Below are 112,854 nucleotides of genomic sequence, written 5' to 3'. Positions count from 1 at the left end.
AAAAAACAACTCCAATTCCTATTTTCCTGTGGATGTCATAAGTGGAAAAGTTGATGATCAGTCACACATCTATCAATACGCTGTACTTTGCGTCTTAGGACGGAGGTAAGGGTGGGGAAGATAGCGCTCAGTATTTAAGAGATAGCTGAAAGGAAGAGTTAACTTATCCGTGAATAAAAGGGGGTTTGTGGCTTAGCGACGTATAAATTACCCACGGGTTTATTTTTGCGGTTTTTTATCGAAAAAAAGTTGAGAAACGGGGTTTTTGGCGCTAATAAATAATTATATTTAGCTTTATTACCCCGTTTATCCGTTAACTTATGAGCTTTCTATTTTATTGCTTTTGCCACTATTTGTTGTGCTTCTTGCTGTAAGGTGGCAAGGTGTTCGTTGCTGATAAAGCTTTCGGCATAGATTTTATATGCGTCTTCCGTTCCCGATGGGCGAGCTGCAAACCAGCCGTTTTGGGTGATCACTTTTAATCCACCGATTGGCGCATTATTTGCTGGCGCGGTAGTGAGGCATTGGGTTATTTCTTCACCGGCTAGCTTGTCTGTGGTTAATTGGCTTGCATCAAGTTTTGCCAGTTTTTGTTTTTCAGCAAATGTAGCCGAAGCTTGAATGCGTCCATAGTATGAGATACCAAATTTATCTTCAAGCTCTTGGTATTGTTCTTGTGGGTTTTTGCCAATTTTGGCCGTCATTTCTGCAGCAAGTAGACATAAGATGATGCCGTCTTTATCAGTTGTCCAGACTTTGCCGTTGGTTCTTAGGAATGATCCGCCTGCGCTTTCTTCACCAGCAAATCCGAGTTTGCCGTGATAGAGTCCATCAGCATACCATTTGAAACCAACCGGATATTCAAGGTATTTTTTGTTTAAGCTGTTAGCTACGCGGTCGATCATTGAGCTAGTTACAAGTGTTTTACCGATTGCGATATCTTTGTGCCATTGTGGGCGATTTTGGAATAGGTAGTTTACACAGGTTGATAAGTAGGCATTTGGGTTCATTAGTCCTTTTGGGGTGACGATACCGTGGCGGTCAGCATCGGTGTCGTTGCCAAAGGCTAGATCGAATTTATCTTTTAGATTTAGTAATCCTGCCATTGCCCAACGGCTTGAGCAATCCATGCGGATAATTTCATCATGGTCAAGATGCATAAAGCTAAATGTTGGGTCGATTTTGTTGTTAACGATTTCTAGGTTTAGGCCATATTTTTCAGCAATGCGTGGCCAATAGGTAATACAGGCGCCACCAAGCGGGTCAACCCCAATTTTGAGTGATGATGATTTGATAAGCGATAGATCGACGATGTTTTGCAGGTCGTTAACATAATCGGTTTCATATTCTTTAGTATGTAGGTAGTCAGATTTTATCGCTTTTTCGATCGTGACGCGTTTGACACCATTTAGGTTGGCTTTGAGTAGTTCGTTAGCGCGATTTTCGATCTGTTTGGTGATGTCAGTATCAGCAGGCCCGCCGTTAGTTGGGTTGTATTTGATTCCTCCATCTTCAGGTGGGTTGTGTGATGGCGTGATAACGATGCCGTCAGCTAATTGTGATTGTTTATTGTAAGTTAAGATAGCGTGCGATATTACTGGCGTTGGTGTGTAACCCCAGTTTTGAGCGATGACTACGGTTTGTTCGTTAGCAATAAAGACTTCTAATACGGATTTTAGTGCAAGTTCGGATAAGGCGTGGGAATCTTGACCAATAAAGCAAGGACCAGTGATGTTGTTAGCTTTGCGGTATTCCGCCACCGCTTGTGCAATGGCTAGAATATGAGCTTCGTTAAAGGTGCCTTTGTTTGAGCTACCACGGTGACCCGATGTACCAAAGATGACCAGTTGGCTGATATTGTCTGTATCTGGTTTGATTTGGTAGTAATTGTTTTTTAATGTTTCGACATTTATTAGGTCTGTCGGTTGCGCTAACAATCCCGCACGACTTGGCTTATCCATTTTTTACTCCTCTTTCACAATTCGTTTTATTCACTTTTGTGTTCATTGCGTGAATTTTTATTTATTTGATGGTGAGAATGCATGAGTCACTTGGTTTATCATGCTTTCTGATATTCCCATGTCGCTCATAATCGATTCTATAATGAGTATTTTACGAGCAGTATTGGTGTTGCTAATGACCCAGTATGGGGTGCCAATGATTTCTCGTGGTTTGGTGTTTTTACCTGAGGTTTCAAGTGCTTTTTTGTCTTTAGCTAGGTATTGACGCTTTCTACCATGGAGTGAGGTCGCTGCAATGGAGAATAGTGCTGAGTTGTAGTTGTATAGCGCGTTTAATACCGTTAAAAATCGACTGATGGTGGATCTTTCTTTTGTAAATCTTTCACTTTTAATAAGGTTTTCAATAACTGAATAATTGTTTTCAGTGAGTTCTGATGGGGCAATTTCGATTGCTGACAATTGGTTGAACTTTAATAATCGTCTTAAAATACTTGAAGCATCTTCACCTATATGTTGAGTTTGGCCTGCAATAAATTGATAAAGTTCTTCGTCGATTTCGATAGTTTTCATGCTGTTATTTTGCCTATAAAATTATTTTACTGGACATCCATCAGCTGCGATGGCGTCAAGATTTAAATTCGGTTTGTCATCCATACAATCAAGCTTAGATTGATGAGTGACGGTTTCATTTTTCGTCGTTGTATTTTGATTTTCATCATGACAGGCAGTTATCATAACTGATAATATTAAAGGAAAAAATAACCGTTTCATGTACTTATTGTATGGTAGCTTAACTATTAAGCTGAGTATAACCTAAGTTGATTATAAATTGTATTATCAATTGATAAAATTGTGAAAATGATGTTGTCGTTTTTGTAAAAGAATATTATGCTATTGAAGGTATAAAGTTTTATACTCAAAATATGAGGAATAAATTATGAAAAAAATCGTCACATTAACTATACTAGCAGCAATTTTATCTGGGTGCAGTAATAGTGATATTTATTCTGGCGATGTTTATACAACCGATCAAGCTAAACAAGTTCAACAGGTAAGTTATGGTACAGTTGTTGCTGTAAGAGCTGTGAAGATTCAAGCTAACTCTGATGGCAAAAATGGTGGTAATGTTGCGGGTCCTTTAGGCGGCGCAGTCATCGGGGGAGTATTAGGTAACACAATTGGTAATGGTACTGGGCGAATTTTAGCTGCAGCTACCGGTGCTGTAGGTGGTGCAATTTTAGGTGATGCTATCGAAAACAAAGCAAGCCAAGCTGCAGCGGTTGAATTAGAAATCAAACAAGATAAAGGTTCAACGATTGTTATTGTTCAAAAAGGTGATGCTAAGCAGTTTTATCCAGGTCAAAAAGTGAAACTGATCTCTAACGGTAAACGTATTAGTGCAGCACCAAAATATAATTCAAGATATTAAAGGTTCCTTTTCAAATCTTACTGATTTGTTCGCCTTCACTTATTGTATGATTCGTGAAGGCATTTTTTTTCTTCTCTTTCTTCCATTTTTTCCTTTTTTCCCATTTTACCTATTTTTAAATTCTCTTAATTGATTATTTTGTCAGCATAAAAATTTGCTTGGTTTGGTGCAAATAGATAAACTCAAGTTAGATGTTTAATTGTAATAAGGAACAGTACTGCAATGCGTATTTTACATACTATGATCCGCGTCGGCGATCTAAAACGTTCAATTGATTTTTATACTCGTATAATGGGAATGAAGTTGCTTAGAACAAGTGAGAATCCTGAATATCAATACTCTCTTGCTTTTGTTGGTTATAGTGATGAGTCTGACAGTTCGGTGATTGAGTTGACCTATAATTGGGGGACGGATAAATATGATCATGGTACGGCGTTTGGTCATATTGCTATCGGGGTTGATGATGTGGCTAAGATGTGCGAAGACGTTCGTCAAGCGGGTGGTCGTGTGACTCGTGAGGCGGGGCCGGTTAAAGGTGGTAAGACGATTATTGCTTTTGTTGAAGATCCCGATGGTTATAAGCTGGAGTTAATTCAAAATAGCCAAGCGTCTGAAGCGTTAGGTAATTAGTACGTTATATCGCCGATTTTTCGGCGATTTTTTTTCAATTCTATTAGTATTTTGGTGCAAGCAGGTCATCAATAAGTTGTTGGTGTGTGATGGTTTGTTTTGCTTGCTCAAGACTCGCTGTTGTCATAATGGCATTAAGTGCTGTTAATGATTCATCAAAATCATCATTTATTATGATGTAGTCATATTCGTTATAATGCGATATTTCAGATTGGGCTTTGTGCATTCTTTTGCTGATGATATTCGCGTCGTCTTGGCCTCGTTTAATCAGTCTATTTTCAAGCTCTTTTAGTGATGGCGGTAAAATGAAGATGCTTTTTGATTCAGGCATTTGTTGTCTTACTTGCTGTGCACCTTGCCAATCGATATCAAGAAAGACATTTATTCCTTGCTGTAATGATTGTTCGATTTCAGCTTTGGATGTGCCATAGTAGTGGTCAAAGACGTGAGCATATTCAACAAAGGCATTTTGTTTTATAAGTGATTCAAATTCTTGATTGTCTACAAAATAGTAGTGTTCACCTTGTTTTTCGCCCGGTCTTGGGTTTCTGGTTGTATGAGAGATTGAAACTTTAGCCGGATGGTGATTAGTTTGCGCTAGATAGGCGCGAATCAGGCTTGATTTGCCTGCACCACTTGGTGCTGAAATGATAAATAAAGTGCCTGTATACATAAATAATTTTACCGTAATATAATAAATGGTTTTGATAGAGCGTTGTTATACTCTATTATAGCAAAGTTTGATTATAAAATGCGGCTTATTGTTTTTAGTCTAATTAGTTGTCTGCAATCTAATCTTTATTATTATAATTATTCAGTATATCAGTTTGTAAGGAATGAAAGATGTCATTAACGTTTGAAGATGGTGTGCGCGCCTGTATTCCCACCTTATTGGGGTATATTGGAATTGGTATCGCTGCGGGTGTAGTGGGTAAAGCCTCTAATTTGTCAGTGTTAGAAATCACCTTGATGGCTGCTATCATTTATGCGGGTGCATCGCAATTTATCATCACGGGTTTAATGATTGTAGCAACTCCGATTTCGGCTGTGATATTTACTGTTTTTTTGGTTAATTCACGCCATTTTTTGATGAGTATGGCTACTGCACCTGCTTTTCGGCGTTTTTCGCTTTTAAATAATATTGGGATTGGTAGCTTATTAACCGATGAGAGTTTTGCGGTTGCGATGAATGCCATTGCTAATAAAACGCCGATCAATCCGCCTTGGATGCATGGGCTGAATGTTACTGCTTATTTGGCGTGGATATTATCCTGTTTAGTTGGTGCATTGATTGGCGAGTGGTTGCCGAATCCTGCTCAGTTTGGTTTAGATTATGCATTAGTTGCGATGTTTATTGGTTTATTATATTTGCAGTTAACTGGTGATAAAACAAAAACCATTAGAAATCTGATTATTGCAATGTTAACTGTAACTGTGGTGCTGGTCTTTTTATTGCGATTTGTATCGTCAGAAATGGCAATATTATTTAGTACTTTTGCTGGCTGCTTTATGGGTATTATTGTGGAGCGTAAAGCATGAGTTTGTATAGTTTGTTGATTATTTTGGGGAGTGGTGTGGTGACTTGGTTACCGCGAGTTATTCCATTTTTATTAGTTAGAAAATTGCAATTGCCTGAAATCGTGATTCGTTTTCTATCTTATGTGCCTATCTGTATTTTAACTGCGCTATTTGTGCAAAATTTGTTTATTGTTAAGCAAGGTGAGTTTCCTACTTTTAATTTGGAATATTGTTTAGCCGCTGTGCCAACTATTATCGTGGCGATATTGACACGAAACCTGATGTGGGTGGTGATTACTGGTATGAGTTGTATGGCTTTGATTCGGTATTTTATTCTCTAGCGATAAATAAAAAACAGGGCGATTGCCCTGTTTTTTTATGTCAACATTGTTGTTTTTGCTCTAATCGCATGATGTTTCTTTTTAGTCTTTCAGCTTCGGCGGTTTGACCTAATTGAGTTAGGTAGTTGGCCATTGCTTTTTGATTGGCAAGATTGTTAATGATAGATTTTGGTTGTTTTTTCCACCATTTTATTAAAGCTAAAGGATCAATATCCGTAGATAACTGTTTTATACGACCAATATAAGCCGCTTGTTTGAACTGATCGAGTTGCGAATCAGGGTAAGCTTTGGTTTTGTATAAGATCGGTAACAGTTCTATCACCGCTTGATAATCCTGTGATTCATAATATAGCTGGTCTGCTAATTTTAGGAGCTCAATGTTACGCGGTTTTTCGTTTAGAAGTTTTTCGATTGTGATTTTAGCTGAGCTATATTCATGATTTTTGATTTGTAACCGAATTTGTACAATCTGAAAAGCAAATAATTCATTCGGTTGGCAACTTTTAGCTGCTTGCTCTAAAGATTGATTAGCGGCGATAAGTTGGTCATCATCAATTTGTGCTTGAGCAGCAAGTAAGTAAGATAGTGTCGAACTTTTTGCTCCTTTGGCACTTTTCATAAATAGTTTTGCTGCTAGTCGGTAATCACCTTCTAATAAATAAAATTGCGCTTGTTCAATACGTTTAATTGATTTTTTTGGCGATCGTAATCTAAACCAATTACCCAATTTGGTATTGAAGATTTTAGAGAATAATTTATAGATTAGGTATAGGCAGAGCAAGCCAATGATTTGTAATATCATAAATGAGTTAAATGACATGCTGATACGATATTTGGCAACTTCGAATACCGCAGAACCTTGGTGGCCTTCAAACAATGGCCCAAGGAAAAATCCACCAACTAATACTAGGAATATAATGAGTATTTTGAACATTATTATTCTCCTATTTACCTAATATCGATTTAACGCGAGTTTGCATCAATTTTTCAAGTTCAGTAATGCTGTCGAGTTTATCAGGTATATTTTGGTTACTGATTGGTTGGTTTTGTAAGTTTTCAAGCTCATCAATGAATGCTTTTACACCTGGGGCATTGCCATCAAAATACGCATTGACCCAAATTGCGGTATCATTTAGCGCTTGTTGATAAATGAGTTCTTGATGTCTTGGTACTGCTTGAGCAGCAATTAATAGACGGAAACGGATATTTTCGCGCAAGTAAAGTGATTGTTCTGCACTAAGTGGTGTTTTTAGGATCTGGCATTTAACAATTTGTTTTTCGTCACTTCCTGCTTTGTCTAGACACTCAGAAAAATGGTTATCTTTTACATCTAACTTTTCAATTTTGATGAATTTATCCATAAATGTTGAAGCATTAGCAAGTAAATTATCTGACCAATCATCTGTTGAATGGGTGACATTATCTGCTGAAGTATTGGTGTCGTTAGAAAGGGTGTCGTCATGTTGATTCATACCCAGATCGATATCTTTATAGTTTCCAACTAATGGTAATTCTGTTATTGACTCAGTTAAACCAAGTAATTTTAGGATTATGCCATCAGCGTCAACAAAGGTGACTTGAGATAGTGAGTTAATATCTTTGGTGATCGCTTGTCGAGCAGGGAGTAAGCTTGGATCATTTGTTTTCGCTAAACTTTCATCTGCACTTTTGAGTAATAAACGGGCGCTGGTGTAGTCTTGATCGCTCCAGATTTTTCTTCCCGCTAAATGCACTAGGTAGTTTGCTTGCGAGATGAGCCAAACGTTGTTATCCAGAGTCGATACGGCTGCTAAACGTTCGTTTAGGCTATTTAGGTTTTGCTCGTTTAATTTATTGGTATCATTAACTTGTTCAGTAAGTTGCTGCTGAGCTTTTTGGTTGTCGCTTAATTGACGGTCAACGCGTTGTGTTAATAATGAAAACTGTTGGTTTTGTTTATTGATGGCATCATCAATATTACTTTGAAGATCTTTAATTATACTTGCTTTGGTATTTTGTTTTAAATTGGCAATTTCAGCTTGTAGCGTTGAGATTTCATGTGTTTGGTTTTGGAGCTGTCTATAACCTTGAAAATAGATCAATCCACCTAAGCAAACTGTTAATCCGATGGCGAGTATTGAGAGTTTTGATACTGGCGCTTTTAGCGTATTGACTGATGGCTCAGGTTGAGGACTAGAAGGTTTTGTCTCTTTTTTATTTATATTCATCATATTATTCGCTTCTGTCTTTTTTATTTGGCTAAATGAAGTGGTGCTGATGTTTGATAGTGTTGCATTGGCACCATAATATCTAGATGGCATAAATTACCTCATTTAGATTTTTGAGAAATATTTTCCGCATTATGACATAGAGTTATCATTGTTTTAAATAAAAATTCATTATTTGCACTAACAATTTGTAAAACGTTATGCCAATTTAGTTGCTTGGCTTTTTCGAATATCCGTGGGCTAGTTACCGCCAATTGTGCTTCATATTTATGTTTATTTTTGCAATATGCGTCGAGTTGGAGTAGGTGATCGACACTTGTTACGAGTAGGATTTGTTTAGCAATATCATCAGTTAGTATGTTGGCTGGATATTGAATTGGTTGACGAAAATAACATTGTATTGAGGTCACGTTTGCTTTTTGTTGCAACTCTTGAGACAGCAATTGCCGTCCATTGTTTCCACACAAAATTAAAACCGAACGGCCTTGCAAGTCAGTCAATAGTGGTAATAATCCCTCACTATGTTCCTCACTTGGATAATCAACGTGAACGTCAGCTTGTTGACTAAACAATTGAGCTGACTTTTTGCCAATGGCAAAATAGCGTAGATGTTTAGGAAAGCTTAGATTAGGTTGATGTTCTTTTATCATATAGCTGACTTGTGGCGATACCACAATTACGATATCTGATGGCGCAAGTTGGTTGAGCTGTTGTTGAAGGCTATTTAGTCCGTGACCTGCTAAGATTTTGAATAATGGGAGATGAGTTGCCGGAATATTTGCTTGATTTAATTGCTGGGTTAGCTTATCCCCTTCGGGGGAAGGGCGAGTAATATAAATCATCAATCAATTATTTCCGCTAAAATTTTATCAGCTCCTTTGGCTAACAATTCTGATGCCAGTTGTTGACCTAAGGTTTCAGACTCGGTTGCTGATTTGGTTAGCGTCGCTTTAATGATTTTGCTCCCATCAATACTACCAACTAACCCGGTTAAAGTTAATAAATCATTCGTTAATTGACTATAGCAGGCGATTGGCACTTGGCAACCACCTTGTAAGGCTTGATTCATTGCTCTTTCTGCTTGGATACAAATTCGGCTGTTTTTATCGTCTAGAGGTGCAAGTAATTTAAGAATCGTGTCATCATTTGATCGGGTTTCAATGCCAACCGCACCTTGCCCAACCGCCGGTAAGATTAAATCTGTTGTTATATATTGTTTGATTCGTTCTTGTAATCCTAATCGCTTTAAACCGACAGCGGCGAGGATGATTGCATCGTATTGTTGATCGTCTAATTTTGCTAGACGAGAGCCTACATTTCCACGTAAATCTTTTATGATGAGATGTGGATATTTTGCTCGTAATTGACATTGGCGTCTTAGACTTGAGGTGCCAACAATGGCACCTTGCGGTAAATCGTCCAAGCTTTGATATTGGTTTGATATGAGTGCATCACGTACGTCATCGCGTTGGCAGATGGTTGATAGGGTTAGTCCTTCCGGGAATTGGGCGGGAATATCTTTTATTGAGTGAACAGCAATATCAGCTTCGTTGTCTAATATGGCTTGCTCTAGTTGCTTTACAAATAATCCTTTTCCACCAATTTTTGACAGTGGACTATCTAAAAGCACATCACCTTTGGTTACCATAGGAAGCAGTTCCACAGTTAGATCGCTATGGATAGCTGTCAGTTGTTCTTTTACATAGTTAGCCTGCCAAAGTGCTAAGGGGCTTTTACGAGTGGCGATGCGAATTTTCAATGGTGTTTCCATTCCTTTCAAATCTTTGTTTATCTTTTCTTTAACTCTTAAGTCGATTTGCCTAAAGTTTTGAGCGCTTTAGGCATGAAGACATTTTTATTTTTTTACGGTTTAAATGTGCCGCTTAAAGTTCATCGACAAAACGAATTGCATAACCAATATAATTTGCCGGAGTTAATTGTTTTAATCGTGCTTTTTCATGTTCAGGTAAAGCTAACGAGTCAATGAATTGTTGCATTCCTTGTGCATCAACACGTTTACCGCGAGTGAGTTCTTTTAATTTTTCGTATGGTTTTTCGATACCATAACGGCGCATTACGGTTTGAATTGGTTCGGCTAGCACTTCCCAATTACGGTTAAGCTCTTCAAGTAGATATTCTTGATTGACTTCAAGCTTATTTAAGCCTTTTAGGGTCGATTGATAAGCGATGATCGCATAACCAATACCTACACCAAGGTTACGTAATACTGTTGAGTCAGTTAAATCTCGTTGCCAACGAGAAATAGGTAGTTTGCTACCCAAGTGACTCATAATAGCGTTAGCTATACCTAAGTTACCTTCAGAGTTTTCAAAATCAATTGGGTTCACTTTGTGTGGCATGGTTGAAGAGCCGATCTCACCAGCGATGGTTTTTTGTTTGAAATGATTTAGTGCAATATAACCCCAAACATCACGATCAAAGTCGATCATGATGGTATTGAAACGCGCTACACAATCAAAATATTCGGCAATATAATCATGTGGTTCAATTTGCGTGGTGTATGGATTCCATTGTAATCCCAATGATGTGACAAATTCTTCACTAAATTTGTGCCAATTGATTTGTGGGTAAGCCACCATGTGTGCATTATAGTTACCTGTCGCCCCATTGATTTTACCTAGTATTTCAATTGACTGTAGTTGTTTAAGTTGTCTTTTTAAACGGTAGGCTACATTAGCAAACTCTTTACCAATGGTAGATGGTGTAGCGGGTTGTCCGTGCGTTCTTGATAGCAATGGAAGGTCACGATAAGCTTTAGCTTGAGCGGTGATAATATCAATCAATTTATTCCAATAAGGAACGATTACTGTATCTCGCGCTGTTTTTAGCATTAATGCGTAAGATAGATTGTTAATATCTTCTGAGGTACAGGCAAAGTGGATAAATTCGTTAATAGCTTGTAGCTCTTCGTCACTGTTTACTTTCTCTTTTAGGAAATATTCAACGGCTTTAACATCATGGTTTGTGGTTTTTTCGATGGTTTTAATGCGTAGTGCATCTTGTTCATCAAAGTTTTCTACAATTTGGTTAAGGTGTTTAGTGGCAAGCTCACTTAAAGCTGGGACCTCCAGAATATCTGCTTGGCTAGCTAATTTTTGTAGCCAACGTACTTCAACTTGAACGCGATATTTTAATAAACCATATTCACTAAAAATTGTGCGTAATTCTGTTGTTTTGTCACCATAACGACCATCAATTGGTGATAGGGCGGTTAGAGCAGATAATTCCATCGGTTTTACTCCGTTGCTATTTTTTAATTTAATAACTTTGTTGATTAATTTCTTTTAATAACTCTTGCGCTGCATTAGCTATTCGTTTGCGACTTAATAGGAATTGGAAGCGACTTCCTCCAACTTGATACCATAAAATGGCCGAGCGAACACAACTCAATAGTGAAGATCTGACTTTGGCTTGAACTAATGAATTTTGTAGATATTCAGCTTTACCTACCACTTTGATTTTTGTTGCTAACGGGCTGATGATATCAGAATAGATTCCAGCTAATGAATAAGAGAGATCGTCAATATGATTGTCGATTGTTTCATTATTCATTTCAGGATACAGGCCTGATATTCGTTGTAAACGCTGATCTATTTTATCTAACGCTTCATTATTTTTTAATAGTTTGCTGGTAATACTTAAGGTGCCAAAAAGGTAACGAATCAGTTCAACATGCTGTTTTTGGTTAGAGGAGAGTAGGGTAATCAGTGTTTCTAACCCTGTTTTGATATTGTTTATACCATCATAAACATCATCAGTGTTTTTTGGTGATGTGTTGAATATGCTTTTTATCGATACTTGATAAATTGTAGTATTACAAACCCCAGTATTAGCAAGCTGGGGGATAAGTGTTGCGCTTTGTGTCGCGCCGGCAAGAGCTATTGCAATATGATGGTATTTATTGTTCACTTTAATGCTCCTTACTGCTTATAATTCGTTCCTCGATAATTCCACCGCCAAGGCAAACTTCATTTTGATAAAACACTGCTGATTGTCCTGGTGTGACAGCTGCAACAGGTTTGTCAAACATGACTTCAATTTTATCTTCACCTAGTGGTGTAACACAACAAGAGATATCTTGTTGACGATAGCGCGTTTTAACTGTGCAATGAAATGGTTGGGTAACAATTTTACGATCAACCCAGTGCAGTTGTTGGGCAATTGAACCATTTGAAAATAGTGCTGGATGGTCATGACCTTGAGCAACAATTAATTCGTTATTTTTAATATCTTTATCAACTACGTACCATGGAGTGTCGTCGGCTTGTTTTAGACCACCAATGCCAAGCCCTTTGCGTTGACCTAATGTGTGGTACATTAATCCTTGGTGATGACCAATAACTTCACCATTTACGGTTCGAATAACGCCTGATTGTGCAGGTAAATAACGCGCTAAGAAGTCACTGAATTTTCGTTCTCCGATAAAACAGATACCTGTTGAGTCTTTTTTGGTCGCGGTTGCTAAGCTAAGTTGCTCTGCTATCTTTCTTACTTGTGGTTTTTCTAGTTCGCCAACAGGAAATAAACTTTGACGAATTTGGTCTTCACTAAGCGTATATAAAAAATAACTCTGATCTTTGTTGTTGTCGATTCCACGGAGTAATTCAACTTTGTCGCCATTTTCGCGTTTACGGACATAATGACCTGTCGCAATATAATCGGCATTTAAATCTTCTGCTGCATATTCAAGAAATGCTTTAAATTTGATCTCTTTATTACATAAAATATCTGGATTCGGCGTTCGGCCTGCTTTGTATTCAGACAAAAAATGTTCAAAGACATTATCCCAATATTCTGCAGCAAAGTTGATGGTATGGAGTTTAATATTTAATTTGTCACAGACTGCTTGTGCATCAGCGAGGTCGATAGCTGCAGAGCAATATTCTTCTGTGTCATCTTCTTCCCAATTTTTCATAAATAGACCAACAACATCATAGCCTTGTTGTTGTAATAAATAAGCAGAAACGGAAGAATCTACGCCGCCAGACATGCCGACAACGACTTTTTTTCGAGTGTTTACATTTGGCATAATAACTAAATTAATGGGCAAAAATTTTGTGGTGATTTTAGCATAATTAAGGCTAAATGTATAAGGTTATGCTATGTGGAAGGTGATTAGATTGCTTAATTTTGTTAATGACATTTTTATTACAATGTTGTTCGCAGAAAAAAATGTAATATCGAGTGATAAAAAACTCCATTGATTTGCATCAATGGAGTAAAAATAAAAAAAGCGCTATGGCAATATTAATTGAGATTTTTCAATAAATAGATTACATGACCAATTATTTTAAAATCTTTTTGCTCATTTTTCGCTTTCGTAATAGTCGGGTATTTTGGGTTGTCTGAAATCAATAACAGATTTGAACCTTGATTTTGAATTCGTTTAATAGTAATTTGATCGTCATATTGTACAGTATAGAGGAAACCATCAACTGGTTTATTATTTGCTGTATTAATAATGACTATATCATGATTGGATATAGTTGGTTCCATACAATCACCTTTAGCCCAAACAGCAGCAAGATCATCTGCTTCACAACCTTGATGTTTAGTTAAAGTGAGATCAAATGGGATCGTATCTAAAATTGTGAATGCGTTAATGGTTTCGTTCTTATTAAGAAACGGAACATTCACTGTACCTCGGCTTAGCGTTTCAGGTAGTAATCGACATTCACCTTTACCTGTTGCTAACCATTCAATTGACACATCGCATTTATCTGCGATAGTAGCCAACCGACTGAGTGATGGATAGGTTTTTCCACTTAAGTAATCACGGATTACGGCTTCGGACATACCAACACTTCTGGCAAACGCATTGCCTGAGCGACCTTCTAATAGGAGAGTTAATCGGTTTTTAAAAGTTTCAATACAAGTATCGTTAAGTGTTCGTGTTTTTTCTTTGGTTTTTTGTTTTTTTTCTTTAGTTTCCATTATATTTCATTCCATTTTCGGTGTTTTTTTTGTTTTTATTATTTTAATTCGTTTTTTTATGTGCTATTCTTTGCCGGTAACTTTTTATCGTTCTAGAATCGTAACACCGATAATCTTTACAATAGCAAAAAATTTAACCAATAGAGGATCTCATAATGAGAGAACAAGATCAAGACTGGACACCATCAAGAGTTGTAGGTGAAATTAAAATTCGAGGCGGAAATTTAAGGGCGCTTTCACGTTCAAGTGGTTTACAGGCTGATACTTTACGTAATGCTTTATATCGTCATTGTCCAAAATATGAACGTATTATCTCTGAATATTTGCAAGTGCCTGTTGAAAAAATTTGGCCATCTAGGTATGAAAATAAGGTTAAAAAATAAGTTACAAAGTTTAAAAGAAGACGCCTTCTATAGGCGTCTTTTTTATTTTAATTCTTATTTTTTAGCTTGTTCTGCTGCTCTAACAATCGCTGCAAAAGCATCTGCTTTTAATGAAGCTCCACCAACTAATGCACCATCAATATCTGGTTGAGTGAATAGTTCTGCTGCATTTTTGTCATTTACAGAACCACCGTATTGAATGATAACTTGTTTAGCGACAGCGGCATCTTGTTTTGCAATGTGGTCACGAATAAATTTATGTACTGCTTGCGCTTGAGCTGGAGTTGCAGATTTTCCAGTCCCAATTGCCCAAACTGGTTCATAAGCAATTACTGCACCATTAAATGCTTGAACACCTAATGCATTAATTACTGCATCAATTTGACGAGCACATACTGCTTGAGTTTGACCTGCTTCGTTTTCAGCTTCTGTTTCACCAATACATAGTACAGGAACGAGTCCAGCTTCTTTTAATACGCCGAATTTTTGAGCGATAAATTCATCTGATTCTTTATGATAAGTACGACGTTCAGAGTGACCAATGATCACGTGAGTCACACCGATTTCTTTTAACATAGTGGCTGAGACTTCACCAGTATAAGCACCTGAAAGATGAACACCAACATCTTGTGCGCCTAAAAGAATAGTTGAGCCACCTAATTGATGTTTAACGAAATCTAAGTACACAGTCGGTGGTGCAATTGCAATATCGCAGTTTGCTTCAGTTGATAGCTCAGCTCTTAGTCCTGCAACTAAGTCTTTAGCCATTTCGATACTTCCATTGAGTTTCCAGTTACCCATTACGAGTGGTTTTCGCATAATTTTCTCCAACTTAAGATTTAAAAAGGTGTTGATTTCAGAATGAATTCGTTATAATACTCCTTATTATACACCAAATAAATTGAGCTTGAGGAAAAATATGTCATTAGAAATATTGAATCAATTAGAAACTAAAATTCAAAACACTGTAAACACTATTAATACCTTGAAAGAAGAGATTTCGAGATTAAAGCAAGGCAATCATGAACTTGAACAATTAATTAATGATAGTTCAGATGAGATGAAAGCATTACGTGACGAAAATGAGAAGTTAAAACAAGATCAACAAGTTTGGCAACAACGTATTCAAACCCTTTTAAGCAAAATTGGTGAAATAACCCAGTAAATGATTCAATTTTTTTAACGCGACTTAGGTCGCGTTTCTTTTATGACGACTAATTAATGTGAAGATGATATTTAAATGCGCGAACAGCTAAAATCTTTATGGCTTACTCAAACCATTCATTTAATAGAATCCGAATCAGGTCGATTTGCTGATCAAGATATTAATCGACAAGTTAAAGCTATGCCAACCTCTTTGGTTAACCGTATTATTACACGTGCAACGATACTGTCTAAACAAAATGGTTTATATTCTGCGCAAAAGGTTATTTTACGTTCTATTAAAATTTCTTTCTGTTTATTACTATTAATTTCGATTTTTTTAGGTGGTTCATTAACATTTAGCGCTTTGAGTCAAAATCCAATCAATTTGTATTGGGCGCTATTGTGTTTATTAGGTGTTCATTTTATTACGCTCATTATTTGGATTGGTTCATTTTTTTTCTTTTCTCGCTTTGGTGGTAGTTTATTAATCCATTGTTGGTTGTGGATAGCCCAAAAGCTTTATCAAAAAAAGACTGTGCAACAGCTTGTACCGGCTTTTATCACTTTATTTGGTTCTTCAATCCGTTGGTTGCTTGGTTTTGTTCTGAATCTTTTTTGGGTCGTTATTTTATGTAGTGCTTTATTCGTTTTATTGATGCTATTTTCAACTCAGCACTACAGTTTTGAGTGGAAAACTACTTTATTAAGTTCTGATACCATTATTAAGTTAACTCATTATTTAGGTTATGTTCCATCTTTGTTTGGTTTTCCGATTCCAAATGATGATGTGATTAAGCTTAGTGAACACGCTTTAAGTGAGGGTGACATTCGTTCTTCTTGGGCGATTTGGCTATTAGGTGTTTTTATCTGTTATGGATTAGCCGTTCGATTTCTATTAATGACTTTTTGTGGCATCGCTTGGATTGTGAGTAGCCGAAAAATTAAATTAAATTTGGATGATCCTGACTTTCAAATCCTATCCCAACAATTACAGCCACTTTTAACCCAAATGGTGGATGAAGATAAGTTAGGCGAACCTAAATGGCAACTACCAATCTCACAGATTGAAGAAGGAAGTGGTGTCTATTTAGTGGCTGTGGATATAGATGAGAGTTGGAATCCACCGCATGACGGGCATTTTTACGGATTTTTAAATACTCGTGAGCTGCGAAATGCAATATTAGATCTTTTGCAATTAAAACCCGCGTATAAAGTGTTAATTGCAATCGATACTGATCGAGCACCAGATCGCGGGGTATTAAATTTTGTTCAACAATTAATGAATAAATCACAGCAAAGTCGAATATGGTTTATTAATCAAGGTAAACAATTACATAATTGGCAATCGTTATCTTTACCGTTAGCTAATCCTAGCTGGTTAGATCAGGATAATTAATATGATAACTTCATTGAAATTAGCGATAGTTGGACATGCAAATTTTGGTAAAACTTCACTTTTGCGTGCATTAATAAGAGATAGTCATTTTGGTGATGTTTCTGATAAGCCAGGTACTACTAGACATGTAGAGTCAATCAAACTTCCACTAGTGGATAACACCGACATCACTTTTTATGATACACCTGGATTTGAAGACAGTTTGGCGCTTTATGACTATATCAATCAACTTGTATCGCCTAATAGTAAGCTTGATGGAGTCGATAAATTAACGATTTTTTTACAAAGCCCAGAAGCTGAAAACCTCTTCAATCAAGAAGCAAAAGTAATCCGACAGGTGTTAAATTGTGATGCTGCTATCTATGTGATCGACGTGCGAGAGCCAGTTCTACCTAAATATCACGATGAATTAGCTATCTTAACCAATAGCGATAAACCGATTCTTGCAGTACTTAACTTCATTTCTGCTGAGGAACAGAATGAAAAGGAATGGAAAAGATTGCTTTCAAGAATGGGTATTCATGCTATCATTGGGTTCAACGCTGTTTTTCCACCCTTAGACGGTGAAGAAAAATTGTACAATAGCTTGGCGTTATTGGTTGAACCAGCAAAAAAAATATTGGATAATTGGCTAGTTAATATTGCTGAAACTCGTGAATCACGTAATCGTACAGCTAACCAAATCATTGCAGAAGCATTAGTTGATGTGACTGCTTTTTATGAAATGGCAAAATCTGATGATAAGCAAGCTGTCGCTGACATGCAAAATAAAGTCAGGAAACGTGAACAGAAAGCAATTAATGATTTATTGAAGCTCTATCAATTCGATTCAACTCAAGAGAGTGAAGAGAATTTGCCTTTAATCAAAGGCCGTTATAATGCAGACTTGTTTAATCTTGATGCATTAAAAACGATGGGGGTTCACTTGACCAAAGGTTTTGTGTCGGGCGCTACAATCGGTGCTAGCATTGATTTAGCAACTGGTGGATTATCATTTGGTTCAGCTGCGTTAATAGGTGCAGCCGTTGGTAGTTTAATGCAAACTGCTAAGCATTATGGATCGAGAATGCGCTATCAGCTTTCTGGATTTAGTAAACTAAGTGTTGATGATGTGATCATTTGTTTTCTTTCTTTACGATTAGTTCAGCTTAAAGAGAGTTTAAATTTTCGCAGCCACGCGAACCTTAGCCCAATTAAGTTGTCTAAACTTGATGAGAATAAGTGGCAAAAAGGCGTTTTACCTAAAAGTTTAAAGGTAGCAAGACGTTATTCGCAGTGGTCTACGTTGAATAAAGGAACAAGAAGAAATGACAAGAAAAGACAATCGATTATTAACGAAGTTGCGCAGAAGCTGCGGTAGCGTTAAAAAGCGATTATTAGTAAGCTCACTAATTTTATCATTATTCGTATTATTTGGTTGTAGTAGCAGTCATAGCCAAGTATCAGTTAAATCTGATCCTGTGATGTTAGCCAAAATTGAACAGCACTACTCAAAATGGAAGAGAACACCTTACCGTTATGGTGGTACTACTTTAGCTGGTAGTGATTGTTCTGGTTTAGTTATGAACTTCTACAAAAATAGATTACAAAAGACCCTTCCAAGAAGTGCTGCTGAACAAGCTAAATTAGGTTATAAAGTTACCACGCCTAAAGCGGGTGATTTAGTCTTCTTCAAAACTGGACGTAGTCGTAGCGGATTACATGTTGGTATTTATTATGCAGATGGTAAATTCTTACATGCTTCAACTTCAAAAGGTGTTATCTATTCAAATCTGAATGAAGATTACTGGAAAAAACATTACTGGATGACACGTCGTGTGACTGGTCGTTAAAAAAGTTTAATAAATATAATAAAAAACTCTCTATATTTAGAGAGTTTTTTTTATTCCCAAAAATTGGATCTTCATTAATAAGATTAAACGGATTAATTTAACCAATTAATCCGTTTTTAGATTTAGCTGTCAGCTGGCGTTTCTATATCGGAATAGGTTGCTAGCATCTGCAAGAATTTAAATTTGGAATTAACCATTTTTGCAGATTGCTCATGCAAGGTATTAGCAATCACTGGCTCAAGTGTTTCTAAACGACGGAATCGCTGTTCTTTGAGTAACACATCAGATAATGATTCACTGTTTGGTGCTTTTGAGTCTAGCACTAGACCCGGTTTTCCTTCTTGCATACGACGAGGATCATAACGGTATAGTGGCCAAAAACCTGATTTTACTAAATCTTTCATTTGTTCATGAGATTTAGATAAATCATAACCATGTTCTTCACAAGGACTATAAGCAATAACGAGAGAAGGGCCGTTATAGGCTTCAGCTTCTTGTAATGCTTTTAGGGTTTGATTTAGTTGTGAGCCTAAGGCAACTTGAGCAACATAAACGTGGCCATACATCATCACACTCACACCTAGATCTTTACGGGCTTTATTTTTACCTAAATCAGCAAATTTTGATACAGCACCCATTGGTGTAGCCTTCGATTGTTGACCACCAGTATTTGAGTAGCATTGAGTATCAAGAACTAAGATATTTACGTTTTCAGTGAGACTCATTACATGGTCTAATCCACCAAACCCAATATCATATGCCCAACCATCACCACCAATTGCCCATACTGATTTATCAATTAAGTAGTCAGCATCTTGTATTAGCTCTTTAGCTTCCGATGAGGTTAAATGAGCTAATTGTTGACGCAGTAAATTGACTTGCGTACGTTTTTCATCAATTGAAAGATCCGGAGATTGTAAATTGATTACAATTTCTGGTGAAATTTCGCCAGCAACATGTTCCAACAAACGTAATGCTCGTTTTTTATGTTGGTTATAGGTAATTCGATAGCCAAGGGCGAATTCGGCATTATCTTCAAATAATGAATTTGCCCATGCTGGTCCTCGACCATTATGATCGGTGGTATATGGTGTTGACGGTAAGTTACCCCCATAAATTGATGAACAACCAGTGGCATTAGCAATAGCGAGATGATCACCATATAATTGCGTTAATAATTTGATGTAAGGTGTTTCACCACAACCCGCACATGCACCAGAATATTCAAATAATGGTGTTAATAGTTGCGATGTGCGTATATCTATACGTTCGAGGGTTTTTATTTCACGATCTGGTAGTGCAGTAAAGTACTCGTAATTAGTCCGCTGTGTTTCAAGATTATCAATGCGCGACTGCATATTGATAGCTTTGATATCAAAGTTATTACGGTCACGTGAAGGACAAACTTCAACACACAAATTACATCCAGTACAATCTTCAGGCGCAACTTGTAATACGTAGCGTTGACCTTTCATATCTCGCGCTTTCACTTCTAGTGAGCTTAACGATTCTGGTGCATTAACTATTTCACTAACCACTTTGGCTCGAATAGCCGCATGAGGACAAGCTACTACACAATGGTTACATTGGGTACAAAGTTCGGGTTTCCAAATTGGAATTTCTTCCGCAATGTTGCGTTTTTCCCATTTGGTGGTACCAACTGGCCATGTTCCATCGGGCGGGAACGCCGAAACGGGTAAAGTATCACCTAAGCCGGCTAACATTGTTGCAGTAACCATTTTAACAAAATCAGGCGCATTGCTTGGTACGACTGATGGGCGCAATGGGCTACTTTCATCAACACAACTTAATGGAATTTGTTCAAGTGATGCGATGGCTAAATCAAGCGCTTTCCAGTTATTTTCAACAATATCTTGCCCTTTACTGCTATAACTTTTGGCAATAACTTCTTTCAGTTGAGTGATACTGAAATCATTTTTAAATATTTCAGATAAATGGAAGAAAGCGGCTTGCATTACGGTGTTTATTCTTGCCCCTAAGTTACATTCTCGAGCAATTTTAGCCGCGTTGATAATATAAAAGTGTGCTCTTTTCTTAATTAATTGAACTTGAACTTCTTTGGGTAATCTATGCCAGACTTCATCCTTACTATAAGGCGTATTAAGCAAAAAGATTCCATCGTCTTTCAATCTTTCAACGATCTGATACTTGTCAATAAACTGATCTTGATGACAACCAATAAAATGAGCACTGGTGATTAAATAAGGTGAATCAATAGGCTCAAGGTTGACTCTAAGATGAGAGGTTGTTAAACCACCTGCCTTTTTCGAGTCATAAACAAAATAACCTTGAGCATAAAACGGTGAGTTATCACCAATAATTTTAATATTATTTTTTGTTGCAGATACGGTTCCATCACTTCCCAAACCATAAAATAATGCTTCAAGTGCCGATTTTTGTGGTATAGATTGTTCTGGTAATGGTAATGATAATCCAGTTATGTCATCGTAAATACCAACAGTAAATCGAGGTTTTGGCTTCTCAGTTGCTAATTCATTAAAAATAGCTAATACCGAGCGAGGATCGAACTCTTTCGAAGATAGACCATAACGACCACCAATAATTTGTGGTAAATAACTACGTTCACCGCGAGAAAAACTTTCAGCAAATGCTGTCATTACATCTAAATAAAGTGGTTCAGCTTGAGCGCCTGGTTCTTTGGTGCGATCCATCACCGCGATTTTTTTCACGGTTTTAGGAATAATATCAAGTAGATGTTTTGCTGAAAAAGGGCGGAATAATCTGACGATGGCTACACCAACTTTTTCATCGTTTTTGATTAGATGATCAACCACTTCTTTGGTGGTACTGACCCCCGACCCCATAATGACAATAATACGTTGCGCATCTTCTGCGCCATAATATTCGAAAGGTTTGTATTTTCTACCTGTCTCTTTTTCAAATGCCTGCATCGCATCAACAACATGGTTGTAAGCATTGTCATAATAGGGATTAATGGCTTCACGACATTGGAAGTAGGTATCAGGATTAGCTGATGTTCCGCGTATTACTGGGTTATCTGGCGTTAATGCTCGAGCACGAAAAGCTTCAATAGCTTGATTAGGTAGTAAGTTACGAATTTGTTCATCACTGATTGGGTAAATTTTATTGACCTCATGTGAGGTTCTAAATCCATCAAAAAAGTGGACAAATGGCACACGACTATTGAGTGTTGCTATTTGTGAAATTAACGCTAAATCTTGAGCTTCTTGCACTGAGCTAGAACAAAGCATGGCGAAACCAGTCTGCCTGATTGACATGACATCTGAATGGTCACCAAAAATAGATAATGCATGAGTTGCAACGGTACGAGCAGCAACGTGTAAAACAAATGGTGTTAATTCTCCCGCTATTTTGTATAGCGAAGGAATCATTAATAGTAAACCTTGTGATGAGGTAAATGATGTTGCTAGTGCGCCAGTCATTAATGCGCCATGCACGGTCGAGATTGCGCCAGCTTCGGATTGCATCTCAACTACTTTTGGGGTATCACCAAATACGTTGGGCTTATTAAATTCTGCCCATGTGCTGGCTTGCTCAGCCATTGATGAACTCGGTGTAATTGGATAAATAGCAATGACTTCGTTTGCACGATATGCGACAGATGACACCGCACTATTAGCATCTGATATGATCATTAAAAAACCTTGTATTTTATCGTTTTATGACATTACTTAGTTATTATATTTTTTGACTATTGTACCAGAAAGTAAGATAGCTTTTAGTTATTTTTGTGTTAAATTTTTCCATTATGACTATCTGTTTTTAATCATGACCAAGCGAATTATCATTGGTAAATCGAATTGCAAAAGTTGATGATTAAGCTAACTTAACAAGTTATTTAAGTTGAAGATTTTTTGAAGGTTTATCAATGAGTAGTATCAATAGCATTGATTAGATAAAAAGTTTATATTATCCAAATGGTTGGATAATATAAACGAATAGTATTATTTAATAATTACACGCTCAGTGGATGATGATGTTTTTATTTCACCTAGTAGCCAGGCTTTTTCACCATGCCCATTAAGCAAATTGATGGCTTGGTCAGCTAACTGTTTTGGTAAAGCGATGATTAAACCAACGCCACAGTTGAAAGTACGATACATTTCATGGCGACTGACATTACCAGCTTGTTGTAACCAATTGAAGATTGACGGCCATTGCCAGCTTGATTCATCAATAATCGCTTGAGTGTTATCCGGTAAAACACGAGGAATGTTCTCCCAAAAGCCACCACCAGTAATATGGGCAATTGCATGAACTTCGATTTTGGAAATCAAATCGAGAACAGATTTGACATAAATTTTGGTTGGAGCAAGTAGATGATCAGCTAATGGTTTTCCATCTAATTGTTCAGTAGCTGGATTTACACCACTCACTTCAATTATTTTTCGAACTAAAGAGTAGCCATTAGAGTGGGCGCCACTTGATGCAAGAGCAATTAAAGCGTCACCATCTTGTACTTTACTCCCATCAATCATTTCTGCTTTTTCAACTACGCCAACACAAAAGCCGGCTAAGTCATAATCATCACCGTGATACATTCCTGGCATTTCAGCTGTTTCACCACCAACTAAAGCGCAGCCTGCTTGTTTACAACCTTCAGCGATACCTGTAACGACTGTTGCTGCAACATCAACATTAAGTTTGCCTGTTGCATAGTAATCTAAGAAGAATAACGGCTCCGCACCTTGAACAATCAAATCATTAACGCACATTGCAACTAAATCAATACCAATTGATTCATGGCGGTTTAAATCCATTGCCAGACGTAATTTTGTGCCAACACCATCAGTACCTGATACTAAAATAGGTTGTTTATATTTTTGCGGAATTGCACATAATGCACCAAAACCACCTAGTCCCCCCATAACTTCAGGACGTTTGGTCTCTTTTACAACAGATTTAATGCGATTTACCAGTTCATTGCCTGCATCGATATCGACACCGGCATCTTTATAGCTAAGAGATTTGTTATTTGACACGGGAGCAGTCCTTACAGTAGAAAAATTGTATGATATTTTAGCAAGGATGAAATTTATTGGCGACTAATTATTGATAAAATAACTTATTAATTAAAGAGATTCATTGTTCTCAAACCAACTCTCTAAAATAATAATGGCAGAAGTTGCATCAACATGACCTTTTTCAAGCGCCCGATAACCACGTGAAGCAAAAATGTGTGATTTAGCCTCAACTGTGGATAATCGTTCATCTTGTAGATGTACTTGATAACCAAACATACCATGCAAACGGTTAGCAAATTTGCGAGCTCTAGCGGTTAAAGGTTGTTCTGTGCCATCCATATTTAGTGGTAGTCCAACCACTAAATAATCGGGTTTCCATTCATTAAGTACTTTTTCAATCGCTTGCCAATTAGGTATGCCATCACGAGCTTTAAATGAACAAAGTGGGTTAGCTGTTTTGGTGATGTCCTGACCAATAGCTGCACCAATACTTGCAGTACCAAAATCAAATGCAATAATAGTTGCCATTGTCTATGCATTACCCATTTGGTGAGAAATAGTACTGATATTAATGCCCAATGATTCAGCCGCTTTTTTCCAACGATCCTCAATAGCCACTTCAAAAATAATTTGTGGATCAGCTTCGGTAACTAACCAGTCATTTTTGGCTACTTCACTTTCAAGTTGTAATGATTGCCAACTTGAGTAACCCAGTGCTAGAAAGATATCTTTTGGTTGTTCTGGAGAGCCAATCGATTTCAATGCGTCAAGTGATGTGGTTATCATCACATCATCAGAAATCTGTATACTTGATGCAAACCCCTTATGAGGCGTGTGTAAAATAAAACCTTGCTCCTCGGCAAGTGGTCCACCACAAAATACTGGATGCTCAAGTTCAGCACAACTTTTTGAGGCAGTGATTTCAAGACGGGACAATACGGTTTCAACATTGAGATCTATAATAGGCTTATTCAAAATAATACCCATTGCACCATCACGATTATGTTCACAGATATACACCACAGAACGACTAAATACTGAATCATGTAGTGTTGGCATAGCAATAATAAAATGATTTTTTAAATTCATACGCTCACATTGTTGTTAAATTATAATGCACATTTACCAATTTTGACTTTATGTTCTACATTACAACGCATTAATACTTCTGGATGATTGGTTTCTTCGTTAATTGATTCACCAATAATTTCAAAATCCTGCGATAAGTAAAAGTTAATCGCATCACTATTTTGTTTATACACATGTACCAATAATTCATTGTGACGCTGTTTTGCTTTTTCAACTAGCGCAGCTCCGGTTCCTTGATGACGAAAACCTTCTTCAACAAAGAGTCCAGAAATATAATTCTCAGTTAAACCTATAAAACCTACTACGCCATTAAGATCTTGGACATAGATAGTTGACATTGGAATCAACATTTTAACTATATCGTAGTTCTGTTTAAAAAATTCAAGATCAATAAAGTTGTGAGCTTGTTCATTACCTTGTAGCCATATCTTCATAATGGCATCTAAATCTTTTGGTTGGTATTCTCTAATCATTTTTTTAACTCTTCTTATTTAATCTTGATTCAATCGCGTCCATTAAAAGCCCCGTGATAGATAAATCTGGATGGGCAGTTTCAATTTCTCGTACACAAGTTGGACTAGTGACGTTAATTTCAGTTAATTTATCCCCAATTACATCAAGTCCGACAAATAAAAGTCCTTTTTGTTTTAATGTTGGTCCAATACTGTTGGCAATTTTCCAATCACTATCACTTAAAGCTCTTACTTCACCATGTCCGCCAGCGGCTAAGTTTCCACGTGTTTCTCCTTTTTGAGGTATCCGCGCCAAACAATAAGGAACTGGAACACCATCGACAACTAAAATACGTTTATCACCATCTTTTATTGCTGGGATAAAATTTTGCGCCATACAGTAGCGAGTATTATGCTCGGTAAGTGTCTCAATTATCACAGACACATTGGGATCATCTTGTTTGATTCTAAAAATTGACGAACCGCCCATACCATCAAGTGGTTTTAAAATAATGTCATGAAATTGTTGGTGGAAAGCCTTAATTTGTGATGTTTGGCGAGTAACTAAAGTTTCCGGCGTAAAATCAGCAAACCAAGCAGTAAATAATTTTTCATTACAATCACGTAAGCTTTGTGGCTTATTAACCACTAATACGCCTTTATCTTCAGCGCGTTCTAAAATATAAGTCGCATAGATAAATTCGGTATCAAAAGGCGGATCTTTACGCATTAGTATCACATCGAGTTCACTTAATGCTATTGTTTGTTCGTCACCAAAATCAAACCAATGTTCACTATTGTTATGAACTGTTAGTATACGAGTGGTTGCACTTGCTTCACCATTACGTAAAAACAGATCATTCATCTCCATATAATAGAGTTGATAACCTCGCTTTTGTGCTTCAAGCAGCATAGCAAAGCTGGTATCTTTTTTTAATTTGATATGGCTGATGGGGTCCATAACAATACCAAGTTTAATCATGTTGACTCCTTACTGATTTTATCTGATTGCATTGAATTTGCTGTTGATGACTTGCACGCTTTTCTACCTATTTAATATTGCTTATAAGAAAACAAGGCCGAGCGTGGTTTTAGCAATAAAAATCAAGTTTTGAACTATCATACTCGTTACCGATTAATAAGCAAAGCAATCAATTGTTAACTCATTCATTTTGGGTGATTAACCTAAATCACCTAAACGAACTTGAAGGGCGGTTATGGCTGTTAGTGCAGCTGTTTCAGTTCGTAAAACTCGTGGACCGAGTAAAATATCTGTAAACTGATATTGATGCGTCATCTGAATTTCTTCGTTAGATAGCCCACCTTCTGGTCCAATTAATAAACTAATGTTTTTATCCTCAGACGACAGTTGATTTATGCCTTTTTCTGCTTTTGGATGTAAGTTGAGTTTTAAGCTATCAGTTAAACTTGCACACCAATTTTCTAATTTCATTACCGAGTTTACGGTAGGGATGATGTTACGCCCACATTGTTCACAGGCAGAAATAACAATTTTTTGCCATTGTTGAACCTTCTTTTCAAGCCTTTCTTGATCAAGCTTTACGCCACAGCGTTCAGAAAGTAGTGGGGTAATGGTACTCACGCCTAATTCAACTGATTTTTGAATAGTAAACTCCATTTTATCACCACGAGAAATAACTTGGCCTAAATGAATGTTTAAAGGTGATTCTCGATCATCAATAACAGTCGTTGCTGTTTTTACAACAACGTTTTTTTTGTTTACTTCATGGATCACTGCTGGCGTAATTTGGTTAGAGCCGTCAAACAACGTCACTGATTCGCCAGGCTTCATTCTTAATACACGGATCAGGTGATTAAAAGCATTATCGTCCAAGGTAATTAAGCTATTTTGGGTGATGGTGTAGGGTTGAAAAATTCGAGTCATATCATCTTTTATTCACTATTATTTGAAATAAATTATAGCGTAATTTAATAAGATTCGGTAATCTCTATTTTAAACAATATCAATGCTTGGAATTGAATATGACATTAACGATTAAAGATAGAGTATTAATTGAATCTCTAACAGTTTATACCACAATTGGTGTTTATGATTGGGAAAAAAACATCAAACAGAAGCTAGTCCTTGATTTAGAAATGGCTTGGGATAATAAGCCAGCAGGAAAAAGTGATAATGTAGAATTTTGTTTAGACTATTTCGTTGTTTCACAATCAATAACATCATTTATTGAAGCAAATAAATTTGAGCTTATTGAAACGGTAGCTGAACGTGTTGCACAGTTAGTTATTGAACAATTTTCAGTTCAATGGTTAAAAATCAAAGTTTCAAAACCAGATGCGATTGCTAATGCAGGCAATGTTGCTGTGATTATTGAACGTAGTATTAATTAACTCAACAAATTAATGAATAAAAAAAACGAAACGCTAGATAAAGCCCTTAATGAGCGAAGTGATAATTTACATCATAGAGCTTTTAAAAATAGTGAGCCTTTTTCAATTAAATTGACTGACGCGCTACGTTGGCGCCTTAAACGTAAAGTCTTACCACCCAAAGCGGGATATCAAGTATTTAACCAAACTTGGTGTAGCTCAATTGATTTAAATTTAGAAGGTGATAGAGTCTGGTGGATAGGGCATTCAACTACGTTAATAAGACTTAATAATAAATGGATATTAACCGATCCGGTTTTTTCCAACCGAGTCTCGCCGTTCCAATTTATTGGCCCCAAACGACGAACTAAACCCGCTATTACTATCGATAAATTACCAACGATTGATGTAGTTTTGATATCGCATAGCCATTATGACCATCTTGATTTTAATAGTATAAGGCAACTGGTAAAACGTTTTCCACAAATGACTATTTTAGTTCCCCTAGGGCTCAAAACCAAACTATTAAAATGGGGAGCGAAGCAAGTTATTGAGTTGGACTGGTGGCAATCTTCTAATATTGGTGGAATAACGTTTACTGCGACACCAGCAAAGCATTGGAGTAATCGTGGTGCTTTTGATGTCAACAAATCATTATGGTGTGGTTGGGTAATGCAGAATGATGACTCGCCGTTATCAAAAAATATCTACTTTATGGGGGATACCGGCTATTCAACCAGTTTAAAGAAAATAGGCGAAAGGTTTAAGCAAATCGATCTAGCCTTGATCCCCATCGGCGCATATGCACCGCGTTGGTTTATGCAATCACAGCACATCGACCCTCAACAAGCATTGCAACTGTATGATGAATTAAATTGCCAATCAGCGATCGCCATTCATTGGGGAGCTTTTGAATTAGCGGATGAATCGTTAGATGAACCACCTTTTTTATTAAATTCTTTGAAGAAAGGTCGTGCTTTTCACGTAATAAAAATAGGTGATAGCTTTGCTATCAATCAGTTTAATAATGCATTAGAATAATGAATAAATTATAGGATAACTAAATATTTGCGAGGGGATATGATGAAACCAGTAATTATCGCACTAACTTGCCTTACACTAAGTTTAAGTTTAACAGCTTGTGGTGGTAAAAATGATGAAGGCAAACAGTACCATTGGTCAAAAGCTCACGGTGTGCTTGAAGATTGCCGAGGGGTGATGAATAAATCAGAACAATGCCAAAAAAATTCAAACAATCAACAGTACTTATTCCAAATAGATAGGTATTAATATGAGCGCTTGGCTTGTTTATGCTTTGCTATCGGCAATTACCGCTGCCTGTGTTGCAATTTTAGGTAAAATTGGTTTACAACACCTTGATGCCAATACTGCAACAGCAATACGGGCTATTGTTATGGCGATTTTTTTAGTTGGCGTGGTTGCCGTGCAAGGAAAGCTAAATCTAATTAACACGTTCTTTAACGATAAGAAAGCATTACTTATTATCGCATTGAGTGGAGTCGCTGGGGCATTATCTTGGTTATTCTACTTCATGGCAATTAAAGAAGGTAAAGTCTCGCAAGTTGCCCCGATTGATAAACTTAGCGTTGTTTTTGCCGTAATTTTTGCTGTTATTATCTTTGGCGAAAAAATTTCATTTCTTTCAGCCATTGGTGTTGCCATGATTGCTGCAGGTGCTGTTTTAGTTGCGCTATTTTAATAAATTATTAAACAGCTCAACTGTCACATATTCACCTTTAGCAACATTGCCTCTTTCTTGCTCAAGGATGATAAAGCAGTTGGCATGATTAAACGACTGAGTTAGATGTGAGCCTTGTTGACCAGTTGAAGCAACTTCTAATTCACCTTCAGAATTAACTTGCAACACACCGCGTTGAAAATCTAATCGGCCAACACTTTTTTTAAGATTCGTTGCTGCTTTAACTTTAAATGACAGATTGTTAGAGGTTAAATGCTCTCCTGACAGTGCTAAAATCAAAGGCTGAACTAACTGATAGAAAGTGACCAATGTCGAAACTGGATTGCCGGGTAATCCACAAAACAACGCATCACCTATCTTTCCAAAAGCAAACGGCTTACCGGGTTTTATAGCAATTTTCCAGAAATTAATTTTACCCAGTGTTTCTAAAGCTGTTTTTGTATAATCTGCATCACCAACAGAAACTCCTCCGCTTGTAATCACTAAATCAGCAAGTTTAGACGCTGTTTCAAGTGATTGCTTAATTCGGTTCGGATCATCGGCAATAATACCTAAATCGATAATTTGGCAATTTAATTTAGATAATAATAATTTTAGCGTAAATCGATTACTATCATAAATTGCACTTTTGTTTGTTAGTGGATCACCAATATCGGTTAATTCATTTCCGGTTGAAAAGATAGCGACTTTTATTTTTTTATAGACGACTAATTCAGTTATACCAAGCGTGGCTAAACTTGATAGTGTTGGAATGGTTAAACGTGTACCTTTAGTCACCACCACCGAATCTTGTTTAACATCTTCGCCGATACAACGAATATTGCTACCTAATTTAATATCACCTAAAAAATTAATACCTGACTCTGTTTGCTCTGTCTCTTCTTGCATCACCACAGCATCAGCTTGTTCAGGAACAGGCGCGCCAGTCATAATGCGTAAGCAACTCCCTAATGGCCAATTCAGATTAGAGATATCATCTCCAGCAAAAATAGTACCGGCTAAAGGTAATAATTTCGATTGATTGATATCAGCTAACCTTACCGCATAACCATCCATAGCCGAATTGTTAAAACTTGGTACATTAATTGGAGAAATAACCGGTTCAGCAGTAACACAATCTAAGGTGTCAAATAATGCAACTTTTTCACTTGAAAGTTGATTGTATAATGATGATGCTTCAAGTATATTTTTTTTAGCTTGCTCAAAGGTTAATAACATAAATGAAGCTCCTTATAATTGATTATCCATTCAGGGCAGAGTGATATTGGCGAGTTATTAATTTTACAAAATTGAAATAAATAGGGTGCGGTATTAAACTGCACCCATTAAACGTTGATTATACATTGAATAAGAAATTCATAATATCGCCATCTTGTACGACATAATCTTTGCCTTCTGAACGCATTTTTCCTGCTTCTTTTGCACCTTGTTCACCACCATATTTGATAAAATCATCAAAGGCAATGGTTTGTGCACGGATAAATCCTTTTTCAAAATCGGTGTGAATTTTACCCGCTGCTTGAGGTGCAGTATCACCAACAGAAATAGTCCAAGCACGAACTTCTTTAACGCCAGCAGTAAAATAAGTTTGTAAGTTAAGTAAACTATAACCCGCGCGGATAACTCTATTTAGACCCGGTTCGGTTAAACCAAGATCTTGCATAAATTCATCACGATCAGCATCATCAAGCTCAGCAAGTTCTGCCTCAATAGCTGCACAAACTGGTACTACGACTGCTTTTTCTTGTTCAGCGATGGCTTTCACTTTATCTAAAAACGGATTGTTTTCAAAACCATCTTCATTGACATTCGCGATGTACATAGTTGGTTTTAACGTTAAGAAACTAAGATATTTAATCGCATCTAGTTCTTCTTTACTTAAATCTAAAAGTAATAATTTTTTACCTTGTTCAAGGTGAGGAAGGCACTTTTCAAGAATCTCAAGTTCATATTTAGCGTCTTTATCACCACCTTTAGCTCGTTTTTGTAAACGGGTAATAGCGCGTTCACAGGCTTCAAGATCGGCTAACGCAAGTTCTGTGTTAATAATTTCGATATCTTCAGCTGGATCGATTTTACCTGCAACATGAACAATGTTTTCGTTTTCAAAACAACGAACAACATGGCCAATTGCTTCGGTTTCACGAATATTAGCTAAGAATTGGTTACCAAGTCCTTCCCCTTTAGATGCACCTTTTACTAAACCTGCGATATCAACAAATTCCATGGTCGTTGGTAATGTTCGTTGCGGCTTAACAATTTCCGCTAATTGATCTAAACGTGGATCGGGCATTGGCACTACGCCTGTATTAGGTTCGATAGTACAAAACGGAAAGTTAGCCGCTTCAATCCCAGCTTTAGTTAGTGCATTAAAAAGCGTTGACTTGCCCACATTTGGTAGACCGACAATTCCACATTTAAATCCCATATTGTTTATTACCTTGTGTTATAAAAATCTTAAACGTTGATTATATACTAAATTGCACTAATTGTGCTAATGCTGATGATATAATATCATCGAAATCAACACTTAAAACGATACTCTGCTTAATCTCAACAAAGTTTTATTAACAATATAATTGTTAGCTAATTTTGAAAGGTTAATCCGAGTTGATATAATTGATTTTTTTTCAGCCCATAAATTTCAGCAGTTATCGCTGCGGCTTTTTTTAAAGGTAGCTCATTTAATAACAGTTTTAGTGTATTAATTGCTTTTGCATCAATCACATCATCCGTTTTACTCACACCTTCGGCAATTAAAACGAATTCGCCTTTTTGTCGGTTACTATCTTCTTCTAACCATTCAATCAGATCTTTTATGGAAAAATGGACGATGGTTTCCCAAGTTTTGGTCAGTTCTTTAGCTAACACAATCTGTCTATCGCTTCCCCAAATGGTTTGCATATCATGCAAGGTATCTAAAAGTCGATGCGTTGATTCGTAAAAAATCATAGTTCGTGGTTCATCAATTAACGTAGTAAGATAATCTTGTCGTGCTTTTGTTTTAGCCGGTAAAAATCCCTCATAACTAAATCTATCCGAAGGTAATCCAGCCACTGAGAGTGCCGCAATGGCTGCACATGCACCAGGGATGGGTACTACATTAATATTATTTTCACGGCAAGCTTTCACTAAATGATAACCGGGGTCATTGATTAGTGGTGTGCCTGCGTCAGATATTAACGCTATTGATAATCCCGATTTTAGTTTTTCAATTAATAGTTGTGATTTATCTTGCTCATTATGATCATGTAAGGCGAACAATTTGGCTTTAATCCCCAAATGTTGCAAAAGCAGTCCACTATGACGGGTATCTTCAGCCGCAATTAAGTCAACTTGCTTAAGTGTATTAATCGCGCGATGGGTAATATCATCTAAATTACCAATAGGTGTTGCTACAATATATAAAGTCATTATTTTGGGATCACTGTAAATTTTTAAGTCTTAAATATACTATATCAAATTTAATGTACATACTCCTAGTGCCGAAAAAAGTCTTAATCAATAAAACATAGACGGATAATAGGGCATTTATTAAACCAAATTTTAGCAATCATTTTATACTGGTGACAGATTTCATCTAAAAATCGCCTAAATAACTTACAATAAGCAACATAAACTGTAAAATTTGCCGAATTTACAGTTTTTAAGCAATAAAAATGCTATTTTAGCTGTGATTTTATTGATTTAGCTTGCTGGTAATTAATATAATAGCTTTTTGTTATAAAAACGATAAAATGTTCGTATTAAAACTATATATATAAATGAAAGGTGTTATTGTGAAAAAAATTCTCACATTAAGTTGTTTAAGTTTGATGATTTCTGCTTGTACGCAGACAAATCCAGCTGATATCGAAGATATATCTGATTCTTCGAGATCTTCTACCTCCTCGGTTTACACAAAACCGCCTGAAATTATTTCCAAAGGTAATCGAGCGCCATCATCTACATCAACTTATACACCATCGGCGCCAGCATCTCGTAATTCGACTAGCGGTTCAACTAGTCAAGGTGTTGTGACATCAAATGAACGTATTGTCTATAATCGTGATTATAATGATATTCCAAAAGGTGGCTATCAAGGTGATACTTACACCGTCAAACGAGGCGATACACTGTTTTATATCGCTTGGGTAACCGGTAATGATTATCGAGCATTAGCTGCTAAAAATAATATCAAAGAACCTTTTGCTGTAAGTGTAGGTCAAGTACTTGATGTTAGCGGTGGCACAACGATCGTTGAAACTAAAAAAACCACATCAACGAATACTCCTTCTCAGACTAGTTCAACAAAACCAGTTGTAACAACAGTAACTACTACAACAACTACTACATCTGGTACTAATAAACCAACCAATACAGTTGAAACTACTGAAACTGTAACTGAACCGGCTTCAACCACATCGCCATCTAGCTCAACATCGAATGTTGCCAATATTACATGGCAATGGCCGGCACAAGGTAAGATCATTGAAAAATTTTCTAATGCAACTAAAGGTATAGATATTGCTGGTTCATTAGGCGCTAAAGTCGTTGCAGCAGCGGATGGTCGAGTGGTTTATTCTGGTAATGCATTACCAGGTTATGGTAACTTAATCATTGTAAAACACAATGATGACTATTTAACGGCGTATGCGCATAACCAAACTATTTTGGTTAAAGAACAACAAAATGTTCGAGCAGGTGAACAAATTGCGACAATGGGCGCAACGGGAACTTCATCAGTACGACTACACTTTGAAATTCGTTATAAAGCGCAATCAGTCGATCCATTAAAATACTTATCTAAATAATAAGTGTTTAAAACGATTAAAACGTTAAAAATGCACTTAATCAAACGTGCATTTTTAACGAAAGTCCAATTCATTTAACCATTTTATTTTACGTAACTAAGGAGTTATATTCATGGCAGTAAAAAAATTAGTTCTTATTCGTCACGGAGAAAGCGTTTGGAATCAAGAAAACCGTTTTTGTGGTTGGACTGATGTTGATTTATCTGACAAAGGTAACAAAGAAGCTGCTGAAGCAGGTAAATTACTAAAACAAGAAGGCTTTACATTTGACTATGCATATACTTCAGTTTTAAAACGTGCTATTCATACATTATGGCACATCCTTGATGAAGTTAATCAAGCATGGTTACCGGTTGAAAAGAACTGGAAATTAAACGAACGTCATTATGGTGCGTTACAAGGTTTAAATAAAGCAGAAACTGCTGCTAAATATGGTGATGATCAAGTTAAATTATGGCGTCGTGGTTTTGCTATCACTCCTCCTGCACTTGAAAAATCAGATGAGCGCTTCCCTGGTCACGATTCACGATACAGCAAATTACCAGAATCAGAATTACCATTAACTGAAAGCTTGGCATTAACAATTAAACGTGTACTTCCTTACTGGGAATCAACTATTGCACCACGTGTTGCAAAAGGTGAACGTGTTATTATTGCAGCTCACGGTAACTCTCTTCGTGCTCTAGTTAAGCATTTAGACAATATCAGTGATGATGACATTATCGATGTTAACATTCCAACTGGCGTACCATTAGTTTATGAATTTGATGACAATATGAAAGTTGTTAAACATTACTACTTAGGTAATGCTGATGAAATCGCAGCTAAACAAGCAGCGGTAGCAAACCAAGGTAAAGCCAAATAATTTATTCATCAAAAAGGTAAGTCGAGAGACTTACCTTTTACTTTTAGTGTTACTTATAATTACTATCTAACTTTTTGAGACGCAAATTTTGTCTAAAATTTACTATATTTATGGCGTAATGAACGCCGGAAAATCCACAGAATTACTACAAATAGATCATAACTATTTAAGTAATAATATGCAGACATTATTACTTAAATCATCGGTCGATACTCGCGACTCCGCAGTTGAGATTGTATCTCGACTTGGATTACGTAAAAAAGCATTACAACTTGATGATAATACTGTTGATGGTATTATTGAACAGATCAAACAAAATAACTATGCGTGTATTTTGATTGATGAAAGTCAATTTTTATCTTCCAATACCATATGGAAGTTGTCAGACGTATGTGATGAGTTTGGCGTTCCGATGATGTTTTTTGGATTAAAGACCGATTATATGGGACATTTGTTTGAAGGTTCGAAAACATTATTAGAAATTGCTGATAATTATAGAGAACTTAAAACCGTATGCTGGTGCGGTAAAAAAGCGACAATGATTCTGTTAGAAGGTGAAAACGGACAAATCGTTAAATTTGGTAATTCAATTCATCTTGGTGATAGTGAATACCATTCAGTTTGTCGAAAACACTGGAAAGCAGGGCAGGTTAGACCCAATTAACGCATATCCTTGCTCATGATGGATATATATTTTAATTATAATTATAAGGAATTAATCTCATGAAAATTAGAAATCTTACGTTAGCTGTCGCGCTTGGAGTAATCTCCTATTCTGCCAATGCTACACATTATATTATTACTGACACCGACATTCAAGTTAGAAAAGGTGGCTGGTATCTAACAAATGTCGAACATGCAAAGGGTGCACCAACTTTTAGTATGCAAAATAGTGTACTTAAAGGTGGGCTTCAAGAAGATGTTGAAGTCTTAACTCTTATAAGTGATGGACTGACTATTAAATTAAGCCCAACTCGTGGTCTAGGTATCCTTTCAGTTGAAGGTGATGGAGTGCGCTTAGGTTGGGATTCACCGGTTGAAGAAGTCGTCCATCCAAATAATATCAACTTAGAAAGCCGTGGTGGTAATGGTTGGTTAGATGGTTTTAATGAAATGATGGTTCGTTGTGGCTTTGAATGGACAGGTCATGCGGTACAAGCTGATGGAATGATGTACACCCTTCATGGGCGCGCGCAAAATACACCTGTTTCAAAACTGTTTGTTGATATTGAAGACGAAGCACCATACACCATTACCGTTAGTGGTCTTATCAAAGAAAAAGCTTTCAAAAAGAGCAATTTAGAAACTTGGGTTAGAATTTCTCATGTACCAGGAACTAAAGAATTTACTGTTCACGATACTGTGACTAACCAAGGTGATTACCCGCGTGATTATCAAATTATCTATCACAGCAATTTTGGTACACCAATCCTTGAAGAAGGGGCAAAATTTGTTGCACCTGTTAAAGAAGTTTCACCATTCAATGATTATGCGGCTACCGGCCTTAAAAATTGGCAAACCTATTTAGGACCAACAAAAAACTTTGACGAAATGGTTTATAACATCTTCCCTTATGCGGATTCAAAAAATCAAACTCAAGTGATGTTGGCTAACAAAGCAGGTGATAAAGGGGTTGGTATTTCATTTAATACTAAACAGTTACCAGTGCTTACATTATGGAAAAACACCGATACGCTTAAACAAGGTTACGTGACCGGTATTGAGCCAGGTACAAGCTTTGCCTATCCAGTTACTATTGAACGTGAACAAAAACGTGTTCCTCAATTAGAACCAGGTAAAAGCGCTGACTTTAAGCTAACATATAGCTTATTATCAAATAAAGAAGCTGTAAAAACTTATGGTGACAAAATTAAAACCATCCAAGGTAAACAAACTACAAAAGTAGTTGAACAACCAATGGCTAAAGAATAAGTTATATCAAATTCCACCGCTAACAAAAAGGTTAGCGGTGACTTTCACTCCGCGATTAAACAAATTCCCATACCTTAACGCACTAATCTAAGTTAAAATAAATTCAGAAATTTAACTGTAGGAATCAATATGAGAAGAATGATAGTTGGTATAAGTGGCGCAACAGGCATTGCTTATGGTATAAAAGCTTTAGAACTCCTAAAACCAATGGACATTCAAACCCATCTTGTCATATCAAAAGCGGCTAAAATAACTGGGAATTACGAACATTCTAAATCCCAGTTAGCACAATTAGAATCTTTAGCCGATATGGTCTATTCGGTTGACAATATTGGCGCTGCCATTGCTAGTGGGTCATATAAAACAATGGGCATGTTAGTTGCACCTTGCTCGATGCGAACACTAGCAGCAATAGCTCATGGTCTATCTGATAATTTATTAACACGCGCTGCTGATGTCGTTTTAAAAGAGCGTCGTCGCTTAGTGTTAATGACACGAGAAGCCCCATTACATCTAGGACATATTAAAAATATGGAAGCGGTGACATTAATGGGGGGAATTATTTTTCCACCTGTTCCTGCGTTATATCAACATATTGAAAGTGTCGATGATATTATCACTCATAGTGTTGCCAGAGCGCTTGATCTGTTCGATATTGATGTACCTAGTTTACCGCGCTGGGGTGAGGATATGAGTCTTAATCAAAAATCTGAATAAAATAATGAAATCATCTGACCATAAAATCGTGCAATTTATTAAACAGCAACATGTGTTAAGTTTGAGCCTAATATTAGCAGAAAACCAACCATGGTCATGCAACGCATTTTATGTATTTGATGAAGTTAATTGGTGCTTATATTTCTTATCAGAATTGAAAACCCAACACGCACAAGCGATGCTAAAAAATCCTAATGTTGCTGGCACGATTAGCATTAGTCCAAAATCGGTTGCTAAAATACAAGGGATACAATTTACAGGCAATGCTCAATTGCTTGCTGAAAATCAAGCAAGTCATGCTTATAAACTTTATTATCATGCCTTTCCTTTTGCCAGAGTGATGAAAGCACCGATTTGGTCTATTCAATTGCAACAAATCAAGATGACAAATAACCTAATGGGTTTTGCGCATAAAACCCATTGGCAACGTAATGGATAGCTTTAAAAGCAGACTTAGCTTTCGAAAATAAACATCATCCAGCGAATGATATTAACATCGAATTATTAGGGTTTTGGGGGGATTCCTTCTTCGAATTCAGGATAACCATCACAAATAATATCCCAATTCGCTTTTGAACCAGTATAAATATGAATACGTTTTTCCGCATTAATTGGTTCATTAATTAGGCCAATACGTAATCGATAACTATTATTATCATTATCACGACTAGAAAAAAGGTGTGAACCACATTGACCACAAAAATGGCGATTAACGCCTGAGCATGAAAAAATTTTTATCTTTTCTTCGCCCTTAATAAAAGTTAAATCTTCCTTGTTAATGGCTGTTGCAGCATTAAAAGCCGAACCAGTTTGTTTGCGACAACGCGAGCAATGACAATACACAATTGTTTTAATCTCATTATTTAGTTGATAGACAACCTCGCCACATAAACAACTTCCTGTCATCATAATTTATTTACCTTTTTTATTTATCATTTGTTAACACATTATAAAAACAGATAAAAATAAGTTACAAGTAATTTAAAAAATAGATAAAAAAAGTTGAGGAGCGGGGTTTTTGAGGAAAAAAACACCAATAATTAGTGCCTATAATCGAATATCTTTTTATATAAGAGAAAAACGGTCAGCATTTTTCAATAAAATAGCGCATTATGCGATTATCGGTCGTTAGTTCGGGATGGAATGAGCAGACTAAAATATTATTCTGCTCTGCCATTACGCAATGATTATCAATAAAAGCAAGTTGTGTGACTTGCTTGCCCGCCTTAGCAATATAGGGCGCTCGGATAAAAACGGCTGGAACTTGCTGGCCAATAGGTGCAATATCTAACATCGTCTCAAAGCTAGCAATTTGCCGACCAAATCCATTACGTTCAACCACAATATCCATCAAACCCAGTTGTTCAACTTCGCTATGGCTTGTTTCATTACCGCAAAGCACCAAACCCGCGCAGGTACCAAAAATCCCTTTACCTTGCTTGGCAAACTCTTGGATTGATTCAAATAAGCCATTTTGCCGAATTAAACGACTTATTGCAGTTGATTCACCACCCGGAATAATTAAACCATCAACTTGACGCAATTCCTCGGGCTTTTTTACTGCAATTGGGATGACTAAATCAATAGTTGCAAGCATATTTAAATGTTCAGTCACTGCGCCTTGTAAATTAAGCACACCAATGGTTTTATTTGCTTTTGAGCTCATTACCAACCTCGCTCCTGCATTCTTTCAGATTCGCTTAATTTACTAATTTCGATACCTTTCATCGCTCCACCTAATCCTTTTGAAAGTTCAGCTAATCTTGGATAATCGTCAAAATATGTTGTTGCTTGAACGATTGCTTTAGCGAATTTTTCCGGATTTTGCGATTTAAAAATACCTGAACCAACAAACACACCATCGGCACCAAGTTGCATCATCAATGCAGCATCAGCAGGCGTAGCAATGCCACCAGCAGCAAAATTAACAACAGGTAGTTTACCCAGTTGTTTGATTTGTAATATCAACTCATAAGGTGCACCAATCTCTTTAGCAAATGTCATCAACTCATCTTTTGATTTACCAACAACTAAACGAATTTGTTCATTTACTCGGCGCATATGCCTTACTGCTTCTACAATATTACCTGTTCCAGGTTCACCTTTGGTGCGTAGCATCGAAGCACCTTCACCAATTCGACGCAGTGCTTCGCCTAAGTCACGACAACCACAAACAAAAGGTATGGTAAATTCATCTTTCAATAAATGATATTGTTCATCCGCTGGTGTCAGCACTTCGCTTTCATCAATATAATCTACGCCCATGGACTCCAAAATGCGTGCCTCAACGATATGACCGATTCGCGCTTTTGCCATAACAGGTATGGTGACTGCTTTCATCACTTCTTCAACGATTGTTGGCTCAGCCATTCGTGCTACGCCTCCAGCAGCGCGTATATCAGAGGGAACACGTTCTAAAGCCATTACAGCCACTGCACCTGCTTGCTCAGCAATTTTTGCTTGTTCGGCATTAACTACATCCATAATCACACCGCCTTTTTGCATCTGCGCCATGCCACGTTTTACTGTTTGTGTACCTGTTTTCATGATTACTCCTAATTAAATAAAGTATTATTCAAAATAAAATTGCTACAATAAACAGCCAATTGGACTATAATTAACCCATCCAATTATGCATAAATCAAAAAACTGATAGACGATGTGGAATAACCAAAAATTAGCGGCTTTTGACGGAGCACTATTTAAAAAAGTGATCCAGTTGATTGAAAACTACATTGAACAAGGGGTATTAATAGCGGGTGAGAGATTACCATCAGAGCGAGAGTTAGCTAAAAATCTGCACGTTAATCGCTCAACTATTGTCCATTCGCTTGATATCTTAACTGAACGTAATGTATTGGTTCGTAAGCAAGGTAGTGGAACCTTTATTAATGATCAAAAATGGGGGCTTCAAGCTTACTCCACCATTAACTGGCGACTGCCAGCCCATTTCTATCAAAATCGCAAAAGCGTATATCAACAAAAAGTATTTCAGACTCGTCAGCAAATGGCGAACATCTGTGATTTGGCTAATGGCGATTTACCAACTCATATGATGCCCAAATTAATGTTACCCAATATTACGTCTCATGAAATGGTTGCTTATGAAAAGCAAAGCGACACATTGCAATTGGGTCTACCTACACTCAAAGTGCAGATCGCCAATTATATGTTGAACCAATTTGGCATGATGGTTGATACCGATCAAATTTTAATAACCTCAGGAACGCAGCAATCCCTCTTTTTAATTACTCAAGGATTATTAAAACCTGGCGATGCAATAGGCATTGAATCACCTTCATATTTCTATTCATTACCACTATTTCAAGCAGCAGGCTTGCGGTTATATGGTATTGAGTGTGATGCTGAAGGGATAACCTTAGAGAGTTTACAAAAAGTCAGTTTAGAACGGCAAATTAAATGGTTATTTCTAAATCCAATATTTCAAAATCCAACGGGATGTGTGATGAGTAATCATCGAAAAAAACAGATATTGGCATTTTGTCGAAAGCAGTGTATTGGTATTGTTGAGGATGATGCTTATAGTGGGTTAACTTTTGATCAAAAGAGTCATATCGACCCGATAAAAAAATATGATACCAGTAATCAAGTTATCTATTTAGGATCATTATCCAAATATATTGGTCGCAACATACGTATTGGTTGGATGATTGCACCGAAAGAAATTATCGAAAAACTAGCCAATATAAGGCATCACATTGACTCAGGATTAAGTATATTACCGCAACTTTTAGCTGAAGAATATTTGACTCATCACTACCAATCCCATCAAGAATGGTTACGCCAGCAATTAAAACAGAAGGCTAACCAACTAATAGATTGGCTGGATGACTATTTTAAAGGTGACATCAATTACCAGATACCCACAGGCGGTTTTCATCTATATGCCCATTTGCCCGTTAGCAGTCAGGCGCAGGAGTTGGCTATTTTAAATCAATTACTAGCAAAGCATATAATAGTGTCACAAGGCACCGACTTTGGGGATCGAGTTGGCGCTATACGTTTAAGTTATGGTCATTTTGCAAAAGATTTGATGAGATAAAGCGAACTAAGTTTTTATTGATTGTTCTAACAGGTATTTGGCGTTAATAAATAGATCATAACTGCCTAGACAAACAAGGCAGGGTTAATCGGTAAACTTCAAATCTCATTATTGGATTGAATCTCAGCTAAATAATCACAAAACTATCAAAAAATCGCGGTTTTTATGCCTTATTAGCTACATTATATGATATAACAATTTTCGTTTGATATAAGGCATTCGTAGCAATAACATTTATTATTAAAAACCATATCCGATTACTTAAAATAGATTCACATAAAAAATCTTATCATTTTATTTACAAAATATTATCTGAAACTACGGTACACCAATATTTAACTCACTTGCTATATATGTTAGATTATTTGCTCCTTTCATATATAAGCAGGTAGGCTGATTTTGAATCTTTCTCCAAAAGCTTTTCACTATTTGGGTGTTATCGCAACACTTGCATCATTAGGAATGTACGTATCGTATATCCCACAAATTATCGACAATCTTCATGGGTTTAAAGCTAATCCAACTCAACCTTTAGCGGCAGCAATTAACTGCTCATTATGGGTCTGTTATGGCTTATTACGACAAAAAAAGGATTGGCCAATTGCAATAGCTAATTTTCCAGGGGTATTATTTGGTTTAACCGCGTTTATTACTGCTTTATAAATTCTTGTTTTAACTCCCTTATATTTTCTTTATACAGCATAATATATGCTGTATTTTTTTATAATCACAATTCTTGTGAAATAGGCTAGATAATTGTTACTCAAAAATTGAGAAATCAGAGAAGATTAAAAATTAATCTTGCATATAACTTATTAATTATTATATTGTTATTGAGTTATCAACAGGTTTGTTAAATACTTATCAAATAATAAAGTGAATAATTTAATCGATTAATCTAATTTATCGATTTACTATTGTTATCTAATAGTGATTAGACTATAGTAAAAGTCAGCCTATTTTTTAGGCTGGATTCATCTTCAAAATCTATCAGAATGTTATTTATACAAAGATTAACTAAATTTGATGATTAACAAATGAGTTTTATAAAATAAGGAAATCACCATGGCTGATATTAATCTTTCCGATGATTTGATAAAAGATTTTATCTACTCAATGTACCGTAAAGAGGTATTATTAAATTTAAAAGGTGTGGTTTTGACTGAAGAAGATCGCAAACAACTCCACGCAAAAAGAGACTTTGTAAATCAATTATCTGAAGCCGAATTATCCGATATTCGCTCATGGGTTCTAGATAAATTAAAATTACTTGAAAACCAACACCAAGAGCAGAATTAACTAAAAAATCTATACTAAGCTAGCTTTTTCAAATCTATTGATAAAATTTATTTGCAGCGTTATTCAAAACGATATGGACAGTTTAAACAATCGTTTTATAATGCATCAGTTACTTGATAATCTTAAGGAAAGATCATGAAAAAGTTAGCAGTAGTGTTATTATTAGGTCTCCCAGTTATTGCATCTGCGTCCAATTGTGACGAAATTAGTGCAAATATCGCCGAAAAAATTAAAAATAACGGTGTTAATGAAAATAGCTTCCTATTAAAACTTGTTCCTCAAGATGAACAAAATATTGAAGGTAAAATCGTTGGATCATGTGATCGAGGTAAACAAAGCATTGTTTATATTCGTACACCATCATCAAAATCAGTTAAAGATGAGCCTGAAACACCTGTTGAAATCACACCACAACCCGTCGAGTGCTACAGCCCTAGTAACGCTCCAGTTCAAACGCCAGCTTCGGCACCAGTAGAAAAAGTTCAAACTCCAGAGCCGACTTCTACAGAATCTCAGGAAACTGAACAAAAAGCAGAATAAACGGAAATTTAAGTAACCATTTTATAAATTTTATAATTTGTTTAACCGGGGTGCTATAGGCTGAGATTATACCCGTTGAACCTGATTCGGTTAATACCGACGAAGGGAGTTTAAAACACGTCTATTATAGAAATCTGTTTAACTCCTTATAGCGAATTTGTCAAAAAGGAGTCATTATGCCATCATTTAACTCACTGATTGAATCAAGCGAGTGGAAACACTATATTCAACATGATTTTGTTCAACAATTAGGAAAAGGCACATTAGACTTAACCTGTTTTCAATACTACCTGAAACAAGATTATCTTTTTTTAATCAACTTTTCCCGAGCTTGGGGACTTGCAGTATATAAAAGTCACGACATTGCTCAAATTCGTCAATCATTAGAGAGTTTAAAAATCATTGTTGAAGTTGAACTCGATCTGCATATTGAATATTGCAAAAAATGGCAGATATCTGAATATGAACTAAGCACATTAAAGGAAGCCAAAGCCAATAGCGATTATACACGTTATGTGCTTGATATAGGATTACACGGCGATATATTAGATATACACATAGCGATGGCGCCCTGTTTAATTGGGTATGGCATGATTGCCAATTGGATTCAAGGTTGGGACGAAAACAACCCATATCGCTCTTGGATTGAGATGTATGCTAGTAAGGAGTTTCAACAAGCAGTACAAAAAGAAATTGCTTGGATAGAAGGACAATTACTTAATATCAGTGAAAACCGATTTAAACAATTAAGCCAAATATTTAAGCAAGCGACTCAATTGGAAATAAATTTTTGGCAAATGGCATTGGATAAAAGTGACTAGTAAATAGCATGTTTTACCATTTTAGATAAAACATGCTGAGCATGAATTATAAAAGTTGTTGATAGTTTTGCTTGGTTACATCATCCCAAACACTTGCTTGGACTTGCCCAATATGATGTTGTTGTAAAAGCAACATAGTTAGTCGAGATTGTCCAATCCCGCCACCAATTGTCTGTAAAAAATCACCATTAGCTAATGCCTTATGCCAAGCATATTGGAGACGATCTTCATTATTGGTTAATTTTAATTGACGCTTTAACGTCTCAGGATCGACGCGAATACCCATTGACGAAATTTCAAAACCACTATTTAAAACTGGATTCCAAACTAAAATATCACCATTTAATCCTTTAGACCCCATCTCATTATCGCTACTCCAATCATCATAATCAGGGGCGCGCACATCGTGTTTTTCTTTATTTGACAAATCACCGCCAATACCGATTAAAAATACTGCGCCTAACTCCTTAGTAATCGCGTTTTCGCGCTCTTTTGGTGACAAATTAGGATAACGTTTTAATAACTGCTCACTATCCATAAAAGTGATCGACTCTGGTAAAAAACAAGAAAGATGATATTTTTCTGAAACCACTTTTTCTGTAGCCTTAATAGCACTATAAATCTTCTCTACCGTCTGTTTTAAATAAGCTAGATTCCGATCTTCAGGACGAATCACTTTTTCCCAATCCCATTGATCGACATAAACAGAGTGAATAGGGGAGAGCTTATCTTCATCAGGGCGAAGTGCTTTCATATTGGTATAAATACCTTCACCAACTGGAAAATTATGTTGGCTCAAGATTTTACGTTTCCATTTAGCGAGTGAATGAACCACTTCAAATTGTGCATCAGGAATACTCTTAATATTAACCTGAACCGCCTTCTCAGTCCCAGATAAATTATCCTGAACACCATCACCAATTTGACTCAAAAGTGGGGCTTGAACTTCAATTAGTGATAAATTATTAGCTAATTGCTCAGCAAAAAATTGTTTAACAAAATTGATCCGTTGTTGCTGCTCTTTAAATGATATCGTCATGTCTCATCTCAAAAAGTGAATGGGTTAGTGACGATAAATTAAACTAGAAAACAGAAATATGCAAGTTAGAACATAAACGGACTTTTTATAAAGCGCTAAGCACTATAATTAAATTCACAGATTCCCGATATGGGCAAGGACTGCATCACACATTAAACGTAAAAAATGAAATTAAATTACCCAATAATACAATATATTAGGTAATTATGTTTCATCATATAGGTAAAAGATAATTGAGTTAATTATTGATTAAAATAGGTGGAAACAATATGGGTTAAATTTGGCTTTTGCCATTTTGCGATGAACACAAAATTAGGTACTATAAATGGATACCTTTTGTTTTCAGCCAAAGTAAATTCAAGTTTGCTGGTAATCCAGCCTTTTTTGAACTTGAAATTTGAAATTGACGTCACCGGGATTCGAATAACATCATTCGTTAAATCTCCAGCGAGAGTTAAGCCAATTAAAATAATTTCATCGGACTTAAAATAAATAAGGTAGTGTTTAATATCAAAAGCGGCTGCGCCCTGAAAAAGTGCAAATCTCCAAAGTTTTGGGTGGATAGAACCATAAATTACTGATGAGCTATTAAAATCAGGTAATTCAAGTTTTTCAAATAAGGCTTTTATTTTTTCTAGCTTTAACCCATCATTCATGTTAATACTCCCTTGCGTTGAAAATTTACTCTTAATTAACACATTGTTTTTATTAAAAATCGAAGATTTTAATAAGTTGAGGGGATTGATTATAAAACTATTAAAAACTAATTAAAATAGAAATGTAGTAAGAGATCATAACTATCATATAGAAAAAATTCAGACTTACGAATGGATGAAATATGATCAGATAAGTTATTGCATAAAATCCTTTCGTAAAGGGAGAGGATATGTATTTAAAAATTAAATAGTCGAAGAAATCGTAATAAGCGATTAAGCGGCTTAGCGACGTTTGAATTACCCGCGGGTTTATTTTTGAGGTTTCTATCGCAAAAAAAGTTGAGGAACGGGGTTTTTGGGGTTCTAAATTCTGCTTTGTAATGTTGCCTCAGATAAATAATTCCGCTCTAACTATGGTGCTTTTTAGAAACTTTTTTTCCGTCAAAAAAAGTTGAGGAGCGGGATTTGGGGGGGGCTAAATTCTGCTTTGCAATGTTGTCTCAGATAAGTAATTCCGCTCTAACTATGGTGCTTTTTAGAAACTCTTTTTTCCGTCAAAAAAAGTTGAGGAACGGGGTTTTTGAGGTTCTAAATTTCACTTAAAAATTATTAAATGATCAAAATTCTTGTTTTAAGCCCTAAAATAAAATTTTCAGGATCAATCGCTCTAATTATAAAGATTTGTAATGATAATATACTTAATTAAAACAATAGATAACCAATTTTAACTTAGATCATTTTTAGATCCAATTTACAAAAGTTAACGCAAATGAGTGAAAAAAAGTGTTGCATCGTGTTTTTCCAATCACTATACTTTTTACAAGGTTTTAGCTAATAGGCTAAAATTTGACAAAAACGTATAAAATTTTAAATTAATCAAAAAATTACTTGACAGGATAGTCTAAAATGCATTATAATTTTCAACAGCCAACAGCCAACAGCCAACCTGCCAAACCTATCTTTTAAATTCATCTAACTCCAGCTCCCAGTTTAATTTTTTCAATAAAACTTATTTTTCCACGCAATCAAGTGAAATTCTGCGAATTTTCGCGCGATCGCTTCCGCGATCCTCTTCTCGATCTTTTTTCCGATCGTTTTCCGGATTCTGTTTTCGATCCTTTCCCAAATTATCCCGGCAGATTGTTTTTTTCGTGGCTCTTTTCCTTCCTTTTTCTGGTCACGCATTGACATCACAGACAACTAGGAATGCGATACAGGGTAGTGCACCGTATCTGACTTTCGACGGTGGTCGTACACGTGCGGTTGATGCTAACGGTCTGCTTGGGATTACGCTATCTAACGGAATTAAATATACACCTTCAACCAATACTTCATCTTCTTCAGCACCAATCGCCTTGCCGGCTGCGGGTCAGAGTTTTGCTGATATTCGTATGTTCGTTCCTACTGATACAAATTCAGTCGATTTAAGTACTCTTATCGGTCCACCTAATAATTATTGGGGTGATGATGATGGAGATTCTGGCGTTAGTGCTACTGGTCGTTTAAGTTTATCTATCGTTGATAAAAACAATCAAGCTGTATCACGTAGTACTGTGCCAGAGATTTGTAAGGCACCTTATCGCGTTACATTATCCAGTACTGGTGGTACATTATCCACACGTTATGGGGTTCCTAATAGTCGATCTTTCAATGAAAGTAGTGTGACTTATTTCTTGAATCCTAAAGCTACGCCGGTGGTTTGTTTTGCCAGACCTAGTCTGAGTTTAGGTTCATATCCATATTCTGGTCTTTCCAGGATATGGGACCAAAATAATGGTTTTCTTCCTCAATCAACTGACCCATCACGCTATGCTTCAAACTTTCCTACTACTGGTGCTAATGGATTGTACTTTGATTTACTTATTGGCGGGGGTAATCAGGCGTTGTCTTGGTCTCCTGTTTCTCAGGGGGAGATCACAGTCACAATGTCTAATTCTACTTCTACAAGTGTACGCGTTACTTTAACTGGTCCTTTCGCTACCGAATCCCAGCATGATTCAGCCAATCCTGGTCGTATTTCTATACCTACTTTGCCTCAGACCTTCGAGTTGGTCGGTCAAGACAGTCAAGGTAATCCTGTTGTTAAATATGGTTTTACTATAAAGCGGTGGTTCGTCAACCGAGGTTATGGTGATCGGAGTTATGATTCTATGAGATCTTGGTGTAGAAGTCTTGGTTACGGTATGCCTATGGTAAGGGATTTAACAAATGCATCTTGTCCTAATAGCGTTTCAGAAACGCTCTGTCACAACTCCGTTGGAGCTAGACCTCGCTCACGTGATAATTATTACCAGCGTTATATTGGTGCCGGTTTTTTCACTGAGTGGGGTGATATGACCCGTTATTACGCTGGCTTCAACAAATCGTACTTCTGGACTAGCGATGAGTATGGTAGTGGTGGTCGTTTTCCTTATTTTTTTGTTGTAAGAATAACTGATGGCAGAGTGGCTAGGATGACCACAGATAGCTATTACTCACACGCCTCTGGGCTTTGCATAAGGTAAGAACGAAAGAATTAAAATAGATAGCTGACTAGAAAAGTCAAAGTGGTTGAGCTATAAAAAAGCGATTTTGTGGCTTAGCGACGTTTAAATTACCCGCCTAGGCGGGTATTTTTGTGGTGTTTTATCTCAAAAAAAGTTGAGGAGCGGGGTTTTTGAAACCTTGATACTATTCGGCAAATTTATTTTTATGATCATAACGATTGTAATGAATATCATCACTAATTAAATAATTATAGATATCATCTACTATCTCTATGCCATTTTTTAAGTAATCGGCTTCACGTTTTTTGCTTCTTTCGCCTGGAAAGAAGATTTCACTATTGCCTTTGGCTGGTTTGGTTTGTTTTAGTTGGTCAAGCATAGCTGACATGGTTTGTTTAAAGATTTCGAGTCCAACAAAGTATTGTGGGTTGATCACAATATGCAGATGACCAAGGTTGCGCCCTTGGGATAGATCCGCATACATTGATGAAACGTTTTTACCAAATGGTAAGCCAAGTAATATGCCTGAAAGTACATCGACCATCATCATTAGCCCATAACCCTTGGCATCGGCTATTGGTAGTAGGGCGTTTACTTTGTGGGGATCGGTTGTTGGTTCACCATGTTCATCAACCGCCCATGTTGGGGGAATGGAGGCGCCTTTTGATCTGGCGTATAAGACTTTTCCCCAAGCTTGGACAGTGGTTGCCATGTCAAATGAGACAATCCGTTCGTCGTTCGTTGGTGCTGCAAATGCGATTGGGTTGGTTCCAAAAAATTCTTCCGCGCCACCATATGGAACCGCCATTGGGTCAGATTGGCACATGGATATGGCGACTAAGTTTTGTTTAGCTGCCATTTCGGTAAAGTAACAAAGCGAGCCACTATGTGACATTCGACGAATTCCGACTACGGCAACGCCATTTTTCTTCGCCATTTCTATGGCTTTGTCCATACCAACTTTAGCGGCAACTAATCCGCATCCGTTATCAAAATCTAATATTGCTGATGATGGACCGGTTTTTTTATAGGTGACATTGGGGGAGTGAGTCATGCCTCCTTTTGCAATGCGTTCAGCATAATATTCAACTCGTACGGCGCCATGCGAGTGGATGCCTCGTGCATCGGCAAATGCAAGCGTATCGGCAGCAATATCGGCGTGCTCTTGAGTTAATCCAGCTTTATGTAGTTTTTTGGCAATTAAGTTGTGTAGTGTTTGTCTGTCTAGTCTCATTTTATCACTCCTATCCATGATCGCTATTTGGTGATGATAGTGCCTTTTGTTTGTGCTAATAGCGATTCGATATCTGTTAAGTTGCCAATATAGGCGGTATTGCCAGTTTGTTCGACAAATTCAATAACGGATTTGATTTTTGGTCCCATAGCACCATCATCGATTGCCATTGGTTGTATTCGTTTGGTATCAACCTTGCCTAGAGCGGTTTGCTCAGGTGTGCCCCAGTTTTCATATACGGCGTCAGTATCGGTTAATATCATTAAGTGGTCAGCCTTTAGTTCGATTGCCAGTTGGGCGGCGCTATGATCTTTGTCGATAACCGCCTCGATACCTTTATAACCCGATTTGTCTTTTATTACGGGAATTCCACCCCCACCATTGCAGATGACGATGGTATCTTGGTTAATTAGCTCTTTGATGGTATTAAGTTCGATAATTTTTTTCGGTTTTGGGGATGCAACAACGCGTCTTAGGTATTTGCCATCTTGTTTAAATTGCCAACCATATTGGGCTTGTAGTTTTTGTTGTTCTTCAGGTTGATATACCGGACCTATAAATTTGGTTGGATCTTTGAATGATGGGTCGTTGTTGTCAACTTCGACTTGTGTTAATACGCAGGTAACTTGGTTGACATATTGCTGTAAGCTTCGCTGTATCATATACCCTAACATGCCTTGTGTTTGAGCAACAAGGACATCGAGCGGGTAGGCGGGTACGCTTGGGTAGCTGGCATTTTGTAGAGCAAGTAATCCAACTTGTGGTCCATTGCCGTGAACAATAACAAGTCGATATTTATTGGCTAATTTGGCAATAAATTGGGTCGTGCTGTTGATGTTTTGGTATTGGTTGTCAATAGAGAGTAATTCATTTCGTTTTGAAATCGCATTACCACCTAATGCAATAACTATTAGTTCCATACGGTGTCCTTTATTTTTGTTTAGATGTCCACATCCCGATGACAATCTTTTGAGTAGATATAACTCAGTGGTTGTTGGCCAACAGCGTAACACGCTTGTAGCGCATAGGCTCCCATAAAGATGTAGTCGTCTTTTTTAACCGGTATCCACTGGTTATCAAGTAGGTACATACCTTCACCACTAAGTAAGTAGGCGCCGTGTTCTTGTACATGGGTTTCGATATAGCCATGACTTGCACCCGGTAGGAAGGTAAGAATATGGAAGTTCATATCAAAACCGAGTTCTTTGGGGAGAAGGTCTTGTATAAATACGTTATCCATATTTTCATAATTCATGCGCTCTAGTTGTTGAATATGATTAGCAATCACACGTGTTTGATAACCGGAAATAGGGTTGTAGCGACGTTTGTACAGGAATAAGCGTGATGAAGCGGTCATATTTTGTAAATAGAGTTTAACCCCAGCGGGGCAGTAGATGTAGCCACCAGTTTGTAAACGGTGTGATTGGTCATTGGCTTTTGCGTTGACGTCACCCTCTATCACATAGGCAAATACTTCAATATCATCATCCCCAAATCCTTGTAAGTTTTGACCACCTTGGTGCATGGTGACAAGGTAATCGACAAAGGATGCTCCTAGTTTAGGTGTGGCTAAGATGGTGATGTCACAATTTTCAAAACCGGGAATGATATTTTTAACTAAGCCATCAGGCGGTATTAAGGCAAAATTATGACGTTTGATTATCGCGCGGGACGCTAATAGGTCTTTTGGGTAGCCGATGTTGTTATTGATATATCCCATAATGATCTCCTTGGAACATATGCTTTAGATTTAGGCAAGGTTTGCCGTGAGTACTACTTTTTTCGACTATTTATCAAATATCGATAAATAGTCGATGCTTTTGCGTGAATCAGTTGGTTATGTGTTTACGCAAATTAATTAAAAAGAATAATGCTGTTGCAATAACTAATATTGCAATAGCCACATAGAACCCCGTAATTTTGGTTCCTGTTATATCCGCTAATAATCCAGTTAATGGTGGTGCTATTACTGATGAACTCATGCCAAAGAAGTTAAATACACCAAATGCTGTTCCGTAACTGCTTTTTGGGGCAATGTCAGCCACGTGAGATATTAGAATCGGTTCAACAACAAACTTGCCAAATAATCCATAGAGGATTAATCCCATCAGTAATAAGGTGATGGTGGATGATTGGACTGCCATAAATAGTGTTCCGGCTGAAAGCAGTTCTAATACGATAATAAAGAATAGTCGTTTAGCACGAAATTTATCCGAGATTTTACTGATGACAAGTGCGCCAGGAATAGCGGCGAATGCGACTAAAGATGATGCAGAGCCAATGCTTCCGCCAGTAAAGCCTCGTTCAGTTTCAAGAAAGTTGGGTAACCAGCTTACCACCATGTAATAGCCATAGCATGTTGCAAAGTACATAATGTAACAAGCCACCATTGGGCTACTAAAGAAGTTATGTTTTTCTTTCGGCGCCGTTTCCGTTTTCTGTTTTTGGGTGATGACGCTTTTAATCGATGGCTCTTTAATGATAATTGCAAATCCAGCAATTAAGCAGAGTGTTAGAGCCGCAATAATATAGAGCATATATTGCCATGGCATATCCAACGCTTTAACTAAGAAGCTGGTGGATAATAAGCAAACGCCCATACCCAACGCCGCTCCAGTATTGATAATGGCAGAGGCGAAGCTACGATTTTCAGCTGGAATATTTTCGGCTGATAATGACCAAGCCGAACCATAGTAAGAGCCACAACCAAGACCTGCCAGTAAGCTACCAATATAGATCATCATCATTGAGTGTGCATTACCAATCATGATCGCGGCAATGGTAAAGAGTATGAAGCCAGGAATCACCACGGCTTTTTTACCATATTTGTCAACTAAGATCCCAGCTGGAATTTGCATTAAGGTGTAGGAAAAAAAGTAACAGCTAGCAATTAAGCCCAGCTCAGTATTTGATTGTGGTCCTACAGTTTGTTGAATTTCAGGAAAAATCGCTGCTAATACGGGGCGATAAATCCACATCACTAACCAACCGAGGAATAATAAAGCGACGATTTTATGCCAGTACTGTATGCCACCTTTTTTTTCTGTCATTTTAATTCCTTATTATTCTTGATAAGCCAATTGGTAAAGGGCATAAGTTAATGCTTTTATTCCTTCAACTAAGTCTTCAGTTTTGGTATCTTCAGCAGGGTTGTGGCTGATGCCTTTGATGCTTGGTACAAATAACATGGCGGTCGGTACTCGTGGTGCAAAAATTTGTGAGTCGTGACCGGCACCACTATGCATTACGCGATAGCTTAGTTTTTCTTGGTTGCAGATGTTTTCGAGCATTTTTATGAGTTTGTCATCCATTGGAATTGGGGCTTCATCCATCCAACGATTTATTTCGATCTCAAGGCCCAGTTCTTTGGCGATGCGGATCATGTCAGCTTCAATCTCTTCGGTAAAGCTTTTAAGTTCTTCTTGGTTAGTGTGACGACAGTCTATTGTGAACATCACTTCCCCCGGAACGACATTAACCACATTGGGTTTGGGTTCAACATGACCAAAGGTTAATACTAATGGATCACCCACTTTAATTGCTTTGTTAATCGATTCGTTGCAAATTCGGCTAAAAGCGTAGATAGCATCTTTACGGTAACTCATTGGTGTGGTGCCCGCATGATTTGCTTCACCTATTAAGCGGATGTTGTAACGACGTTGTCCAACGATGCTGGTTACAACACCTATGCTTTTTTCTTCCCGCTCAAGTACGCCTCCTTGTTCAATGTGTAACTCTAAAAAGGCTTTGATATCGGTGCGTACTTTTTGGGTGTTAAATTTAAATCCGCAGTTGTTCATTGCATCGACAAATTTAATGCCATTGTTGTCTTCGATATCGGCAACATCATCATTGTTGGCGATGGCAAATACGTTTTTGCTTCCCCAAAAGACATAAGGAAAGCGACTGCCTTCTTCTTCTGCCATGGAGATAAGTTCTAAGGTGCGTAATGGTTGGCCGTAGTTTTCTTTTAGGTATTTCATGGCAAGCATAGCTGCAATGATGCCAAGTTGGCCGTCAAGTTTGCCACCATTAACAACGGTATCAACATGCGAGCCAGACATGATGACTTGTTCTTTATATTTACTGCCTTCAAATCGACCATATAAGTTACCAATATCATCAAAATAGGTATTCATGCCAATTTGTGAGAGTTTTTCTTTAATTGCATTTTGGGCAGTAAGCCATTGTTCAGTATAAAGTAATCGAGTTGTTCCGCCTTGTTCTAAACCACCAAAGCTCGATATCCATTTAACTGCATTAGCAACATCATCATATAAAATATTCATAAATATTTACCTGCTATTTAAAACTCCATCATCGTTAACATTTTGCTTTTAATGTTAACCGCACATATCGTGTCGATACTACGGATCATTTTAAATGTTTTTTTTGTTTACCATACTATTAATATCAAATAATAATGTGATCAAACTAGCTTTTTTATATTTGTGAAATTTAATTAAATTAAGTAGTTATTATTATAAAAAATTTTTTAACAATCTTTTATGATACTGATTTTAAATAATATTATATTTTTGATATCGTTAATGTTTTGTGATGTATAACCTGCTTATTGTTTATTTTTTCCGTAATATATAAATATAATCTAACTATTAGATTTTTTTAATGAGCTTAATGAGGTTCAAAGTTAACAGTATTTATCCTATTTGAGGGGCCTATTCTCATGATTCAATCTTTTATAAAAAAGGGAAGCTTTCAAGATTCTGTTAGTTTGATGTTGATATCAAAAAAACTGAGTAATCTTGATGAGGTTGATGAAGTATCTGTCATGATGGGTACTCCTGCCAATAAATCTTTATTAACCGCAACAGGTTTTTGGAGTGATAGTTTTAATGATGCAACGCCAAATGATATTTGTGTCGCGATTAAAACCAAAGATGACTCTAATGATGTTGTCGAGTTGATTAGTCAACAACTTGAGGATGCACTAAAAAATATCGCTCAAGCTCAGCAAGGTGGTGCAAAACTACTTAAAGCAAGGCGTTTAGCTAGCGCAACGAAAAAATTACCTGATGCTAATTTAGTGTTAATTTCGATTGCTGGGGAGTACGCCGCTGAGTTAGCCGATCAAGCTTTAGATGATAATAAGAATGTGATGATTTTTTCTGATAATGTATCAATCGAAGATGAAATCCGTTTAAAAACTAAAGCGTCTAAAAAAGATTTAATTGTGATGGGCCCCGATTGTGGGACGGCCTTTATCGCGGGTGCACCCTTAGCGTTTTCTAATGTTATTCCTAAAGGGAATATTGGGGTAATTGGGGCGTCTGGTACGGGTATTCAAGAAGTGGTTTCACAAATCGCTCTATTGAATCAAGGTATTACGCAAGCTATCGGTTTGGGTGGGCGTGATTTATCGCTTGAAGTCGGGGGGATTAGTGCGCTTACTGCCTTAAATATGCTCGCTGCCGATGCTGATACACAAGTGATTACCTTTATTTCTAAACCGCCAGCAGACAGTGTGCGGGAAAAAGTGATTTCAGCCATGAAGTTAATCCCTAAACCGGTGGTGGCTTTATTTTTGGGCTCGGAAATCGATAAACCTCAAGACGATAATATCTATTTTGCACGAACATTAGATGAAGCAGCTCGATTAGCCTGTTTATTAAGTCCAGTTGAAGCGATAGCGAATAAGTTGCCTAATTTAGCCAATAAAACGATTACAGGGTTATATACTGGCGGTACCTTAGCTTCAGAAGCGGCGATGTTGCTTGCTCAAGAACTAAATCTCACTACCAGTCATCATCATGATAAAGGGATTATGTTAGATCAACAGGGGCATAAAATTATTGATTTAGGTGATGATTTTTACACTGTAGGTAAACCTCATCCTATGATTGATCCATCTATTCGCGAAGATAAAATCGCTCAGCTTGGTGAAAATCACGACGTAGGTGTATTACTTGTTGATTTGGTTATTGGCTATGGCGCAAATGCCAATCCGGCTGAGTCAGTTATTTCAGGTTATCAAAAAGCCTGTGCTAAACGAGGTGATAATCATCCATTGATAGCTATCGCAACTGTGACTGGTTCAGAGCTAGATCCGCAATGTCGTAGTAAGCAAATTGAGGCGTTAGAATCAGCGAATATTGTTGTAATGAATAATTTACCGGAAGCTATTTTGTTAGCCAAAAAACTGATTACACCGGTTAAATCAAATAATTTCATTAAACCATATCCTTTATTAAGCCATATTAGTGTGATTAATGCTGGTTTAAGAAGTTTTGCTGAAGATCTTCAATCATCGAATATTCCTGTTGTGCATTATCAATGGGCGCCAATAGCCGGCGGTAATAAAAAATTAGCGGCTATTTTGCAAAAATTAAATTAAGAGGTTTTGATATGTTACGTACTGCAATAAATGAAGCAAACCAAAAAATTATTGAACGAATTAAAGCTGCTAGACCTCATTGGGTAGGCGTTATATCCGCTAAAGAAGCTGTACCAACCTTGGCGCAAGGTAAAAAATTACTTCACGCTGGACCACCGATTGTTTGGCATGATATGACTGGGCCAATGCAAGGTGCTTGTATTGGTGCTTGCTTGTTTGAAGGCTGGGCTCAAGATGAGAAGCAAGCTTTACATTTGTTAGAGTCAGGTCAAGTTGAATTTATCCCTTGTCATTCTGTTAATGCAGTTGGTCCAATGGGAGGAATTACGTCAGCCAATATGCCAATGATTGTGGTTGAAAACATTACCCATGGTAATCGTGCTTACTGCAATTTAAATGAAGGTATTGGTAAAGTGATGCGTTTTGGTGCTTATGGTCAGGAGGTTTTAGACCGTCATCGTTGGATGAAAGAGTCGTTAGGGCCAGCCTTGAATGATGCATTAAAACTGTTTGATAATGGTATCGATTTAACCGCTTTGATGGCACAAGCTATTACAATGGGTGATGAATTCCATCAACGTAATATTGCCGCTTCAGCATTATTATTAAGAACGCTTTCACCAAAATTAATTTTACTTGATCGTAGTAAAGCGGAAATGGAGAAAATCTTTAGCTTTTTAAGCGTAACAGATCAGTTCTTCTTAAATGTTGCTATGGCATTTTGTAAATCAATTATGGATAGCGCAGCGCAAATTAAAGAGGGATCTATTGTTACAGCAATGACGCGTAATGGTAAAGAATTTGGTATTAAAGTCAGTGGTCTTGGCGATCAGTGGTTTACCGCGCCAGTTAATACTCCACAAGGCCTATTCTTTACTGGTTATTCACAAAAAGATGCAAACCCAGATATAGGTGATAGTGCTATTACTGAAACCTTTGGTATAGGCGGGGCGGCTATGGTTGCAGCGCCAGGGGTAACTCGCTTTGTTGGTGCCGGTGGCACGGATGTTGCATATGAAGTATCTGAAGAGATGAGTGAAATCTATTTAGAACATAATATGTTATTCCAAATTCCTACATGGAATTTCCAAGGATGCTGTTTAGGGTTAGATCTTCGTTTAGTTGTCGAAACCGGGATCACGCCATTAATTAATACTGGTATTGCCCATAAACAAGCAGGAGTGGGCCAAATTGGTGCAGGTACAGTTAGAGCACCGTTAGCTTGTTTTGAAAAAGCACTCGAGGCATTAGCAAAAAAATTAGAAATATAGGCTATGAGTTTGATGTATGTAGATGATGAATGCTTAAATAAGTCGCTAAATAATCAGCGACTTACTATCCCCGCTTTTGATTATTTGCAAGAGCGTGGTTTGTCGCAAGCATCTCATATTATCAAACCACTTTTAGTTAGTGCGGATATTCCGATAAAAGCGGGTGAGTTGTCGCTCTTTAGTACTCATCAGCAAACGATTAATTTAATCAATGATGATCAGCAATTAATTACTATACATCGTTATAACAGCGGTTTGTCGCCCATGGGCATTGTACTTAAATCGTCTGATTTTGATTATGTTTTGTCGTTAGTTAGTGATTTATCTATTTATCAATCGGCAACGGGTGATTTGCAAGTTGGGATTTTTTTAATTTCACTTGATACGCATGTTTGTCAATTAAATATAAAAAAACATTCATTAGTTAATAAATCACAAATTGCTAATCTATTGAAAGAGATAGAAAATCCTACCGGCTTATTTGGTAAATTAAGTGACAATTTATCGGGTCAATATCAACTCGAATTATTATGTAATACCATGACTAATTTGATGAATGGTAAAGCAGATGATATTACGCCGTTTATTGGCTTAGGGCCGGGTTTAACGCCAAGTTTTGATGATATTATCGTGGGGATGTTGGCGGTTATCTCAAGCGATTGCCGTTTTGACAATCAAATTCGACAGCTTAAATTCGCCTTTGAGCGTTTGTCATTACATTTGTTAACCACAACTGTTAGTGCTAGTTTTTTGACTTATGCACTGCAAGGTAAATTTTCGTTGTTGGTGCTACAAGTGATTAATTCATTTGCACAACATAAATATCACCATTCATCAATAAAAAATTTATCGAATTATGGTCACACCTCTGGATCCGATCTCTTACTTGGTATATGGTTAGGTATTGATCGTTTTGTTTTAAGGGATTAAATCGTGCTAGATACAGAAACCATGCGGACCTTTATTAAAGTAGTTGAGAGCAATAGCTTTTCAAAAGCGGCTAAGCTACTTTACAAAACACCAGCAGCGATTAGTTATCGTATTAAATCATTGGAAGCCGATCTTAATACTCAACTTTTTGAACGAACTACCCGTACCGTGACACTAACGCTGGCAGGACAACATCTTTATGAGCAATGTAGTCAATGGTTACTTTGGTTATCAACTATGCCTGATGAGTTGCAGCAAATTCGTGATGGTGTTGAACGAAAAATTAATATTACCATCAATAATCTGCTCTATGATGTTGAGGCGGTAGCCGATTTGTTGACATTTTTAAAAGAAAAATTCCCTTTTACTACTTTCAATATAAATCGACAAGTTTATATGGGAGTGTGGGATTCGTTACTGCATGGTGAGTGTCATTTAGCGATTGGCGCAACAGGCACTGAATCGCTTGATACGATGATTAATATACTACCTCTTGGTGAAGTAAGTTGGGTGTTTGTGGCAGCCAAAAATCATCCGATCACCCAAATTGATGGGGCGTTATCTAATGATACTTTACGTAAGTATCCGGCAATTAATGTTGAAGATACCTCTGTGCATATGAATAAACGAGTGGCTTGGTTATTACCTAGCCAATCTGAGATTATTGTGCCAAATATTACCACTAAGTTGGCTTGCCATTTAAGAGGATTAGGTATTGGTTTTTTACCCAAATCAATCTGCCAATCTTATATAGATTCTGGTGAATTGATTGCCTGTAAAGTGGTTAATGAGCGTAAGCCATCGCCATTGTCATTAGCATGGAAAAAATCGCATATGGGCAAAGTGATGAATGAAATTGTTAATCTGTTTAAGTTTCATCATCCCATTGCCAATAATTTTTTGAAAAATATAGATAAGAGAAGATGAGTTAGTGTAATCTTCAAACAATTAACTCGATATTAATAAAGGAAAAAATAATGTTAGACCTAGATAAATATGACCAAATTAATCCGCCTACGCGACTATTAATGGGACCAGGTCCAATCAATGCTGATCCTCGTGTCACTAGAGCGATGGCGGCACCTTTAATTGGCCAGTTTGACCCAGTTATGACTGATTATATGAATCAGACTATGTCACTTTATCGAGATATTTTTAGAACCAAAAATGAGCAAACTTTTGTTATTGATGGTACTGCAAGAGCCGGTATTGAAGCCGTTCTTGTGTCAACAATTAAACCGGGTGACAAAGTATTAGTACCCGTATTTGGTCGTTTTGGTTTATTACTTTGTGAAATTGCCCACCGTTGTCGTGCTGATGTGCATACTATTGAAGTGCCATGGGGTGAAGTTTTTGATCCTAATGTTATTGAAGATGCTATCAAAAAAGTCAAACCCAAACTATTACTTTGCGTGCAAGGTGATACCTCAACCACATTATTGCAACCATTGGATAAAATTGGTGAAATTTGTCGTCGTCATGGTGTGTTGTCTTATGTCGATGCAACTGCTTCGATTGTGGGTAACCCACTTGAAGTTGATAAATGGCAACTTGATGGCGTTTCAGTGAGTTTACAAAAATGTTTAAGTGGACCTCCAGGTGTTGCTCCTCTTACTTTAAGTCCAAAAATGGTCGAAATTATTCAAGCTCGTAAATGTGTTGAACTGGGTATTCGTGCTGAAAATGATGCGGGTGGCCGAGATGAGATGATCTATTCTAACTATTTTGATATCGATATGATTATCCGTTACTGGAGTTCTGAACGTATCAACCACCATACTGAAGCGACTTCAATGCTTTATGCTGCACGCGAATGTGCTCGAATTGTGTTACAAGAAGGTTTAGATAACGTGATTGAGCGTCATCGCGTTAATGGGGCAGCAATGGTTGCTGGTTTACAAGCTATGGGACTTGAGTTGTTTGGCGATCTCGATCATAAAATGAATAATGTCGTTGGTGTGGTTCGTCCGGAACATATTAATGACCTTGAAGTTCGCAATTTAATGTTAAATGATTTTGGTATTGAAATCGGTGCTTCATTCGGTCCGCTTAAAGGTAATGTATGGCGTATTGGTACTATGGGCTATAATGCTAGAAAATCTTGTGTCATGCAAACATTAACCGCGTTTGAAGCTGTGTTAAATCGAGTTGGTTTTAAAACAGTACAAGGGGCTGGTTTACAAGCTGCCTGGAACGCTTATAACAGCTAATAATAATAAAAGTTCACTGAAGTGAGCGGAATTATACCCATTGGATTTTTGAGCTTTTAATTTAGAACGAAGTAATTTGTTGGTCAAATTGTCAACAAATTACTCTAAAAATAGAGTAAATTTAAAATAGTAGCAAAAATGTTAACTTTAAGTTAATTGGGATGATATTATTTAAGGAAATTTTATGAATAAATTGAATACTAAAATTCCTACCTCTGGGTATAATCAAAAAAAATGGAAAGGGCGTTATACCATTTTATTACTATTATGGTCAGGTTGGTTACTTTCGTTTCTTGATCGTATGGTAATGAATGTATCATTGCCGTTTATTGGTCATGATCTTGGTATCGATAAAACTGTACAAGGTTCAATTATTAGTGCATTTTTTATTGGTTATGCACTGTTCCAAATTCCCGGTGGTTATTTATCAGATAAATTCGGTCCGCGTAAAGTGATGGCTTTTGCCATTATTTGGTGGTCGATGTTTACGCTTTTTACCGGTCTAATTTATGTATTACCATTAATGTTGCTGACTCGCTTTATGTTTGGTGCCGGTGAAGGTTGTTTCCCAGCTTCGTCTTGGAAAACTATCGCTACTTATTTCCCTGCCAAAGAACGAGGACGAGCAACGGCAATTCAATCTTCCGTCAACACATTAGGACCAGCAATATCTGTAATTGTGGCAGTTGCCATTATTGAATGGTTAGGTTGGCGCGATGTATTTATCATCTTAAGTATTCCTGGTTTTATATTAGGCTTTTTTATCTACAAGTTTATTCGCAATAATCCATCTGAAAATAGTCTGATTGGTGCCGATGAACTGCAAGAATTAGAAATAATCAACGATAATGTCTCAGTTGAAGAGAGCTCGTCTTCGTTAATAGATGTATTGAAAATGCCAATACTCTGGAAGTTATCGCTAATTTGGTTCTTATTTGATATCACATTTTGGGGATTCACCACTTGGTTACCAAGTTATTTACTTGAGGCAAGAGGATTATCGCTCTCCAAAACCGGTATCTTAGCTGCAATCCCATTCTTATTTGGTGCATTAGGGACTTTAGTCGGTGGTTATTTTGCTGATAAGTTCGAACAAAAATTAAAATATGTTTATGGATTAACGGCTTTTATCTCTGGCATATTTCTTTTTTTAATGTTCCAAGTCGATAATCTTGAGGCCGCTATAGTCTTCCAATGCGTATCAGCACTCTTTATGTTTATCGCATTTGCTATCTTTTGGGGAATGCTAATGCATATGATTCCGCCGGTAATCATGGGCAAAGCCTCAAGTATCGTCAACTTTGGTGGACAAGTTGCAGGCGTATTATCACCATTCATCATCGGCTTTCTTATCGACAACGCCAACGGAGGCTACAACCACGCCTTCTTATTTATGGTGATCGCGTTAATAAGCTCAGCGGTATTGACCTTTTTCATTAAAAAGATGAATATTTAGTTAATCAACATGATGAGAAATCTTGGGAAAATACTCAAACTTGGTTTGAGTATTTTTTTCTTTGATGAATTGTTTATTCTAAAAGTAATTTAATTTTGGCACCAATGGATGTCAAGAAGATGCCAAAAAATGATGCAATCAATAAGGCTGAAGGTTTATTAGTTAAGGTTGGTTTGATTGATAAGATTGATGCTTATCCAAATCAATTATCCGGTGGTCAACAACAACGTGTCGCGATTGCTAGATCATTGATGATGGACCCGAAAGTTATGCTTTTTGATGAACCTACTTCGGCGTTAGATCCTGAGTTAGTCGGTGAAGTTTTAGCGGTGATGAAGGCACTTGCTCAAGAGGGGATGACCATGGTAGTTGTCACGCATGAGATGGGTTTTGCTAGAGAGATGTCAACTCGTGTTATTTTTATCGATCAGGGCATCATTCAAGAACAAGGTTCACCTGAGCAAATTTTTAATCATCCTCAAAATGAAAGAACACAGCTGTTTTTAAGTAAAGTATTATAATTAGTCTTCTTAATTGATTAAGCTATAAAAAAACCGCACTAATGAGTGCGGTTTTTTATTAAACATTAACTATCAGACTTAAGCTTTATATTTTTTCATGACAATTGAAGCGTTAGTGCCACCAAAACCAAAGCTATTTGACATTACTGTTGTTAATTCACGTTCAGTTGGCTCGGTAATAATGTTCATTCCAACTGCTTCATCAGCGAGTTCGTCGATGTTGATACTTGGTGTGATAAAGCCATGTTCAAGCATAAGTAATGAATAGATTAATTCTTGAGCACCGGTTGCGCTCAATGAGTGGCCAGTCATTGATTTAGTCGAAGAGATAGCTGGAATGTTATCTCCAAATACTTGCTTGATTGCCCATAATTCTTTAACGTCACCAACTGGTGTTGACGTTCCGTGAGTGTTGATATAATCAACCGGTGCGTCAAGATCTTGAATAGCAAGTTGCATACAACGCATTGCACCTTCACCAGATGGTGCAACCATGTCATAACCATCAGATGTTGCACCGTAACCAACTAGTTCACCATAGATATGTGCACCACGTGCAAGGGCGTGTTCAAGTTCTTCAACAACTACCATTCCAGCACCGCCAGCGATAACGAAACCGTCACGGTTTTTATCATAAGCGCGTGATGCTTTTTCTGGGGTGTCGTTGTATTTGGTTGATAATGCGCCCATTGCGTCAAATTCACATGACATTTCCCAGCAAAGTTCTTCTCCACCACCAGCAAATACAATGTCTTGTTTGCCAAGTTGGATAAGTTCTGCCGCGTGACCAATACAGTGAACTGATGTTGCACAAGCAGATGTCATTGAGTAGCTAACACCTTTAATTTTAAATGGTGTGGCTAAACATGCAGATATTGCAGATGACATTGATTTAGTTACTGCGTAAGGACCAACACCTCTTAAACCTTTTTCTTTCATGCCGGCAACGACATTATATTGAGTTTTGGTTGAGCCACCATAACCAGCGATTAGACCTGTACGAGGATTAGATACTTGTTCTGGGGTTAATTTTGCATCTTCGATTGCTTGCTGTAGAGCCAGATAACCATAAATAGATGCATCGTTCATAAAACGGACAACTTTGCGATCAATAAGCCCAGTTGTATCTAATTTAACATTACCACATACATGACTGCGCATTCCGCTATCTTTCATTTCTTGAGAGAAAGTAATACCACTTCGGCCCACTTTCAATGATTCTAAAACTTCTTTGGTATTATTCCCAATACTTGAAAGAATACCTAATCCTGTGATTACTACACGTTTCATCTAATGCTTTACTCCTAAGTTAACCAGCTTCGTATGAAAAATTGGTGTGATTATAGCGTACACTTGTAAGCTGAACAATACCCTATGATTGATTTTATTTCACAATTTTTAAATAAGATAGGGTTAGTGGAATAAGTAATCAATGATACTCCCGCTTTTTACATTTTATTTATAGTCTCTTAATAAAGTAGAGTTTATATGCAGTTTTATTGAGCAAATATTTCCTATTTTTGATCTGATAATTTACTTGCAGATGCAAGTAAAATAGCTATAATACTGTAAATATATACAGTTATTGGTGGCAATTATGATTCAAGACAAAATGATGTCAAAGCTTGAGATATTGGCAGAATCAGCAAAATATGATATTTCGTGCGCATCAAGCGGTACCTCACGCAATAATAAAAATAAAGGAATTGGTAATGCCTCTCGTTGTGGTATCTGTCATTCTTTTACCGCCGATGGTCGATGTGTCTCGTTATTAAAGATTATGCTAACCAATTACTGCATGTTTGATTGTGCTTACTGTATTAATCGCCAAAGTAATGATATCCCACGAGCTGGATTTACTCCAAAAGAGTTAGCCGATTTAACCATTGAATTTTACCGTCGCAATTATATCGAAGGACTTTTTTTAAGCTCTGGCATTATGCGTAGTGCTGATCACACAATGGAAAAAATGATTCGGGTAGTCAAAATTCTACGTCAAGAATACAATTTTAATGGTTATATCCATATGAAAGCTATTCCTGGCGCAAGTAATGAGCTTATCAAAGAAGCCGGTTTATTAGTAGATAGAATGAGTGTCAATCTAGAGATTCCTACTGAACGTAATTTAAAATTACTTGCACCGGATAAAGATCATCAAACGATCTATCAACCAATGCGTCATATCCAACAAAATTTGATGGAAAATATTGAAGATCGCAAAAAAATTAAGTCTACTCCAAAATTCGTACCAGCAGGGCAGAGCACCCAGGTAATTATTGGAGCGACAGATGAAACCGATAATCAAATATTACAACTTACTGCCAAACTTTATAAACGGCCAAGTATGAAGCGGGTTTACTATTCGGGGTTTATTCCGGTCAATAGTTATGACAAGCGATTGCCGGTGTTGCAAGAAGTTCCACGAGTTCGCGAAAATCGTTTGTACCAAGCTGATTGGTTACTTCGTTTTTATGATTTTAGTGTCGATGAGATTGTTGATGATGAACATCCTGATCTTGATTTAACTGTCGATCCAAAGTTATCTTGGGCAATTCGTAATCCGCAGTTTTTTCCGGTAGATATCAATCGTGATAGTTATCGAAAAATTTTGCGAGTTCCTGGCATTGGTGTTAAATCAGCAAAATTAATAGTGATGGCAAGGCGACATCGAAAACTTAATATTGAAGCGTTAAAACGCATAGGCGTTGTGCTTAAACGTGCGCAATTTTTTATTGTATGTCACGAAATGAGTACCTATAAATTGCTCGAGTCATCTGCTGAATATATTCGACTGAACCTGCAAGATCCGCCATTACTTGAAGCTAAAAAAGATCCTATTCCTCAGCAGCTTGTGATGGGTTGGTAAGTTATGCTAGCTTTTTATTATGACAAATCTTTCGAAGGATTGTTATGCGCGGTTTTTGATGCGTTTAAACTTAAAAAAATGCCGGAATGCTTGTTGTCGTATGATGATGTTGTACCGCTTTTGGTATCTGATTCTCATCATGTTGAATTTCGTAATAGCAAGTATGAAAGGGTATATTCGGCGCTACAAAAAAAGTTATCCAAGATTGCACTAAATCAGATCATATTTACTTGGTTATCAGAGCTGCCTGAAAGTGATTTAATCATTTTTCGTTATATTTGCAAAGTATTTAAATCTAACTATTCAATTGAAACTGATTTTGGCGATCTAGATGTATTAGCCATTCATGATATCGCTAAAAAAGTGAATAAAGAAAAACACCATATCCAACAATTTGTTCGATTTAATGCTATCAAAAATCCAACTAGTGATGAAAAGATCTATTTTGCGGTTATTGGTCCCATTTATAATGCCTTACCATTAACCACACGATTCTTTAAAGATCGTTATGCCGACCAAAAATGGGCAATTTATGATGAAAAACGCCAGTATGGCTATTTTTATGATTTAGAAAAATTGGAGAAAATATCGCTAAACGATGATCTGATTGTTAATAACAAAATTAACCAAGATTATTTAACTGATGATGAAAAAGTTTTTCAGACCATGTGGTACCGTTATTGTAATGCACTAACGATAAAAGAAAGAATTAATCCAAAATTACAACGACAAAATATGCCAAGACGATTTTGGCAACATTTACCAGAAATGCAGGAAAAATAAAAAACGCCGAACAAGACGGCGTTTTTTATTAATGTAGGGAAAATTCTATTGGGCGTCGATATCGCCAATAATACCGTTGATACTTTCTTGACGTTGTTGCTCTTTTTTCTCATCAACTTTACCGCCTGACGCATTAAAGTCATTACGTTGGAAGTAAGCATTACGCATAAAGTTATAAGGGTCATCACTATTTTTAAGCAGATCTTCATACTCAATAGCTACGGCACGAGCTTCAACGCCATCAACAACGCCTCGAACTAGTGCCCATTCCCAATCTAACCAAACAAGTGGTGGGTATAAGGTGTCAACGATGTCACCACCTTCCTGACGAAGTGTCGCAGAACCATAGAAAGGTAATACAACATAAGGACCATAAGGTACATCATAGTGACCTAATGTCTGACCAAAGCTACGTTTAGAGCCTTTTTGTAATTGAGGATCCGCCATTCCAGCAACATCAAATATACCCGCTACACCAAAAACGGTATTGATAAAGAATCGAGCTAAATGTTTACCAGATTCACGGCCTTCGCCTTGTAGTGCACTATTGACTACTGAAGCTGGCTCAGAAAGGTTAGATGAAAAATTAACAACGCCTTTACGTACAGGTGTTGGTACATAATCTTTCCATACCACAGCTGCCGGGCGTAAAATATAAGGATCAAGGGCATAATAGTTAACATCAAACATGGTTTTGTTAAAACCTGATAATGGGTCACTATAACTGTTGGTTTCAGCTTGATAAGTGGCACAACTTGTCAGTGCTAAAACCGAGAACATCATACCTATTATTCTTTTTTTCATAATGTTATAAATCATAATTGACGAATGTTAAGATTGTATCATGTTTGTTCAAAATAGAAAATTTTTCATTATTTAAATAGTATTATCTTGATAAATTTATTAGAATAACCGCCCGAGATGACCTCATAGTTAAATGGATATAACGAGCCCCTCCTAAGGGCTAGTTGCAGGTTCGATTCCTGCTGGGGTCAAATTCCTTTAAACTGATTATTACTCTCCTTTACGCCGAAAGCTTTTATAAAACTGGATTTTAGTGGTTTTTCTCACTCAGCTACACTCTCTTTTACGTTTGACAACGCAAGGCTATTTACGGTATATTTACGGTATATTTTAATACCGAAATGAAAAATACCGTAAATCATGCTAACAATTAAAGCAATCGAAGCCTCAAAGCCAAAAGCGAAACCTTACAAACTGCCTGATTATGAAAGCCTGTATTTGTACATTACACCTAGTGGAACTAAATCATGGCGATATGATTACCAGTTTAACGGCAAACGAAAAACGCTAACAATAGGTAAATATCCTTATATCAGTTTATCCGATGCTCGCAATGAAAAAGATCTAGCCAAACAATTATTAGCGCACGGTCGAGACCCTTCGGTAGAACGCAAAAAGAAAGCTTTACTCTCAAACATGGCGCAGGGTAATACGTTCAGCAAAATAGCTATGGAATGGTACGAAAGCAAAAAACGAAGTTGGTCACTAAGCACTAGGAAAACCATGCTTACCTATTTTGAAAAAGACATATTTCCTTATATAGGTGATATGGACATTTCGCAAATAAAACCCATTGAAATGTTAAATTGTTTGAAGCAAATTGAAAACCGGGGTGCTTTAGAAATCGCTAAAAAAATGAGACAACGGTGCACTGAAGTTTTTCAATATGCAATTATTACAGAGCGAGCCGAGAATAATCCAGCCCGAGAACTGTCAAAAGCAATGGTGACGCGTACACCTAAAAATTATGCATTTTTAATTGAAGATGATATGCGGGAGTTTATGAAAGCCTTGCAAACATATTCGGGTAATATTCTCGTACGGTATGCTACCGAGTTATTAATATTAACTGCGGTGAGAACTGTGGAGCTGTTACGATGTAAATGGGAGTATGTCAACTTTGAGAAACGTTACATTTTACTACCAGAGACATTAATAAAAAAAGACAGGGTGCACATAGTCCCGTTATCAAAACAGGCTATAAATATCCTACGATTTTTACATCCAATTACTGGGAATTGTGATTTTGTTTTTCCGGGGCGAAATAACATCCAATCACCTATGTCAAATGGTGCTATTTTGGGATTGATAAAAAGGTTGGGGTTTGTCAAGCGCGCAACTGGGCACGGTTTTAGGCATCAGTTTTCAAGTGTTTTAAACGAGCATGATTTTAACCGCGACTGGATAGAGAAACAACTAAATCACGAGGAGGAGGGTGTGCGAGGTGTGTATAACCACGCACAATATTTGGAGGGTAGGCGTCAGATGATGCAATGGTATGCGGATTACATTGATAGTTTAACCGCATAACTGTTTTTCCTGAAACTCCTGTTTTTTCTGTTCAAGGTAGGTGTTTACTGTGGACAGTTTCCATCGAGGGTGTCGCCCCAAATATAGATCTGGTTTCGGGAATTTATCCGATGCAACCCACCGATCCAATGTTCTATCATCTATACTGATGTACGCACAAACTTGCGCCTTATTGTATAGTGGGTTTTCTACTATTAGTTTATTTGTCATTATTATTCTCCTAACTCAATATCATTTTTATATAGTTCGCTATATTTAGTCATGTTCGGTTCCTTTTGCATATTCAAGTGCTTTTTTAACAGCGCTTTTTACCAATTGTCTTTGATGAGCTCTTTTATATTTTGTTTGAAATGTTTCAAAATTACCCCCATCTCTGTTAGCGTTTTCTATAAAATCACAATCGTCAGTGCTTTCACCTTTACTAAGATATTCTTCGAATGCTGTACAGATAGAGTCATATTCATCTGGCGTTACGCTGATTGTTACTGCTTTACGATTTCCCATAATTAATCCTTGAGCCCTAACGCTCGTAAGTTGAATAGGGTGTTAGTATCCTTTCTTTTTCATTGATTCGAGAGTAGTTGATGATTTACATTTTTTCATTAATCATTTCTCGCTGTTCTTTAGTGTAGTTAGTCATGTTTGGTCCTTAATTTGTTTTTAGCTGTATATCCAAGTCAAGCTTTACCTCTAATGCGCCTGTAACAGGTACTACTTTGTAGACCATTCTTTCTTTCGCTTCCTCTTTTGTGTACGAATATTGCCACCCACACCATACCTCGACATAATAAACTAATCCGTTTAGCCGTTTGACCTCATCAGAATATCCGTTATAATCACCAAGATTTTGGGGTTGAGTTACTTTTTGGTATACTTGACTTAATTTGCCGCTCTCGTATTCCTTCACGAAAAAATCACCACATTCTAATGAATCCAGTGATACTTTTCGTGGCGTGTGTATTCTAATTTTCACTTAATTAGCCCTTACGATTATTAAATTGTTTAATTGCAAGTTTTATGCTTTCTGCAAACTGAAATGAAATCACTGCGGAGCAGTTATCTTTAATGCAATGAAAGAACGTGATGCCACCCAGACCAGTAACTACATCACATTTACCGCCACAAAACGGGCAGAGTTTTAATTGTTTAGTCATAATCATTTCCTAATATCTATTTAATAAACGAAATCCAATGAGTGTTGGAGCGTTTGCCACTAATGTGGCCAAAAAGCGGTTTATGTTCAGTTAGTGATAAAATATCTTTAACCGGTATATCTGTTTCATTCCATTTAAAAATCAAAGTCCCATTTGTTTTGAGCACACGAAAACATTCACTAAAGCCTTTCCTTAAATTTTCTTGCCATGTTGATTTATCGAGTTGGCCATATTTTTTTGCTAACCAACTATTGTGGCCAACTTTAACTAAATGAGGAGGGTCAAAACAAACTTGATAGAACGTTTCATCAGAAAAAGGTAAGTTTGTAAAATCAACTTGAATGTCTGGCTTGATTTCTAACGTTCGTCCGTCACATAAAATGTGGCTCTCTTTTCGTTTGTCGCAGAACAATACCCGATCATCTTGTTTATCAAAATAGAACATACGAGAGCCACAGCACACGTCAATAACGGGTTTATTTATGTTCATAATTACAGTGCTCCTTTATAATATTTATAATTTTTTCTGCTTTCCCAATCTTTGGATATTGACTGCGGCAGGCTTTTGCTTGTAACTGGTAATGAATGTCATCAATCTGTTCGCTGTACCGTATAACCGAAATCATGAGTTTAATTTCCCCATTCCAGTATTCACGGTTTTTTGTTTTGTTATTAAATAAATCGTGTTCCATATTTTCACCAATAGCTATCGCACACTAAATAATCAGCGTGAGAATTGATTTTAAATTAATAAGATAGGGTAGAAATCAAATATACAATTAAGAGACCAGGGGGGGCATGTTGATTATTTAGCTTAATTAATTGATTTTAAAATGGGATTTCTTGATCATCAAAATCTGTTGATGGCTCATTTTGCTGAATAGGGCGATTAATTGGTTGTTGTGATTGTTGCTGATTTGCATCATCACTGCGTGCACCTAAAATCTGCAGTGTTCCACCAATAGGATTGATAACAACTTCTGTAGTGTAACGATCTTGTCCTGATTGGTCTTGCCATTTACGCGTTTGCAATTGCCCCTCCAAATAAACCTGTGTTCCTTTTTTAACATATTCACCAGCAATCTCAGCTAATTTGCCAAACACAACAACTCTATGCCATTCTGTGCGGTCTTTTTGCTCACCGGTTTGTTTATCTTTCCATGATTCGGAAGTTGCAACACTAAAATTAGCGACAGCGCTACCATTAGGCATGATACGCACTTCTGGGTCTTGTCCTAAATTGCCCACTAGAATTACACGATTAACGCCACGTGCCATTTTGTCTATCTCCTGTATGAATTTTTGCGTGTTCTGATGCTTCATCGGGGAATTTTTTCCAGTTTAATTTAGTCATAAAATTCGACTCCGTGTGCGTCTATTCCATATGTGTGAACGGGAACTTTTTCTAATAAATATTTCAATGCATTGTTCTTAATTTGTTCCTCGACCTCTTCTTTACTATTCGCCTCAATATCAAATTCATATTCCAGCTCAGTTAGGTATAAAAAGGAACCTCTAAATCTAGCCATCTAAACCTCTCTTATAATTAGCTATTGAGCATTAAAAATGCCGTCACTAGGACGGCTAATGTGGTATTCTACTGATTGTTTTTTCGATAAGTTGATTGAATAATTCTCTGCGCTCTGAAAGCATTTGAAGCTCTTTTTGCAGGTCTTTTTTATAAGACCTGTAGACTATTAATTGTGAAATTTCGGGGAAGTCAGCACAATAACTGATAAAATCGCACCATTCACGTTGAGAGCTATCAATATGCCCAACTATTTGCCATTTATATGCAGGGTCGATAGTTCCTCTTTTTAAATTTTCATAATGAACAGTATCAATCACTGATTTAATTTCAATAACTCCATCAGTTCCAACTAAACCATCAGGACTATCACCATAATAACCACAATCAAAAAAGCCACCATTTGTCACTTCAGTAAAATACAAATCTTCATACAACATCCTCGCAATAGGTTCTTGCTCGTGACCACGTTCCATATGTTGATTTGAATAGTTGTTATCTGATTTGCAATTTTTTATACGCTCTAGTGCTAATTTAAGAGCGTATTTTTTTGCTGGTATGCCGAATGCATTAGGATAATTAGTCATTATTAGATTTAAATTAGATGATGTGATTTTCCCTAATCTTAACCAATCCCATTCATCAGTATTCTGTTCTATGTCATGCCATTTCGTTATTACATTCATTGATTAATAACTCCTGATTTTCTGCTGAAATGCTCATTCGTTGCAAAACCTTATCTAAATTACCATCTCGTTTGTAAGCTGCTTTTGCGTTATTCCAACTAGGTGAATCAGGCGTCAGCTCTTTTTTTGTTGTTCTGCTCGGTGATATTCTTAAACCCTCAATGATATCTCGCCCAAATTTGACTTGGTTATCAACATAAATATAAACAGGAACATTTAGCCAATCATCAATAAATGGTGAGTTAGTGATTTTTCTTAGCTGTTTACTATTAGTTACATTTAAAATCATAGGTTTTAAAGGTTCACCTTTTCTTATTTCTTTTTCAACAAAGTAAGCTGTGTTAAATAAATCTTTTGTTTTTTTTGTTTTATCAGCTTCTAATTTTACGTACGCTATTGTTAGATTAATTCCGTCCACAATATCTGCGCTACTTAAGTAAGGTGATTTAAATGCTTTCTTAAAATGGGTTTTTTCTGTCATATTTAATTCCTTAATAAGTTTGGTTGTTATACTCAAATCGAGCTTGTGAGTAACAGATATCAACGATAAATTGGTTATAAATATCATCATCAATACTTTTACTTTCCAGTTTGATTTTGAGTAGTTCGATGATTTGCCAGTCATTGTCGTTACCAAAGTTTTTAATTAGTTCTTCGGCTCGGCTTTCAATCCATTCTTCCTTGGCATCTTGCATTTCAATATTGTTTAACATATTGCAGTAAGCGCTTTCGTAACCATTTTCGACCAATTTATGTAACTGCATAACTCACCTCGTAGCAATCTGTAGCATCCAGTAGAACAAGCCAAATAATCCACCTAAAATCACAAAGTATGTGCAAAAGAGGGCAAACTTTATTTCGCTGTCTGTTAACTCATAATCCTTATGAAATCTATCTTTGATTTTCACATTAACAAAATCTTTATTAGTCATAATCACCTCGAAAAAAGCCCTCGCTAGGAGGGCAAATAGGATGTAGCATTGCGCCGTCTTTCCGAGCTGTCAGTATTCGTAATAACTCTTGTAAACGAGCTTAGGAATATGCCTGAGTAATACTGCAACACGCTCAGGCTCGTGCTTCCTTGACAACCACGCACAAGGATTTAGAATATGTATAACCACGTACAAACAAGGATTTTTATTTATGCCAGATTGGCTAGTTACTATTATTTCTATCTTTAGAAAGGATATTTTTTCATTGAAAAGCATGTTGATAGTTCTTGTTTCGTTATGTATTTTTTTTATAGTTCCCACCGAAATTCAAATTAAATTTAGTGAAAAAGTAAAAATTCCATTCAGTTATGAAATAGCGGTTTTTGCTACCAGTTTTATTTTTTGTAGTTTTATTTATTCTGTAGTGGTAAATTTTAAAAAGTTCCATACAAACTTTTCTATTAAAAAACAGCTAGATAAAGAGCGAAATGAATTAGTATTATTATTTAATTCGTTAAATAAATCTGAGAAGGAAGTTATTGCATATTTATTGCATAGTGGTTATCCATACATCTCATTTGAAGCGGAAAAAATACCTAAACATGTTATCAGACTCATTAATAAGGGAGTGATTATTCAAAGTAGTTTTCCGCTCATATTCAATACCGAATGTCGCTTTACACTAGATTCATCATTCGAAAAATTTATTAGAAACGAAATCAAAAAAATTTAATGATTATGATGATTAGTATTATTTTGATTTGATTGCTACACTATCGCAGTAGCCTCGCAACCGTTTACACTTGTATTTCTTAACCTATACATACACGCTAACTTTCTAGTGTTAGCATTATAGAAAGTTCCCGAATTATTCGGTCACCAGTTAAGGTGGGGTGACCACCATCAATTTTGTTCAAACTATATATCTCTCATTGAAAGGTATTTAGTTTGATTGTTTACCGCCTGTATTGAGTTACCGCCACAGTCCCGACGCATGGTTTAAAGTCGCGCCGTTCGACTATCTTATCAAAACTGCTGTACTTTCATATGCCTCAGCTAGCTACTTGAATCTCGTTAACTAGTTAAATAACTCGTAGTCTTGTTTAACTTTTTTGTTAAGTTGATTTGTTTTGATGAAACGATGATACAGTTAAAACTGTTCATTGTAAACAGAATAAACTGTATTTTTAACTGTATTTAAATTGATTGGTTGTTTTTTAATCTATTTGTTTTTGTAGAAATAAGATATTTATGCAGATTTTAGGCATGAAAAAACCCGCACAGGGCGGGTTGGTTATATATTGATAAGAAAATAATATTAGTTAGTTAAGCCTATAAATGATCCTATTAAAATTTGTCCATCTTTATTTTTTACTTCCATGTAACTAATTTTTATATCTATATTTTTTTCCCAAGCTGATGATATTTTAGATAATTCATCTTTAGATAATAACTCTTCATCTGCTTTTATTGTAAAAAGTTCACCATTAGACTTTCTTATTACCTTTATGTTATAGTCTGTTAAGTAAGCTCCTGTCCTATCAAGTCCTTTTATGATAAATGTATCGGTAACTTGGTATTTTGTTTTCTCTGTTGGTTGTCTTGTCGTGTATTCTAAAAGCTCCTCTTTTGAAAAAGACTCGCTATTGATTTTCAAAGATTCAACAGATGAATCGCTAGCTATCTGCTTTATTAAATTATTACGTGCATTTAAAGCATGCTCTTTTATCTCAGAGCTAATCTGAGTTTTACCACGAGATTCATAATCTTCAATAAGAATTTTAGTTTGTTCGATCATCGCAGAGGAAACGGTTTCGACTGTTTTATTGCTTTGTTTGCTAAGTTCAATTTCTTTTTGATTATTATCATAGAGATAATGACCAGCGGCACATGTAAAAGCCAGTAATACCGCCATTGTTTGCCAACCGTTCATTTTTCCCATTTTTGCCTTTAATAGTTCTAAGCCTTTATTAATTATACCTGAATTATCTGATTTTGCATCACTCGAACCTTCAGCTATTTTAAATATTATGTCTAAATTTTGTTTATCTTCGTTTGTTAATTTATTTAAATTTGATGTGCCATATTTAATTAGGGAGTATGTTCTCTGAATTTCTTCAATAATGGTCATCATACCTGAAATAAGATTTGTGTTTACTGATGAATGATATTTTTCTCCTTTTACATTGATGTGTAATATAGGCCAACCATCAAAACAAATATTTGGCAAAATAAAGTTTTCTGAATCTATCAATGGATCGTTTTTCATATTTTCTAAAAATTGATAGAAATCATTCTCGTCTTTTATAAAAATCACTTCTTCTGACATGTATAGCTCCTACAACCATTCAACTTATTTAGGTTAATTTTATAGAACCGCCGAAGCGGTTAGTCGTCTTTCTTTTTATAGCATTTTGTAGCTGTATATATTATTCCTAACCCTAAAGCGGTAGACAAAAATCGAATTACTCCTAATCCTAAAATTTCAAGGTAGTGAGTAAAAAGCACTAAAGCCAATCCTACTATCATGCTTATTGTGTACATTAATTTACTCATATCTGTTCCCTCTTCATAAAAACCGCCGAAGCGGTTATTGTTATGTTATTAATCTATTGAAAAATATAAGATGATAGATAAAAACATCCATGTAAAACAAATAATTTTTGAAGTTTTAGAATACCCTTTCTTTAATGTAAACCATGAAAAAATACATGGTAAAAAGATGATTCCGATTATCAATGCGATACTTGGTGATATTAAAGATTCGTCTATATTATGCTGTTTCACTTTCTGTGATGGTTCTTTTATTTCTTCATCTAAATTTTCAAACTCGTTTATTACTTCTTGATCAATTTTGTCATCATTTTTTATAAGAGTGGCAAAAGGTTTTATCTCTTTAAATATACCTGTTTTACTCATATTTCTGATTAAATCAAATTGTTCAAAGCATCCAACCACATCAATACATTCAATATTATCAAAATTGATTGATTTCCATGCTGATTTTTCAATATTTACACTGATAAGATATTGATCTTCGATATTACCGTTTTGGACATTAGGTCTTTGTGAATAGGCAGAGAGGGTAATTTTTTTTATTGTAGGAATTAAATTAAAAATGTCAGCGATTATTCTAAAAATTATTGAATGAATATGAGTCATATATATTTTTCTTCGCTCTGTATCTGACATTGTTTTTATTGAAATCCTCAAACTATTATCAGATGCAGTATATTTCTTATTAGGTATATCTTCAATTTCAGGTAAATCTATATCAAGAATTAAATTGTTTTCATTAATCTCGAAATTAACATTTGTTTCTTTTGGAAAAGGGATATTTGATAATAATTCCATTAATTCGGAATTAATAACATCCTCATTACCTAATGCTAATAGTTCATTAATTCTATATGCTTTATCACTTTCATTTTTATCAAACTCAGCTTTTTTTTGAATCCAATAATTTAATTTATCATTGTATTCAGTTTCTATTGCTTCGTTGATCTTCAATCTTTTCTTTTCTACAAATGGAAATATTTTACATAAAAGGTTCCTATTTTTTAGTCGCTCTTTTTGTGGCGGGGGTTCTGGGTATTCTTCTGTATTATAAATTCTAATATCTGAAGGAGGGGATACATTTAAGTGGAGTTTATCAAGTAACTCTAAGCCATCATTATAGTTTTTACAAGCCTGTTTAAAAATAGATATTAATGCTTCTTTATTGTTTTTTTTAAGATTTGATATTACGTTTTCAGGTAAAGGCTTACCATCAGTTGGATTAATATATTCTACATTTCCATTATCATCTATTTTTACTTTTATTGTAATAACTTGGCTCTCGGTTGCTTTTGGTTTTATTTGTCTTCGATTAACTTTATTATTACCTGATAGCTTTGTACGGTATGATAAACCGCTACCAGGTAAGCCTAAATTCCCGTAAGTGCCATTCTTACCTATGTTTATCGAAGCTCCTCTACCACCGAGGCTAATACTAGCCCCTTTTGATCCTAAATTTAAACTTAATCCTGGTATTATTTTTATTCTTTTCCTAAACCTAACAGCCATAGTAATTACCTTTTTCTTCTAAATATTCTATGCTCAACCATTGTTCCGATAATTCTTATTTGTTGTTTTAATGTGCTCATAATTGTATAGTCTGGATTTAATGGGATAAGTTCAAACTGCATTCTTTCATGCTCATCATATCCGAGTTCTCTATACTTTTTAAACGTAGCTTCAGATTCTCCGTTCATTGCTACTACAAATTCACCTGGTGTTGGTTTTACTGCAGGGTCAATAATAACAACATCACCTTCTTTAAACTCAGGCTCCATTGAGTCGCCCTTAATTTGTAATGCAAATGCTTTATCCGATAATTCTAATGATGTCATAATATATTCAAATCCAGTTGAATCTCTTAATTCACAAGACTCTGTCCATACTCCTGCTTGTACATAACTTATTAAAGGTACTTTGTAAGCTTCAAAATTTATAACTTTTACATTCTTTACTTCTTTTTCTTTTCCACTTAACAGCCATGCCATGTCGCACTTTAATGCAAGAGAAATTTCATATAAGTAACGTGGTTTTTTCACACTACCACTTTCAATAGCTTGGTAGGACTGCTGTTTTATTCCAATCTGTGATGCTATTTGTTCTTGTGTAAGCCCTAATTCTTCTCGCCTTGCTCGTATTCTTTGACCAAGATTATTCATTTTTAAAAGTCTCCTTTTATGGTTAATAAAATAATACAGATAAATCTGTAATTGACAAACAGTATAAACTGTTATTTAATACAGTTATAACTGTTGATTGCAATGAGGAATGTATGACAATCGGAGATCGAGTAAAACAAAAACGAATAGAGAAAAATATTAGCCAATCGCTTTTAGCTGATTTGGTGGGTATGAAACAACAATCTATTAGCGATATAGAATCAGGAAATATAGAGAAGCCAAGAAATATTGTGGAAATAGCTAAAGCTTTAAATTGTTCTGTTGAATGGCTGTATTACGGAAAAAATTTTGAGAGAGAAAAAAATGAGCACGTTAAAAACTAAAAAAACACTGAGTCAGTGCGATCAAATATTACAGCATTTGCAAAGTGGTAAAACAATAAACCCGAAACAAGCGTGGGATTTGTTCGGTTGCTACAGATTAGGTGCGCGCATTCACGATTTAAGAAAACAGAATTTCCAGATTGTTACTAAGATTTTTTATAAAAATGGTGGCAATTTTGCGGAGTATTCGTTGAGGAATGGCTAATGAGCATGTTATTAATGGTTGAAGCCATGAAATTAAAAGTTGGCAATCCACTTAGAAAATTGGTTTTAATTAAATTGGCTGATAATGCTAACGATAAAGGCGAATGTTTCCCGTCCGTTTCTTATATTGCTGAACAATGCGAAATTTCTGAACGTTCTGTACAAAATCATATCAAGCAATTAGAAGTCGATGGATTACTGAAAATTGAGAGTAGAAAATCAGAAAATGGGTTAAATAAATCTAATATTTATTACCTCAATTTTAGTGGTGCAAATCCTGCACCCTATGGTGCAAATGGTTCCAGTAGTGGTGCAAATGCTGCACCTAGTGGTGAATCTCCTGCACCATCCTATGGTGCAAATCCTGCACCCATAACCAGTCATATTATTGAACCAGTCAAAGAACCAGTCAATAACCTAGTTATTAACGGATTCGATTTTTCTGGACTTGATGGCATGTTAGAAAAAAATTTGATTGATGATTTTATTAAATTTAGAAAATCGATAAAGAAACCTCTAACCCAAGGCGCTGTTAATTATCTAATTCGAGAACTGAACAAAGCTGTACGAGCTGGGTATAACCCTAACGAACTTATTGAAATGACCTTAAGTCGAGGCTGGCAAACATTTGAGTATAGGTATTTGAATAATCAGCAACAAACACCTAATGGAACACCATCCAAATTCATGACCCTTGCCGAACGTAACAGGGCGGTTTTAGAGAGTATGAGGAGTTAATCATGGCAAAGATTACTGATGATTTTTTAGCTGTCATTGGTGGGCTTCTTGAACTCTATGGACAGCAAGCGAGTACAACCAAAGTCAATATTTATTGGTCAACACTTGGTCAATATTCGATTGATTCATTGCGTAGAGCAGCTAATACATGGGTTCGCAAAAGTGAGTTTATGCCGAAGCCCGCTGATTTAATTAATTTAATGGGGGGCCCTAATAACCACTTATCGCCAGATGAGGCATGGGCAATCGCAATACTTGCTAGTGATGAAACTAATACTTTGGTTTGGACTAAAGAAATAGCCAAGGCATGGGCGCAAGCTGAAATTGTTTATCGAAACGGCGACAAAATTGGAGCAAGAAGAACTTTCATCGAAGCTTATGAGCGTTTAGTTAATGAATCAATGATGAATGGCAAAAATGTAGAGGTGTTTGTATCACTTGGTAGCGATAAAACAAAACGTGCTGATGCAATTAATCACGCTGTATTCACAGGATTATTAACTCAAGAAAAAGCTAATTACTATCTACCAAAACCAGAAAACACTATCGCAATGCTTGAGTTTAAAGATGATCAAATTTCAGCAAAGAGTATGGAGCATATCGCTAACATTAAACAAATGTTAAAAACAGGTCGGGTTTGTGTTACGACGAGTTAATCACTGCAAAAACGGACACTATCACATGCTAGACAAAATAGCATATGACTATGTTACAGCACTGAGGAAACGAGGGGCAAACGTAGCAAAAGTTAAATATGAACTAGCCGAACAAGTTAAAAAATATTCGACAGAAGAGAAAGCAAAATTAAGAGAGTTAATACAAAAATGGCTTACAAAATAACAGCAGAAATTAAAAAAGGGTGGCAAAGTTGGGGATCAATTGTTTTACATCGTGATTCTAAGATAACTGAAAAATCATTAATTAAAAAACTATCTACAGTTAAAACGCAATTCGGTAAATCTAAAGTTGATGTGGTAGTACGTAATTTTGCGTGTGAGAGGGTTTAGAGATGATTAAAGAAATTCGATTAACTCATGAAGTCGCACGTATCACAGCTATAAATTTTATTAATCAATTACCAGTTGATAGCAAATATCCGTTAAGAATAGTGATTGATGAAGAAAAGCGAACATTAGCACAAAATCGAATGATGTGGGCTGTTTTAAACGATATTGCAAAACAAATTGAATGGAACGGAGAAAAGCTGACAGCAGAAGAATGGAAACATTTAATCACAGCCAATTTACATGGTCAGAAATGTGTAAAAGGGATTCAAGGAGGATTGGTCTTTATGGGGCTATCTACTCGTAAAATGAACAAAAAAGAATTTGCTGATGTGGTTATCTGTGCAGAGCAATTTGGAGCAGAAAATGGTGTTAGATTTAGCTCAGATGCGCAAGAGGCAATACGGCTAGCTGAGCAATACAAAGACCAGTTATCAAAGGTGGCATGATGAACAACACATTAAAAACAATTGATGAATGTATAGAAGAAGCCGAGCAATTATTGGCATGGTTATATGAACAACGCAGAGAATACATAAATCAGCATAATTTAAATAAGGTTAACGATGAGCAAACTAACTAAAGAAGCAAAAGGGCGAGAATGCCAAGTGCGCTTACCGTGCTGTAATCATAATCCTGAAACTACCGTATTAGCGCATTATCGTTTAGCTGGTACGTGCGGTGTAGGTATGAAACCTAACGATTTACAGGGTGCGTGGGCATGTTCGGCGTGTCATGATGAAATTGACCGTAGAACGAGGATGTTTGAACATAAATTTGTTAGGTTAGCCCATGCTGAGGGAGTTTTTAGAACTCAATATGAGTTAATAAAAGAAGAGGCAATAAAATTATGATTCATTTAACGTTACCGTATCCGCCGTCAGTAAATAATTATTGGCGCATGTCACACGGTCGTTTTTATATTGATCAGAAGGGCGTAGATTTTAGAAATGCTGTGCAATCCATTGTATTGCAGGCACGAGCTAACAACAAGGTAAGAGGGCGATTAAAGGCTGAAATTTTCGCTATTATGCCAGATAGACGAGTTAGAGATTTAGATAATCTAAATAAGGCGATTTTGGACTCATTAACATATTCACAGGTCATCGAGGATGACAAACATATTGATGATTTACGCATAGTTAGAGCTGGTTATGAAAAAAATAACGGTCGAATTGAAATTTATATCAGCGAGTTGATAGAGGGGGAGCAATGTTAGCAGAATATAAATACATTGATGATGAGCCAATTGAGCCCGCAAAACCTATTGCATCAGTTAGATTTCAATCCGATTATGATATTACGGACATTCTCACACGTTGGGGTAATTGGGCTCGAAAAGAAGCTTATTTACAACGAAAAAACTTTAGTCTTTATAAATCAGAACAGGAACAATTTAAGGAGTCATGCTCAGATGATGATGGTTTATTGATTGATTCAATGATAACCGCATTAGGGAGAATGAAAACACAAAAATCACAGGACGAGTATCATGTATTAAAACTGTATTATTTCGGTGAAATTAGAATGTTAGACGATACAGTTATGATCGTAACTAAATCATTGCGCAGTATAGCTAAAATTACAGGAATAAATAAAGACAACGTCAAATCATTAAAAGAGAGCGGTGAGAGCTGTATTATTGGTATGCTTGCAATGCAAACAATGTTAACAGGTGAAGAACTTGAGTTATTACAGAATATTAAATTGTTGAAATGATAAAAATCTATTGACTGTCTAGACAAATAGTAGTATAAATATGACAAGAATCTATAATTGTATATAAAGCTCGCAAATGCGGGCTTTTTTATTATTTAAAGGAAAGCCTCAATTAAGAGGCTTTTTTAGTAAAGTGATTTTTTGTACATTAAGATCGCTTCTTCAATGATTTTGCTTTGTGATTTTTCAGTCTTGGCACTTAATTCTATTATTAAGTCAATAATCTCAATAGGTAATTTGTATCCTTTTGATTTTACTCCACGTTTTTCATCGCTTTTCTTTTGAATTACACTTCTTGATAATGCCATATAATCACCTTGATTTCTTATACTATAGTTGTTATATTTAAGGTCATCGGCGAGGCTTTCGCCCCGCCTTTGATTGGTTAATAAACTGAGAAGCTCAAGCTTATTAAAACCAAGAGAAGTAAGATCTGGTACATCTTGTTTCTCCCTTAAGCCCCCATCGAAAGCTGGGGGTTTGCTTTATCAACTCCCTGTTGATGTTTATAATTATAGTCGCACCTACTTTTAAAGTCAACATTATTTATTAAAAAAGTTAGGTATTTTTTACTGTTATTTGGTGTTTGAAATGGATTTCATAAAAAAAGTAGTTCTGGTTTCTCTGTTTATTTTATTTGCATCATCAACCGCTTATGCAAAAAATTGCAAAAAAGGCATCCCCTGTGGTAATTCATGTATTTCAGCCGCTAAGACTTGTCGAATAGGTACATACTCAGCCGCTCCAACACTGAAACCAAAAACAACTCCAATAACACCAACAGCTACACAAGTTGCGATTAGTAAGCAAAACTTTAATGCAGCAAAAACAAAACTGGTTCAGTTATATAAATCAAATCCAGAACAAACAACTTTTTATTGCGATTGTGAGTTTTCATGGACAGGTAAGAAAGGTATCGTCGATTTTAGTAAATGCGGATATGAGCCAAGAAAGAATTTAAATAGAGCATCTCGCATCGAATGGGAGCATGTTATGCCTGCGGAGAATTTCGGCCGACATCTACAATGCTGGCGAAACGGTGGGCGAAAAGAGTGTAAAAAAGATGTGACTTTCAATGAAATGGAAGGGGATTTGCACAACTTACAACCGTCAATCGGTGAAGTAAATGGTGACCGCTCTAATTATCGCTATTCGCAATTTACTAATGCATTCACTCAGTATGGACAATGTAAAAGCGCTGTAGATTTTCAAACTCGTAAATTTCAGCCGAGAGAAGAAATTCGCGGTATTATAGCTCGAACATATTTCTACATGTCAGATAAATACAATATCAATTTATCTGATTCAGAACACAAACTGATGACCGCATGGAATAAAACGTATCCACCCGATAATTGGGAATGCAATCGTAACAAACTAATAGAACAAATTCAGGGTAACGATAATAAGTTCGTTACTCAACAATGTAATTAAGCCGACGAAAGTCGGTTTTTTTATGCCCGTTTTACAATCAGCATTAACACACATCAAAACACTATATTTACGCTGATTGTATTTTTTATTATCAATATTGAGTATTCACTCATCACAGAATCGGTAGCAATGCTAGACACACACATAACTAAACATTAGCTAGTACGCTACCTCTCATTTAATAAGAAGATTTAAACATGCCGATAAAAGACCCTAACAACGTCAATTGGACAGTTGTTGTTTATTTATTTTTCGTCACTTTGCTTGGTTCTCTATCAAGTTATTGCTATCAGTTTCTAAATGGTAATAAATTCAATATCTGGGTGTTATTTGCGCAAATATTTATATCGATATTCGCAGGCACTCTTGTAGTACTTGCTGCAAGTTATTTCAACTGGGATTTTGAATTAGCAGGCGGTATTGCTGGTTTAGCTGGCTGGTCTGGCGCAGCCCTAATCAAAGCATTAGAAGAGCGGCTAATAAGAAAAGCCAAAGGAGATGATTAATGAAATTAACTGAACATTTCACGCTAGAAGAATTTACACGTTCATTAACTGCTAGCCGTTTAAAAATTGATAATTCAGTGCCGGCCGACCTAATGCCTAATGTGCAATTAACAGCTATTAAACTGGAGTTTGTAAGGCAGGCACTAGGTAAGCCAATTAACATTACATCAGGTTATCGTTGCCCAGCATTAAATGCACGTGTTGGTGGAGTGTCAACTAGCGCACACACGAAAGGATTAGCGGTAGATTTCCATTCATCATACGGCACACCTAAAGAGATTTGCCAACGATTAATCGATGCGGGAGTCCAGTTCGACAAACTCATTCAAGAGCATAATCAATGGGTGCATATCGGCTTTAATCCTAATAATAATCGCCAGATAGTTTTGACTGCTGTTAAGCAGGGCGGTAAGACGATTTATAAGAACGGTTTACTATGAGTAAAGAAAAGTTATTAAGTATAGCATTGCTTATTGTCGGTTTTGTTTTCCCTATTTATTTTGGTTACAACAATTACCAGGAGAAAAAACGATTAAAAACCGCTAACGCCGAGCTAACTAATCAAATTAATCTGCTAGAGCAAACCATATCTAGAAACAACCAAATCATCGCAGATAACGAATTATCAAAACGTGAACTTGAAAATCAATCATTAGAACGGCAGGAGCAAATTAATGAGCAACTCAAAGATAATGATTGTGCTAAGCAGTTTGTGCCTATGCCTATCTCTGGTAGCTTGTACAACCGAGCGAAAGGTATACGTGAATCGACCGATTCCAGCCAATCTATTAAGTAACTGTTTACCAAATTTACCACCTAACCACATGACTTTTGGTGATAGCTTCCGATATAACGAGCATTTATTAAATGTCATTGAGAAGTGTAATGCAGATAAAAGGGCTATCAAGCAGATTGCTAATGAATAAAAGCGCGTTGGTTGAGTTTTAGCGCGACTAAATGATAAATCACTCAGCCAATTTTAAATAATTATTCGCTTTTACTGCATAAACTATAAAAATTCACGAGCAGCTATAAAGAATAACTGCATATTTAATCAGTTACACTTAGAAATGACACTAACTCTAAGTTATAGTTATTCTTTGAAAGGTAATGGTATAATAAATCATCTTATTGTTTGGATGGTTGTTTATGAAAAAAATATTATATTGCTTTATATTAACTTTATTCCCTTTTATTGTATTTGCAGATAACGCTAAAAAAGATGATTGGATAAATCCATATCTTATAAAAGGTTATATTTCTTACAATGATTTTAATAATTTTATATCCTCTAAAGACGAGAGAGCTCAATCATTTGGTGCAGCTTATTTGTCTGGGATTGTTAATACATTTAATTGGGAAAATATAGCACGTGAACAAAAAGGGTTACCTAAAATTTACTGTGCAAAATCGGCATTACAATTACCTGAAGTTAAAAAGTTGATGAACCAATATGCAAACTTATTTAATGGTGAACCAATCAAGAAATTTGGTGATGGGGATTTATATTTTTTTGTTAGACTTACAGTGAGATATTATCATCCATGCCCTGAAGAAAATAAGTAAAGCAATACATAATAAAATCCACAAGAACCGCTTAATTGCGGTTTTTTTGTGCCTATTTTTTTTGAAACATCATAAACCCAATTCAACTTTTAATTAATCATAATTACCCCTGGCTTGTAAAACCGATATCTACAAGTCGAATAAATTTAAATCATTTTTCAATCAATCATAATGCCAACACACGGCAATTCACAATAATAAGAGATCACTTAGGAATGAGTTTTAGAGGGCGCCAGATGGTTTCATGGTTACCTCTCTTGACTGGTTCCCTGTGTGACTAAAACTCATTTCTAATGGAGAACACCATGAATATTATTAAATTCGATTTTAAAGGTCATCAAGTTGGTTTCAATGATGATGGATGGATTAACGCAACAGAAGCAGCATCAAGATTTGGTAAACGTCCAAATGACTGGTTAATTCTTCCTGATACAGTTAATTATATCAATGCGTTAGAATCTACATACCAGAAAATCCCGTATGTAAAAACGAGCCGAGCTAGAAAAGATCGTGGTGGTGGTACTTGGATTCACCCTAAATTAGTGGTTAGGTTTGCACGTTGGTTATCTGTTGATTTTGAGATATGGTGTGATGAGCAAATTAATAAGCTTATTCGTTCTCAGGTTGTTACTTATACAGATGAGCAAGTATTAGCAATACTAACTCATAGTCAACCGCAAACATGGGAAAAGCGATTCCAACAACCTTTTTATCAAGCATTATCAAAAATGACTAACTTGCCATTCAATAATCACATTGGCGGTTGTCCATCATTATTTGGACTGATAACTCAAAAGTGGGTTTATGGTGTCGTACTACCTGAAAAGGTTTATCAAAGTATCAAAGAGCGCACCAAGAAAGGCGAAAAAATTCATCAATTTTTAAAACCAGATGCACTAAAAGCAGTTGAAAATCAGCTAATAGCAATAACGACAATCGCTAAAGGTTGCGTTGACTATAAAGACTTTGAAGCAAGATGCTCGACAATATTTAATACACAAGGGCAGATGAAGTTTATTCTGGCTGCATAGAGGAAAACATATGACAAAGCTCACAGACAAACAGGAGCTGTTTTGTCGTGAGTATCTAATCGATTTGAACGCGACACAAGCAGCTATAAGAGCCGGATATAAGGAAACCACGGCACAAGAACAGGGTAGCAGGTTGTTATCAAATGTTATGGTGCAAAGTTATATACTGGAATTAAAACAACAACGAAATGAACGCAATAAAATAAATGCTGATTATGTTCTAAAGCGACTTACTGAAATCGACCAGATGGATGTAGTAGATATTCTTAATGATAACGGTGACTTATTGCCAATTAAAGAGTGGCCGAAAGTTTGGCGTACAACTCTATCAGGTTTAGATATAGCTATCATGGGAAGTGGTGATACTGAAGCCATCATGAAAAAAATCAAGTGGCCGGATAAAGTCAAAAATCTTGAATTGCTCGGTAAGCATGTTGATGTACAGGCGTTTAAAGAAAAAACAGAAACCACAGTTAACGTAGTAGATGAAGTGTCAGCTTTGATGCAGGAGATATCTAATGAGGTAAATTAAATGTCAAAATCAAAACAACAGCTTGAGAAGCTTAAGAAAAACCTTAAGGATAGATTTTGGCGTTTAAATAATCTTTATTATATAACCAACAAAGTAGGTAAAAAAACAAAGTTTAAAATGACACCTGAGCAGTTAGAATATTTTGAGGGTATGCATACTCGAAATATTATTCTAAAAGCACGTCAATTGGGTTTTACCACTGAAGTATGCATTATCCAATTAGATGCAGCATTATTCCAGTCTGACAAGTGCGCTTTGATAGCTCATAATCTTGAAGATGCAAAACGATTATTTAGAGAAAAAGTAAAATATGCTTATGACAACCTCCCAACAATAATAAAACAAGCTAATCCTGCTAAAAATGATGCTGCACGAGAATTGGTTTTTAGTAATGGTGGTTCACTCTATGTTAACACTTCATTTCGTGGTGGTACGCTTCGCTATCTACACATATCTGAGTTCGGTAAAATATGTGCTAAATTCCCAGAGAAAGCAAAAGAGATAGTGACAGGGGCATTTGAAGCCGTCGCTACAGATTGTTTTATTACAATAGAAAGCACGGCCGAAGGTAAAAGTGGTTATTTTTATGATTACTGCAATGAAGCTGAAAAAGCATTATTACAAGGTAAATTATTATCTGCATTAGACTGGAAATTCTTTTTCTTCTCCTGGTGGAAGAATCCACTGTATGCAATAGAGCCTGTTGAACAATTACCAACTCGTTTAAATAATTATTTCAGCGAATTAGAAGTAGAACATAAGATTAAGTTAACCGAACAACAAAAAGCTTGGTATCACGCTAAAGAGAAAACGCTTGGCGATGATATGAAGCGTGAATATCCTTCTATTCCAAGTGAAGCCTTTGAGCAATCAATCGAAGGTGCTTACTATGCAAGGCAATTCAGAGAGCTATACAAAGAAAAGCGCATCACCACGCTACCTGATAATAATCATCTCGACGTTTACACATATTGGGATTTAGGTGTTGGTGATTCAACAGCTTTATGGTTTGTACGGATGGTTGGTGATGAATATCACGTTATCGACTACTACGAAAATAGTGGTGAGGGCTTAAGGCATTATATGAAAGTGCTTAAAGATAAAGGGCAAAATCTTGGTTATGAGTACGCTGAGCACTGGGCACCACATGATATTGATAATCGAGAACTATCGGGTGACGGTAAGAGCCGTAAACAAGTAGCGAAAGAAGGCTATGAAATTGACGGTGAGAAATACAGCATTAATTTTAAAGTTGTTCCTAAGTTAAGTGTTGATGATGGCATCGAATCTGTCCGTGAAATCCTCCCACTTTGTGCATTTGATTCAAGTAAATGTGAACAAGGTATTGCCCATTTAGAAGCCTACCGTAAAGCTTGGGATGATAAAAATGGGTGTTGGAGAGATAAACCTCTTCACGACCACACATCACATGGTGCAGATGCATTTAGATATTTTGCTGTAGCTAATAAAAATAAACGTAACCGCGCTGCAGGATTATTTATGAGGTAACAATGAATTATTCAACATTAACAGATGAGCAACTATTGCAGTCTGCACAACTGGCAATTAATAACAGTCAAGATATAGTTAGACAACGCCTATCTTTTACCTCTCAAGGGGTAATAAAAAATACTAAACGAGCATTTATAGAACGTGAGTTTGGTTATCCTGAAGATTTAACATTTAGCGATTTTTATAAGCTTTATAAAAGGGTTGGCGCTGCTCGTGGGTTTGTTGACCGACTTATTGATATTTCGTGGGTTGATTATCCTAAATTCATTGATGGTGATATTCGGGAGCAAGATACTAAGTTAACCCCTTGGGAGCAAACGGTCACTGATTTATTTAACGACAAACTTTGGACATCTATTGTTGAAGCGGATAAACGAGGTATCGTTGGGCGATATTCAGCGTTAATTATTCAATTAAGAGACAACAGAACATGGGATCAACCAGTTGATACAGCAGTAACAAATCGATTACAACCACAAGATGCCATTGTTAGATTAATTCCGGCTTGGGAAGAACAATTAAAGCCGATTGTATGGAATAGTGATGAGACTGACGAAAATTATGGCCAAGTCACTATGTACCAATTTAATGAAACATCAGTTGATAGCAAATCCACCAAACCAAGAATATCTCGCAGAATACATCCCGATAGAGTTTTGATATTAAATGAAACATCGGTAATTAACTCAATTGATGACGGCTTTTCGCAATTAGAAGTTGGATATAACGATCTACTAGACATGATGAAGTATTCGGGCGGTGGTGCTGAGGGATTCCTTAAAAATTCAAGTAGACCTGTACATGTTAACTATGATCCTGATACCGACATGAGCGAATTAGAAAGAGAACTCAGAAAAAGGGGGCATGAAAGTATAGCTGATGCAATGAATAATCAAATATCTCTCTTAAATTCTGGAACTGATAGTGCGCTAATTACATCGGGCGCAACTGCTAATGTTTTATCTGTTACACCTGCAGACCCTAGTCCTGGATGGACTGTATCAACAAATAGTTATGCAGCATCAGTATTAATGCCATTTACTATAATATTCGGACAACAAACAGGACGATTAGCCTCAGATGAAGACAAGAAAGATTACGCCAAAAGAGGTATAGCAAGACGCAATGGATTTTTAACCAAGCTAATTAAAGAGTTTGTTAATCAATTAATTCGGTTGAAAGTTATTGAGCCACTTGTTAACGGAACACTCACTCTCAAATGGTCAGATTTATTAGCACCAAGCCAAGCTGAGCGAATCGATATCATGATTAAGATGTCCGACGTTAATGTCAAAGCACAACAATCTATGGGCATCCCCGTATTTACTCCTAACGAAATTCGTGAAGCTGGCGGTTATGAGCCCGATCCCGATTTAGAGGACATCGATATTGAAGAAGCCCAAGATAATAAAACCGATTCCGAAGAATCCGATATTACCGAGAAGTAAAAATAATCCTACGCTCACCAACAAACAAATTCTCCAAATGCGTAGCGAAATACAAAAACGCTACAAAACGATCAAACAATCAGTTATTGAGTACATCGAATTAAGCTTAGGCTATTATGCTAAAGAGCCAACTAAAACAGCAATATTTATCGATAACAACCTATATGTCGTAAATGCCAGTGTTAATTACACGGTTGATGGCAATCAGCTCGCTAGGGTGTTAACTCGCATTCAAGAAATTGTTGATGAAAACCTGATTAATGGCGGTATTGAGAAGTTTTGGGCTGGTAAGCTGGTTGCTGATATGTATCAAATGGGTACTAATCGGACATTTCAAAACTTATCTATACAATCACCATTGTATTCACAAGCTACATCATTAGAATCCCTGTTATTTAGTGATGCTTACATTCGTCGAATAGGACTTGCCTATACAGCAACATTTAACGACTGGAAAGGACTTGCTGATAATCTAAAGAGCGATTTGGGCTCCGTTTTAAGTAGCGCCGTGGCAAGAGGAGTTAACCCACGAGAAACCGCCGATATTATCAGTAAGCGCATTGATATCTCACATAGTAAAGCTAAAGCCATAGCGCAAACTGAGCAAGTAGGAGCGCTTCGTCAGGCTACATGGGATGAAACTAAACGTACTCAAGAAGATTTAGGACTAAAAACAGGCTTATTACACATGTCTGCATTAAAGCCTAATTCGAGAGCCACTCATGTTGCTAGGCACGGGAAAATCTATACTGTTGAACAGGTAGAGGAATGGTACGAAGAGAATGGTAACAGATTCAATTGTTATTGTGCTCAAATAACAGTATTGCTTAATGAAAAAGGCGAGCCATACAACCAATCTAGCATCGACAGATTATTAAAAGAAGCCGACGAATGGGAAGATCAATATAAACCGAAACGGCAGGCATTAACGGAAGTAGAAGAGCTTAATGACTGGTCAAGAAAGAATATTACTGAAATATCTAATATACCTAATGATATTGACACTAAAGAACTGGCGCCATGCTTAAAATTGGTATCAGAAATTCAGGAACGTTTCGATTTACCACAGTTTAGATATGCAGGGTCAATAAATGGGGATGTTCATTACTATGGTGAGCCAAATAAAAACATGCTGGCAGCATTTGCCCCAAACACCAACGCCCTAATTATTACAACAGGCAGTGTAGATAAAAAAGAATTGCTGTTGGTTGATTTATATAGTAAAACATTAGGATTCAAGAGCGAGTCGTTAAATTCCGTTATTAATCTTAAGAATCAGCGATTAACTAATATAATTAATGAAATGGATTATGTTGCGTGGAACGCTGTACCAACACCTAGAGGGGTTTATGCTCACGAAATGGGGCATGCGTTGCATAACAAACATCGGGTGGCAATTGATAATATTATTTCTAAAGCATGGGATCAAGGATGGCAATATGCGATTAGCAAATATGCGCAAGATAAGAAAAACGAATTGATAGCAGAATCCTTTTCACTTTACATTGAAAATCGCAATGAAGCTAAAAAGCGACTATATCCAGAATTATTTAAATTTTTTGAATCTTTAGATAAAGGCACCAAATGGAAAAAATTAAAAAGTTAATAGAGCAAGCCTCTAAGCTTGTTAATATGAAGCCGCTTCCTGATGATGCTGAGGAGCAGCTAAACGAAATAATCGAACAGGCAGATAGTGATGTAGAAAAGTCTATGTTATCTAGTTATGCCGAATCTCTATTTGTTGAAAGACATTCATAATCAAATCTCTTAAACCGCTTCGGCGGTTTTTTTATATTTAAAATCCACACGAGGTAAAGCATGACACTTAAAAGTGTGAATGTTTTATCTGTCGTTAATAGTAAATCCAAAATATCAACACAAATCATCGACGGTAAAGAGCACATTGTTATCAATGATGTGGTTCCAATCGTGGATGATATTGTCATGAATGGAATTTTCTATCCGGCAGATGAAATTAACAAATCTTACATGACACTGAATGACAATTTAATGCCATTAGACCATCCACGAATAAATAATGAGCATGTTTCTGCATTAAACCCACAAGCCATTAATAATTTTTATATTGGTGCGTGGGGTAGAAATGTTCGCAAATCTAACGACAGAGTGCTTATGGATGCATATATCGATAGGAAATTTGCAGAAAGCACAGAAAAAGGGCGAATGCTTGTAAATCGCCTTGATGACATGATGAATGGTAAAAACACCACGCCAATTCATGTGTCAACAGGGTTAACTTATACGCCCGACAATCAATCAGGCTCATCAAAAGGCAAACGCTACAAGTCAATTGCTCGAAATATGAAATTCGACCATGTCGCTATATTACCCGATAAACAAGGTGCAGCCACACCAGATGATGGTGTTGGCATCTTTGTTAACTCGGATGGTGAAAAATCGCCAATTGAAAATGTAAGTCTTATTGATTGTTCAGACGATTCAATAAGCAACGTAATTAGTAAAACTATTAAAGAAGTTTTAAGCGTATTTAAATTTAATCAAAAAGAGGAAGAAGACTTAATGAAAGAAAAAATCTTACTAGCTCTAAATGCTGCCGGTATTAAAACCGATGGCTTATCCGATGAGCAACTGTTAAAGGTTTATAACGAGCAAACAACCAAGGAAGCGATTGAAAAAAAGAAAGCTTCTGAGGAAGAAGAAAAGAAAAAAGCCGAACAGGAGAAGAAAAACGCAACGAATGCCGAAGATGCACCAGCATGGGCAAAGTCATTAATGAACAAGGTTACAAATCTGGAATTAGCAGTGAATGCAAACACAGAAAAAGAACTCTCTGTTAAACGAGAAGCCGTAAAAGCTAAGTTCAACATGACGCAAACCGCAGTAAATGCGCTATCTAGTGAACCACTTGATGCTTTATATGCACAGTGCGTTAAAACAGCGCCTATTAGTGGTGGCTTCGCCAATAATTCAGATAATTCACTATTAAACATGGAGGCTCCAGAGTAATGATTCGATTTAAAACAGTGATTGGTGGTCCTGCACGCAAAAACGACCCACAATCGATTGACTTAAAAACAGGTGAAGCGATTGCTCCGTGTTCACTAGTTGCCGTTATCAACAACAAGCTAGTTAAACATCCAACGGCAGGTGAGCATACTCAACCACTAGTTATCACTAATGACTATTTAGGTGGTCATGATATCCGTTCGGATGTCCCCGCTGATACAACTGGTATAGCAATCATCTGTGAAGATGATGTTACTTACCATGTTTTAGTGAAAGCTGGTGAGACTTTAAAGGTTGGCGATAAATTAACTTCTAACGGTGACGGTACATTGAAAAAAGCAAGTGGTACTGATGCTGTGCTGTTCTATGCATTTGAAACCTATACCGTTGGTACAACTGCTGAACAAGTCCGAGTTCGTAAAGCTTAAGGAGTAATAATGAAGAACGAAAAAATTATTTTTAACAAGAAATTGATTACCAATTCAGCTCAAGTTGCTCAGGCTTGGAATCAATTAAAAGCAAGTCGTCAAATCTTTAACAATGCTCAAAAACAGATGAGTGAAATGCATGGCAATGCTATTGAAGTTAATCAGGCTGCAATTTTAACTCAAGATTACTGGCGTGAAGTAGATAACGTGACTACCCGTGTTATTCGTGATGATGAGGGTGCTCCGTTACTTGATGATTTATTGTCTTTAGGTACACCAATTTCAATTGGAAAGACTGCTGCGTTATATCGTGTTTCAAGTGATGCTGGCTATGTTAATCGCTCTATGTCGGGGCAAGAGCCAGAAACATTAGATAAAGTTGTTTATGACCATTACGGTGATCCAGTTCCAATCTTTAAAACTGGTTATGCTCGTGAATGGCGTGAATGGTTAGGTCTGCAAACTGAGAATATTGACGCCATGTCAGATGACCAAGAGGCAGCAACCGCAGCGCTCCGTCGAAATATGGCGCAGTATATTTTAACTGGTGACGACAAAATCAAGGTTCAAAACTATGAAGGCAAAGGGATTACTAACCACCCTCATACAAATCAAGTGGATTTAAGTGCGTCTGGTTTGAATATTGACTTAACATCAACAGCCACAAGTAACGACGATATTATTAATTTCTTCACAAAAGACTTTGTAGTCATTCTTGATGCTAATTTAGTGTCAGAACAATTAAAAGTCTTTATCTCTCCCGAAATTGAGCGCCGTTTAAATCTTCCTTACTCTAATTCAAATGGATTTAAAGAGGGGACAGTAAAAGACTATATTTTACGTTACTCAGCGCACATTGGTTCATTCACCAAAACATTTGAGTTAAAAGGTAATCACTTTATTGGTTACGTTCGTAATGCTCAGTACATTAAAACCCGTATTGCTGCACCAATTGGCTCATTCATGAAACAACGAGTTAATCCACATGATAACTATCAAACTCTTGTTTGGTCTGCGTTTGGTTTGCAAATTAAACGAGACTTTAACGGTAAAAGTAAAGTCTTTAACGCAAGGGGTTAATGATGAAGTTAAGAGTTACACATCGTGGCTGTTACGGTCGCATTGATAGTGAGATTGCAGAGCTTCCGATTGGTCATGAGTTTGTTTCCCAAGAAATACCTATTGCTTTTGAAGGGCGAGTTATTGTATTGGAACAACAAACGACAGAACCAGAAGATAAAAAGAAAAAAGGTAAATAATTATGACGGTACAGGTAACAGCGGAAAATGTTAATCAAATGTTATCAGAGCTTGGTTATTCTGTACCGAGCTTAGTTATTGACGCAATTCTTAAAAAAGTAAATGCAATTAGTGATTGTTTGGTAGCGCATGACTATTCAGAAGCAGACCAGCTTTTAATATTGATTTACTCAGCTTGTTTACTTGCTCAAATGCAAGGAGCCAGAAAAATAGCCTCACAATCAGCACCAAGTGGTGCATCAAGGTCCTTTAAGTATGATGACGAGGGCTTTAAATCCATGTACTCATTGCTAAAAAATCTTGATGTCCACGGCTGTACGGATTGTTTAGGTATTTCTCGTTCGAATAAGCCATTATTTTTAGTTGTGGGAGGTCACAATGAGTAATACAGCAAATTGGAGCTATACAAACATTGCAACCGTATATCCTCACATTGGATACGACGGGGAGAATAATGTTGATACTTATGGAACGCCTTATTTAATTAAATGCACATGGAAAGACGAAGCGCCAAATGTATCTGGTGCTTTTGTAGATTCATTAGGTGTTGAACGTGTTAGAAAAACTTCATTTTACACTGAAAATAATAAAATTAAGCAAGGTGATTTTATTGTAAAAGGCGATAAAACTTCATTATCGCTAGAAGCCTCAAACGCTGAAAAAGTAGAGTTTGTTCTTGAATATGATATGAGTGCTTTTGGTGAAATACCTGATTACGAGGTAGTTACATAATGACCGTTAAGGGCGTTTCAAAAGTGAATAAAAATATTCACAGGATAACTAATGATATTGCCAATATTAGAACTCAAAGGATTATCCAGCAAGTTATGATTGTTGGTATGTCTTTTGTAGCTCCAATCACACCTAGAGATACTTCAACGCTAATTAATTCGCAGTATAGAGAACTAAAGCCAGTACCAAAAGGTTGGATTGGTCGAGTTGGCTATACTGCAAATTATGCTGCATTTGTTAACAATGCCAAAGGTACAGCAAAAGGTAAGCGTACAGGTAAAAAATCACAAGGCGATTATTGGTCTCCTAATGCAGAGCCTCATTTTGTTGAAAAGGGTTTTGAAAGAGACGGACAGCAGGCTATTGAACAAGTCATTAAAGATGGTTACAAAATATGATTTCAAACACATATCAGTCAATTAAAGATTGGTTAGTTTCTCATAATTTAATTGGTGATTATATTTTCCAATTTAGAAAGTGGGTTGAAGTTAAAAATACCCAATCTAAGCGATACATAGTTGTCATGCCTGCTGGCGGAGGTAATGCTAATGAAGCGGTAACAAAAGATTATTTTAGAATCGTTATTGTTTCAGCTATCAATGATTCCAACATTGTGGCTGTAAATGATAAAGCCGATGAAATCAGACAGTCAATGCTAGATGATTACGAAATGAATGATGTTATTTCAATGAACCCGATTAGCGGAATAACACAGTCAAACACAGAAGAAGGGCGGTTTGTTTTCGAGTTTACCGCTCAAATGATTATATCAAGATAAAGAGGTTAAAATGGCTAAAAGTAATGCAGGAACAGGGCGAAAGATTGCCGTCTATTATGTTATAGGTAATCCAGATACAAAACCTAATGATGCGGACTATAAACGGTTAGGGATGATTAGAGGAAAATCACGAGGTGTTAACTGGAATACAATTGATACTACGGCAGATACATCCGAAGATGGTACAACAGAATCAATGGTCACAACTAAAGAAAAAACAGTATCTTTTGATGGTATCTCACGTGGAGATGATATTCAAAATCAAAGTGTATTGTTAGATCACATTGAAAGCCCGACACAAGATACTGACGGACAACCTTATGCATGGATTAAAATTGTTAATCCAATCATTAATCGAGTAATTGAGGGGTGCTATTTATTATCTTCATTAACGGAAGAATATCCTTATGATGACGTCTGCACTTGGTCTATCGAAGGAACAAGCGCTAACAATGTAACAAGAACAGCTATTCCAACTAACCAAACCCCAAAAAAATCATAATATGAAACCAGTAATAACAGATATCGGGCAATTTGCTATACATATCAATGATGCAATATTTATCTTTACTCCTTCCTTTTTGAATATGACAAAAATAGGAACACCAAGTGAAATAGTTAAAACTTTTTCTATTATTTTGGGTGCTGAAGATAGTGTTTCGGAGCAATTGTTTATTGATTTAGTTGATAAGGTTTTAACTGCGTGCTGTGAGTCAGATTGCTCTGTTATTACTGGGTATTTAGAAGGTAATGAAAATAAATTAGTTACTGTAGATGGATTAACAATTCATGACAGAGTCATTTTGGCACAACATCTTTTGAAACATGGCTTAATTGGTGAGTCTCAGCTTAAGAAAAAAAGTGATAATGCTGATTATAGCGATGAATTTCATGCTAAGAAGTTCGTATACATGGCGGTTGCTCATTTGGGGATGAGTGAGGTTGACGCATGGAATATGTCGATGACGGCATTTCAAGAAGCAATGGAAGCTAAATTTCCGACAAATGATAAAGAAATTATCTCTCAAGATGACTATGATTCAGCGATGGCTTATGCTGATTCAGTTGTGGGATTAAATAGCTAGCGAAAACGACGAAAAGAAAGACTTGCTAAAGCAAATAAACATCCAAAAAACCATTGATTTTGAGTTAAAAATTACGATTTTTAACATATTGATTTATAACATTAAATTAATTACCCTAACTATAGGAGAAGAGTGTTCATCATAAATGGGTAAAATTAAAACTTTAAAAATGAGTTTAAGCCGATTTTTTAAACAAACCCTAGTAGATGCTAAACACTACTAACTAATAATCATTAAACCCGCCAAGTGTGGGTTTTTTTATGCCCATCATCCAGCCAACCAACACAAGTTTAACCCTCACATGAATAGCACGACGGTGTGAAAGTGAAAAGCTGCCTACCTTCAGTGGATCACTTTCATGTGAGATTTTTTTTGAAAGGTAAAAGGAGATATTCAATGAACAATTTAAAAAAATTAGAAGTTCCATTCTGTAATACAACAATTCAAGCGGTGGAACATAACGGTGAGCTTTATGTATCAATGCGGCCGATCTGTAAGAATATCGGCTTACAGTGGGGGTCACAATATAATCGTATTATGCGAGATGAAGTGATGAAAACAGCCGTCTTCATTATGAAGACAACTGCTAGTGATGGTAAGAAATATGAACATGTATTTTTACCACTATCAATGCTAAATGGTTGGTTGTTTGGCGTTAGTACCAAGAAAATAAAACCTGAGTTAAAAGACAAGCTAATTAAATATAAACGTGAATGCTATAACGTTCTTTACCAATATTGGACTAAAGAGCGATTTGAATTCATGAAGGAAATAAATAGACTGCTTTTTGAGTTTCAATATGAAAAAGAGGGAGCAAGTCAAGCTGGAAGAATATTATCAAATTGGAAACGTATTAAACCTAATATAGAAAATAAACTTAATTCATTAATGAATCAATCACAACTCCAGCTAACCGTATAAACCACCTTTCGGTGGTTTTTATTGCCAAAAATTTAAGAGGTTTACATGTCATTTGAAGCAGGCAGTATTTCATACACAATTGATGCCAAAACAGGGGCTTTATTAACAGCGGATAAACAAGTATCTAGTTTTAACAAAAGAGCGCAAGAGGGGTTTGAGCGGACAGCAGCGTCAATGAGCAAACTAACAAGCGTTGCTAAAGCTGTATCTGCTGCTTTAGTTTCCAGCCAAATTATTTCTTATGCTCAGAGCTGGAATGAGCTAGAAGATCGTATTCAAAATACTGGCGCAACAGCATCGCAAACTAAAGACATTTTAGATCAGCTACTAGTAACATCTGATAGAAACGGTCGTACTATTGAAGAAACATCAGAGTTATATATCCGTCTTTCTAACTCTATGGGTGAGCTGGGTTATAGCACACAAAGCACAATATCTTATATTGATACTCTATCAAATTTGATGACTATCAATAAGACAAATTCACTGAGCGCAGAATCGGCTACAAATGCATTAACTAAAGCCCAAATGAAAGGTAAGCTTGCTGGTGTTGAGGCAATGACTGTCTTTAATGCAATGCCTAGTATCCTTAAAACGCTTGGGAAACAGTTAAATAAGACTGAAGCGGAAGTGCGTAAAATGGCTAGTGACGGCAAGCTATCTATGTCTGAATTTACCGAAGCTATGATCGCTGCGCAGGAAGAAACGGCTGCACTTGCCGATAACATGCGAAATACTGTCACTGACGGTATTAATCGAGTTACGAATAATCTTAAAAAATATCTCGGCGAGTTAAATAACTCCACAGGTGCGACTAAATTACTTGTAGATTCACTTATTCTCATGTCTCAGCATGTCGATATCTTGATGACTGGCGTAGGAGCATTAGCTGCTGTCTACGCAGGTAAATATATTACATCATTAGCGAGTGCGACTAAGCAGAGTGCAGAAAAAGTCATTAATGATATAAGGCTGGCTCAAGCTGAAAAAGCAGCAGCACAAGCAGCGTTACAACAAGCTCAAGCTGAAGTTGCTCACTTAAGAGCGGTTCAGCAGTCACTAGCTGCCCAATTAAAATTAGCGCAAACAGAAACAACTAGAAACGCAATTAGAAAGCAGTTAAAAGCCAATACAGACGCCCTAACTGCAGCTACAAATCAGCAAACAGCAGCGCAAGCAAGATTAGATACGGCAATGAAAGCAACCTCTTTTGCTGCGAATGGTTTGCGTTCTGCAATGGCTCTGTTGGGTGGTCCATCTGGCGCGGCTATGTTGGCAGGTATGTCGTTATATTATTTTTATGAGAAAGCAAAAAAAGCAAAAGAAGAAGCTACAGGTTTAACTGAAAAAGTTAAGGGACTTTCTGAACAACTTGATTCTTTTACCGACGAGAAATTATTAGTTATTAAAGATGATGCGGTTAAGGATATAAAAAATGCACAAGATCAGTTGAAATTATTACGCATAGAAATGAAGTCAACACAAGATATTTTGGATGGTAAAGGTCTTTTCTCAAATGAAAAGCGAATGAATGAGGCTCTTGTTACCAGAAATAAGCAACGTGAACAAGAAAGGAGAATTCTTGATGGTATACTTGCAGCCCAAAAACAATTAGCTCAAATAGAGAATCTTTTAGCGTCTAGAATAGGTCCTAAACTTGTAAGTAATGGTAAGGAATTAGCAAACAGTTTGGATAAGACAACTAAAACTAAAATTGATGAAAAAATAAAATCTCTTTCTACTGAGCTTGAAATTTCAGAAATGAAGCTTAGCGGCGCGAAAAAAGCTGCTTATATTTATGAAAACGCTTTAAGTGAATTGGGAGATGAATCGGATAAGTATAAAGTTGCTTTACTTGGATTGATAAACGGTACCGCTGAATGGGCTGATATGTCCGAAGAAGTAATAAGGGTGTTAGAGCCTTTACTTAAGGCGCTCGGCAAGGCTTTTGATGTAAGTGAAAAACTAAACGCCAGCAAAAAAAGAGGTGGAGGTACAACAAAATCCTACGCCGAAGAAGTAAAAGAACTTAGTGACAAGCTAGAAATTGCTAAACTTGAAGCTAAGGGTATGAGTGTTGAAGCTGAATTACTTGCTATCACTCAAGAAATGGGTAGTAAAGTTACAGCCGAACAAACAGCAAAACTAAAAGAGTTAATCGAAACCGCACAAGCCTACAAAGAACTTGGCTCAATAAAAAGCCCAATTGATGTCGAACAAGACTCGTTCAAGAAATCAAAAGAGTTGCTCGATAGGCTACACAAACTTGGCGAGATTAAGCAAACTGATTATAACTCTAAACTTGAGCAATTAGAGCAACAACATCAAATAAACATGGCTAAAATTAAGTCGGAAGCTGTTGTATCTAAAGTTGATGATGCAGTGGCACAAGTAGACCCTGTACAAGCTTTGGCTAATGAAAATGCTAAAAAACTAGCTTTAATCCAAGAATTCGAAAATCAGAAATTACTGACAGAAGAAAATGCCATTGCGCTTCGTGAAGCTGCTAATCATCAGTATGAACAAAATCGTATTAATGCACAGTGGGAAATATGGCGAAATCAGAGCGATGCTAACGAGTTTTTGGCGTCATCTCTTGAGGGATTCGCAAGTAGCGCAACAAGTACGATATCAGGGCTGATGTCAGGTACAATGACAGCAACACAAGCAATGCAGAACTTTGCTAATGTTATTCTAAATGAAGCTATCGGGTCACTTGTTCAAATGGGTATGCAATACGTTAAAAATGCTATTGTAGCTAAAACAACATCAGCAGCAACTACAGCTACACAGGTGGCAGAAGCAGCAGCATTAACTGCCGCATATACCCCAGCAGCTATCCAAGCATCAATTGCGACACAGGGTGCAGCAGCAACAATTGGCTCTACCTCATATATGACAGCTATGGGCACCATGAAAGCAGCAGCTATTGCGGGTGCACGTAAAAATGGTGGTCCAGTAGATGCTAACTCAATGTATCGAGTCGGCGAGGGCGGAAAACCTGAAATTCTAGTTGCTGGCGGTAAACAGTACTTAATACCGGGCGAAAATGGGCGTGTACTCAGCAATCGGCAAATAACATCAGGTAGAGGCGGTTCAAACGTCAATCTTACTATAAATATGCCGTTAAATGTTGGTGATAATGATAGAGGCGGAATGTCTGAGCAAGAAGGACAGCAGCTAGCTAAAAATATTGAGCAAGCAATACGTGCACAAATTCAAAAGGAACAAAGACCAGGAGGTCTACTAAATCGTCGTTGATTTAATGGGTGAATTTTCATACCATTACTTAAAATTTAAGGAGATGGTATGAAAAAGATTGTATTGCTTGGATTAATTGGATTTATTTTAACTGGTTGTGGTGATGATAAGGTCACTAAAGAGTATCTCGTTGGTGATTGGCGGTGCAAAGATAATCAGTATCAAAGGCACAACGTAGGAGTTAATGAAGACTTGGGCGATCCTGTATCCTCAATTGAGGACACTACAACATTCAGAATAATTAATAATGAACTTTATCAAATAAGCAAAGATAGCGGAAATATTCTTATTGACCTAAGTAAAGCGGATTTATCCAAAGATGAAATATCTGATATTTATAAAACTCATATTGTGAATACCATAAAGGCAATTGATAAAGACACCTTTAAAACAGTACTAATAACAGAAATAAAGAATATTAACAATGACACCAACATTATTGATCTTAGAACGAAACTAGAAACTGTCTGCACAAGAATAAAATAGGTATCAATTATGTGGTTATTATACGGTATTGCAATATTTGGTGTAGTTATAATGGTGCTTTATTATGGATTACTTTTTTTTCAACAACAGCAAATAAAAAAGTTGGTTAATCCAGATAAATACGAGTCGTCTAATCGTTCATTGGAAGCTAGCGTTTCAGAGAATAAATATGCTGGAATGAAGCATGTTAGTGATGTTGGTGATTTGCATGAGGATGAATTACTTGGATACAAGAATATTCATAGCGATCATGTGTTTACGTATAAGAGGTCAGAAGGATCAAAAGATTATGAAAACCTCGAAAACTCTTTCGATAACAATTTAAATCATAAAATAATGAACCGTAAAAATGCAGAGGATGATTGGTTGGACTGGGTTGACGATGATTGTATTGTAGAACAAAAGAGAGCAGGGAAGAAAAAAGCCAGATTAAGCAAAAGAGAATGGCTTGAGCCATTAAAAAAACTTCCAGATCAAGTTATCATTGATATGCATTTTAAAATTTTATCCTTAATAAAGAAACATTATAAGCTGAGAGCGCAGGGTAAAAATTTGGATATCGCAATTGATTTTTGTGAACAAGGCATTACTCTGTCAAGGCTTGTTATAGAAGCAATGAAAAGAAAGCACGCCGAAATATCCTCCATCGCGGAACAGTATACGGGAAAGCGTGATAAGTTTTTTTATCCCAGCAACCCAGCATATTCTCAGTATGCTGTAATTTTAAAAAGGCAGAAGAACTTTGATAAATTAGCTGTTATAAATGCTAAAAAAGAGGCTGAGGGGTGGGGTAAAGGTAATGATTGTTGAGTTAAATAACTATTCACTACCAAAGCAATTCAAACCCTCTAAGAGGGTTTTTTATTGATTATTTTTTTGAGGAAAAATGGTTCTAAGTTCTTCTACTCCAGAAGTTATATGATTCAAAGCTCGCTCCATTTTCATTCTAACAATATCTTCATTTGTGTCACCAGAAAGAGAAAATGCTTTTGCTAATTCACTTTTTAATGAATCGTATGAATCTTTTAATTTAATAAGTTCATTTCTAGTACACTCAAGCTCATTTTTATAGCTATCAAGTTTTAATATGTCATTTATGATTTCACGCAAATCTGAATGGGTTATCGTTTCAATAACTTTTGTGACCTCAAGTCGATCAACTAACTCATTATTCAAACTTCTTTTATTTGTATTCGCTTTGTCCTCTAAATAACTTCGCAAATCTGATGGCAATCTTGTTGGAAAAGGTTTTATTGTTTTCATAATGTGATTCCTTTTGACTCATTGCAATAATATAGTTTTTATAAGAAGCATTGACAACTGAATCATTATGATTCAAAATAAGCGTGTAAAATAAATGTAAATATAAAAAGGAGGATCATTTTGATTCATGAGGTAAGCAAAATTAAACCGTTCCCAACAAGAATGCCTGATGATTTAAGGGAATGGTACGAGAAAAAGGCTGAGTTTAGCCGACGATCGCTAAACTTTGTGATAGTAGAAGCTCTTACAGAACATAAAGAAAACAAAATCAAAAAGAAGAGGAAATAAAAAATGCTAACATCTAAAAAACAAAAACCCCAACATCGGCAAATGTTGAGGTCTCAATCATTAATCCCAAACCAATAGGAATCAAATCTATGAAAAATGATACATCTTTAGTTAACAAAAGTCAATTGACAATGTCTAGCCGTGAGATTGCTGAGCTTGTAGGTTCTCGTCATGATAAAGTAAAACAATCAATTGAAAGACTGGCAAAAAACAAAGTAATCACTCTTCCCCCACTGGGGATTTACGAAAATATCAATAACTTAGGGTTTAAGATTAAATCTGAATATTATATTTTTAATGGCGAACAAGGTAAACGTGACAGCATTATAGTAATTGCTCAATTATGCCCCAAGTATACAGCAAGAATTGTTGATCGCTGGCAAGAACTAGAAGAAGCGATAGCTCGGTCAACAAATAAAAAAGCAACAGTTTCACCAAAACACATTGGTTTGGCTGAATATAGAAAAGCCAGAGCAATATCAATGGCAACTAAATCAGCAGAAGTTATTTGTAATCGATTTGATAACCTTAGTAAACCGTCTCAGCAAGTTATCTTTGCAAAAATGGTTAATAGTTCCGTTAATGAAGAGTTAATCCCACTCCCAATTTTAGAAAACAAAACATTTTCGGCAAGTGAAGTAGGGCATTTACTCGACGTATCCTCAAATATGATTGGTCGTATAGCTAATAAGCTCAATTTAAAAACAGATGAATATGGAATTTTCGTACTCGATAAATCTCGCTCATCTGATAAACAAGTTGAAACTTTTAGATATAACGAAAAAGCAATAGATGTAATCAAAAATCATCTTATTAATAAAGAAATCGCTTAACCAATTATTATAAGCCCCGAAATAGGGGCTACTTGAGGATGTAGATATGTCAAACACAAAATTAGAAACAATCCAGTTTCACAGCCAACAATTAATCGTTCTTAATTATCAAAATAAACCGTACGTAGCAATGAAACCAGTTTGTGAAAATATTGGTTTGGATTGGGCTGCTCAACTTAAAAGAATCAAGCGCCATCAAGTGTTAAGAGCAGGTATGGTCATCATGACCACACCTTCAAAACAAGGTTTACAAGAGTACGTTTGCTTACCAATTTCAATGATCAACGGTTGGCTTTTTGGTATTGAAACTAGTCGGGTGAAACCAGAAATTAGAGCTACATTAGAACAATATCAGCTTGAATGTTTTGATGTCCTTTATAGTCACTTTATGCCAAAAGTAGCACAACAACACCCTAATACAATTTCACTCGAACAGCAACAAGCAATTCAACAAGCAGTAAATGAGCGAGTCTATCGAACAGGTGAAAGACATCAAGCTATATATTCAAGGCTACATCAGCAATTCAAAATACCACGTTATCAAGATTTGCCTGCTAGTAAATTTGATGAGGCGATTAAGTGGTTAGGTGGTGTGTACTCTCGAAGCGGATTATCTGACGAGGATTGGTATGATTTAGCGTGGTTATATAAAGCTGCTGAGCGAATGCGATATCAAATAGAATTAATAGAGCCTGCATTGAGAGTGATTGACTCAGGTTTTAGAGGCAATTTTTATTCTATGGCTCGTGAATACAAGCGAGTTTTATATAGTGCTAAAGTAATAATTGAACGAGAAACAGCGCATATAAAAGCCAAAAATATTATCGATAAATGGAACAATGTCTTGCCAGTTATTAGACATTGCTAACAAAATTTAAATATCTACAACCCGCTTCGGCGGGTTTTTTATTGCTCCAATCACCTAAATAACATACCATTAACGAAAAAATAAGGAGAATGGTATGAAAAAGATTTTGTTTTGTATATTGATGTTTCCGTTTTTTGTTTTTGCTGATACTCAAAATCTAACTGATGAAGAATTAGAAAACGGAGTTCAAGGTATTTGGGCAATGACTCCATTAAAAGGTGGAATTGCAAATGTCATGTATAATGATAAGAATAAATCTATTTTGTATTCTTTTAAATGTGATTGGGAAACCAAAAAAATATATTTTGATGGTGTAGAAGAAAATACTTTTTCCATTAAAGAGGGTGTTTTCTATGTAACTGGAAAAGGAAAAATTGAACCTTATACTTCATTAAAAATTATTTCAATGAAACCAGGTGCGATAAAAATGCTTTATGGTCAATTTAAATTTAATTATATCAAAATGGATTATATAGTACCGTTGTGTTCTCTATATTGGGATAATGATGATAAGCAAAAATAAATTAACAAACCCGCTCCGGTGGGTTTTTTATTATCCGTTATCTTCATTATGGAGACGATTATTGAAAATAAGATATTTTCAATTACTGTTTATTTGTACAGGTATTTTGATTTTTATATTCCTTTTTGTGTTAGAATGATATAAATTATAAATAAATATTATTTATTATTTATTATTTATTATGTATTAATCAAAAGGGTTAAACGTGGACTTATTTTCTTCTAAATTATCAAATATATTTGATAATGTGGTATCTCCTCTGCATGAGGCTTCCGCATATGAGGCTTTATGGAATAGAGATGGTGCGACATTTAAGAAAATTTCAGATAAGTTTAAAGATGCCGAAAATGTTAAACCATCAGATTTAGTGCCCGAATCCGAAATCGAAGAGTATAAAGAAAAATTACTGAAATTATTAAGAGAGTACAAAATTAATAACTTAGGTATTAGATTACGAGGAACTCTCGATTATCCAGAAAGATTAACTGACGACCAAAATCCGTTAGAGTTATTTTATTTTCAAGGTTTGTGGGATTTAGTCTTCTCTCCATCCGTTGCAGTGGTTGGGTCTCGTAAAGTTTCAGAAGAGGGCAAAAGACGCACTAGAAAAATAGTTAAACATCTTGTTGAAGATGGCTTTACTATTGTTTCTGGATTAGCTGAAGGTGTTGATACAGAAGCTCACACAACAGCATTAAAATTAAATGGTAGGACAATTGGCGTTATCGGTACACCTCTTACTGAGTATTACCCAAAACAAAATAAAGAATTGCAATCATATATCAGAGATAACTTCTTATTAATAAGTCAAGTTCCATTTATACGTTATTCCAATCAATCATACAAATATAATCGTTATTTCTTTCCCGAAAGAAATAAAACAATGTCTGCTTTGACAAAAGCGACAATAATTATCGAAGCGTCAGACACATCTGGTACATTAACGCAGGCTAGAGCTGCTTTACAGCAAGGTCGAAAATTATTTATATTGAATTCATGCTTTGAAAACGCTGACATTAAATGGCCTCTTATGTATGAGAAAAAAGGTGCTATTAGAGTAAGAAGTTACGATGACATTCGAGCTGTGTTAATGGAGGATAGAGCTTGAAATTAAATCGAATTGACTGCTCTTCTATACATAATCATATTGAATTAGATGAAAATGATATTTGTCTTTACTGGTGTGAATATACTGCACAAAAAAAGTACAATTTTAGTGAAACAAATCAATTAGTAGTTAATTTAAAAAAGTGTGTATCCCATAAAGAAGAAAGCCAATATACTTATAAAACAAAAGCTATAAAAACATGCGCTTCTTACTTTGAAGAGGGGGATTGGTCTCCTTATTCAATTATTCCCATACCACCATCTAAAAAGAAAGACGATCCTCTTTATGATGATAGATTGCTTAGAATTTTAAATTTAGCCAACGAGTTATTAAAACCTAAATATCGATTTGATGTGAAAGATATCATCATTCAAAACGAGAGTTACGAACCATCTCATAAATCATCTAAGCGTCCATCATCACAGGAATTGAAAGCTAGATATCGACTTGATGATATTAACTCTGATCAGCTACGAGAAAAAATAATCGTATTCGATGATGTATTAACAATGGGATCACATTTTAAGGCAATTAAATCATTACTGCACGATGCTTATCCTCAGAAAAAAATATACGGATTATTTATTGCAAGGAGTATTTATCCTCCAGTAAGTGATGATTTTGAAGATTTAACAGAATAATACTAATTTATTTATTGAAAACCTAAAGCTCGCAATTGCGGGCTTTTTTTATGTCTGGAGAAAATATGGAAACATTCCACTGGAGACCGCAAAACAGTTCTACTACGTCAGTTTCACCAAGGGTGAGGGTGATTAAGTTCGGTGACGGTTATGAACAGCGCTTTTGTGACGGTATTAATAATGACTTGCGATCATATGGCGTTTCATTTGTTGGGTTAGTTGAAAATATTGATTTAATCGAAAATTTTTTAACTAGACACAACTCAGTTAAATCGTTTTTATGGAGAGAGCCTAACACTCACAAAACAATAAAGGTTGTTTGTCGTTCTTGGACATCAACAGTAAACGGCGCAGCTAAAACGGTTTCAGCAACATTTGAGGAGGTAGTAGCATGATCCACAAAAAAATGCTAATTGATTTAACCAAAATTGCACAAGATGCGATTATTGATTTATACGAAGTCGATTTAACGAAGATTGTCGGTAATAAAACAATATTTCGCTTTCATAATGGATTAAATGAGCTTAGGCGACCTGTAACATGGCAAGGTAATATTTATGAGCCATACCCTATCAAAGTTGAGGGTTTCCAAAAAAACGGGCAGGGTGTAAGCAATCGTCCAACTATGAGCGTCAGTAATGCAATGGGCTTTATCACGGGCGTAATCGCTGATTTTGACGGCTTGCTTGGCGCAACTGTCACACGCCATGAAGTACCAGTTAAATACTTAGATGCCGTTAATTTCGAGAACGGTAATCAATATGCTGACCCGTTTTGCGAAATCATCTCAAATTATGTCATTGAACAAGTTAAACAACAAAACGCCATGGTTGTTACGTTTGAATTAGCGTTACCGTGTGAGTCAGACGGGGCATTAATTCCTGCTCGTGTGATTATTGCGAACACTTGCAGTTGGATATATCGCTCCTCGGAATGTGGTTATACCGGTGGACCTGTAGCTGATGAATTTGACAAACCTACTAACGACATCACTAAAGATAAATGTAGTCGTTGCTTGAATGGCTGTAAACTTCGTTTTGGCCAACACGGTATTCTTCCTTTTGGTGGTTTTCCAACTGCCGCAAAACTCTCTTAATTAGTTATGAAAACACAAATACTTAATCATGCAAATTCTTGCGGTGAGGATGAGTGCTGTGGATTTATTATTGATAATAAAATTTATCTGCCTTGCAATAACATCTCACCTACACCAACCGAAACATTCGAAATAGCAACCGAGGATTGGATAAAAGCGGAAGAAAGTGGCGTTATAACAGCTGTAGTTCACTCTCACCCAAATGGTTTGCCTATCCTGAGTGAAGCTGACCAATTTTATCAGCAACAGACAGGATTAGACTGGTGGTTAGTTTGCAACAACAAAATTCACAAATTCAGGTATATCAAGCCGTTACTAGGTCGTGAATTTAATCACGGTGAGACCGATTGCCTAACACTATTTCGTGATGCGTACATGTTAACGGGTATCGATTTGCCCGATTACGAACGGCAAGATGATTGGTGGCATAACGGGCAAAACCTCTACTTAGATTTGCTACCTAAAAATAAATTTGAGCGAGTAGAGGACGTCCAAGAAGGCGATATTATTTTAGTTTGTCTTGGCTCAACGGTACCAAATCATGCTGCTATCTATATTGGTAATCAATTTATCTTGCATCATTGTCCAAACCGTCTCTCTAAACGAGATTTATATGACGGATTTTGGCTTAAGTACACACATTCAGTTTGGAGACATAAACAATGGCAATCATTCGCTTTTACGGCAATCTTAAACAATATGGCGATAAGTTCAATATGAGCGTTGAAACAGCAGCGGAAGCGATGAACGGCTTGTATTGTCAAATTAAAGGCTTGAAAAAGCAAATCATGGACGGCTATTTCCGAGTACGAATTAACAGCGTAGATATGAACGAGGACAATTTGCAGTTTGGTCTGCACAGTCGAATCCCTCAAGACGCTGTTATTCATATTGTGCCCAAAACCGCGGGAGCTAAAGGCGGTATTTTTAGTTTTATAGCTGGCGCAGTGATGGTCGTTGCTGGTGTAGTAGTCGGTATAACAACAGGGGTAGGACTGGCTTTGGTAGCTGGTGGTGCTGGGTTAATGCTTGGCGGTGTCGCTCAAATGCTAACTAAATTACCCAAAACCGATAAGTTAACGGGTGATAAAAACAATAACACCTATTTTTCCAACTTAGACAACACAATCGGGCAGGGTGCGCCTGTACCGCTTTGTTACGGATTAACAAAAATCGGCTCTAAAGTGCTGTCACAAGGGCTTGAAACATTAGACGACGCAACGAATACAGATAAAAAACCATCAACACCCATTCAGTGGGGAGAAATCATAAAAGGGCAGAAAAATGGGTAAAGGTTCAAAAAAGGCGAAAACGCCAAAAGAAGCGCAAGACAACCTCAAGTCACATCAGCAACTGAGTATTATTGATTTACTATGTGAGGGGCAAATTGAGGGTCCAGCAAATGGATTGCAAAGCGTATTTTTAAACGATACACCAATTCAAGCGCCCGACGGTTCGTACAATTTCAATGGTGTTGATGTTGAATGGACGGCAGGTATTCAGTCACAAGCGCCGCTTGAGGGCTTTCCTGCCACTGAAAATGAAGTGCCTGTTAACTTGGAAGTAAAAGCATCAACACCAATCGTGCGCACTATTACCGACCCAAATATTGACCGAGTCCGGATTACAGTTGGGGTGCAGTCGTTAAGCTCAACGGACAATAAAGGCAACATCAACCGCACATCTGTCAGCATGGAAATTCAAATCGGTGTGGGCAGCATTTGGAAAACGGTAAAAACAGTGGATTTAATCGATAAAAAAACACGCTCACAGTATTTAACTTCGGTTATTTTAGATGATTTACCACCCAAACCGTTTAATATTCGGGTATTGCGCAGAACACCAGACAGCACATCATCATTATTAGTCAATAATACATTGTGGAGTTCATACACTGAAATCTATGATACTAAATTTTCATACCCGAACACCGCGGTTGTAGGACTAAAATTCGATTCATCGCAGTTCAGCGGTGTGCCACGCCGTAATTATCTTATTAAAGGCATGATAGTTAAAGTGCCCGATAATTACACCCCCGAAACGAGAGAGTATAAAGGATTTTGGTCGGGGAATTTTAAATTGGCTTGGACGAATAACCCAGCGTGGATATTTTACGATATTTTGACTAATGCACGTTACGGTATGGGGAATCGAATTGGTCGATTTGGTGTTGATAAATTCGCGTTATACACGATCGCTCAATACTGCGACCAGTTGGTTGATGATGGTTTTGGCGGTAAAGAGCCAAGATTTACCTGCAACTGTTACATTACTGAGCAACGGCAGGCGTACGATGTTATTCACGACCTGTGCTCAATCTTTCGGGCGATGCCAATTTGGGATGGGACACAATACACGGCAGTAATGGACAGACCGAGCGACCCAGTTGCTATTTATTCAAATGCAAACGTGGTAGAGGGGCAGTTCAACTACACATCAGCAGCACAAAAATCACGGCATACTGCTGTGCATGTGCGTTATATTGACCCTAATAACAATTGGGAGCCAACAACTGAGTACGTTGCTGATGATGAGCTAATCAAACGATTCGGGCTGAATGTAGCGCAAATCGATGCGTTCGGCTGCACATCACGAGGGCAAGCGCATAGGGTTGGTAAATGGCTAATTCAAACCGAAAAATTAGAGACGCAAACCGTCACCTTTTCGGTGGGCAGGGAAGGTATTCGTCATTTACCCGGCGATATTATCGGTATTGCTGACAATGATTTTGCAGGTACTACAATCGGTGGGCGAATTTTAGAGGCAAACGGCAGTACGATTACGTTAGACCGTGATATTGACATTAAGAACATGAAAAGTGCATATTTAAGCGTGACTGATACAAATATGCAGCTACAAAAAGTCAAAATTCAAGCACAAGTCAAACCCAATCAGCTTGTTTTAGTAAGTAATGTTAATGTCGATGAATATTCGGTTTGGGGACTGTATGATAATAAAATCAAACCACGATTATTCAAAGCTATAACGATTGCTGAAAACAGTGACGGCACTTATTCAATCACAGCGTTACAACATGAGCCAAAGAAAGAAGTAATTGTTGATAACGGGGCTAAATTCGAAGCGGAAAGCGGTGCTATTTTTGGCTGGTCAATTCCCCCTGTTGAGCAACTACAAGCTGAAATTATCCCCGAATCAGACTTATATCAAGCTCGCTTGTCATGGTCTACACCGAGAACAATTCAAAACTTGAAGTTTGAAGTGAAAGTGTATCGTGACGATAAATTGATTAGTCGGGAGGTTGTAGCAGATACTGAATACTATTTATCTGATTTGCAGCAAGGTAAGTTCAACGCAATAGTCAGAGGCGTGGCAGAAGACGGACGATTAGGCGATGAAACCACGATTGCGTTTTCTATTCTGCCGCCAGCTAAACCATCGGGACTAGTGTTAACGCCAAGTAGTTTTAACGTAGCCATTCGCCCTGTTATGACTTCTGTATCGAGTTTGGGCACGCAATTCGAATTTTACAAAGGCACAACAAAAGCCGAAGTTGAAGCTAAGCGTAATTATCTAGGTCGAGCTATGACATTAACTGATGTTGATTGTCAGCCTGATACCGAGTACTGGTACGGTGTGAATGCGGTTAACGTTGTCGGTCGTTCAGAGATGTTCATCGCTAACACAAAAACATTAATTGCAGAAAATGGGGCAGGTGGATTATTTAGAATTCAAACTCACGACGGTAAATTCCCAACTAACAATGATGATGCTACATTGATGTTTTATCGTGAATTTGGGTTTTATCCTGCTCGTGATACCACGCTAATCGTTTACTCATTAGATGGTGCAGGTAAAGTATCTCATTCGGAAGCAAGAATGTACAACGGCGCGTATTGGGTTGAACCTGCTATGTTTTTGGACGGTGATTTAATTGCAACAGGTACAATGCGAGGAGATAGATTAATCGCTGGTACTGAAATTAAAGCACCTTTAATTTCTGGCGGTAAAATGGTTGCAGGTAATGTTATTAGTTCTGGCAATCCGCCTGCTTTTGAATTGTTAGAGGACGGTACGCTAAACGCAAGACGCGCTAACATATCAGGTCGCATTTATGCTAATTCGGGGGAGTTAAACAATGTTGTGATTAATGAAAATTGTCATGTGAAAGGGATATTAAACGTTGGGCAGATTAAGGGCAACATAATCTCAGCAAAAAGCTATGTTCGTAATGTTTGTTTAGGGTTCAATATTCAACCGCCACAAAATTCATCGCACATAATGACCGTCGAGGGGAACGGATGCTGGCAGACACTGTGCTTTACAGGAACAACACGGCTAAAAAGTAAAGGTGGCCGTGCATCAGATGTAACGCTACAATTTTTATTTAACAATCAATTTTCTTTTAATATTGATCAACTAATTAATAACGAGGAAATAGAGAATCTATGCTTACCAATTCCGCCGTTTCCTATCGGCAGTCGAGTTAATATTCAATTAATTGCTGAGCGACGTAAGCATTCATATATTAGTTACTGTGAAGTGTCTTTTAAGTCGTTGGCGTTGTTAATGAATAACTCAAACGGATTTCTTGATTAAATAACAATCTATTAGAACAAACCGCTCTTGTAGCGGTTTTTTATTATCTGGAGAAATTAAAATTATGGCAAAAATTTCGGGAGTTTTAACCGACGGTGCAGGTAATGTTATCAACA

The 112,854-nt window shown here is 36.5% G+C and carries 133 protein-coding genes, 1 tRNA gene, 1 pseudogene and 1 riboswitch (1 of these 136 only partly in view); of the genes and pseudogenes, 84 read left to right on the top strand and 51 right to left on the bottom strand.

What is annotated here, in order from left to right; translation table 11 throughout:
- Positions 1-109, top strand: partial view of a hypothetical protein gene (locus J3U00_RS03690; protein ID WP_267331602.1) — the final stretch only. 1,241 nt of this gene lie to the left of the window's left edge; 109 of the gene's 1,350 nt are visible here — the last part of the coding sequence; its start codon lies beyond the left edge, outside the window; it ends in the stop codon at positions 107-109.
- Positions 110-329: 220 nt separating this feature from the next.
- On the opposite strand, the gene pgm is transcribed toward J3U00_RS03690, so the two are convergent.
- Genes pgm through J3U00_RS03675 form a run of 3 tightly spaced genes read right to left on the bottom strand, consistent with a single transcriptional unit; the run spans position 330 to position 2,732 of the window.
- Positions 330-1,961: a phosphoglucomutase (alpha-D-glucose-1,6-bisphosphate-dependent) gene (pgm, locus tag J3U00_RS03685; protein WP_267331601.1), complete on the bottom strand. Its 1,632-nt coding sequence runs from the start codon at positions 1,959-1,961 to the stop codon at positions 330-332.
- Positions 1,962-2,018: 57 nt separating this feature from the next.
- A complete protein-coding gene (locus J3U00_RS03680) occupies positions 2,019-2,531 on the bottom strand; it encodes a hypothetical protein (RefSeq protein WP_267331600.1) in 513 nt (170 codons plus the stop codon).
- A 21-nt stretch (positions 2,532-2,552) separates the two neighbouring features.
- Entirely contained in the window at positions 2,553-2,732 is a 180-nt protein-coding gene (locus J3U00_RS03675) for a hypothetical protein (RefSeq protein WP_267331599.1), read from the bottom strand.
- Between the two features lie 163 nt (positions 2,733-2,895).
- On the opposite strand from J3U00_RS03675, the gene J3U00_RS03670 reads away from it, so the two are divergent.
- Together J3U00_RS03670 and gloA are read left to right on the top strand one after the other, a co-directional pair.
- Entirely contained in the window at positions 2,896-3,390 is a 495-nt protein-coding gene (locus J3U00_RS03670) for a glycine zipper 2TM domain-containing protein (RefSeq protein WP_065733935.1), read from the top strand.
- 222 nt (positions 3,391-3,612) lie between these two features.
- Positions 3,613-4,020 carry a lactoylglutathione lyase gene (gene gloA / locus J3U00_RS03665; protein WP_065733936.1) on the top strand — a complete coding sequence of 136 codons (408 nt, stop codon included), beginning with the start codon at positions 3,613-3,615 and terminating at the stop codon, positions 4,018-4,020.
- A 43-nt stretch (positions 4,021-4,063) separates the two neighbouring features.
- Here the strand turns inward: gloA and gmk are convergent, their stop codons facing one another.
- The gene (gene gmk, locus J3U00_RS03660; protein WP_267330707.1) at positions 4,064-4,693 is read right to left on the bottom strand and encodes a guanylate kinase; all 630 of its coding nucleotides are present in this window, start codon (positions 4,691-4,693) and stop codon (positions 4,064-4,066) included.
- Between the two features lie 170 nt (positions 4,694-4,863).
- Between gmk and J3U00_RS03655 the strand changes: the two genes are divergently transcribed.
- Positions 4,864-5,559: an AzlC family ABC transporter permease gene (locus J3U00_RS03655; RefSeq protein ID WP_267330708.1), complete on the top strand. Its 696-nt coding sequence runs from the start codon at positions 4,864-4,866 to the stop codon at positions 5,557-5,559.
- Entirely contained in the window at positions 5,556-5,879 is a 324-nt protein-coding gene (locus tag J3U00_RS03650; protein ID WP_267331598.1) for an AzlD domain-containing protein, read from the top strand. Before J3U00_RS03655 ends, J3U00_RS03650 begins: the two co-directional genes overlap by 4 nt.
- Positions 5,880-5,919: 40 nt before the next feature.
- On the opposite strand, the gene J3U00_RS03645 is transcribed toward J3U00_RS03650, so the two are convergent.
- The 8 genes from J3U00_RS03645 to J3U00_RS03610 all read right to left on the bottom strand — a co-directional run bounded on the left by J3U00_RS03645 (position 5,920) and on the right by J3U00_RS03610 (position 14,041).
- Complete coding sequence (locus tag J3U00_RS03645; RefSeq protein WP_267331597.1) at positions 5,920-6,813, bottom strand: heme biosynthesis HemY N-terminal domain-containing protein; 894 nt, start codon at positions 6,811-6,813, stop codon at positions 5,920-5,922.
- A gap of 10 nt (positions 6,814-6,823) precedes the next feature.
- Positions 6,824-8,179, bottom strand: a complete 1,356-nt coding sequence (locus J3U00_RS03640; protein ID WP_267331596.1) for a uroporphyrinogen-III C-methyltransferase — start codon at positions 8,177-8,179, stop codon at positions 6,824-6,826.
- A gap of 8 nt (positions 8,180-8,187) precedes the next feature.
- Positions 8,188-8,928, bottom strand: coding sequence for a uroporphyrinogen-III synthase (locus J3U00_RS03635; RefSeq protein ID WP_267331595.1), 741 nt, complete (start codon positions 8,926-8,928; stop codon positions 8,188-8,190).
- Positions 8,928-9,857 carry a hydroxymethylbilane synthase gene (gene hemC, locus J3U00_RS03630; RefSeq protein WP_267331594.1) on the bottom strand — a complete coding sequence of 310 codons (930 nt, stop codon included), beginning with the start codon at positions 9,855-9,857 and terminating at the stop codon, positions 8,928-8,930. The genes J3U00_RS03635 and hemC overlap by 1 nt, the downstream gene beginning before the upstream one ends.
- Positions 9,858-9,969: 112 nt before the next feature.
- Positions 9,970-11,337 (bottom strand): adenylosuccinate lyase, encoded by a 1,368-nt coding sequence (gene purB, locus J3U00_RS03625; RefSeq protein ID WP_267331593.1) that lies wholly within the window; start codon positions 11,335-11,337, stop codon positions 9,970-9,972.
- Positions 11,338-11,365: 28 nt separating this feature from the next.
- On the bottom strand, positions 11,366-12,016 hold the full coding sequence (gene hflD / locus J3U00_RS03620) for a high frequency lysogenization protein HflD (RefSeq protein WP_267331592.1): 651 nt from the start codon (positions 12,014-12,016) through the stop codon (positions 11,366-11,368).
- 1 nt (position 12,017) lies between these two features.
- Complete coding sequence (gene mnmA / locus J3U00_RS03615) at positions 12,018-13,136, bottom strand: tRNA 2-thiouridine(34) synthase MnmA (RefSeq protein WP_267331591.1); 1,119 nt, start codon at positions 13,134-13,136, stop codon at positions 12,018-12,020.
- Positions 13,137-13,354: 218 nt separating this feature from the next.
- Complete coding sequence (locus J3U00_RS03610) at positions 13,355-14,041, bottom strand: LexA family transcriptional regulator (RefSeq protein ID WP_220225934.1); 687 nt, start codon at positions 14,039-14,041, stop codon at positions 13,355-13,357.
- A 155-nt stretch (positions 14,042-14,196) separates the two neighbouring features.
- Between J3U00_RS03610 and J3U00_RS03605 the strand changes: the two genes are divergently transcribed.
- Positions 14,197-14,424: a helix-turn-helix domain-containing protein gene (locus tag J3U00_RS03605; RefSeq protein WP_065562654.1), complete on the top strand. Its 228-nt coding sequence runs from the start codon at positions 14,197-14,199 to the stop codon at positions 14,422-14,424.
- Between the two features lie 54 nt (positions 14,425-14,478).
- Here J3U00_RS03605 and tpiA read toward each other — a convergent pair whose 3' ends face one another.
- Positions 14,479-15,243, bottom strand: coding sequence for a triose-phosphate isomerase (gene tpiA, locus J3U00_RS03600; protein WP_065733946.1), 765 nt, complete (start codon positions 15,241-15,243; stop codon positions 14,479-14,481).
- A gap of 100 nt (positions 15,244-15,343) precedes the next feature.
- Here tpiA and zapB point away from each other — a divergent pair, with 100 nt between their 5' ends.
- The 4 genes from zapB (at position 15,344) to J3U00_RS03580 (ending at position 18,798) form a co-directional block, all read left to right on the top strand.
- Positions 15,344-15,589: a cell division protein ZapB gene (gene zapB, locus J3U00_RS03595; protein ID WP_065562652.1), complete on the top strand. Its 246-nt coding sequence runs from the start codon at positions 15,344-15,346 to the stop codon at positions 15,587-15,589.
- 75 nt (positions 15,590-15,664) lie between these two features.
- Positions 15,665-16,966, top strand: a complete 1,302-nt coding sequence (locus J3U00_RS03590; RefSeq protein ID WP_267331590.1) for a DUF2868 domain-containing protein — start codon at positions 15,665-15,667, stop codon at positions 16,964-16,966.
- Between the two features lies 1 nt (position 16,967).
- The gene (locus J3U00_RS03585) at positions 16,968-18,326 is read left to right on the top strand and encodes a DUF3482 domain-containing protein (protein WP_267331589.1); all 1,359 of its coding nucleotides are present in this window, start codon (positions 16,968-16,970) and stop codon (positions 18,324-18,326) included.
- Positions 18,274-18,798, top strand: coding sequence for a C40 family peptidase (locus J3U00_RS03580; protein ID WP_267331588.1), 525 nt, complete (start codon positions 18,274-18,276; stop codon positions 18,796-18,798). Before J3U00_RS03585 ends, J3U00_RS03580 begins: the two co-directional genes overlap by 53 nt.
- Positions 18,799-18,920: 122 nt before the next feature.
- Here the strand turns inward: J3U00_RS03580 and nifJ are convergent, their stop codons facing one another.
- From nifJ to rsmE, 7 genes are all read right to left on the bottom strand, one after another.
- Positions 18,921-22,457 carry a pyruvate:ferredoxin (flavodoxin) oxidoreductase gene (nifJ, locus tag J3U00_RS03575; protein WP_267331587.1) on the bottom strand — a complete coding sequence of 1,179 codons (3,537 nt, stop codon included), beginning with the start codon at positions 22,455-22,457 and terminating at the stop codon, positions 18,921-18,923.
- Positions 22,458-22,766: 309 nt separating this feature from the next.
- Positions 22,767-23,804 carry a phosphoribosylformylglycinamidine cyclo-ligase gene (gene purM / locus J3U00_RS03570; protein ID WP_267331586.1) on the bottom strand — a complete coding sequence of 346 codons (1,038 nt, stop codon included), beginning with the start codon at positions 23,802-23,804 and terminating at the stop codon, positions 22,767-22,769.
- Positions 23,805-23,894: 90 nt separating this feature from the next.
- On the bottom strand, positions 23,895-24,314 hold the full coding sequence (ruvX, locus tag J3U00_RS03565; RefSeq protein WP_065562647.1) for a Holliday junction resolvase RuvX: 420 nt from the start codon (positions 24,312-24,314) through the stop codon (positions 23,895-23,897).
- 3 nt (positions 24,315-24,317) lie between these two features.
- On the bottom strand, positions 24,318-24,875 hold the full coding sequence (locus tag J3U00_RS03560) for a YqgE/AlgH family protein (protein WP_065562646.1): 558 nt from the start codon (positions 24,873-24,875) through the stop codon (positions 24,318-24,320).
- Positions 24,876-24,895: 20 nt separating this feature from the next.
- Positions 24,896-25,348, bottom strand: a complete 453-nt coding sequence (locus tag J3U00_RS03555) for a GNAT family N-acetyltransferase (RefSeq protein WP_065733951.1) — start codon at positions 25,346-25,348, stop codon at positions 24,896-24,898.
- Positions 25,349-25,352: 4 nt separating this feature from the next.
- Positions 25,353-26,309, bottom strand: a complete 957-nt coding sequence (gene gshB / locus J3U00_RS03550) for a glutathione synthase (protein WP_267330718.1) — start codon at positions 26,307-26,309, stop codon at positions 25,353-25,355.
- A gap of 198 nt (positions 26,310-26,507) precedes the next feature.
- The gene (gene rsmE / locus J3U00_RS03545; RefSeq protein WP_267331585.1) at positions 26,508-27,233 is read right to left on the bottom strand and encodes a 16S rRNA (uracil(1498)-N(3))-methyltransferase; all 726 of its coding nucleotides are present in this window, start codon (positions 27,231-27,233) and stop codon (positions 26,508-26,510) included.
- A gap of 98 nt (positions 27,234-27,331) precedes the next feature.
- Between rsmE and folB the strand changes: the two genes are divergently transcribed.
- From folB to J3U00_RS03525, 4 genes are read left to right on the top strand one after another with little or no spacing between them, the layout of a single operon-like run.
- Positions 27,332-27,700 carry a dihydroneopterin aldolase gene (gene folB, locus J3U00_RS03540; RefSeq protein WP_065562642.1) on the top strand — a complete coding sequence of 123 codons (369 nt, stop codon included), beginning with the start codon at positions 27,332-27,334 and terminating at the stop codon, positions 27,698-27,700.
- A 12-nt stretch (positions 27,701-27,712) separates the two neighbouring features.
- Positions 27,713-28,720, top strand: a complete 1,008-nt coding sequence (locus J3U00_RS03535; protein WP_267331584.1) for an MBL fold metallo-hydrolase — start codon at positions 27,713-27,715, stop codon at positions 28,718-28,720.
- A gap of 42 nt (positions 28,721-28,762) precedes the next feature.
- Positions 28,763-28,969 carry a hypothetical protein gene (locus tag J3U00_RS03530; RefSeq protein WP_065562640.1) on the top strand — a complete coding sequence of 69 codons (207 nt, stop codon included), beginning with the start codon at positions 28,763-28,765 and terminating at the stop codon, positions 28,967-28,969.
- 1 nt (position 28,970) lies between these two features.
- Entirely contained in the window at positions 28,971-29,399 is a 429-nt protein-coding gene (locus J3U00_RS03525) for an EamA family transporter (RefSeq protein WP_065562639.1), read from the top strand.
- On the opposite strand, the gene moeA is transcribed toward J3U00_RS03525, so the two are convergent.
- From moeA to rsmI, 3 genes are all read right to left on the bottom strand, one after another.
- Positions 29,391-30,617 (bottom strand): molybdopterin molybdotransferase MoeA, encoded by a 1,227-nt coding sequence (gene moeA / locus J3U00_RS03520; RefSeq protein WP_267331583.1) that lies wholly within the window; start codon positions 30,615-30,617, stop codon positions 29,391-29,393. The genes J3U00_RS03525 and moeA overlap by 9 nt on opposite strands.
- A gap of 118 nt (positions 30,618-30,735) precedes the next feature.
- Positions 30,736-31,827 carry a redox-regulated ATPase YchF gene (ychF, locus tag J3U00_RS03515; protein ID WP_065562637.1) on the bottom strand — a complete coding sequence of 364 codons (1,092 nt, stop codon included), beginning with the start codon at positions 31,825-31,827 and terminating at the stop codon, positions 30,736-30,738.
- 158 nt (positions 31,828-31,985) lie between these two features.
- Complete coding sequence (rsmI, locus tag J3U00_RS03510; protein ID WP_267331582.1) at positions 31,986-32,813, bottom strand: 16S rRNA (cytidine(1402)-2'-O)-methyltransferase; 828 nt, start codon at positions 32,811-32,813, stop codon at positions 31,986-31,988.
- Between the two features lie 365 nt (positions 32,814-33,178).
- Between rsmI and nlpD the strand changes: the two genes are divergently transcribed.
- The 6 genes from nlpD (at position 33,179) to J3U00_RS03480 (ending at position 38,145) form a co-directional block, all read left to right on the top strand.
- Positions 33,179-34,192, top strand: a complete 1,014-nt coding sequence (nlpD, locus tag J3U00_RS03505) for a murein hydrolase activator NlpD (RefSeq protein WP_267331581.1) — start codon at positions 33,179-33,181, stop codon at positions 34,190-34,192.
- A 112-nt stretch (positions 34,193-34,304) separates the two neighbouring features.
- The gene (gpmA, locus tag J3U00_RS03500; RefSeq protein ID WP_267331580.1) at positions 34,305-35,057 is read left to right on the top strand and encodes a 2,3-diphosphoglycerate-dependent phosphoglycerate mutase; all 753 of its coding nucleotides are present in this window, start codon (positions 34,305-34,307) and stop codon (positions 35,055-35,057) included.
- 88 nt (positions 35,058-35,145) lie between these two features.
- On the top strand, positions 35,146-35,721 hold the full coding sequence (locus tag J3U00_RS03495) for a thymidine kinase (RefSeq protein WP_065733958.1): 576 nt from the start codon (positions 35,146-35,148) through the stop codon (positions 35,719-35,721).
- Positions 35,722-35,780: 59 nt separating this feature from the next.
- Positions 35,781-36,989 (top strand): aldose 1-epimerase family protein, encoded by a 1,209-nt coding sequence (locus J3U00_RS03490; protein WP_267331579.1) that lies wholly within the window; start codon positions 35,781-35,783, stop codon positions 36,987-36,989.
- 129 nt (positions 36,990-37,118) lie between these two features.
- Positions 37,119-37,706: a UbiX family flavin prenyltransferase gene (locus tag J3U00_RS03485; protein ID WP_267331578.1), complete on the top strand. Its 588-nt coding sequence runs from the start codon at positions 37,119-37,121 to the stop codon at positions 37,704-37,706.
- Positions 37,707-37,710: 4 nt separating this feature from the next.
- Positions 37,711-38,145: a pyridoxamine 5'-phosphate oxidase family protein gene (locus tag J3U00_RS03480; RefSeq protein WP_267331577.1), complete on the top strand. Its 435-nt coding sequence runs from the start codon at positions 37,711-37,713 to the stop codon at positions 38,143-38,145.
- A gap of 65 nt (positions 38,146-38,210) precedes the next feature.
- Here the strand turns inward: J3U00_RS03480 and J3U00_RS03475 are convergent, their stop codons facing one another.
- The 3 genes from J3U00_RS03475 to pdxS form a co-directional block, all read right to left on the bottom strand.
- A complete protein-coding gene (locus J3U00_RS03475) occupies positions 38,211-38,615 on the bottom strand; it encodes a GFA family protein (protein ID WP_267331576.1) in 405 nt (134 codons plus the stop codon).
- A gap of 175 nt (positions 38,616-38,790) precedes the next feature.
- Positions 38,791-39,372 (bottom strand): pyridoxal 5'-phosphate synthase glutaminase subunit PdxT, encoded by a 582-nt coding sequence (gene pdxT, locus J3U00_RS03470; RefSeq protein WP_267331575.1) that lies wholly within the window; start codon positions 39,370-39,372, stop codon positions 38,791-38,793.
- Complete coding sequence (gene pdxS, locus J3U00_RS03465) at positions 39,372-40,256, bottom strand: pyridoxal 5'-phosphate synthase lyase subunit PdxS (protein WP_324169891.1); 885 nt, start codon at positions 40,254-40,256, stop codon at positions 39,372-39,374. Before pdxS ends, pdxT begins: the two co-directional genes overlap by 1 nt.
- Before the next feature lie 109 nt (positions 40,257-40,365).
- On the opposite strand from pdxS, the gene J3U00_RS03460 reads away from it, so the two are divergent.
- From J3U00_RS03460 to tenA, 5 genes are all read left to right on the top strand, one after another.
- The gene (locus J3U00_RS03460) at positions 40,366-41,769 is read left to right on the top strand and encodes a PLP-dependent aminotransferase family protein (protein ID WP_267331573.1); all 1,404 of its coding nucleotides are present in this window, start codon (positions 40,366-40,368) and stop codon (positions 41,767-41,769) included.
- 399 nt (positions 41,770-42,168) lie between these two features.
- Entirely contained in the window at positions 42,169-42,432 is a 264-nt protein-coding gene (locus tag J3U00_RS03455) for a SemiSWEET family transporter (protein WP_081299490.1), read from the top strand.
- A 402-nt stretch (positions 42,433-42,834) separates the two neighbouring features.
- Positions 42,835-43,068 carry a hypothetical protein gene (locus J3U00_RS03450; RefSeq protein WP_065562626.1) on the top strand — a complete coding sequence of 78 codons (234 nt, stop codon included), beginning with the start codon at positions 42,835-42,837 and terminating at the stop codon, positions 43,066-43,068.
- Positions 43,069-43,203: 135 nt separating this feature from the next.
- Entirely contained in the window at positions 43,204-43,608 is a 405-nt protein-coding gene (locus tag J3U00_RS03445; protein WP_267331572.1) for a DUF1161 domain-containing protein, read from the top strand.
- Positions 43,609-43,644: 36 nt separating this feature from the next.
- A riboswitch (TPP riboswitch) is annotated at positions 43,645-43,733 on the top strand.
- Between the two features lie 51 nt (positions 43,734-43,784).
- A complete protein-coding gene (gene tenA, locus J3U00_RS03440; RefSeq protein WP_267331571.1) occupies positions 43,785-44,429 on the top strand; it encodes a thiaminase II in 645 nt (214 codons plus the stop codon).
- Positions 44,430-44,475: 46 nt separating this feature from the next.
- Here the strand turns inward: tenA and asnA are convergent, their stop codons facing one another.
- Positions 44,476-45,468 (bottom strand): aspartate--ammonia ligase, encoded by a 993-nt coding sequence (gene asnA / locus J3U00_RS03435; protein ID WP_065562623.1) that lies wholly within the window; start codon positions 45,466-45,468, stop codon positions 44,476-44,478.
- Between the two features lie 242 nt (positions 45,469-45,710).
- Entirely contained in the window at positions 45,711-46,124 is a 414-nt protein-coding gene (locus J3U00_RS03430) for a hypothetical protein (RefSeq protein ID WP_065562622.1), read from the bottom strand.
- A 1,184-nt stretch (positions 46,125-47,308) separates the two neighbouring features.
- Between J3U00_RS03430 and J3U00_RS03425 the strand changes: the two genes are divergently transcribed.
- Positions 47,309-48,628 carry a hypothetical protein gene (locus J3U00_RS03425; protein WP_267331570.1) on the top strand — a complete coding sequence of 440 codons (1,320 nt, stop codon included), beginning with the start codon at positions 47,309-47,311 and terminating at the stop codon, positions 48,626-48,628.
- Between the two features lie 166 nt (positions 48,629-48,794).
- Here J3U00_RS03425 and allD read toward each other — a convergent pair whose 3' ends face one another.
- The 5 genes from allD to allC all read right to left on the bottom strand — a co-directional run bounded on the left by allD (position 48,795) and on the right by allC (position 54,133).
- Positions 48,795-49,844: an ureidoglycolate dehydrogenase gene (gene allD / locus J3U00_RS03420; protein ID WP_267331569.1), complete on the bottom strand. Its 1,050-nt coding sequence runs from the start codon at positions 49,842-49,844 to the stop codon at positions 48,795-48,797.
- Positions 49,845-49,867: 23 nt separating this feature from the next.
- On the bottom strand, positions 49,868-50,764 hold the full coding sequence (locus tag J3U00_RS03415) for a carbamate kinase (protein WP_267331568.1): 897 nt from the start codon (positions 50,762-50,764) through the stop codon (positions 49,868-49,870).
- 20 nt (positions 50,765-50,784) lie between these two features.
- Positions 50,785-51,564: a (S)-ureidoglycine aminohydrolase gene (allE, locus tag J3U00_RS03410; RefSeq protein WP_220225963.1), complete on the bottom strand. Its 780-nt coding sequence runs from the start codon at positions 51,562-51,564 to the stop codon at positions 50,785-50,787.
- Between the two features lie 109 nt (positions 51,565-51,673).
- Positions 51,674-52,894: an MFS transporter gene (locus J3U00_RS03405; protein WP_267331567.1), complete on the bottom strand. Its 1,221-nt coding sequence runs from the start codon at positions 52,892-52,894 to the stop codon at positions 51,674-51,676.
- Positions 52,895-52,906: 12 nt separating this feature from the next.
- Positions 52,907-54,133, bottom strand: a complete 1,227-nt coding sequence (gene allC / locus J3U00_RS03400) for an allantoate deiminase (protein ID WP_267331566.1) — start codon at positions 54,131-54,133, stop codon at positions 52,907-52,909.
- A 398-nt stretch (positions 54,134-54,531) separates the two neighbouring features.
- On the opposite strand from allC, the gene fdrA reads away from it, so the two are divergent.
- The 7 genes and pseudogenes from fdrA to J3U00_RS03365 all read left to right on the top strand — a co-directional run.
- Complete coding sequence (gene fdrA / locus J3U00_RS03395) at positions 54,532-56,199, top strand: acyl-CoA synthetase FdrA (protein WP_267331565.1); 1,668 nt, start codon at positions 54,532-54,534, stop codon at positions 56,197-56,199.
- A gap of 11 nt (positions 56,200-56,210) precedes the next feature.
- Entirely contained in the window at positions 56,211-57,470 is a 1,260-nt protein-coding gene (locus tag J3U00_RS03390; RefSeq protein ID WP_267330732.1) for a DUF1116 domain-containing protein, read from the top strand.
- Between the two features lie 12 nt (positions 57,471-57,482).
- Positions 57,483-58,400, top strand: coding sequence for a DUF2877 domain-containing protein (locus tag J3U00_RS03385; RefSeq protein WP_267331847.1), 918 nt, complete (start codon positions 57,483-57,485; stop codon positions 58,398-58,400).
- A 3-nt stretch (positions 58,401-58,403) separates the two neighbouring features.
- The gene (gene allS, locus J3U00_RS03380; RefSeq protein WP_267331564.1) at positions 58,404-59,327 is read left to right on the top strand and encodes an HTH-type transcriptional activator AllS; all 924 of its coding nucleotides are present in this window, start codon (positions 58,404-58,406) and stop codon (positions 59,325-59,327) included.
- A 50-nt stretch (positions 59,328-59,377) separates the two neighbouring features.
- Entirely contained in the window at positions 59,378-60,610 is a 1,233-nt protein-coding gene (locus tag J3U00_RS03375) for a pyridoxal-phosphate-dependent aminotransferase family protein (RefSeq protein ID WP_267331563.1), read from the top strand.
- A gap of 184 nt (positions 60,611-60,794) precedes the next feature.
- The gene (locus J3U00_RS03370; protein ID WP_065733979.1) at positions 60,795-62,066 is read left to right on the top strand and encodes an MFS transporter; all 1,272 of its coding nucleotides are present in this window, start codon (positions 60,795-60,797) and stop codon (positions 62,064-62,066) included.
- Between the two features lie 86 nt (positions 62,067-62,152).
- Positions 62,153-62,587 (top strand): annotated as a pseudogene (locus J3U00_RS03365) (amino acid ABC transporter ATP-binding protein); the annotation flags it as partial.
- 78 nt (positions 62,588-62,665) lie between these two features.
- Here J3U00_RS03365 and fabB read toward each other — a convergent pair.
- Complete coding sequence (gene fabB, locus J3U00_RS03360) at positions 62,666-63,877, bottom strand: beta-ketoacyl-ACP synthase I (protein WP_065733982.1); 1,212 nt, start codon at positions 63,875-63,877, stop codon at positions 62,666-62,668.
- A gap of 310 nt (positions 63,878-64,187) precedes the next feature.
- Here fabB and J3U00_RS03355 point away from each other — a divergent pair, with 310 nt between their 5' ends.
- Both J3U00_RS03355 and J3U00_RS03350 read left to right on the top strand, forming a co-directional pair.
- On the top strand, positions 64,188-65,453 hold the full coding sequence (locus J3U00_RS03355; RefSeq protein WP_416379880.1) for a putative DNA modification/repair radical SAM protein: 1,266 nt from the start codon (positions 64,188-64,190) through the stop codon (positions 65,451-65,453).
- 3 nt (positions 65,454-65,456) lie between these two features.
- Positions 65,457-66,236 (top strand): TIGR03915 family putative DNA repair protein, encoded by a 780-nt coding sequence (locus J3U00_RS03350; protein WP_267331561.1) that lies wholly within the window; start codon positions 65,457-65,459, stop codon positions 66,234-66,236.
- 45 nt (positions 66,237-66,281) lie between these two features.
- On the opposite strand, the gene J3U00_RS03345 is transcribed toward J3U00_RS03350, so the two are convergent.
- The gene (locus J3U00_RS03345) at positions 66,282-67,040 is read right to left on the bottom strand and encodes an MlaA family lipoprotein (RefSeq protein ID WP_220225972.1); all 759 of its coding nucleotides are present in this window, start codon (positions 67,038-67,040) and stop codon (positions 66,282-66,284) included.
- Positions 67,041-67,159: 119 nt separating this feature from the next.
- On the opposite strand from J3U00_RS03345, the gene J3U00_RS03340 reads away from it, so the two are divergent.
- Both J3U00_RS03340 and J3U00_RS03335 read left to right on the top strand, forming a co-directional pair.
- A tRNA-Arg gene (locus tag J3U00_RS03340) sits at positions 67,160-67,231 on the top strand.
- Positions 67,232-67,400: 169 nt separating this feature from the next.
- Entirely contained in the window at positions 67,401-68,570 is a 1,170-nt protein-coding gene (locus J3U00_RS03335) for a tyrosine-type recombinase/integrase (protein WP_267331560.1), read from the top strand.
- 255 nt (positions 68,571-68,825) lie between these two features.
- Here the strand turns inward: J3U00_RS03335 and J3U00_RS03330 are convergent, their stop codons facing one another.
- The 10 genes from J3U00_RS03330 to J3U00_RS03285 form a co-directional block, all read right to left on the bottom strand.
- Positions 68,826-69,074 carry a hypothetical protein gene (locus tag J3U00_RS03330; RefSeq protein WP_267331559.1) on the bottom strand — a complete coding sequence of 83 codons (249 nt, stop codon included), beginning with the start codon at positions 69,072-69,074 and terminating at the stop codon, positions 68,826-68,828.
- 145 nt (positions 69,075-69,219) lie between these two features.
- On the bottom strand, positions 69,220-69,477 hold the full coding sequence (locus J3U00_RS03325; RefSeq protein ID WP_267331558.1) for a hypothetical protein: 258 nt from the start codon (positions 69,475-69,477) through the stop codon (positions 69,220-69,222).
- A 70-nt stretch (positions 69,478-69,547) separates the two neighbouring features.
- Positions 69,548-69,724, bottom strand: coding sequence for a hypothetical protein (locus J3U00_RS03320; protein WP_267331557.1), 177 nt, complete (start codon positions 69,722-69,724; stop codon positions 69,548-69,550).
- 16 nt (positions 69,725-69,740) lie between these two features.
- Positions 69,741-70,214 (bottom strand): class I SAM-dependent methyltransferase, encoded by a 474-nt coding sequence (locus J3U00_RS03315; protein ID WP_267331556.1) that lies wholly within the window; start codon positions 70,212-70,214, stop codon positions 69,741-69,743.
- A complete protein-coding gene (locus J3U00_RS03310; protein WP_267331555.1) occupies positions 70,201-70,416 on the bottom strand; it encodes a hypothetical protein in 216 nt (71 codons plus the stop codon). The genes J3U00_RS03315 and J3U00_RS03310 overlap by 14 nt, the downstream gene beginning before the upstream one ends.
- A 136-nt stretch (positions 70,417-70,552) precedes the next feature.
- Positions 70,553-71,002 carry a single-stranded DNA-binding protein gene (gene ssb, locus J3U00_RS03305; protein WP_267331554.1) on the bottom strand — a complete coding sequence of 150 codons (450 nt, stop codon included), beginning with the start codon at positions 71,000-71,002 and terminating at the stop codon, positions 70,553-70,555.
- Positions 71,003-71,070: 68 nt separating this feature from the next.
- A complete protein-coding gene (locus J3U00_RS03300) occupies positions 71,071-71,253 on the bottom strand; it encodes a hypothetical protein (RefSeq protein WP_267331553.1) in 183 nt (60 codons plus the stop codon).
- A 55-nt stretch (positions 71,254-71,308) separates the two neighbouring features.
- On the bottom strand, positions 71,309-71,938 hold the full coding sequence (locus J3U00_RS03295; protein ID WP_267331552.1) for a YqaJ viral recombinase family protein: 630 nt from the start codon (positions 71,936-71,938) through the stop codon (positions 71,309-71,311).
- Positions 71,913-72,419: a hypothetical protein gene (locus J3U00_RS03290; RefSeq protein ID WP_267331551.1), complete on the bottom strand. Its 507-nt coding sequence runs from the start codon at positions 72,417-72,419 to the stop codon at positions 71,913-71,915. The genes J3U00_RS03295 and J3U00_RS03290 overlap by 26 nt, the downstream gene beginning before the upstream one ends.
- A gap of 10 nt (positions 72,420-72,429) precedes the next feature.
- On the bottom strand, positions 72,430-72,702 hold the full coding sequence (locus J3U00_RS03285) for a hypothetical protein (RefSeq protein ID WP_267331550.1): 273 nt from the start codon (positions 72,700-72,702) through the stop codon (positions 72,430-72,432).
- A 379-nt stretch (positions 72,703-73,081) separates the two neighbouring features.
- Between J3U00_RS03285 and J3U00_RS03280 the strand changes: the two genes are divergently transcribed.
- Positions 73,082-73,603, top strand: coding sequence for a hypothetical protein (locus J3U00_RS03280; RefSeq protein ID WP_267331549.1), 522 nt, complete (start codon positions 73,082-73,084; stop codon positions 73,601-73,603).
- 585 nt (positions 73,604-74,188) lie between these two features.
- Here the strand turns inward: J3U00_RS03280 and J3U00_RS03275 are convergent.
- The 4 genes from J3U00_RS03275 to J3U00_RS03260 are packed head-to-tail and all read right to left on the bottom strand — an operon-like array spanning position 74,189 to position 77,585.
- Entirely contained in the window at positions 74,189-75,199 is a 1,011-nt protein-coding gene (locus tag J3U00_RS03275; protein WP_267331548.1) for a hypothetical protein, read from the bottom strand.
- Between the two features lie 59 nt (positions 75,200-75,258).
- Complete coding sequence (locus J3U00_RS03270; RefSeq protein WP_267331547.1) at positions 75,259-75,426, bottom strand: hypothetical protein; 168 nt, start codon at positions 75,424-75,426, stop codon at positions 75,259-75,261.
- 48 nt (positions 75,427-75,474) lie between these two features.
- The gene (locus J3U00_RS03265; RefSeq protein WP_267331546.1) at positions 75,475-76,935 is read right to left on the bottom strand and encodes a DUF4236 domain-containing protein; all 1,461 of its coding nucleotides are present in this window, start codon (positions 76,933-76,935) and stop codon (positions 75,475-75,477) included.
- Between the two features lie 5 nt (positions 76,936-76,940).
- The gene (locus tag J3U00_RS03260; RefSeq protein WP_267331545.1) at positions 76,941-77,585 is read right to left on the bottom strand and encodes a LexA family protein; all 645 of its coding nucleotides are present in this window, start codon (positions 77,583-77,585) and stop codon (positions 76,941-76,943) included.
- Positions 77,586-77,698: 113 nt separating this feature from the next.
- Between J3U00_RS03260 and J3U00_RS03255 the strand changes: the two genes are divergently transcribed.
- The 11 genes from J3U00_RS03255 to J3U00_RS03210 are packed head-to-tail and all read left to right on the top strand — an operon-like array spanning position 77,699 to position 81,594.
- On the top strand, positions 77,699-77,929 hold the full coding sequence (locus J3U00_RS03255) for a helix-turn-helix domain-containing protein (protein ID WP_267331544.1): 231 nt from the start codon (positions 77,699-77,701) through the stop codon (positions 77,927-77,929).
- Positions 77,910-78,134, top strand: a complete 225-nt coding sequence (locus J3U00_RS11630) for a helix-turn-helix domain-containing protein (protein WP_416379875.1) — start codon at positions 77,910-77,912, stop codon at positions 78,132-78,134. The genes J3U00_RS03255 and J3U00_RS11630 overlap by 20 nt, the downstream gene beginning before the upstream one ends.
- Positions 78,134-78,871, top strand: coding sequence for a helix-turn-helix domain-containing protein (locus tag J3U00_RS03250; protein WP_267331543.1), 738 nt, complete (start codon positions 78,134-78,136; stop codon positions 78,869-78,871). The genes J3U00_RS11630 and J3U00_RS03250 overlap by 1 nt, the downstream gene beginning before the upstream one ends.
- Before the next feature lie 2 nt (positions 78,872-78,873).
- Entirely contained in the window at positions 78,874-79,527 is a 654-nt protein-coding gene (locus tag J3U00_RS03245; RefSeq protein WP_267331542.1) for a hypothetical protein, read from the top strand.
- Between the two features lie 25 nt (positions 79,528-79,552).
- On the top strand, positions 79,553-79,711 hold the full coding sequence (locus tag J3U00_RS03240; RefSeq protein WP_267331541.1) for a hypothetical protein: 159 nt from the start codon (positions 79,553-79,555) through the stop codon (positions 79,709-79,711).
- A complete protein-coding gene (locus J3U00_RS03235) occupies positions 79,696-79,878 on the top strand; it encodes a DUF1187 family protein (RefSeq protein ID WP_267331540.1) in 183 nt (60 codons plus the stop codon). Before J3U00_RS03240 ends, J3U00_RS03235 begins: the two co-directional genes overlap by 16 nt.
- A 2-nt stretch (positions 79,879-79,880) precedes the next feature.
- Positions 79,881-80,324, top strand: coding sequence for a recombination protein NinB (locus J3U00_RS03230; RefSeq protein WP_267331539.1), 444 nt, complete (start codon positions 79,881-79,883; stop codon positions 80,322-80,324).
- The gene (locus J3U00_RS03225; protein ID WP_267331538.1) at positions 80,324-80,458 is read left to right on the top strand and encodes a hypothetical protein; all 135 of its coding nucleotides are present in this window, start codon (positions 80,324-80,326) and stop codon (positions 80,456-80,458) included. Before J3U00_RS03230 ends, J3U00_RS03225 begins: the two co-directional genes overlap by 1 nt.
- A complete protein-coding gene (locus tag J3U00_RS03220) occupies positions 80,442-80,729 on the top strand; it encodes a DUF1364 domain-containing protein (RefSeq protein WP_267331537.1) in 288 nt (95 codons plus the stop codon). The genes J3U00_RS03225 and J3U00_RS03220 overlap by 17 nt, the downstream gene beginning before the upstream one ends.
- The gene (locus J3U00_RS03215; RefSeq protein ID WP_267331536.1) at positions 80,726-81,094 is read left to right on the top strand and encodes a RusA family crossover junction endodeoxyribonuclease; all 369 of its coding nucleotides are present in this window, start codon (positions 80,726-80,728) and stop codon (positions 81,092-81,094) included. The genes J3U00_RS03220 and J3U00_RS03215 overlap by 4 nt, the downstream gene beginning before the upstream one ends.
- Positions 81,088-81,594, top strand: coding sequence for an antiterminator Q family protein (locus J3U00_RS03210; protein WP_267331535.1), 507 nt, complete (start codon positions 81,088-81,090; stop codon positions 81,592-81,594). Before J3U00_RS03215 ends, J3U00_RS03210 begins: the two co-directional genes overlap by 7 nt.
- A gap of 125 nt (positions 81,595-81,719) precedes the next feature.
- Here J3U00_RS03210 and J3U00_RS03205 read toward each other — a convergent pair whose 3' ends face one another.
- Positions 81,720-81,902 (bottom strand): ribbon-helix-helix protein, CopG family, encoded by a 183-nt coding sequence (locus J3U00_RS03205; protein WP_267331534.1) that lies wholly within the window; start codon positions 81,900-81,902, stop codon positions 81,720-81,722.
- Between the two features lie 283 nt (positions 81,903-82,185).
- Here J3U00_RS03205 and J3U00_RS03200 point away from each other — a divergent pair, with 283 nt between their 5' ends.
- The 25 genes from J3U00_RS03200 (at position 82,186) to J3U00_RS03080 (ending at position 102,371) form a co-directional block, all read left to right on the top strand.
- Positions 82,186-83,028, top strand: a complete 843-nt coding sequence (locus J3U00_RS03200; RefSeq protein WP_267331533.1) for an endonuclease — start codon at positions 82,186-82,188, stop codon at positions 83,026-83,028.
- Positions 83,029-83,225: 197 nt separating this feature from the next.
- Positions 83,226-83,534, top strand: a complete 309-nt coding sequence (locus tag J3U00_RS03195) for a phage holin family protein (protein ID WP_065563004.1) — start codon at positions 83,226-83,228, stop codon at positions 83,532-83,534.
- Positions 83,534-83,974 (top strand): D-Ala-D-Ala carboxypeptidase family metallohydrolase, encoded by a 441-nt coding sequence (locus J3U00_RS03190; RefSeq protein WP_267331532.1) that lies wholly within the window; start codon positions 83,534-83,536, stop codon positions 83,972-83,974. The genes J3U00_RS03195 and J3U00_RS03190 overlap by 1 nt, the downstream gene beginning before the upstream one ends.
- Complete coding sequence (locus tag J3U00_RS03185; protein ID WP_267331531.1) at positions 83,971-84,330, top strand: hypothetical protein; 360 nt, start codon at positions 83,971-83,973, stop codon at positions 84,328-84,330. The genes J3U00_RS03190 and J3U00_RS03185 overlap by 4 nt, the downstream gene beginning before the upstream one ends.
- Positions 84,331-84,683: 353 nt before the next feature.
- Complete coding sequence (locus J3U00_RS03180) at positions 84,684-85,100, top strand: hypothetical protein (protein WP_267331530.1); 417 nt, start codon at positions 84,684-84,686, stop codon at positions 85,098-85,100.
- Positions 85,101-85,405: 305 nt separating this feature from the next.
- Positions 85,406-86,131: a KilA-N domain-containing protein gene (locus tag J3U00_RS03175; protein ID WP_267331529.1), complete on the top strand. Its 726-nt coding sequence runs from the start codon at positions 85,406-85,408 to the stop codon at positions 86,129-86,131.
- A 10-nt stretch (positions 86,132-86,141) separates the two neighbouring features.
- Positions 86,142-86,663: a terminase small subunit gene (locus tag J3U00_RS03170; RefSeq protein WP_267331528.1), complete on the top strand. Its 522-nt coding sequence runs from the start codon at positions 86,142-86,144 to the stop codon at positions 86,661-86,663.
- Positions 86,664-88,172 carry a hypothetical protein gene (locus J3U00_RS03165; RefSeq protein ID WP_267331527.1) on the top strand — a complete coding sequence of 503 codons (1,509 nt, stop codon included), beginning with the start codon at positions 86,664-86,666 and terminating at the stop codon, positions 88,170-88,172.
- Positions 88,173-88,174: 2 nt separating this feature from the next.
- Entirely contained in the window at positions 88,175-89,623 is a 1,449-nt protein-coding gene (locus J3U00_RS03160) for an anti-CBASS protein Acb1 family protein (protein WP_267331526.1), read from the top strand.
- On the top strand, positions 89,565-91,229 hold the full coding sequence (locus J3U00_RS03155; protein ID WP_267331525.1) for a phage minor head protein: 1,665 nt from the start codon (positions 89,565-89,567) through the stop codon (positions 91,227-91,229). The genes J3U00_RS03160 and J3U00_RS03155 overlap by 59 nt, the downstream gene beginning before the upstream one ends.
- A gap of 26 nt (positions 91,230-91,255) precedes the next feature.
- Positions 91,256-91,381 carry a hypothetical protein gene (locus J3U00_RS03150; protein ID WP_267331524.1) on the top strand — a complete coding sequence of 42 codons (126 nt, stop codon included), beginning with the start codon at positions 91,256-91,258 and terminating at the stop codon, positions 91,379-91,381.
- 60 nt (positions 91,382-91,441) lie between these two features.
- Positions 91,442-92,611, top strand: coding sequence for a DUF2213 domain-containing protein (locus J3U00_RS03145; RefSeq protein ID WP_267331523.1), 1,170 nt, complete (start codon positions 91,442-91,444; stop codon positions 92,609-92,611).
- The gene (locus tag J3U00_RS03140; protein ID WP_267331522.1) at positions 92,611-93,039 is read left to right on the top strand and encodes a hypothetical protein; all 429 of its coding nucleotides are present in this window, start codon (positions 92,611-92,613) and stop codon (positions 93,037-93,039) included. Before J3U00_RS03145 ends, J3U00_RS03140 begins: the two co-directional genes overlap by 1 nt.
- Before the next feature lie 9 nt (positions 93,040-93,048).
- On the top strand, positions 93,049-94,119 hold the full coding sequence (locus J3U00_RS03135) for a major capsid protein (protein WP_267331521.1): 1,071 nt from the start codon (positions 93,049-93,051) through the stop codon (positions 94,117-94,119).
- Positions 94,119-94,298, top strand: coding sequence for a hypothetical protein (locus J3U00_RS03130; RefSeq protein WP_267331520.1), 180 nt, complete (start codon positions 94,119-94,121; stop codon positions 94,296-94,298). Before J3U00_RS03135 ends, J3U00_RS03130 begins: the two co-directional genes overlap by 1 nt.
- Before the next feature lie 2 nt (positions 94,299-94,300).
- Complete coding sequence (locus tag J3U00_RS03125; RefSeq protein WP_267331519.1) at positions 94,301-94,684, top strand: DUF7370 family protein; 384 nt, start codon at positions 94,301-94,303, stop codon at positions 94,682-94,684.
- Positions 94,677-95,030: a hypothetical protein gene (locus J3U00_RS03120; RefSeq protein ID WP_267331518.1), complete on the top strand. Its 354-nt coding sequence runs from the start codon at positions 94,677-94,679 to the stop codon at positions 95,028-95,030. Before J3U00_RS03125 ends, J3U00_RS03120 begins: the two co-directional genes overlap by 8 nt.
- Positions 95,030-95,428, top strand: a complete 399-nt coding sequence (locus J3U00_RS03115; protein ID WP_267331517.1) for an HK97 gp10 family phage protein — start codon at positions 95,030-95,032, stop codon at positions 95,426-95,428. The genes J3U00_RS03120 and J3U00_RS03115 overlap by 1 nt, the downstream gene beginning before the upstream one ends.
- Positions 95,425-95,808, top strand: coding sequence for a hypothetical protein (locus J3U00_RS03110; RefSeq protein WP_267331516.1), 384 nt, complete (start codon positions 95,425-95,427; stop codon positions 95,806-95,808). Before J3U00_RS03115 ends, J3U00_RS03110 begins: the two co-directional genes overlap by 4 nt.
- Before the next feature lie 10 nt (positions 95,809-95,818).
- Entirely contained in the window at positions 95,819-96,310 is a 492-nt protein-coding gene (locus tag J3U00_RS03105; RefSeq protein ID WP_267331515.1) for a hypothetical protein, read from the top strand.
- A 1-nt stretch (position 96,311) separates the two neighbouring features.
- On the top strand, positions 96,312-96,893 hold the full coding sequence (locus J3U00_RS03100; RefSeq protein ID WP_267331514.1) for a DUF6246 family protein: 582 nt from the start codon (positions 96,312-96,314) through the stop codon (positions 96,891-96,893).
- 396 nt (positions 96,894-97,289) lie between these two features.
- Positions 97,290-97,814 (top strand): phage antirepressor N-terminal domain-containing protein, encoded by a 525-nt coding sequence (locus tag J3U00_RS03095; protein ID WP_267331513.1) that lies wholly within the window; start codon positions 97,290-97,292, stop codon positions 97,812-97,814.
- 45 nt (positions 97,815-97,859) lie between these two features.
- The gene (locus J3U00_RS03090; RefSeq protein WP_267331512.1) at positions 97,860-101,075 is read left to right on the top strand and encodes a tape measure protein; all 3,216 of its coding nucleotides are present in this window, start codon (positions 97,860-97,862) and stop codon (positions 101,073-101,075) included.
- 48 nt (positions 101,076-101,123) lie between these two features.
- Positions 101,124-101,561, top strand: coding sequence for a hypothetical protein (locus J3U00_RS03085; RefSeq protein ID WP_267331511.1), 438 nt, complete (start codon positions 101,124-101,126; stop codon positions 101,559-101,561).
- Between the two features lie 9 nt (positions 101,562-101,570).
- Positions 101,571-102,371, top strand: a complete 801-nt coding sequence (locus tag J3U00_RS03080) for a hypothetical protein (RefSeq protein ID WP_267331510.1) — start codon at positions 101,571-101,573, stop codon at positions 102,369-102,371.
- A gap of 51 nt (positions 102,372-102,422) precedes the next feature.
- Here the strand turns inward: J3U00_RS03080 and J3U00_RS03075 are convergent, their stop codons facing one another.
- Positions 102,423-102,824, bottom strand: a complete 402-nt coding sequence (locus J3U00_RS03075; protein ID WP_267331509.1) for an Arc family DNA-binding protein — start codon at positions 102,822-102,824, stop codon at positions 102,423-102,425.
- A 377-nt stretch (positions 102,825-103,201) separates the two neighbouring features.
- On the opposite strand from J3U00_RS03075, the gene J3U00_RS03070 reads away from it, so the two are divergent.
- The 10 genes from J3U00_RS03070 (at position 103,202) to J3U00_RS03025 (ending at position 112,738) form a co-directional block, all read left to right on the top strand.
- The gene (locus J3U00_RS03070; RefSeq protein ID WP_267331508.1) at positions 103,202-103,945 is read left to right on the top strand and encodes a Rha family transcriptional regulator; all 744 of its coding nucleotides are present in this window, start codon (positions 103,202-103,204) and stop codon (positions 103,943-103,945) included.
- A gap of 46 nt (positions 103,946-103,991) precedes the next feature.
- Positions 103,992-104,813: a phage antirepressor N-terminal domain-containing protein gene (locus J3U00_RS03065; protein WP_267331507.1), complete on the top strand. Its 822-nt coding sequence runs from the start codon at positions 103,992-103,994 to the stop codon at positions 104,811-104,813.
- 94 nt (positions 104,814-104,907) lie between these two features.
- Entirely contained in the window at positions 104,908-105,336 is a 429-nt protein-coding gene (locus J3U00_RS03060) for a hypothetical protein (RefSeq protein ID WP_267331506.1), read from the top strand.
- A gap of 205 nt (positions 105,337-105,541) precedes the next feature.
- Positions 105,542-106,444 carry a DNA-processing protein DprA gene (locus J3U00_RS03055; RefSeq protein WP_267331505.1) on the top strand — a complete coding sequence of 301 codons (903 nt, stop codon included), beginning with the start codon at positions 105,542-105,544 and terminating at the stop codon, positions 106,442-106,444.
- Positions 106,441-107,085, top strand: a complete 645-nt coding sequence (locus J3U00_RS03050; protein WP_267331504.1) for a hypothetical protein — start codon at positions 106,441-106,443, stop codon at positions 107,083-107,085. The genes J3U00_RS03055 and J3U00_RS03050 overlap by 4 nt, the downstream gene beginning before the upstream one ends.
- A gap of 65 nt (positions 107,086-107,150) precedes the next feature.
- Positions 107,151-107,480, top strand: a complete 330-nt coding sequence (locus tag J3U00_RS03045) for a phage tail protein (RefSeq protein ID WP_267331503.1) — start codon at positions 107,151-107,153, stop codon at positions 107,478-107,480.
- A complete protein-coding gene (locus J3U00_RS03040) occupies positions 107,477-108,181 on the top strand; it encodes a phage minor tail protein L (RefSeq protein WP_267331502.1) in 705 nt (234 codons plus the stop codon). Before J3U00_RS03045 ends, J3U00_RS03040 begins: the two co-directional genes overlap by 4 nt.
- 6 nt (positions 108,182-108,187) lie before the next feature.
- Positions 108,188-108,901: a C40 family peptidase gene (locus J3U00_RS03035; RefSeq protein WP_267331501.1), complete on the top strand. Its 714-nt coding sequence runs from the start codon at positions 108,188-108,190 to the stop codon at positions 108,899-108,901.
- Positions 108,898-109,473, top strand: coding sequence for a hypothetical protein (locus J3U00_RS03030; RefSeq protein ID WP_267331500.1), 576 nt, complete (start codon positions 108,898-108,900; stop codon positions 109,471-109,473). The genes J3U00_RS03035 and J3U00_RS03030 overlap by 4 nt, the downstream gene beginning before the upstream one ends.
- Complete coding sequence (locus J3U00_RS03025) at positions 109,466-112,738, top strand: host specificity protein J (RefSeq protein WP_267331499.1); 3,273 nt, start codon at positions 109,466-109,468, stop codon at positions 112,736-112,738. Before J3U00_RS03030 ends, J3U00_RS03025 begins: the two co-directional genes overlap by 8 nt.
- The last annotated feature ends 116 nt before the right edge of the window (positions 112,739-112,854 follow it).

Source organism: Gilliamella sp. B3127 (genome assembly GCF_026536935.1).
Classification (GTDB): domain Bacteria; phylum Pseudomonadota; class Gammaproteobacteria; order Enterobacterales; family Orbaceae; genus Gilliamella; species Gilliamella apicola_E.
The sequence above is the reverse complement of the archived record's forward strand: the minus strand, read 5'-3'. Positions and strand labels throughout refer to the sequence as shown.

What these genes read in the sequence shown, in the direction of transcription:
- pgm (WP_267331601.1), bottom strand. Translation starts at nt 1,961, where the DNA reads ATGGATAAGCCAAGTCGTGCGGGATTGTTAGCGCAACCGACAGACCTA.
- J3U00_RS03680 (WP_267331600.1), bottom strand. Translation starts at nt 2,531, where the DNA reads ATGAAAACTATCGAAATCGACGAAGAACTTTATCAATTTATTGCAGGC.
- J3U00_RS03675 (WP_267331599.1), bottom strand. Translation starts at nt 2,732, where the DNA reads ATGAAACGGTTATTTTTTCCTTTAATATTATCAGTTATGATAACTGCC.
- gloA (WP_065733936.1), top strand. Translation starts at nt 3,613, where the DNA reads ATGCGTATTTTACATACTATGATCCGCGTCGGCGATCTAAAACGTTCA.
- gmk (WP_267330707.1), bottom strand. Translation starts at nt 4,693, where the DNA reads ATGTATACAGGCACTTTATTTATCATTTCAGCACCAAGTGGTGCAGGC.
- J3U00_RS03655 (WP_267330708.1), top strand. Translation starts at nt 4,864, where the DNA reads ATGTCATTAACGTTTGAAGATGGTGTGCGCGCCTGTATTCCCACCTTA.
- J3U00_RS03650 (WP_267331598.1), top strand. Translation starts at nt 5,556, where the DNA reads ATGAGTTTGTATAGTTTGTTGATTATTTTGGGGAGTGGTGTGGTGACT.
- J3U00_RS03645 (WP_267331597.1), bottom strand. Translation starts at nt 6,813, where the DNA reads ATGTTCAAAATACTCATTATATTCCTAGTATTAGTTGGTGGATTTTTC.
- J3U00_RS03640 (WP_267331596.1), bottom strand. Translation starts at nt 8,179, where the DNA reads ATGCCATCTAGATATTATGGTGCCAATGCAACACTATCAAACATCAGC.
- J3U00_RS03635 (WP_267331595.1), bottom strand. Translation starts at nt 8,928, where the DNA reads ATGATTTATATTACTCGCCCTTCCCCCGAAGGGGATAAGCTAACCCAG.
- hemC (WP_267331594.1), bottom strand. Translation starts at nt 9,857, where the DNA reads ATGGAAACACCATTGAAAATTCGCATCGCCACTCGTAAAAGCCCCTTA.
- purB (WP_267331593.1), bottom strand. Translation starts at nt 11,337, where the DNA reads ATGGAATTATCTGCTCTAACCGCCCTATCACCAATTGATGGTCGTTAT.
- mnmA (WP_267331591.1), bottom strand. Translation starts at nt 13,136, where the DNA reads ATGCCAAATGTAAACACTCGAAAAAAAGTCGTTGTCGGCATGTCTGGC.
- J3U00_RS03610 (WP_220225934.1), bottom strand. Translation starts at nt 14,041, where the DNA reads ATGGAAACTAAAGAAAAAAAACAAAAAACCAAAGAAAAAACACGAACA.
- J3U00_RS03605 (WP_065562654.1), top strand. Translation starts at nt 14,197, where the DNA reads ATGAGAGAACAAGATCAAGACTGGACACCATCAAGAGTTGTAGGTGAA.
- tpiA (WP_065733946.1), bottom strand. Translation starts at nt 15,243, where the DNA reads ATGCGAAAACCACTCGTAATGGGTAACTGGAAACTCAATGGAAGTATC.
- zapB (WP_065562652.1), top strand. Translation starts at nt 15,344, where the DNA reads ATGTCATTAGAAATATTGAATCAATTAGAAACTAAAATTCAAAACACT.
- J3U00_RS03590 (WP_267331590.1), top strand. Translation starts at nt 15,665, where the DNA reads ATGCGCGAACAGCTAAAATCTTTATGGCTTACTCAAACCATTCATTTA.
- J3U00_RS03585 (WP_267331589.1), top strand. Translation starts at nt 16,968, where the DNA reads ATGATAACTTCATTGAAATTAGCGATAGTTGGACATGCAAATTTTGGT.
- J3U00_RS03580 (WP_267331588.1), top strand. Translation starts at nt 18,274, where the DNA reads ATGACAAGAAAAGACAATCGATTATTAACGAAGTTGCGCAGAAGCTGC.
- nifJ (WP_267331587.1), bottom strand. Translation starts at nt 22,457, where the DNA reads ATGATCATATCAGATGCTAATAGTGCGGTGTCATCTGTCGCATATCGT.
- ruvX (WP_065562647.1), bottom strand. Translation starts at nt 24,314, where the DNA reads ATGGCAACTATTATTGCATTTGATTTTGGTACTGCAAGTATTGGTGCA.
- J3U00_RS03560 (WP_065562646.1), bottom strand. Translation starts at nt 24,875, where the DNA reads ATGAATTTAAAAAATCATTTTATTATTGCTATGCCAACACTACATGAT.
- J3U00_RS03555 (WP_065733951.1), bottom strand. Translation starts at nt 25,348, where the DNA reads ATGATTAGAGAATACCAACCAAAAGATTTAGATGCCATTATGAAGATA.
- gshB (WP_267330718.1), bottom strand. Translation starts at nt 26,309, where the DNA reads ATGATTAAACTTGGTATTGTTATGGACCCCATCAGCCATATCAAATTA.
- rsmE (WP_267331585.1), bottom strand. Translation starts at nt 27,233, where the DNA reads ATGACTCGAATTTTTCAACCCTACACCATCACCCAAAATAGCTTAATT.
- folB (WP_065562642.1), top strand. Translation starts at nt 27,332, where the DNA reads ATGACATTAACGATTAAAGATAGAGTATTAATTGAATCTCTAACAGTT.
- J3U00_RS03535 (WP_267331584.1), top strand. Translation starts at nt 27,713, where the DNA reads ATGAATAAAAAAAACGAAACGCTAGATAAAGCCCTTAATGAGCGAAGT.
- J3U00_RS03530 (WP_065562640.1), top strand. Translation starts at nt 28,763, where the DNA reads ATGAAACCAGTAATTATCGCACTAACTTGCCTTACACTAAGTTTAAGT.
- J3U00_RS03525 (WP_065562639.1), top strand. Translation starts at nt 28,971, where the DNA reads ATGAGCGCTTGGCTTGTTTATGCTTTGCTATCGGCAATTACCGCTGCC.
- moeA (WP_267331583.1), bottom strand. Translation starts at nt 30,617, where the DNA reads ATGTTATTAACCTTTGAGCAAGCTAAAAAAAATATACTTGAAGCATCA.
- ychF (WP_065562637.1), bottom strand. Translation starts at nt 31,827, where the DNA reads ATGGGATTTAAATGTGGAATTGTCGGTCTACCAAATGTGGGCAAGTCA.
- rsmI (WP_267331582.1), bottom strand. Translation starts at nt 32,813, where the DNA reads ATGACTTTATATATTGTAGCAACACCTATTGGTAATTTAGATGATATT.
- gpmA (WP_267331580.1), top strand. Translation starts at nt 34,305, where the DNA reads ATGGCAGTAAAAAAATTAGTTCTTATTCGTCACGGAGAAAGCGTTTGG.
- J3U00_RS03490 (WP_267331579.1), top strand. Translation starts at nt 35,781, where the DNA reads ATGAAAATTAGAAATCTTACGTTAGCTGTCGCGCTTGGAGTAATCTCC.
- J3U00_RS03485 (WP_267331578.1), top strand. Translation starts at nt 37,119, where the DNA reads ATGAGAAGAATGATAGTTGGTATAAGTGGCGCAACAGGCATTGCTTAT.
- J3U00_RS03480 (WP_267331577.1), top strand. Translation starts at nt 37,711, where the DNA reads ATGAAATCATCTGACCATAAAATCGTGCAATTTATTAAACAGCAACAT.
- J3U00_RS03475 (WP_267331576.1), bottom strand. Translation starts at nt 38,615, where the DNA reads ATGATGACAGGAAGTTGTTTATGTGGCGAGGTTGTCTATCAACTAAAT.
- pdxT (WP_267331575.1), bottom strand. Translation starts at nt 39,372, where the DNA reads ATGAGCTCAAAAGCAAATAAAACCATTGGTGTGCTTAATTTACAAGGC.
- J3U00_RS03460 (WP_267331573.1), top strand. Translation starts at nt 40,366, where the DNA reads ATGTGGAATAACCAAAAATTAGCGGCTTTTGACGGAGCACTATTTAAA.
- J3U00_RS03450 (WP_065562626.1), top strand. Translation starts at nt 42,835, where the DNA reads ATGGCTGATATTAATCTTTCCGATGATTTGATAAAAGATTTTATCTAC.
- J3U00_RS03445 (WP_267331572.1), top strand. Translation starts at nt 43,204, where the DNA reads ATGAAAAAGTTAGCAGTAGTGTTATTATTAGGTCTCCCAGTTATTGCA.
- tenA (WP_267331571.1), top strand. Translation starts at nt 43,785, where the DNA reads ATGCCATCATTTAACTCACTGATTGAATCAAGCGAGTGGAAACACTAT.
- asnA (WP_065562623.1), bottom strand. Translation starts at nt 45,468, where the DNA reads ATGACGATATCATTTAAAGAGCAGCAACAACGGATCAATTTTGTTAAA.
- J3U00_RS03430 (WP_065562622.1), bottom strand. Translation starts at nt 46,124, where the DNA reads ATGAATGATGGGTTAAAGCTAGAAAAAATAAAAGCCTTATTTGAAAAA.
- allD (WP_267331569.1), bottom strand. Translation starts at nt 49,844, where the DNA reads ATGAGACTAGACAGACAAACACTACACAACTTAATTGCCAAAAAACTA.
- J3U00_RS03415 (WP_267331568.1), bottom strand. Translation starts at nt 50,764, where the DNA reads ATGGAACTAATAGTTATTGCATTAGGTGGTAATGCGATTTCAAAACGA.
- allE (WP_220225963.1), bottom strand. Translation starts at nt 51,564, where the DNA reads ATGGGATATATCAATAACAACATCGGCTACCCAAAAGACCTATTAGCG.
- J3U00_RS03405 (WP_267331567.1), bottom strand. Translation starts at nt 52,894, where the DNA reads ATGACAGAAAAAAAAGGTGGCATACAGTACTGGCATAAAATCGTCGCT.
- allC (WP_267331566.1), bottom strand. Translation starts at nt 54,133, where the DNA reads ATGAATATTTTATATGATGATGTTGCTAATGCAGTTAAATGGATATCG.
- fdrA (WP_267331565.1), top strand. Translation starts at nt 54,532, where the DNA reads ATGATTCAATCTTTTATAAAAAAGGGAAGCTTTCAAGATTCTGTTAGT.
- J3U00_RS03390 (WP_267330732.1), top strand. Translation starts at nt 56,211, where the DNA reads ATGTTACGTACTGCAATAAATGAAGCAAACCAAAAAATTATTGAACGA.
- J3U00_RS03385 (WP_267331847.1), top strand. Translation starts at nt 57,483, where the DNA reads ATGTATGTAGATGATGAATGCTTAAATAAGTCGCTAAATAATCAGCGA.
- J3U00_RS03375 (WP_267331563.1), top strand. Translation starts at nt 59,378, where the DNA reads ATGTTAGACCTAGATAAATATGACCAAATTAATCCGCCTACGCGACTA.
- J3U00_RS03370 (WP_065733979.1), top strand. Translation starts at nt 60,795, where the DNA reads ATGAATAAATTGAATACTAAAATTCCTACCTCTGGGTATAATCAAAAA.
- fabB (WP_065733982.1), bottom strand. Translation starts at nt 63,877, where the DNA reads ATGAAACGTGTAGTAATCACAGGATTAGGTATTCTTTCAAGTATTGGG.
- J3U00_RS03350 (WP_267331561.1), top strand. Translation starts at nt 65,457, where the DNA reads ATGCTAGCTTTTTATTATGACAAATCTTTCGAAGGATTGTTATGCGCG.
- J3U00_RS03345 (WP_220225972.1), bottom strand. Translation starts at nt 67,040, where the DNA reads ATGAAAAAAAGAATAATAGGTATGATGTTCTCGGTTTTAGCACTGACA.
- J3U00_RS03335 (WP_267331560.1), top strand. Translation starts at nt 67,401, where the DNA reads ATGCTAACAATTAAAGCAATCGAAGCCTCAAAGCCAAAAGCGAAACCT.
- J3U00_RS03330 (WP_267331559.1), bottom strand. Translation starts at nt 69,074, where the DNA reads ATGGGAAATCGTAAAGCAGTAACAATCAGCGTAACGCCAGATGAATAT.
- J3U00_RS03320 (WP_267331557.1), bottom strand. Translation starts at nt 69,724, where the DNA reads ATGACTAAACAATTAAAACTCTGCCCGTTTTGTGGCGGTAAATGTGAT.
- J3U00_RS03315 (WP_267331556.1), bottom strand. Translation starts at nt 70,214, where the DNA reads ATGAACATAAATAAACCCGTTATTGACGTGTGCTGTGGCTCTCGTATG.
- J3U00_RS03310 (WP_267331555.1), bottom strand. Translation starts at nt 70,416, where the DNA reads ATGGAACACGATTTATTTAATAACAAAACAAAAAACCGTGAATACTGG.
- ssb (WP_267331554.1), bottom strand. Translation starts at nt 71,002, where the DNA reads ATGGCACGTGGCGTTAATCGTGTAATTCTAGTGGGCAATTTAGGACAA.
- J3U00_RS03300 (WP_267331553.1), bottom strand. Translation starts at nt 71,253, where the DNA reads ATGGCTAGATTTAGAGGTTCCTTTTTATACCTAACTGAGCTGGAATAT.
- J3U00_RS03295 (WP_267331552.1), bottom strand. Translation starts at nt 71,938, where the DNA reads ATGAATGTAATAACGAAATGGCATGACATAGAACAGAATACTGATGAA.
- J3U00_RS03290 (WP_267331551.1), bottom strand. Translation starts at nt 72,419, where the DNA reads ATGACAGAAAAAACCCATTTTAAGAAAGCATTTAAATCACCTTACTTA.
- J3U00_RS03285 (WP_267331550.1), bottom strand. Translation starts at nt 72,702, where the DNA reads ATGCAGTTACATAAATTGGTCGAAAATGGTTACGAAAGCGCTTACTGC.
- J3U00_RS03280 (WP_267331549.1), top strand. Translation starts at nt 73,082, where the DNA reads ATGCCAGATTGGCTAGTTACTATTATTTCTATCTTTAGAAAGGATATT.
- J3U00_RS03275 (WP_267331548.1), bottom strand. Translation starts at nt 75,199, where the DNA reads ATGTCAGAAGAAGTGATTTTTATAAAAGACGAGAATGATTTCTATCAA.
- J3U00_RS03270 (WP_267331547.1), bottom strand. Translation starts at nt 75,426, where the DNA reads ATGAGTAAATTAATGTACACAATAAGCATGATAGTAGGATTGGCTTTA.
- J3U00_RS03265 (WP_267331546.1), bottom strand. Translation starts at nt 76,935, where the DNA reads ATGGCTGTTAGGTTTAGGAAAAGAATAAAAATAATACCAGGATTAAGT.
- J3U00_RS03260 (WP_267331545.1), bottom strand. Translation starts at nt 77,585, where the DNA reads ATGAATAATCTTGGTCAAAGAATACGAGCAAGGCGAGAAGAATTAGGG.
- J3U00_RS03255 (WP_267331544.1), top strand. Translation starts at nt 77,699, where the DNA reads ATGACAATCGGAGATCGAGTAAAACAAAAACGAATAGAGAAAAATATT.
- J3U00_RS11630 (WP_416379875.1), top strand. Translation starts at nt 77,910, where the DNA reads ATGAGCACGTTAAAAACTAAAAAAACACTGAGTCAGTGCGATCAAATA.
- J3U00_RS03250 (WP_267331543.1), top strand. Translation starts at nt 78,134, where the DNA reads ATGAGCATGTTATTAATGGTTGAAGCCATGAAATTAAAAGTTGGCAAT.
- J3U00_RS03245 (WP_267331542.1), top strand. Translation starts at nt 78,874, where the DNA reads ATGGCAAAGATTACTGATGATTTTTTAGCTGTCATTGGTGGGCTTCTT.
- J3U00_RS03240 (WP_267331541.1), top strand. Translation starts at nt 79,553, where the DNA reads ATGCTAGACAAAATAGCATATGACTATGTTACAGCACTGAGGAAACGA.
- J3U00_RS03235 (WP_267331540.1), top strand. Translation starts at nt 79,696, where the DNA reads ATGGCTTACAAAATAACAGCAGAAATTAAAAAAGGGTGGCAAAGTTGG.
- J3U00_RS03230 (WP_267331539.1), top strand. Translation starts at nt 79,881, where the DNA reads ATGATTAAAGAAATTCGATTAACTCATGAAGTCGCACGTATCACAGCT.
- J3U00_RS03225 (WP_267331538.1), top strand. Translation starts at nt 80,324, where the DNA reads ATGAACAACACATTAAAAACAATTGATGAATGTATAGAAGAAGCCGAG.
- J3U00_RS03220 (WP_267331537.1), top strand. Translation starts at nt 80,442, where the DNA reads ATGAGCAAACTAACTAAAGAAGCAAAAGGGCGAGAATGCCAAGTGCGC.
- J3U00_RS03215 (WP_267331536.1), top strand. Translation starts at nt 80,726, where the DNA reads ATGATTCATTTAACGTTACCGTATCCGCCGTCAGTAAATAATTATTGG.
- J3U00_RS03210 (WP_267331535.1), top strand. Translation starts at nt 81,088, where the DNA reads ATGTTAGCAGAATATAAATACATTGATGATGAGCCAATTGAGCCCGCA.
- J3U00_RS03205 (WP_267331534.1), bottom strand. Translation starts at nt 81,902, where the DNA reads ATGGCATTATCAAGAAGTGTAATTCAAAAGAAAAGCGATGAAAAACGT.
- J3U00_RS03200 (WP_267331533.1), top strand. Translation starts at nt 82,186, where the DNA reads ATGGATTTCATAAAAAAAGTAGTTCTGGTTTCTCTGTTTATTTTATTT.
- J3U00_RS03195 (WP_065563004.1), top strand. Translation starts at nt 83,226, where the DNA reads ATGCCGATAAAAGACCCTAACAACGTCAATTGGACAGTTGTTGTTTAT.
- J3U00_RS03190 (WP_267331532.1), top strand. Translation starts at nt 83,534, where the DNA reads ATGAAATTAACTGAACATTTCACGCTAGAAGAATTTACACGTTCATTA.
- J3U00_RS03185 (WP_267331531.1), top strand. Translation starts at nt 83,971, where the DNA reads ATGAGTAAAGAAAAGTTATTAAGTATAGCATTGCTTATTGTCGGTTTT.
- J3U00_RS03180 (WP_267331530.1), top strand. Translation starts at nt 84,684, where the DNA reads ATGAAAAAAATATTATATTGCTTTATATTAACTTTATTCCCTTTTATT.
- J3U00_RS03175 (WP_267331529.1), top strand. Translation starts at nt 85,406, where the DNA reads ATGAATATTATTAAATTCGATTTTAAAGGTCATCAAGTTGGTTTCAAT.
- J3U00_RS03170 (WP_267331528.1), top strand. Translation starts at nt 86,142, where the DNA reads ATGACAAAGCTCACAGACAAACAGGAGCTGTTTTGTCGTGAGTATCTA.
- J3U00_RS03165 (WP_267331527.1), top strand. Translation starts at nt 86,664, where the DNA reads ATGTCAAAATCAAAACAACAGCTTGAGAAGCTTAAGAAAAACCTTAAG.
- J3U00_RS03160 (WP_267331526.1), top strand. Translation starts at nt 88,175, where the DNA reads ATGAATTATTCAACATTAACAGATGAGCAACTATTGCAGTCTGCACAA.
- J3U00_RS03150 (WP_267331524.1), top strand. Translation starts at nt 91,256, where the DNA reads ATGAAGCCGCTTCCTGATGATGCTGAGGAGCAGCTAAACGAAATAATC.
- J3U00_RS03145 (WP_267331523.1), top strand. Translation starts at nt 91,442, where the DNA reads ATGACACTTAAAAGTGTGAATGTTTTATCTGTCGTTAATAGTAAATCC.
- J3U00_RS03140 (WP_267331522.1), top strand. Translation starts at nt 92,611, where the DNA reads ATGATTCGATTTAAAACAGTGATTGGTGGTCCTGCACGCAAAAACGAC.
- J3U00_RS03135 (WP_267331521.1), top strand. Translation starts at nt 93,049, where the DNA reads ATGAAGAACGAAAAAATTATTTTTAACAAGAAATTGATTACCAATTCA.
- J3U00_RS03130 (WP_267331520.1), top strand. Translation starts at nt 94,119, where the DNA reads ATGATGAAGTTAAGAGTTACACATCGTGGCTGTTACGGTCGCATTGAT.
- J3U00_RS03125 (WP_267331519.1), top strand. Translation starts at nt 94,301, where the DNA reads ATGACGGTACAGGTAACAGCGGAAAATGTTAATCAAATGTTATCAGAG.
- J3U00_RS03120 (WP_267331518.1), top strand. Translation starts at nt 94,677, where the DNA reads ATGAGTAATACAGCAAATTGGAGCTATACAAACATTGCAACCGTATAT.
- J3U00_RS03115 (WP_267331517.1), top strand. Translation starts at nt 95,030, where the DNA reads ATGACCGTTAAGGGCGTTTCAAAAGTGAATAAAAATATTCACAGGATA.
- J3U00_RS03110 (WP_267331516.1), top strand. Translation starts at nt 95,425, where the DNA reads ATGATTTCAAACACATATCAGTCAATTAAAGATTGGTTAGTTTCTCAT.
- J3U00_RS03105 (WP_267331515.1), top strand. Translation starts at nt 95,819, where the DNA reads ATGGCTAAAAGTAATGCAGGAACAGGGCGAAAGATTGCCGTCTATTAT.
- J3U00_RS03100 (WP_267331514.1), top strand. Translation starts at nt 96,312, where the DNA reads ATGAAACCAGTAATAACAGATATCGGGCAATTTGCTATACATATCAAT.
- J3U00_RS03095 (WP_267331513.1), top strand. Translation starts at nt 97,290, where the DNA reads ATGAACAATTTAAAAAAATTAGAAGTTCCATTCTGTAATACAACAATT.
- J3U00_RS03090 (WP_267331512.1), top strand. Translation starts at nt 97,860, where the DNA reads ATGTCATTTGAAGCAGGCAGTATTTCATACACAATTGATGCCAAAACA.
- J3U00_RS03085 (WP_267331511.1), top strand. Translation starts at nt 101,124, where the DNA reads ATGAAAAAGATTGTATTGCTTGGATTAATTGGATTTATTTTAACTGGT.
- J3U00_RS03080 (WP_267331510.1), top strand. Translation starts at nt 101,571, where the DNA reads ATGTGGTTATTATACGGTATTGCAATATTTGGTGTAGTTATAATGGTG.
- J3U00_RS03075 (WP_267331509.1), bottom strand. Translation starts at nt 102,824, where the DNA reads ATGAAAACAATAAAACCTTTTCCAACAAGATTGCCATCAGATTTGCGA.
- J3U00_RS03070 (WP_267331508.1), top strand. Translation starts at nt 103,202, where the DNA reads ATGAAAAATGATACATCTTTAGTTAACAAAAGTCAATTGACAATGTCT.
- J3U00_RS03065 (WP_267331507.1), top strand. Translation starts at nt 103,992, where the DNA reads ATGTCAAACACAAAATTAGAAACAATCCAGTTTCACAGCCAACAATTA.
- J3U00_RS03060 (WP_267331506.1), top strand. Translation starts at nt 104,908, where the DNA reads ATGAAAAAGATTTTGTTTTGTATATTGATGTTTCCGTTTTTTGTTTTT.
- J3U00_RS03045 (WP_267331503.1), top strand. Translation starts at nt 107,151, where the DNA reads ATGGAAACATTCCACTGGAGACCGCAAAACAGTTCTACTACGTCAGTT.
- J3U00_RS03040 (WP_267331502.1), top strand. Translation starts at nt 107,477, where the DNA reads ATGATCCACAAAAAAATGCTAATTGATTTAACCAAAATTGCACAAGAT.
- J3U00_RS03035 (WP_267331501.1), top strand. Translation starts at nt 108,188, where the DNA reads ATGAAAACACAAATACTTAATCATGCAAATTCTTGCGGTGAGGATGAG.
- J3U00_RS03030 (WP_267331500.1), top strand. Translation starts at nt 108,898, where the DNA reads ATGAGCGTTGAAACAGCAGCGGAAGCGATGAACGGCTTGTATTGTCAA.
- J3U00_RS03025 (WP_267331499.1), top strand. Translation starts at nt 109,466, where the DNA reads ATGGGTAAAGGTTCAAAAAAGGCGAAAACGCCAAAAGAAGCGCAAGAC.